The organism is Nocardioides renjunii, assembly GCF_034661175.1.
Classification (GTDB): domain Bacteria; phylum Actinomycetota; class Actinomycetes; order Propionibacteriales; family Nocardioidaceae; genus Nocardioides; species Nocardioides renjunii.
Genome location: NZ_CP141058.1, coordinates 3,998,775 through 4,111,174 on the forward strand (window position 1 = coordinate 3,998,775; position 112,400 = coordinate 4,111,174).

The window sequence follows — 112,400 nt, forward strand, 5'->3', positions numbered from 1 at the left end:
CCAGCGACCAGACGCCCGCCTGCAAGCCGATGCCCGAGACCGGGATCACCTCCCCGCCCTCGACCCGGAAGTCGACGCCGAGCGCCTCCATCGCGGCCGCTGCGAGCGTCGTGACCACCACCGTCCCGACCGTCGCGACGAGGCCGCCCACGACCAGCCTGCCCACCCGCGAGCCGAAGCCGGCGCGCGTGGCGAGCGCGGTGTCGTCGATCGAGGTGTCACTCATCGCCGTCCACCTCCAGCCGCTCCGGGAGGCCGAGCAGCGCGAACTGCTCCTGGCCGAAGATGGTGACCTCGGTGACCGCGCCGCCGCTGATCCGCAGGACGTCGATCGTGATCGGCAGGAAGGCACCGGCCGTCTCGCGCCACAGGTAGTAGCCCACCGCGGGCTGCCGGTTGACCGACGTGACGACGGACCGCAGGCCGGTCATCTCCGGGTAGCCGTTGGCCGTCCAGTCCGCGACCACCGCGTCCCGCCCGACGATGAGCCCCTCGTAGGGCGGCATGGAGTAGCGGACGTCGTCGCGCAGCATCGTCGCGAGCGCGCCGAGGTCCGGGCCCACGCTGGCCTCGGTGAACCGGCGGACGAGCTCGCGGTTGTCGGCGTCGTCCTCGGCGCCGGTCCACTCCTGCCGCTCGGCCGGCAGGTGCTCGCGCATCCCGGCCCGGGCCCGCTGCAACGCGCTGTTGACCGAGTTGACCGAGTCGCCCAGCAGCTCGGCGACCTCCTTGGCGGGCCAGCCCAGCACGTCGCGCAGGATCAGCACGGCGCGCGGTCGCGGGGCGAGGTGCTGCACCGCGACGACGTACGCCAGCTCGATCGTCTCGCGCGCCACGGCGACCACCTCCGGCTCGTCCGCGTCGGCCGCGGGCAGCTCGTCGAGCAGCCGGTCGGGGTAGGGCTGCAGCCACATCACCTCGCCACCGGTCGCCGGCTCGGGCCGGCGCTTGTCGAGCAGGTCGAGGCAGGCGTTGGTGGCGATCTTGTAGAGCCAGGCCCGCAGCGTCGACCTCCCCTCGAAGGTCTCGCGCCGACGCCAGGCGCGCAGGAACGTCTCCTGCACGGCGTCCTCAGCGTCCTGGAACGACCCCAGCATCCGGTAGCAGTGCACGTGCAGCTCGCGCCGGTGCCGCTCCGCCTGCGCCGAGAACGCCTGCTCGTCGAGCTCGCCCACGGTCCGCTCCTCCAGTTGCGTGTCCACACTCATCGCTTCGTCCTTCCCTCGACATCCTGTCGTGGTTGTGACGGCGACGGGCGCCAGAACTCATCACTCGCCCCGGAGCCACCTCAGCGCGCCGGCCGCGTCGGGGACGCTCTCGACGGGATCGCTGCCGTCGGGACGGGCACCGCGACGGCGTACGACGACCACCGGCACGCCGAGCTGGCCGGCGGCCTGCATCTTGGGCCAGGTGTAGGTGCCGCCCGAGTCCTTGGTCACCAGCACGTCGACGGCGTGCTCCCCGAGCAGCTCCAGCTCGCCGGCCAGCGTGTAGGGGCCGCGGTCGAGCAGCACGGTCCACGGGTCGGGCACCTCGATCGTCGGCGGGTCCACCACGCGGGCGACGGCGCGGTGCCCGGCCAGCGGGCCGACGAAGCGGTCGAGCGGCTGGCGTCCCACGGTGAGGAGGGGGCGCCCACCCAGCCGGGCGGCGAGCCCGGCGGCCTCGTCGTGGTCGTCGACCCAGTGCCAGGCGTCCGAGCCGGGCTCGCCCGCCCAGCCGGGCCGGGCCAGCCGCAGCAGCGGCAGGCCCTCGGCCGCGCAGGCCGCGACGGCGTTGGCGGTCATGCCGCCCGCGAAGGGGTGGGTGGCGTCGACGACCGCCTCGACGGCCTCCTCACGCAGCCACGATCGCAGCCCGTCGACGCCGCCGAAGCCGCCGATCCGGACCTCCCCGGCGGGCAACCGCGGGCGCTCGACCCGGCCGGCGAGCGACGACACGGCGTCGATCTCGGTGTCCACGAGCAGCGCCGCGAGCTCGCGCGCCTCGCTGGTGCCGCCGAGCAGCAGGACCTTCATCGCGACGCTCCTGGTGCGAGGGCGGGCAGCCCGGCGGGCGCGCCCGAGGTGGCGAGGTCGAGCAGCGCGTCGACGTCGAGGTGCTCCTCGGCGAGGTCGCCGAGGAGGTCGAGACGGCGCTCGCGCTGCTCGGCGAAGCTCACGGTCGCCGGCTCGTACGCCGCCCCTGCCGCCGCGGCCGCCTCCCGGAGGACGGCCCGCCGGAGCTCGTCGCCCTCGAGGCTGCCGTGCCACATGGTGCCGAGCACGGCCCCCGAGCGGGCGCCGCCGAGGAACTCCTCCCCGCCGTGGCGGGTGGTGCGGCCGTGGTGGATCTCGTAGCCGTGGGCGGGAGCCGCGAGCGCGGTCCCGGTCGGGAGCCGCAGCACCTTCGCGGCGCCGAAGGTGGTGGTCACGTCGAGGAGCCCGAGCCCCGGCACGTCGGCGCCGGCCTCGCCCTCGATCCCGTCGGGGTCGCAGATCCGGGTGCCGAGCATCTGGAAGCCGCCGCAGATCCCGAGCACGGGCCGGCCGGCCGCGGCGTGCGCGAGCACGGCCCGGTCGAGCCCGCGGGCCCGCAGCCACGCCAGGTCCTCGAGCGTCGCCCGGGTGCCGGGCAGCACGACGAGGTCGGCGCCGGCGAGCGCGCGCGCCTCGGACGCGAAGGTGACGTCGACGCCCGGCTCGATGCCCAGCGCGTCGACGTCGGTGAAGTTGGAGATCCGCGGCAGCCGGACTACCGCGACCCGCAGCCGGGCCTCCGCCTCCTCGGCGCGGCGACCCTCGAGGTCGAGCGCGTCCTCGGAGTCGAGCCACAGCCCCGGGTGCCAGGGCAGCACGCCGTAGACCTCCCGCCCGGTCAGCGACCGGAGCTCGTCGAGCCCGGGCCGGAGCAGGTCGAGGTCGCCGCGGAACTTGTTGACCACGAAGCCCGCGACCAGCGCCTGGTCGGCCGCGGAGAGCAGCGCCACCGTGCCGAACATCGCGGCGAAGACACCGCCGCGGTCGATGTCGCCGACGACGACCGTCGGCACGTCCCCGTGGCGGGCCAGGCCCATGTTGACGTAGTCGCCCGCGCGCAGGTTGATCTCCGCCGGGCTGCCCGCGCCCTCGACGACGACGACGTCGTGCCGCGAGCGCAGCTCGTCGAAGGCGGCGTACGCCGCGTCGCGCAGGTGGGTTCGCCCGCCGACGAAGTCGCGGGAGTCCAGCGTCCCCGCCGGCCGGCCCATCACCACGACGTGGCTGCGCCGGTCGCCGCCCGGCTTGAGCAGCACCGGGTTCATCGCGGCCTCCGGCTCGACGCCGGCCGCGACCGCCTGGACCCACTGGGCGCGGCCGATCTCGGCGCCATCGGCGCACACCATCGAGTTGTTGGACATGTTTTGCGCCTTGAACGGCGCGACCGAGACGCCCCGGCGGGCGAAGGCGCGGCAGAGGGCGGTGGTGACGATGGTCTTGCCGGCATCGGACGTCGTCCCGGCGACCAGCAGCGCACTCACGGTCGCCAGCCTAGAGAGCCGCACCCCCGCCGCGGGCCGGCGGGCGGCGTCGCGCGGGCGCCGTACCCACAGTCGGGGAAGATTTTGCCTGCGACTTGTTTCGTTCTCGGGACGACGGGAGAGAATCGTTGTATGACCAAGCTCCTCCTCGACAACCGAGTGGTCGCGGTGCTCTTCTTCGTGCTGACCGTTCTGAACGCGTTCGCGATCCAGAACAACTGGTACCACTGAGGCGCACCGGCTTTCCACGCGCGTGAAATGATGCCCAGGTGGCGACACCTGGGTTGGTCTCGGACTGCGCGCAGTGCTTCGGGCTGTGCTGCGTCCTCCTCCCCTTCTCCGCCGCCGCGGGCTTCGGTGTCGACAAGCCCGGCGGCCGCCCGTGCCTCAACCTCCTCGACGACGACCGCTGTGGCATCCACGCCACGCTCCGTGAGGACGGCTGGCCGGGCTGCACGGTGTTCGAGTGCTTCGGCGCCGGCCAGCAGGTCTCGCAGGTCACCTACGCCGGCGTCTCGTGGCGCGAGCCGGGCCCGCCCCACCGCCGGGCCGAGATGGGCGCCGTCCTGTCGGTGATGCGACAGCTCCACGAGATGCTCGTCCACCTCACCGAGGTCGACCGGCGCTCGCCCGACCCGGCCACGGCCGCGGTGCGGACGGAGATCGAGGCGCTGACCGGCGCCGACCCCGAGACCCTGCTCACCTCCGACGTCGACGGGCTCCAGGGGCGGGTGGGCCGCCTCCTCGCCGACGCCAGCACCCGCGTACGCCGGTCGTGGCCGGCCGCGGGCGACCGCTCGCACCGGGACCTGGCCGGGCGTCGCCTGGGCGGCGACCACCGGGGCTGGACCTTCCGCGGCGCGCTGATGATCCGCGCCGACCTGCGCGGCGCACAGCTGGCCGACGCCGACCTGCTGGGCGCGGACCTGCGCGACGCCGACGTACGCGGCTGCGACCTCTCGACCACGCTCTTCCTCACCCAGCCGCAGGTCAACGGGGCGATCGGCGACGCCGCCACCGTCCTGCCGCCGGGTCTCTCCCGCCCCGGCCACTGGGGGCGCGCTCCCTCGGTGGTCGAGTAGACGAGCGCCGGCGAGCGGGCGTGTCGGGACCTCACCACAAGGGGTGAGTCCCGGAATACCCCCGCGAGCCGCCGTGCTGTGCCTCACATGACCGTTCCCAGCATCACGCTCCATGACGGCACGACCATCCCGCAGCTCGGCTTCGGCGTGTTCCAGATCGAACCCGCCGACACCGTCGAGGCGGTGACGCGGGCCCTCGAGGTCGGCTACCGCCACATCGACACCGCCGAGATGTACGGCAACGAGAAGGAGGTCGGCGAGGCGCTGCGCACCGCCGGGGTCCCGCGCGAGCAGGTCTACGTCACGTCCAAGCTCAACAACGGCTTCCACGAGCCCGACGCCGCCGAGCGCGCGTTCGAGCAGACGCTGACCGACCTGGGCCTGGACCGCATCGACCTCTTCCTCATCCACTGGCCGCTGCCCACCCGCTACGACGGCGACTTCGTCTCTACCTGGCGCACGTTGACCTCGTTCGTCGAGGACGGCCGGGCCACGTCCGTCGGCGTGTCCAACTTCCAGCCCGCGCACCTGCAGCGCATCGTCGACGAGACCGGCGTCGCCCCCGTGATCAACCAGGTGGAGGTGCACCCCTACTTCACCAACGAGGACGTGCGCGCCGCCAACGCCTCCCACCGGGTGGCCACCGAGGCGTGGTCGCCGATCGCCCAGGGCCAGGTCCTCGACGACCAGGTCCTCACCGAGATCGCGTCGGCCAAGGGCAAGTCCGCCGCCCAGGTCACGCTGCGCTGGCACATCGAGCGCGGCGACATCGTGTTCCCCAAGTCGGTGACCCCGAGCCGGATGCAGGAGAACTTCGAGATCTTCGACTTCTCCCTCACCGACGACGAGGTCGAGCGCATCTCCGCGCTCGACAAGGGCGAGAAGGGCCGGACCGGCCCCAACCCCGACTCGTTCGACTACATCCCCGACTGACCCGCAGCACGCACAGGAGGCCGGGCGGCACGATGGCCGCCCGGCCTCCTGGCTCGTTCACGCCCCCGCTGGTGCGGGGCCGCTGAGGATCAGCGCGTCACGCGCAGCTGCAGCGACCGGTTGCCGGCCGCGGTGACGACCTGCAGCTTGGTGGACCGCTCCGGTCGCACCGAGGCCACCCAGTGGGTGATGTCGCCGCGCCGGCCGACCATCCTGAAGCGGGACGCCTTGACCGCGCCGGAGTGGCGCAGCTTCGGGGCCTTGGTCGACATCACGTGGAGGCTGCTCCACGTGCCCTTGCGCACGGTCCACGAGGACCCGTCCTGCTTCGACCGCGCCACCCACACGTCGAGCACCTCGTACGTCGCGCTCGACGTGGCGGTGTTGCCCGCCAGGTCGGTGACCGTCGCGATCGACGTCATCGACCCGAAGGGGCCACCCGTCGTCGTCACCGTGCACGACGCGACACCGGACAGCGCGTCGGAGCCGCTGCACTGGGCGATGCGGGCACGACCCTTGTAGGTGCGGCCGTCGCCGACCCGCGTCAGCGAGGCGGTGGGAGCGGTCAGGTCGAGGTTGAACGGACCGGCCGCGACCACGGCCACGCCGCCGTCGGTGCCGATGACGGTCCGGCTGACGTACTGGCCGACGCCCTCCTTGGCGAGGACCACGGGCGCCGGGCAGTCGGTGACGTCGTCACCGCACACGAAGCTCACCGTCACCGGGCCGGAGAACCAGCCCGAGCCGCCGTTGCCGCTCACGCGGGTGGTGACGACCGGCGCGCTGCGCGCGGTCGAGGAGCCGGACGCCTGGTGGTCGGCGTCACCGCTGTAGGCCGCCGCGACGACCGAGCCGCCGTCGTTGGCGGTGCCCTCGAGGACGGCCGCGCCGTCGACGAGCGGCGCGGTGCCGACCTCGACGCCGTCGACGTAGAAGCGCACCGAGCCGGTCGGCTCACCGACGCCGGTCACCGCCGCGGCGATGCGGCCGGGGGTGGAGCTCACCGTGGTGGTGGTCTCCGCCTTCTCGATGACGAACGCCGTGACGTCGTCGCCGCGCTCGAAGGAGCCGTCGGCCGAGGAGTACGACGCGCGGATCGTGTGCAGGCCGGCGTGGAGACCGGAGACGGCCGGCAGCGTCGCCGCACCGGAGACGAGCGTGACCGGGGCACCGAGGTCGGTGCCGTCGAGGGCGAACTGCACGGTCCCGGTCACCGGGCCCGACGGCGAGGTCACGGTCGCGGAGACCGGGACGTCCTCACCGAACACGACGCCCGAGACGGGCTGCACGGCGACCGAGGTGGCCTGTGCCTGCACGACCAGGGTCGCGCTGTCGGTGAGGCCACCGAGGGTCGCGGTCACCACGTAGGTGCCCGCGGCGATCGGAGCGCAGGCGGCCGCGGCGCACGGCGTCGAGGCACCGCCGCCGACCGGGGCGAAGGAGAACGTGGCGTCCGCCGTGACGTCGCCGAGGTCGTTGCCGAAGCGGTCGGCGCCGGTGACGGCGTACGTCCGGGAGCCGCCCGCGGCGACGGTCGCCGAGCCGGGCGAAAGCTGGATCGAGGCCAGGTCGTCGGCCTCGACGTGCAGGACCGCGGTGTCGGTCACCGCGACGCCGCCGGCACCGGGGGTGCTGGCGGTGACGACGTGGTCACCGGTGGCGGTGGGCTTGCAGACGCCCTGCGGGCAGGCGACGTTCGAGCCGCTGGGGCCGGTGGTGGTCACCAGGGAGTCGAGGGTGAGGTCGCCGAGGTCGTTGCCGTACTGGTCGGTGCCGGTGACGGTGTACGCCGCCTGGCCGCCGGCCGCGACCGTGGTGTCGGCGGGCGACAGCTCGATCGAGGCGGCCGGGCCCGCGACGACGGCGAAGGTGACCTTGCGGGTCTGGTTGCCGAAGGTCGCGGTAACCGTGTAGGTCCCGATGTCCGTGGCCGAGCACGCCGTGGCGGTGCAGGACGCGCCGGTGCCGGTGCCGTTGGGCGAGATGGTGAGCGAGGTCGGGGTGACCGACTTCGTGACCACGCCGTCGGTGACCGTCATCGCGACGGGGTTGGCCACGCCGGCCGCGACGGACGGGGCGCCGATGGTGAGGTCCGCGGCCGTGAGCTGCGAGGTGTAGGTGATGCGGAGCTGCGGGGCCTGGCCGGTCGTGTTGACGACCACGCTGCCACCGGCGGGGACGAGGGACGAGCCGCCGCCACCACCGTTGCCGGTGCCGGTGCTGGAGCCGCCACCACCGCCACCGCCGTAGAAGCCGCCGCCGCCGCCGGCGCCGAAGCTGGTGCCGCCGTTGCCGCCGACGCCGAGGGAACCAGCGGTGGCTCCGCTGCCGCCGGCACCGCCGGCGGTCTGCGTGCCGCCCTGGCCGGGGCCACCGGTTGCTCCGGATCCCGCGGTGCCGGCTGCGCCGTTGAGCCCGGCGTCGCCTCCGTTGGAGCCGTTGACGTCCGTGCCGCCACCGCCGCCGGCCACCACGAGGCGCGACTCGAGCGAGCCGGCAGCCGTCCGGGAGACGGTGCGCAGGTCGGTGGCCCCGCCACCGCCGTGGGTGCTCGAGTCGCCGACGCGGTTTCCGCCACCGTTGAAGGCGTTGCCCGCGGCAGAGCCGGTGCCACCGACCTCCACGTAATAGGTGGCGCCGGCCGTGACGGGCACCTCGCCCGTCACGACCGCTCCGCGACCGGGGGTGGAGTTGCTGCTCGCACCGCCGGCGGCACCGACTGCCACGACGGTGACGCTGTCGACGTCGTCGGGGACCTCGAAGGTCTGCTGGGCGCCCGTGTAGGCGTAGGTCAGGGTGCAGGCGAAGGCATCGCCGGAGATGACGCAGTCCTCGGCAGGGTTGGCCGCGGAGGCCGGGGCAGCGGTGCCCACGAGGGCCAGCGCGGTGGCGGGAAGGACGAGCGCCGTCGCGGAGCGCAGCCAGTGGCGGCGCGGCGGGGACGCGGTCGAGTGGGTTCGCATGCGGCCATCCCAGACGGTTCTGGTTGAACCTTCAGTCGAATGCCGACCGCGTGGCACTCCCGTGGCCCAGTTGTGGCAGTCCCGTGCTCGCGGTCCCACGCCGCGGACGAGCCACCCGGAGCCGGGGTCGCGTACTCAGGCCACGGGCGCCGACGATCCCCCACACTCGGCGCATGGATCCCAGCACCTGGCAGCGCCCCGGTCTCCGCGCCGCCCTCCTCTACGCGTTCGCCGCCGGTCTCCTCGGCACCGTCGTCTCGGCCGTCAGCCGGCTCGAGCTCACCCGCCGCGCGGTCCCCGACGCCGCGCTCCCCGACGGGCCCGTCATCGTCGTGGCCAACCACACGAGCTTCGCCGACGGCATCCTGCTCGCCCTCGTCGGCCGCCGCCTGGGTCGCTCGCTGCGACTCATGGCCACGGGCGGCGTCTTCCGCTCCGGCCTCGTCGGGCCGGTCGTCCGCCGGCTCGGCTTCATCCCGGTGCTGCGCGGCACCGGCTCGGCCGCGGGCTCGCTCGACGCGGCGGCCACGGCGCTCTCGGCCGGCGAGGCGGTGGGCCTCTTCCCCGAGGGCCGCATCACCCGCGACGCCGACCACTGGCCGGAGCGCTCCAAGACGGGCGCCGTCCGGCTCGCGATCCGCACCGGCGCGCCGGTCGTGCCGGTGGCCCTCGTCGGCGCGCAGCAGGTGGTCGGCCGCACGGGGATCGTCGGCCGGTTGCTGCGCAACACCGTGCTGCGGCCCCGCGTCGCGGTCGCGGTGGGGGCGCCGATCGACGTGCGCCGCCTGGCGGGCGTCGCGGACGGCCAGATGCCCGACGACGCCACCGTGCGCCGCGTCGCCGACGAGGTGATGGCCGTGCTCGTCAGTCAGGTGGCCGAGCTCCGCGGGGAGGCCGCGCCCCACCCGCTGGGCGTCCCGGAGGAGGCGCTGTCCGGCGAGCCGGTGTCGGACAAGAGGCTGTCGGACAAGAGGCTGTCGGCGTGAGGCCCGTCGGTCAGGAGTAGCGGTGGCTCTTGGCCGCGTGGCCGCGCTCGCGGGTGCAGGTGCGACCGGACATGTTGCGGTGACCGCACAGCTCGTCGGTGTCTGCCGCGGCGGTCTCGGTCGTCGGAGCTGCCGGGCTGGGCGACCGCTGCGCCTTCGGGGCCGGAGGCGCGACCGGAGCCCGGGTCGCCGCCTTCGGAGGGGTCTCGGCCGTGCGCTTCTGCGCGGCGGCGTACTTCGCCTCGCGCATCGCGCGCAGGTTGTCCATCTTGCTCATCGCTGGCTCACCGCTCGCTTCACCCCCTGAACCTACGCGCTCGCACCGACACCGCGGGCGGCGACACCGGCGCGAGGGCTCATCGGCTCCAGTCGACGGCGTCGTGGACGGCCTGCAGCCGGGCGCCGCGCACCGGGTCGTGCTGCGCCACCCAGGCGATCCGGCCGCGCAGGTGGTCCTCGAAGGCCGGGACGTCGTCGCGGTTCTGGCTGCTGGGGCCGAACCTGCGGCAGTTGTGCAGGATCGCCCGCAGCAGGTCGACCTGGTGACGGGCGACGCGGGGGTGCTCGTTGACGACGAGCCCGCCGAGGACCTGCCGGCCGGCGCGCGGCATGACGCCCGTCTTGCGCTGGTTGAGCCGGAACCCCTCGTCGCGCACGATCGCCTCGACCGCGTCGAGCAGCCGGGAGGTGCCGGTGCCCCAGCCGGCCTCGCCCGAGAAGGCCAGGTCGTCGGCGTAGCGCGTGTAGCGCCCGCCCCACGAGCGGGCCAGCGCGGAGAGGCGTACGTCGAGCCGGAACGCGGCGAGGTTGGCCATCGCCGGCGACGTGGGTGCGCCCTGGGGGAGGTGCGGCGCGGCCAGCCGGCGGCCCAGCCGCCAGTGGGCGTCGAGCAGCCGCTCGTCGGCGGGTCGCGGGACGGCGCGCCAGGCGCTGCGGGGCAGGACGCAGGTGACCAGGCCGGCGAGGCAGTGCGCCACCGGCTCGGGATAGCCGGCGGTGCGCCAGATGCCGTAGACGCGGGAGACGCTCACGCTGGCGAAGAACGCCTCGAGGTCGAGGCGCAGGACGATGCTCCGGCCGGCGTGCGGTGCGGTGTAGCGCCGGATCGAGCCGCCGGGCCGGAAGCCGGTGGCCGCGTCGTGCGGCGGGATGAGCGAGGCGACCTCGGTGAGGACCCGACGCTGCAGCGCCTTGAGCCGCGGCTTGGGCGCCTCGAGGACACGGATCGCGCCGCTGGGCGTGACGCGGTGGCTGACCCGGTAGTGCTGCAGGGGCACGTCGGAGGCGCTGCGCGCCAGGCGCCGGGGATCGGCGAACCAGTCGAGCTCCGACGGCTCCAGGCGGAGGAAGGCGGCGACGTCGTCGAGCCCGTCGAGGACCGGCAGCCGCCACCGGTTGGTCAGCATCCGCGTCTCGGCGACGGGGTGGACGACTGGCGCGGCGTTCCTCGCCCGGGCGGCGGCCGGGAGGGCGGCGATGACGGCGGCGAGCTCCCGTGGGCGGTCGGCCGGGGGACGCGGGTAGGCCGTGAGCACCCGCCGCACGAGCGGCGGCAGCCAGGCGTGACGGCGGCCGAGGACGACGGTCCCGCTCGCCACCAGCGCCTCCTGCGTCCACTCGCCGGCGAGGAAGCCCGAGGCGAGCGCCCGCGCGAGGTCGTCCCTCATGCGGGGCGCGGGCTGACGTGCGGCAGCGCTGCTCGACCTGTCCCGTCGTGCGCGCGGTGGCCTGCAGCGGAGCGCAGCGAGCCGCGCGCGGTGCCGTGCCCGGACGTACCGGTGGTCCCCGGGGTATCCCCGGGGAGGCCGACCGGTGACGCGCACCGGTCCGCCGTCTCGAGATAGCGCTGCCGCACGCGGGGCACGATAGCGGCCGGGACCGACCTCGGCGCGCGGGCCGTCAGCTCGGCCTGCGCCAGACCACCATCGACTGCCCCGCCGCCTGGTGCAGCACGGGCAGCTTGTTGGACGGGGCGTGCGGCTGCACGGCCGCGCGGGCGGCCAGCACCCGGCGTACGGCGTCGAGCTCGGCGACGAGCTCCTCGTTGCGGGCCCGCAGGGCGTCGACCTGGTGCTCGAGCGCCATGATCCGGCGGACGCCCTCGATGCCGATGCCGGCGCTGGTGAGGTCGGCGATCTCGCGCAGACGCTCGATGTCGCGGTGGGAGTAGCGCCGGCCCCCGCCCCCGGTGCGACCGGGGGCGATCAGGCCCATGCGCTCGTAGGCGCGCAGGGTCTGCGGGTGCAGGCCGGTCAGCTCGGCGGCGACGCTGATGACGTAGACCGCCGCGTCGGGAGAGGGGGTGAAGCCGCTCATGCGTTGAAGAGTCCCTCACGCAGCGGCTTGCCCGCGGTCGCCGCGCGGTAGGCCTCGAGGGCCTCGCGCGCGGTGGGGTCGAGCGTGGCCGGGACCTGCACCACGACGGTGGCGAGCAGGTCGCCCTTGGAGCCGTCGCGCCGGGTGGCACCCTTGCCGCGCACCCGGAAGGTGCGCCCGTTGGGCGTGCCGGGCGGCAGCTTGAGCGTCACCGGGGCGCCGCCGAGCGTCGGGATCTTCACCTCGGCACCGAGCGCGGCCTCGTCGAAGGAGACGGGGACGTCGATGGTGAGGTTGTCGCCCTTGCGCCCGAAGACCCGGTGCGGGGTGACCTTGACCGTGACGAAGAGGTCACCGGCCGGGCCGCCGTTGGCGCCGGGGGCACCCTTGCCCTTGAGCCGGATGCGGGCGCCGTCCTTGACGCCGGCCGGGATGCGGGCCTGGATCGTGCGGGCCGAGGTGCCGCGCCCGCTGCCGTGGCAGGTGGGGCACGCCTCGTCGTAGACCAGCTGGCGGCCGCCGCACCGCGGGCACGTCTCGTTGATGGAGAACGCGCCGCCGGTGCCGGACACGACGAAGCCGGCCCCCTCGCACTCAGGGCAGATGTGCGGGCGGGTGCCCGGCTTGCCACCGGTGCCCTGGCAGGTCGGGCACGCCGAGTCCGACGTCAGGCGCAGCGACACCGTCACGCCGTCGAGCGCGTCGGTGAACGCGATCGTCGCCGTGCTCTCGACGTCAGCGCCCCGCTGGACGCGCGGCTGCTGGGTGCGGGTGCGCTGGCCACCGCCGAAGAGGTCGCCGAACATGTCGCCGAGCCCCCCGCCGGCGCCGGCGCGGTCACGCAGCAGGTCGTCGAGGTTGAAGCCGCCGCCGCTGCCGCCGAACCCGCCGCCCATGCCGGGGCCGAAGCCGCCACGTGCCTGCAGCGAGCGGAACTCGTCGTACTTGGCGCGCTTGGCCTCGTCACCGACGACGTCGTAGGCCTCGGCGACGGACTTGAACACCTCGTGCTTGGCGTCGTCGCCGGGGTTGGAGTCGGGGTGGTTCTCCCGCGCGAGCTTGCGGTAGGCCTTCTTGACGTCGGCCGCGCTCGCGTCCTGGGCGACGCCGAGGACCTGGTAGAAGTCCTTGGTCGCCCAGTCGTTGCGGAAACCCTCGTTGTCAGCCATGGATCGACCTCCTCTCCCTCAACGGCTGGACCGGCTGGTCGTGGTCAGGCGTCGGCCGGGTCGACCACGAGCACCTGGGCGGCGCGTACGACGCGCTCACCGAGGCGGTAGCCGCCCTTGGCGACGTGCTTGACGGTGGTCACCTGGACGTCCGGGTCGGCGCCGAGGTGGCTCAGCGCCTCGTGGAACGTCGGGTCGAAGGCGTCGCCGGGCTCGCCGAAGCGGACGAGTCCCGCGGCCGCGACGACCCGCTCGAGCTGGTCGGCGACGGCCTTGAAGCCGCCCTCGAGCTCGCCGTGCTCCTTGGCGCGGTCGATGGTGTCGAGCACCTCGACCACGGGCGTGAGCGCCTTGTAGGCGGCGGTCTCCGCCACCAGCTGGCGGTCGCGCTCGACGCGCTTGCGGTAGTTGGCGTACTCGGCCTGCAGGCGCTGCAGGTCGTTGGTCAGGTCGGCGATGGCGGCGCGCATCGACGACTGCTCGTCGCCGTCCACGCCGTCAGCACCCTCCCGGCCGCGGTCCTCGGCGGTGCCGGCGTCGTCGCCCGCGACGACGTCACCGGCCACCTGCTCCTCGACCTCGGTCTGCTCCGGCGCCTCGCCGGCCGCGTCGCCGAAGCCGGACCCGCCCTCCGGAGAGGGAGCCGCGGTGGGCTCCCCCTCCGTCGGGTCGTACGCCTCGGTGCCCGTCGTGGGCTCGTCGGGGCGATCGGTCACTTGTCCTCACCCTCGCTGTCGCTCGAGCCGGCCGTGTCGTCGGCGGGCTCGTCGACGATCTCGGCGTCCACGACGTCGTCGTCGGACTCACCGGTGGCGCCGGTGGCACCACCCGCGGCGGCCTGGTCGGCCTCGGCGGCGGCGTAGAGGGCCGCGCCCATCTTCTGGCTCGACTCGTTGAGCTTGGCGGCCGCGGCGGTGATCTCCTCGGAGGAGGCGTCCTCCTTGGCGAGCGCCTCCTTGAGCGCGTCGACGTCGGCCTGGACCTCGGTCTTCACGTCCTCGGGGAGCTTCTCGGAGTTGTCGGCGAGGAACTTCTCGGTCGTGTACACCAGCTGGTCGCCCTGGTTGCGGGCCTCGACGGCCTCGCGACGACGGGCGTCCTCCTCGGCGTACTGCTCGGCCTCCTTGACCATGCGGTCGATCTCGTCCTTGCCGAGCGCGGAGCCACCGGAGATGGTCATCGACTGCTCGCGGCCGGACGCCTGGTCCTTGGCCGAGACGTGCACGATGCCGTTGGCGTCGATGTCGAAGGTGACCTCGATCTTCGGCACGCCCCGGGGAGCCGGCGGCAGGCCGGTCAGCTCGAAGTTGCCGAGCGGCTGGTTCTGCGACCACATCTGGCGCTCGCCCTGCGCGACCTTGATCTCCACCGACGGCTGGTTGTCGTCGGCGGTGGTGAAGATCTCCGAGCGCTTGGTCGGGATGGTGGTGTTGCGCTCGATCAGCGTGGTCATCACGCCGCCCTTGGTCTCGATGCCGAGGGACAGCGGGGTGACGTCGAGGAGCAGCACGTCCTTGACCTCGCCCTTGAGGACACCGGCCTGGAGCGCGGCACCGACGGCCACGACCTCGTCCGGGTTGACGCCCTTGTTGGGCTGCTTGCCGCCGAGGAGCTCGGTGACGACCTCGGTCACGGCCGGCATGCGGGTCGAGCCGCCGACGAGGACCACGTGGTCGATCTTGTCGATCGCGACGCCGCCGTCCTTGAGGACGTTCTGGAAGGGCGCCTTGGTGCGCTCGAGCAGGTCGGCGGTGAGCTTCTGGAACTCGCTGCGGGTCAGCTTCTCCTCGAAGTGCAGCGGGCCGGACTCGCCGTGGGTGATGTAGGGCAGGTGGACCGTGGTCTCGCTGGACGAGGACAGCTCGATCTTCGCCTTCTCCGCGGCCTCCTGGAGGCGCTGCTTGGCGATCTTGTCGGCGGCGAGGTCGACGCCGTTGGAGTCCTTGAACTTCTTGACCATCCACTCGACGACGCGGTTGTCCCAGTCGTCGCCACCGAGGTGGTTGTCGCCGGAGGTCGCCTTGACCTCGACGACGCCCTCGCCGATCTCGAGGAGGGACACGTCGAACGTGCCGCCACCGAGGTCGAAGACGAGGATGGTCTGGTCCTCGCCCTTGTCGAGGCCGTAGGCCAGGGCGGCCGCGGTGGGCTCGTTGACGATGCGGCTGACGTTGAGGCCCGCGATCTCGCCGGCCTCCTTGGTGGCCTGGCGCTGCGCGTCGGAGAAGTAGGCCGGGACGGTGATGACCGCGTCGGTCACCGTCTCGCCGAGGTAGGCCTCGGCGTCGCGCTTGAGCTTCTGCAGCACGAACGCGCTGATCTGCTGCGGGGTGAAGGTCTTGTCGTCGATGTCGACCTTCCAGTCCTCGCCCATGTGGCGCTTGACGGACCGGATGGTGCGGTCGACGTTGGTGACCGCCTGTCGCTTGGCGACCTCGCCGACGAGGACCTCGCCGGACTTGGTGAAGGCGACGACGGACGGGGTGGTCCGGGCGCCCTCGGCGTTGGCGATGACGGTGGGTTCGCCACCCTCAAGGACGGCGACGACGGAGTTCGTCGTGCCGAGGTCGATGCCGACCGCTCGAGCCATGGTGTGTTACCTCCTGCGTTGGATGCTTGGGTATGTCCGCCATCCTGCCGCGCTGCGGACGGAGTGGCAAAACACTTGAGCCGATGTCACTCAACTCTGTTCATGGGTTGCAACGCATGGCGGGCCGAGATGTTCCCGGATCCGGCGAGAACTTCGGCGCGCAGTGCGGCCGGCCCGGGGGCACTCCGTGGGTGAGTCCTCCACCGCTCGGCCCCCGTGCCTACACCCCGGACGTGCGGAGTCCCCCCGGGCGGGGGCGTCGAACGTACGACCGCACCCGGCCGACGGCGGACCCCTCGAGGGGTGTTCGAACTTCTGGGGGTGTGTACGCCCCCAGAAGTTCGGGTTTCCCCGCATAGGCGGGGAAACCGCACGAGGACGAGGACGACGGAGGAGACCCGCTCAGCGCTCCCAGACGTACGGCGTCGTGGTCGTCACCGCACGCAGCCCGGAGCGCTCCAGGATCGGGCGGGACATGTCCGTGCAGTCGGAGTGGATGAGCCGGATGCCACGGGCGACCGCGGAGCGGGCGCGGGCGGCGACGAGGGCGCGGTAGATCCCGCGGCCGCGGAACTCCGGCAGGGTCGAGCCGCCCCAGACACCGGCGAAGTCGGTGCCGGGCACCGGCGTGAGCCGCCCGCCCGAGACGATCCGGCCGCCCACCTCGGCGACCCAGAACTCCGAGTCGCCGCCCTCCAGCTCGGCCAGCGAGGAGGCCAGGGAGGGCCCGCGCCCGGTGCCGAACACCGACTCCTGCGCGGCGAGCATGCGGGTGAGGTCGTCGACGGCGCCCGGACCCGGCTCGATCCGGCGTACGACGACCGGGCCCTCGGGCGTGTCGGCGAGGGGGACGTCGACGGCGAGCAGCGACGCCTCCCCGATCATCACCGTCTCGGCCGGCTCGGCGACCAGGCCGTGGGCGACGAGGCGCTCGCCGAGGTCGGCGGGCAGGTCGTGCCCGCGCGACTTCCACTCGAACGAGTCGACGTCGGTGTCGTCGCGGTAGTGGGCGACGGTGCGCTCGACCAGGGCGTCGAGGTCCGCACCGTCGAGACCGCCGAGGTCGCGGTAGGAGACGAAGCCGCCGTGGTCGAAGACCCCCCAATGGAGCGGGCCCTCCCGCTGGACGTCGATCGCGCGGTTCATCTCGGCGTCGGTGCGGAGCTGCTCGTCGTAGGCCGCGAGGAGGTCGGTGGTCGTCATGGGCCGAACCCTAGGCGTGCGGGCTCCGGGAAATCTCAGGGATATTTCCCTGCACAGGACGGCCGGGAGGCCGCACACTTCTCGTGTGCTCCATCGGGGGAACCTGCGCCGGGTCGTCGGCGCCTCGGCCGTCGTCGTGCTGCTCGCTGCCCTGCTGGCGTTCTGGGTCGCCGACCGCGCGGGCGCCGGCCCGGCCCGCTGCCAGCAGCACCGGATCGACTCGCGCGAGCGCGCGACCCTGGTCACCGGCGAGGGCACGCGCACGCTGGTGATCGGCGACTCGTGGTCCGTCGGGCTCGGCCAGGCCGACCTCGGACGCTCCTGGGCCGCCCAGCTGCCCGGCGAGGTCCACGTCGCCGGCTTCTCCGGCTCCGGCTACAGCGCCGGCGCCAGCGGGTGCGGCCGCGTCTCCTTCCACGACCGCGCGACGACCGCGCTCGCCACCCGGCCACAGCTGGTCGTCCTCCAGGGCGGGCTCAACGACCACGACCAGCCGTCCGCCGCGATCACCCGGGGCTTCGCCGACCTCATGGCCGACCTCGCCGGTCACCACGTCGTCGTCGTGGGTCCCGCCGACGCTCCCTCGCGCTCGCACGCCGTCGGCCGCGTCGACGCCCTGCTCGCCTCGCTGGCCGACGACCACGAGGTGCCGTACGTCGCCACGACCGACCTCGACCTGGCCTACCTCGGCGACCGGCTGCACCTCACCGAGGGCGGGCACCGCGAGTACGGCCTCGCCGTGGCGGAGCGGATCGCGGCCCTCGAGCCGGCCCGGCCGGCGCTGGACCTCCGCTGACGCGGCGTCACTCCGCCAGCCAGGCAGCCCAGCTGTCGAAGGAGTAGGGCCGGCCCAGGAAGTCGGCGACCAGGTCGGCGGCGTCCTTGCGCCCGCCCATCGCCAGCACCCTGTCGCGGTAGGCGGTGGCCACGTCGGCGGCGAACAGGTCGTCGGCGTCGAAGGCGGAGAACAGGTCCTTGGCGATGACCAGCGACCACATGTAGGTGTAGTAGCCCGAGGAGTAGCCGTCGAGGTGGCCGAAGGCGCAGTGCATGTGCGCGCCCTCGAGCGGCGGGAAGGCGGAGTAGCGGCGCTGCAGCTCGTCGCCGTAGGCCGTGAGGTCGTCGTGCTGACGGGCGTGGAACCAGTAGGACCGGGCGGCGTAGGCCATCTGCTGGGCGGCGTAGAGGCCCTTGCCGAAGTGGTCCGCCCGGCGCATCGCGGCGACGAGGTCGGCGGGGATCGTCTCGCCGTCGGCGTTGCGGGCGAAGGTGGCGAGCACGTCGGTGTCCCAGGCCCACTCCTCGAGCATCTGGCTCGGCGCCTCGACGAAGTCCCACTCGGTGGCGACACCGGAGAAGCGGATCCACTCCCCCTGGCCGCCGAGCACGTGGTGGACGAGGTGCCCGAACTCGTGGAAGAGGGTCACCACCTCGTCGTGCTCCATCAGCCCGCGGGCGAAGTTGCAGACCAGGACGCCCTCGGGGAGCTGGCGTCCCGCGACGCCCCTCACCAGGTCGAACTGAGCGGCGTGCTTGAACTTGCCCTCGCGCGGGTGCAGGTCGAGGTGGATGCGGCCGATCCTCCGGCCGTCGAGCCCGACGTCGTAGGTCGCGACGTCGTCGTGCCACGTGCCGGCCTCGGCTCGGTCGACCGGCGTCCACTCGAGGCCGAACAGCCGGCCGGTGACGTCGAGGAGGCCCTGGCGGACCTGCTCGAAGGGGAAGTAGGTGCGCACGACCTGGCCGTCGACGTCGTACTGCTCGCGGCGGACGAGCTCGGAGTAGTAGCGCGAGTCGTAGGTCGTCACGGTGTCGGCGGTCGGGTCGTCGAGTCGCTTGCGCTCGAGGAGCACCGCGACCTCCTGGCCGGCGCGCTCGGCCGCTGCGTCGCCGATGCGGTCGATGAAGTCGGCGACGGCCCGGCCGCTGCCGATCATCTTGACCTCGGTGTCGTAGTCGGGCCAGGAGTCGTAGCCGAGCAGCGCGGCGGTCTCACGGCGGACGGCGAAGATGTCCTGGAGGACCTGGTCGTTGGCCGGCCAGGCGACGTTGTTCTGGGCCAGCGCGAGCTCGCGGCGGGCCTCGCCGTCGGCGCCGAAGGTCATGAACGGCACCAGGTCCGGATAGTCGGTGGTGATCGTGACGAGGCCGTCCTCGTCGGCCGGGTGGGCCGCGCGGTAGTCGTCGGGCAGCCCGGCCAGCCGCTCGGGCGCGACCCGGACGGAGCGCACGTCGTCGCGGATGTGGCGCCCGAAGTCCTGTGAGAGCCGCACGCCCTGCTCGCTGAGCTCGCGCAGCCGCTCGCGCGTCGCCTCGTCGCGGTCGACGCCGGTGCGGCGGAAGTCGCGCAGCGTCTGCTCCAGCACGCGGCGGGCGTCGGCATCGAGCTCCGCGAGGTCGGAGGAGGCGGAGAGGCCGTCGAGGACGGCGAAGAGGTCGCGGTCCTGGCCGAGCTCGGTGACGTACTTCTGGACGTCCTGGCTCAGCTCGTCGGCCCGGTCACGCACCGCCGCGTCGGGGTGCACCTCCGACCAGAGCGACACCGCCTCGGCGTTGGCGAGGGCGGTCTCGGCCCGGTTCCACGCCGCGAGCACCTCGGCGGCGCGGGCGGGGCCGGTCTTCACCAGGTCGACCTGGCGCCTGGCCTCGGCGAGCTGCTCCTCGCAGCGCCCGGCGACCCACCCGAGCCAGTCGCCGGTGCCGGGGAGCGCGACCGGCTCGGTAGCCGGCGGGGGGCCGGGGCTGGCGGAGGTGGGCTGCGTGTCGGTGTCGTGGGCCACGCCCACGGAGCCTACGGGCGCGGCGCGGGACGTACCACCGGGTGGGGCGGAGCCTGGGGACGGCGCCCCGTAGCGTGTCGGGGTGAGCAGCCCGGGGGACGCAGCGTTCCGCTTCCGCGACATCTGGGTGGTCGCGTACGGCCCCTCGATCGTCTCCGCCATCGGGCACGGCGCCATGCTGCCGGTGCTCGCGGTCCGGGCCCGCGACCTCGGCGCCGACGTCAGCACGGCGGCCGCGATCGTGGCCATGACGGGCGTCGGGATGCTCCTGGCCAGCCTGCCGGCCGGGGCGCTCGTGGCCCGGATCGGCGAGCGGCGCGCGCTGGTCGGGGCCGGGCTCGTGGACGCGGTGGCGATGGCGGGGATCGCGCTCACCGACTCGGTCCTCGGCCTCGCGGTCGGCGTCCTGCTGAGCGGCGTGTGCTGGACGCTGTTCCTCATCGCGCGCCAGGGCTTCATGATCGACGTCGTCCCGACCACCCACCGGGCCCGCGCGATGTCGCTGCTGGGCGGGTCCTACCGCGTCGGCGTGCTGATCGGGCCGCTGATCGGCGCCGGACTGATCCGGGTCAGCGACCTCACCAGCGTCTTCTGGCTCGGTGCCGCCATGTCCGTGACGGCGTCCTGCCTCGCCGCCACGATGCCCGACCTCGGGGAGGAGAAGCGCGCCGCGGCCCGCGCGAGCGGCCACCTCGGCGTGTGGACGGTCATCGCCGCGCACCGCCGCGTGCTGGCGACCGTCGGCACCGCGGTGGTCATCCTCGGCACGAGCCGCTCGCTCCGGCTCAGCCTCCTCCCCCTGTGGGCCGACCACCTCGGGCTGTCCGCCTCCACGATCTCGCTGATCTTCGCCGGGGCCGCCGCGATCGACGTCGCCTTCATCTGGCCCGGCGGGTGGCTGATGGACACCCGCGGGCGGATGGTCGTGGCCGTGCCGGTCGTGCTGTCCATGGGCATCGCGTGCCTGCTGCTGCCGCTCGCGACCGACGCGGTCTCCGTGGCGCTGGTGATGGCGCTGATCGCGTGCGGCAACGGGCTGGGCTCCGGCATCGTGATGACGCTCGGCGCGGACTCCGCGCCGGACGCGGGCCGCTCCCAGTTCCTCGGCGCGTGGCGCCTGTGCGGCGACATCGGCAACACCGGCGGGCCGCTGCTCGTCAGCGCGGTGGCCGCGGTGGCGCCCCTGGCGACCGCCTGCCTCGTGGTCGGCGTGCTCGGGATCGTCGGTGCCGGCTGGGTCGGCTACTGGACCCGCCGGGTGGACCTGGCGAGGACCGCCGAGCTCACCCGACGGTGACGGTGACCTCGTTGGACACCACGTCGGAGTCGGTGTCGACCACCCGGAACTTGTTGGGCCCGACCCGGCTCGTCTGGACGTACGTCGCGAAGGTGCCGCCGCTGACCGACATCGTCACCGGGAAGTCCGACCACGTGCCGCTCTCCATGCGCTGCACCTGCAGGATCGCGCCCTCGCCGGCCTGGTAGGTGCCGGTCAGGTCGATCTGCTGCATCGGGCTGACCGACTGCTGCGCCGCGGTGAGGGAGATGGCCTCGGCCGGCGCCTCCGACGTCGTCTCGGTGCTCGGGCTGGGCTCGGTGCCCTCGGGGGCGGGCTCGCTGCTGGTGGTGTCGCTGGGCTGCGGGAGGTTGAACGTCGACGGCGTCGACGTGTCGTCGCTCGCGCTGGAGGTCTCGCCGATGCCGGTGGCCTTAACGCCGACCATGACGGCGAGCCCTCCGAGCAGCCCGATCGCCACGGCGACCGCGACCAGGGCGACCAGCCCGGTCAGGACGGGGCGGTTCTCGGTGTCCATGGAGACCTCTCGGCAGGGTGGGGCAGTGACGCCATTGTCCGGGACGGCCGGTTGCATGGCCAACCGGCGCGCGTCCGGGCACCGCTCCGCCGGGCTCCCGTCACGGCGGAGTTGGCAGGATGGGGCCATGCAGTCACCGTTGCGGCACGGCAAGGCAGCCATCGGCACCACGATCGCCGGGGGCGCCCTCGCCGCACTCTCCCAGGCGCCCGAGCGCGCCACCCGGCTGCTGCGGCACCGCTACCCGACGGTCGCGGTCACCGGGATGACCGGCGTGGGCAAGACCCGGCTGGCCGACCGCCTCTCGCGACGCGCGAGCGCCCAGTCCGCGGACCAGGGCCCGGACGTCGGCTCCGCGGTGATGGAGCGGCGTACGCGGCGCAACGCCAGGCTGCGCGGCTACCGCTTCCGCGTGGTGCCGGGCGAGAACGCCGCCACCCGCCTCGGCGCCCTCGACGAGGTGTTCCACGACGAGCCGGTCGACGGCGTGCTGCACGTCGTCGCCAACGGCTATGCGACCCCGCGACGCCCCGCGGGCACGAGCGGCGCGGCGCTCGCCTCACGGGAGGACCAGCTCGCCGCCGAGCTCGAGGACTGGGCGATCACCGCCCACCGCATCGCCAGCATGGCCGTACGCCGCGACCGCCCCACGTGGCTGGTCATCGCGGTGACGAAGGCCGACCTCTTCGCCGACGACGTCGACGCCGCCGTCGACTACTACTCCCCCGGCAGCGGCTCGCCGTTCGGCGACCGCCTCGACGAGCTGCGCGCCCTGGCCGGCGGCGCCAAGCTCTCGATCGACGTGCTCCCGGTGTGCGCCCAGGGTGCCGGCAGGAAGCCCGTCGAGCCGACGTCGCTGTCGGACAAGGCGTGCACCGACCTGCTGGGCCGGCTCGAGCTGCGGATGGCGCAGCTGTCCGGCCACGTCTGAGGCCGCCCCACCCGGTCGGCGCGGCGCGGTCCAGACCGGGTGCACGCGGGTCGTTCACAGTTTCACGACTTCGGGTTTCGACGCCGTTCATCGGGGCAGAAGGGTCGCCATGAGGCCGATTGCTGTCAACCAGCGGGCGCTGCGGGGCGCCAAGGAGGAGCTCGACTCCGCTCGTGAGGAGCTGCGGGCCGCGCTCGGCGAGATCGACCACCCCGCCGACGACTTCCCCTGGCGCGACCTCATGGTCGAGGGGGTGCGCAGCCTGGTCCAGGACGCCGAGCAGGTCGCCACGAGGTGCCGCAACATCGCGAGTGCCATCGACGAGTCGATCATCGACTTCGACGAGCTCGACATCATGGTCGGCGAGGCCGCCGCGGTGGCCATCAAGCTGGACCAGGTGAAGCCATGACCAAGGTCGTCGCCGACAGGGCCGAGGCCCAGCAGGACGGGCTGACGTTCGGCAACCCCATCGGCTGCCACTACCACTGGCTCGAGCCCGACAGGATCGACGGCTACGGCGACTCCGTGCGCCGCCTGGCCGGCAAGGTCGAGCTCGCCGTCGACGGCTTCGAGCGCACCGCCCACCTCTCCGAGGAGGTGTTCGCGGGCGAGGCCGCCGACACCCTGCGCGACCGTGCCGCTCGCCGCCACGAGGAGTCGGCGGCGGTCCGTGACAACCTGCGCGGCCTCGGCCGTGCCATCAACGCCTACTCCGACGCCCTGCGCCGCTACCGCGAGGGGCTCGAGCAGCTCCGCGCCTACGCCGTCTCCGCGGGCCTCGAGATCCGCGACCAGCGCATCTGGCCACCCGTCGAGACCATCGCCGGCGACACTCCCCAGAAGGAGGTCGACGCCTGGGAGCGGGACTGGAAGGCCTACCAGGCGTGCTTCGAGGCCAAGGTCGAGCTCCGCGACGCCCGCCGCGCCGCCACCCGCGACCTGGCCCGGGCGCTCGCTGAGCACGCCGGCGTCCACCCCGACAAGGACAAGGCCAAGCTGGTCGCACGCAACCCCCACCAGGTGCGGTTCGGCGAGCTCCGGCGCGAGGCCGCCGAGGAGGCGATGGAGGCCGTCCAGGCCAACGACGCGGCGGACGCCGCCCGGCACACGGTCGAGGCGCTCAAGCGTCGCGAGCAGGCGGCGTTGGGTGACCTCGAGGAGATGGTGATCGCCGAGCGGCCGCCCGAGGAGATCCAGGCTCAGGCCGCGAAGGTCCAGGCGCTCCACCGCGAGCTCACCGAGGCACGGGTCGAGGCCCGCGACGCGGAGGCTGTCGCCGAGCGCGAGGTGGCCCAGGCGGACCGGGCCGCCCGCAACCTCGAGGCGGCCGAGGAGGGCCGCACGCGCGTCGTCGGGGAGCGCGCCGACCTGCCGCAGGGGCCGCGGACCGCAGCCCAGCCCGCCGACCTCAAGGACCGCCTGGGCTGAGCCGGGCACGCCCCCCGCGTCAGGCGGTCTCGCGGACCTCGACGACCTCGTGCCGCGGGATCGCGTTCTCGCCCCGGGCCGAGCAGGTGAGCAGGTGCGGCTCCTCACCGAGCACCCGGCGTACGACGACCTTCCGCACCCCGTGCCCGACGGCGTCGAGCCTGGTCGTCGTCAGGTCGCCGTCGGCGCGGGCGCCGAGGACACGGACGTCGTCGAGGCCGACCAGCCCGAGCGAGCGGCGCAGCGCGACGTCGGCGGCCTGCACGGCCATCGGCAGGTCGGAGCGCCCGCGGAGGTGGTCGAGCAGGAGCTCGCCGGACGCGGTCGCTGCCGCGACGGCGGGTCCGGTGTCGGCGTCCAGGCCGCCGTAGTAGAGGCCCCGCGGCAGCACGACGACGTTGCCGGCGAACCGGTCGCCTCCCACGTGCGAGGACTCCCAGACCTGGTCGGCGTGCGGGCCGTCGGCCAGTGCCCGCGCGAGGGGGCGGCCGAGCTCGGCGCAGCAGGCGTCGTGGCGGCCGTGGGTGCACACCGCGAGCACCGGCGCAGCCTGGGGCTCGAGACCCGGCGAGCGGCCGGCACCGAGCGCGGCCAGGTCGAGGTCGGCGACGTCGTCGACCCGGTCGAGCGCCGCCGTCTCCAGCCAGGAGCCCGCTCCGGCTGAGCGGGCGGCGAAGACGCGGGTGGTCCCGCCGTCCTGCTGCCGGCCGGGGCGACGGACGAGCAGGACCCGCACCCGGTGGCGGCGCGCCTGGTCCCGCAGGTGGGCTCCGACACCCTCGGGCAGGCGGGCGTCGCGGAGGGCGTCGCTGCCCCACGGGCCGCCGCGCTCCACCAGGAGCCAGCTCCGCACCGTCGAGGCGGTGCCGGCCAGCTCGTCGCCGCGGGCGCGACTGGCGACCGCACAGCGGAACGCGGTCACCGGACGACCTCGAGCAGCCCTTCCCGCACCAGGCGCCGGCAGAGGACCAGGGCGCTCCCGGCGTCGAGCATGGTGAGCACACCGGGGCTGAGCTCGGCGTGCGCGGCGACGTGCTCCAGCGCGGGACGCACGCGGGCCGGGACGCGCAGGACCCGGTCGCCGAGCAGGACCCGGACGCTGTCGCCGTCGTCGATCAGCTCGCAAGGGTGCCCCCGGCGCCGTCGCAGCCGGGTGTCGGCGTCGATCGTGCCCAGGGCGGCGCGGTCCAGCAGGGCCCCCGCCACGCGGGGCGGGCGGCTGCTGAGGAACCCGGTCGCCTGGTCGGTGGCCAGCACCGCGGAATCGAGACGTCGTACGGCGTCGGTGAGGGAGGTGAGCCGGTCGGTCAGGCCGTCGGCCAGCCGGGACGGGTCGTCGAGGTAGCCGGCCGGCAGGTGCTCGTCGGGGACCTGGGCGAGCAGGCGGCCGACCTCGCGGGTCAGCAGGCTGCGCCACGTGAGCTGGTTGATCCCGATGGTCAGGTGGAGGGAGACCTCCTCCTGCGCGCGGGCGGCGTGCGGCGTGCCCGTGGGGAGGTAGGCCACCACGCCGGGCTCGAGCAGCAGCTCGCCCGGACCACCGTCGCCGTGGATCTCCCAGAGCTTGGTGCCGTGGGTCTGCAGGACGAAGACGTCGTGGGAGTCGGAGTGGACCGCGAAGCCCTGCGCACCGGGCGGGGTCAGGTAGGCGTTGGCCTGGCACGGGTGGCCCAGCTCGAGCTCGAGCTCGGCGACGAGGTCGCCCACGGGCGTCCAGTAGCGCTGCAGCCCCTGCAGCACGATCGTCGCGCCCTCGTCGTGCAGCCCCATCAGCTTCACGGGGTCGACGAGGCCGGTGAGCGGCTTGCCCGCCAGGCTGCCGCCGCGCGTGAAGGCCGACTCGGGCAGCACCGAGCCGTTGCGGGCCACGCGCACCGCCGGCGCGCGGATGGCGGTCTCGGTGAGCAGGTGGTCGACGTGCGCCAGCGAGAGCACCCCGGCGCCGTGGCCGGGGTCGGTGCGGTGGACGTGGACACGCGACGCCCAGACCTTGTCGATGAAGGTCTGGGCGTCGCCCGTCAGCCGGTCGAGAGCGCTCAGAGCGCGGTCCCGTCCGTGCCGTCGGCGTCCGTGGAGTCGCTGTCGGTCCCGTCGGCGTCCGTGCCGCCGGCGTCCGTGCCGTCGGCGTCGGTCGAGTCGCCGTCGGTCGCGTCGGTGGAGTCACCGTCCGTCGCGTCGGCGTCCGTGCCGTCCGCGTCGGTGCTCGGGCCTGCCGCCACACCGGTGGGGTCGACGCCCTCGGTGCTCATCTCGTCGTCGCCGAGCGGGTTGTCAGGAGTCGTCGTCATGGATCCTCCTCGTCTGCCCGGGCGGACCGTCCGTCCCGGGTTACGCGTCGAGTCTGGTGCTCGCCGCTTCCACCGTCCCACACCCCGCGGGGCGGGGTCACCGGGCCGTCCAGCGGTCAGCCAGGGCAGTCGGATCAGGCAGGCGGATCAGGCGGTGCGGACCTCGTAGCGGGTGGTGCCCTTGACCTTGTCGTCGCCACACGACTGGCGGCGTGCGGGGCCCGGCACCGCCACCACCTCGTCTTCGGGGTGGCCGCCACCGATGAGGTGCAGCTCGCGCACCTGCTCCGTCCCGGACCGGCCCGCGCGGCCACGCACCCACGGCACCGGGACCTCGCCCCGCTCGACCGCCTCGCACACGGCCAGCGCGGTGTCCGGGTCCAACCGGCCCAGGGTCAACCCGCTCGGGAGCGCCAGGAGCGTGCCGGAGAACCGGTGCCCGCCCAGGTGCGTCGTCTCCCAGGTCCCCTCGGGCCACCGCTCGGTGAGCCGTCCGGCGATCGGCCGGCCGATCTCGGCGCAGCACCGGTCGCGCTTGCCGTTGGTGCAGACCAGCCAGAGCGGGCCGTCGTACGCCGTGAGGGCCGCGGGGTCGCGCAGGAGGGACGGCTCGAGGAGGTCCTCGGGCCGGTCGAGCACCGCGGTACGGACGTCGTAGCCGCCCTCGGTCGCCCGCGCCCGGTAGACGCGCGTGCCGGGGCCGGCGCTGCCGTCGCAGCGGCGCACCAGCAGGACCTTGGCCTCGAGCGAGGCCAGGTGGTCGCGCACCAGTCCGGGGAGCCGGTTGTCGGTGACGGCGTCGCGTCCCCACGGCCCGGGTGCCTCGACCAGCAGGATGTCGGTGTCGGTGGGCGCCGTGCCGGCGATGGGCTCGGCGTCCTCCACGCTGGCCGAGGAGCACCGGAAGTCAGGCATGGGAGAAGTCTGGCCGACGCCTGGTCGGCCAGACCCTCCCTGGGTGTGGGGCCCGCGTCAGTAGCGCTGGTTCTGCCAGAGCAGCCCGGCGGCGGCCGACTCCGTCGGGTTGCAGTAACCGCCGTAGGTCCGGTAGCGCTCGGGGGAGATGAGCTCCTTGGCGCAGTCCGCGGCGTGCTCGAGCGGTGCCCAGTCGGGCGCCATCGGGATGGTCGGGACCGCCGGGTCGGGGTTCACGTCCGGCACGAACACCTCGGCCGAGCGCGCGACGAGCTGGTCCCACGTCTGCCGGGTGCCGCCCCAGTTGTAGAACTGCTTCATGTGCGCGCACTCGTGGATCGCGATCCCGAGCTTCGACACCTCGGGCTCGGCGGTGAGGGTGGCCAGGGTGGCGGCGTCGATGACGATGCCGTGCTGCCAGTTGAACACGCCCGTCCGGTCGCCGGTCAGGCCCGTGGTGTCGATGGTGACGCTCGCGTTGGGGCACAGGCCCGCGATCGGGGCGTAGAAGCGTGCGGCGTCGCCGGTGTAGGCCGCCGGGTTCTCGAAGCGGACCGAGACCGGCTTCGACGACACGCTGCGCCGGGCGCGCCGGGGGCCCTTCTTCGGCTTCTTGGTCGTGAGCCGGTAGTCGACGGTCTGGGCCGCCACGCCCGTCGGCACCACGTGGGCCGGCACCCGGGCGGCGACGTACTGCTTGCCGATGCTGCCCTTGGTGCCCGCGACCTTGGTCCACTTCCCGCCGTCGACGCGCGCCTGCACGAACACCTTCGGCAGGATCGGCCGGACGCCGCGGTAGGTCTTCCAGGCTGCCTCGACCTGGATGCCGGTGCCCGAGCCGCGGGTCGCGGTGGTGAAGGCGAAGCCGTCGATCCGGTTGTACTTCGCGCCCCAGAAGGCGAAGAGAGGACGACGGTAGGCGCGGGCGGACGGCGCCCGGTCGCCCCGGGCGCTCGCGGAGCGCTCCGGCGCGGTCAGCACCGGCGGCACCACCTCCGACACGTACTGGGTGGACAGGAGGGCATCGGGAGCGGCGCCGCGACCGTCGGCGGGCCCCGCCACGGCGGGTGCGGCGAGGAGCGACAGGGCTGTCGCGGCGAGTGCTGCGGTCAGGCGTCGGCCTGAGGTCATGGGCTGCTCCGTGGTCCGGGGGACGGTCGAGTGCTGCCTACCCGTGGTGGTCCACCGGCAAACGGTCGTGCCCGCACTGTGTCAGAGCAGTCCGCGACGCCTCGCCACCGCGGCCGCCTCGGTGCGCGAGGCGGCATCGAGCTTGGCGAGGATGTTGGAGACGTGCACCGAGACGGTCTTGGTGCTGATGAAGAGCTGCTTGCCGATCTCGCCGTTGCTCCGGCCCTCCGCGACGAGCGCGAGGATCTCGCGCTCCCGCGGGGTGAGCACCGTGTCGTCGCCGGCACCCGTGGCCGGCGCGGGCGCGGACCCCAGCGCGGTGAGCTCGGCGAGCAGCGCGGTGGCGCGCATGGCGTGGGCGGACGCGCGGGCGAGGTCGGCCACCTCCCGGGCACCCGGGGCGTCGCCCGCCGCGCGGAGCACGCCGGCGAGGCGGACGCGGGCCTGCGCGACCTCGGGCACGCTGCCGTAGGCGACCGCCGTCTCCTCGGCCGAGCGCCACGCGGCGACCAGCTCGTCGCTGCTGGGCGGGTCGACCTGAGCGAGCCAGCGCCAGCGGAGGTGCTCGGCGCTGCGGCGGGCCACCCACATCCGGTATTCGGGGCCGTGGCTGCCGTCGTAGGGGGCGTAGAAGTCGATGACCCGCCCGCCGTCGGACATCATCCGCTCGACGTCGGCGCGGGCCGCGTCGCGCTCGTCGGCGGACTGGTGCGGCGCCGCGTTGGCGAGGGCGCCGACCACGAGGGTGGCGAGGCGCAGCCGGGCCTGGAACCAGTCGTGCCACAGGGGCACGACGGTGGCGACCACCTCGTCGTAGACCGCGACCGCGCCCGCCGCGTCGCCGCGCGCGGCCGCCCGCATCAGCTCGGCGCTGCCGGCCGAGATCGCGGTCAGGCCGTCGGTGCCCCAATAGTCGCGGAGCCGGTCGAGGGCCTTGCCGTGGTCGTCGCCGCGGATGCCGATGCAGATGAGCATCTGGTGGGCGAAGTAGAGCCACTCGAAGACCATCGGCGGGTTCTGCCCGCTCACGTCGAGCAGGTCCCACGCCTCGTCGAGCCGGCCCTGGTGGGTGAGCGCGACGGCGAGGAGGAGCCGCGACTCGGCGGGGTAGGGGGACCACGTCAGGCCGCCGACCTCGCTGCGCTCGATCACCTCGCGGTAGACCTCGACCGCCCGGTCGAGGTCGCCCTCGTCCTGGTGCAGGCGGCCGAGCAGGTAGAGCGCGCGGAGCTCGGGCTCGATGAGGCCGGCCCGGCGGGCGCGCTCGGCCGCCGCCCGCCAGCCGGCGCTGGGGCTGGCGCTGCCGTCGGGGTCGAGCCCCGCGACGGTGGTGTGCAGCTCGACGGCCAGGCTGGTGAGGTCGTTGCGCTCGGCGATCTCGAGCGCCTGCACGGCGATGGCCCGCGCCTCGTCGGCGTGCCAGCCGCCGAGGCTCTGGGCGTGCACGAGCAGCGCGCGGGCCAGGAGCTTGGGTGGCGCGCCGCGCAGCAGCTCGACCGCCTCGGCCGCAGTCTCGCGCGGCGAGTCGGTGGTGTCGGTGAGCAGCAGCGCCGAGGCGAGCGCCGTGAGCAGCTGCCCACGCTCGATCTCGGCGCCCTCGGTGGGCAGCGTCGCCAGGCGGGCCCGCAGCACCTTGACCGCCTTGTGCACCCGGCCGGAGGCGACGAGCGCCTCCGCGCAGCGCCGGGCCAGGGCCAGGACGTCCACGTCGGTCACCGGCACGCGGGCGGTGTCGACGAGCTCGAGCGCGTCGAGGAAGTGGGTGGCGGCCTCCGAGGGGCCACCCACGGCCAGCGCCTCCTCGCCCGCCTCGATCGAGGCGCGGATGGCGACGGGACGGTCGTCGGCGCGACGCGCGTGCTGCGCGAGCTCGGCGGCGGTGCCGACGGCGCGGCCCTCCCCCAGCGCGGCGACGAAGTCGGCGTGGAGCCGCATCCGCTCGCCGGGCAGCAGGTCGTCGTAGACCGCCTCGCCGAGCAGTGCGTGGCGGAAGGCGTAGGTGCCGCCGCGGGAGGCGACCAGGACGTGCGACTCGACGGCGTTGCGGAGGGCGGTCTCGAGCTCGGCGGCGCCGAGGTCGGAGACCGCGGCGAGGAGGCCGTGGCTGACCTGCCGGCCCGCCACCGAGACGATGCGGACCACCTTGCGCGTCGTCTCGTCGAGCCGGTCGAGGTGGACCAGCAGGACGTCGGCGAGCTCGCCGGGCACCTGGCCGGACCACGACGCGCCGACGAGCTCCTCGATGAAGAACGGGTTGCCCTCGGCGCGGTCGACGATGGAGGCGTATTCCGCCTCGGACATCGTCGAGGGGTGCAGCGCCTTCACGAGGATGCGGACGTCGTCGTCGGCGAGCGGCTCGACCTGGAGCCGGTCGATGCCGCGCATCCGCATCCACTCCGCGACCTGGCGGCGGAGCGGGTGGCGGCGGTGCAGGTCGTCGGCGCGGTAGGAGACGACCAGCGAGACGCCCGGGACCGGGCGGGAGAAGAGGAAGCTGAGCATGTCGCGCGTGGACTCGTCGGCCCAGTGGGCGTCCTCGACGATCACGAGGAGCGGCGCCTGCCCGGCGACGGCGGAGAGGAGGTCGCCGAAGGCGTCGTAGACGTTGCCGCGGTCGAGGGCCTGGTCGCCCGACGCGGTCTCGCTGCTGCGGATGCGCCGGCCCGGCTGGAGGCGGGCGAGCGTGGGGTGCTGCTCGAGGACGCGAGCGGCGACGTCGGGCTCGTCGGCCATCATCCGGCCGAGCACCTCGGAGAAGGGGAGGTAGGGCAGGGAGCTGTCGGCGAGGTCGAGGCAGTGGCCGGCGACGACCTGCCAGCCGGCCTCGAGGGCGACGTCGCGCAGCGCCATCAGCACCCGGGTCTTGCCGACACCGGCGTCGCCGGCGACGAGCATCGCGCGCACCGTCCGGTCGGCTCCGGACGTGCGAATGCCGAGCTGGGCGGTGAGTTGCTCCAGCTCGGCATCGCGTCCGATGAGATCGGTGGTCCGCAGGGCCGGCACGGACGACATTGTGTCGTGCCGCTCCGACATCGGCGGGTCGATCGCGGTGCGGGTCACTTCTGGGTGTCGTCGGTGCGGACCCGGGTCCAGCGACGGTGCCCGTAGTCCTTCCTGATCCGGTCCTGCCGGTAGGTGATCTCGGCGCCCAGGAAGCTGTCGGTGCTGAACATGTGCTTCTCCTCTTCTCGTCCGGCCCGTTGTGGGCCGTGAGGAGAGATTCCGTCCGTGAGGTAGGCGCGGACATCGGGCGCGTGCCCTATTCGCGGTGGGCCGGCTACCTCAGATGCAGCGCGCGGGCGCGTACGAGTGTCCCTGAGGTAGCCCGCCGGCCGGTAGTCCCCATCGATCGGGTCGTGCGCGAGGTCTCCGCGCAGCCCATTTGATGGGGACTATCCGGGGGTGGGGGCGGCGACGACCGGGCGGCCGGCCTGCCACACCCCCGCGACGAGCGGGACGCCGGGGCGGTAGGCGAGGTGGACGTACGACGGCGCGTCGAGGAGGACGAGGTCGGCCGCCTTCCCGGGGACGAGCACCCCGACGTCGTCGCGGTCGAGGGCGGTGGCGCCTGTCGCGGTGGCGGCGTGCAGCGCCTCGGCCGGGCTCATCCGCATCTCGCGGACCGCGAGGGCGATGCAGAAGGCCATCGAGGAGGTGAAGGACGAGCCGGGGTTGCAGTCGCTGGCGAGCGCGACGCGTACGCCGGCATCGATCAGCCCGCGGGCGTCCGGGTAGGGCTGCCGGGTGGAGAACTCCACACCCGGCAGCAGGGTCGCGATGGTGCCGGAGTCGCTCAGCGCCGCGACGTCGTCGTCGGAGAGGAAGGTGCAGTGGTCGACCGCGACGAGGCCGAGCTCGCAGGCCAGCCGCACGCCGACGCCGTACGTCAGCTGGTTGGCGTGGAGCCGTCCGCGCAGGCCGCTGTCGGACCCCGCCGCCAGGATGGTGCGCGCCTGGTCGGCGTCGAAGGCGCCGTCCTCGCAGAACACGTCGATCCACCGGGCGTGCGGCGCCGCCGCCGCGAGCATGGGGCCGGTGACCAGGTCGACGTAGTCCGCGGGAGTGGTGCCGGCCGGCACGACGTGGGCACCGAGGAACGTGGTCTCGTCGGTGAACTGGCGGGCCACCGCGAGACTGCGTGCCTCGTCGTGGACCGACAACCCGTAGCCGCTCTTGATCTCCAGCGAGGTGGTGCCCTGGGCACGCATCTCGGCGACGAGCCGGGCGACGCGAGAGGTGAGCTGCTCGTCGGTGGCGGACCGGGTCCGCTCGACCGTGGTGCGGATGCCGCCGGCCGTGTAGGGCTGCCCGGTCATCCGCGCCTCGAACTCCGCCGACCGGTCCCCCGCGAAGACGAGGTGGCTGTGGGAGTCCACGAAGCCGGGGATGACGGCGCGACCGCCGGCGTCGACCTGCACGTCGGCCGCGGGGGCGTCGGCGGCCGGGCCGACCCAGGCGACCCGGCTGCCCTCGAGCACGACGGCCGCGTCCCGCACGAGGCCCAGCAGTCCGCCCTGCTCCGCACGGGCCGGGTCGTTGGTGACCAGCTCGCCGATGCCGGTGATCACGGTGGTCATGGTGGCGGTGGTCGGGGTGGTCATCGAAGGTCCTTCCAGATGCGGCTGACGACGTCGTCGAGCTCCCGGCCGATGGCGGCACGGTCGCCGTCCTCGACGACCCACCTCCCGTCGGCCATGACCCGCCGCACGTCCTCGGCGGTCGCCGCGAACACGACGGTGTTCTCGTCGCGGCCGGTGCCGGCGGTGCGCGGCGAGGTCGGGTCGAGCACCACGAGGTCGGCGCGCCGGCCGACCGCGATGGCTCCCGCGTCGTCCCAGCCGAGCGACGCGTGCCCGGTGGTGGTCGCAGCCGTCACCAGCTCCGCCGCGGACCAGTGCCCGCGCTGCTGCGTGGCCAGCCGCTCGTCGAGCTCGACGGCGCGCATCTCCTCGAACAGGTCGATGACCGCATGGCTGTCGGACCCCAGGGTCAGCCGGGCACCGGCGTCGTGGAGGCGCCGGCTCGGGCCGATGCCGTCCCCGAGGTCGCGCTCGGTGGTCGGGCAGAAGGAGACGTGGGCACCGGCGTCGCCGACGAGCGCGACGTCGGCGTCGGTCAGGTGGGTGGCGTGCACCAGCGTCGTACGCCCGTCGAGGAGGCCGCGGTCGGCCAGGAGGCGCGCGGGCGTGACGCCGTACGCCTCGAGGCAGGCCTCGTTCTCGGCGACCTGCTCGGAGAGGTGGACGTGGAACGGTCGGTCACCGAGGCGGCCGGCCACGGCGCCGAGGTCATCGGCGGGCACGGCCCTGACGGAGTGGGCCGCCGCCCCGACCACGGCATGCGGGCCGACGGCCAGGGCGTCGACGCGGTCGGCCCAGGCGTCCACCGAGCCGTCGCTGTAGCGCACCTGCGCTCCCTCGGGCGGAGCACCGAACCCCGAGGACAGGTAGAGCGTGTCGAGCAGCGTGACCCGGATCCCGGCCTGCCGCGCGGCCTCGACGAGGGCCAGGCCCATCTCGTCGGGGTCGTCGTAGCGGCGCCCGTCGGGCTGGTGGTGGAGGTAGTGGAACTCGCCGACGCAGGTGATCCCGGCGGCCGCCATCTCGCGGTACGTCGCCCGCGCGAGGGCCAGGTGGGTGTCGGGGTCGAGCCGCGCGGCGACGTCGTACATCCGCTCGCGCCAGGTCCAGAACGTGCCGCGCCCGCGCTGGGTCCGGCCGCGCAGCGCCCGGTGGAAGGCGTGGCTGTGGGTGTTCGCCAGCCCGGGGACCACCAGGCCGCGCACCGGGACCGCGCGGGGCGGGTCCGAGTCGGGCGTCACCGACGTGAACCGGCCGTCCTCGACCTCGACCAGCACGTCGTCGTGGAAGCGGTCGCCGAGCCAGGCGTGCTCGAGGAGGTACGCCGTCACGCGGGCGCACCCGCCAGCTCGGCGAGCACGTCGGCCAGCGCGTCGACGCCGGCCAGGCAGTCAGCCGTCTCGGCGTGCTCGTCGGGCGAGTGCGAGACGCCGGTGGGGTTGCGCACGAAGAGCATCGCGGTGGGGATGCCGGCCTCCGACAGGATCCCGGCGTCGTGCCCGGCCTGGGTGGGGATGACCGGCCAGTCGCCGAGGCGGGCGAGCCGGGTGGCGAGGTCGGGGTCGAAGCCGACGGAGCCGGACACCGACTCGGGCGTCACGACCAGCGAGGTGCCGTCGCGGCCCGCGCGGTCGTCGGCCTGCCGGCTGATCTCGGCGACCATGGTCGCCAGGCCGTCGTCGGAGGAGGCGCGGGCGTCGAGCCACGCGGTGACCCGCGACGGCACGGCGTTGGTGCCGTTGGGCTCGACGGCGAGGCGCCCGAAGGTGGCGCGCTGACCGGCCAGCCGGGCCTGCTTGTTGGCGGCCAGCACCGTCATCGCACAGGTCAGCATCGGGTCGCGCCGGTCCTCCATGCGCGTCGTGCCGGCGTGGTTGGCCTGGCCGGCGAAGTCGAAGCGCCAGCGGCCGTGCGGCCAGATCTCGCTGGCCAGCCCGACGGCGACCTCGCGGTCGACGAGGTCGCGGCCCTGCTCGACGTGCAGCTCGACGAAGGTCCCGACCCGATCGAGGGCGAGCAGACCGGCGGACGGGTCCAGCCCGGCGTCGGCGACGGCGTCGGCGAGGAACACCCCGTCGCGGTCCCGCAGCTCCCGCGCCTCGTCCCACGTCGTCGCGCCGGTGACCAGCCGCGAGCCGAGGCAGGCGCGACCGAAGCGGGAGCCCTCCTCCTCGACGAAGACGCCCAGCCCGAGGGGCCGCGACGGCTCGAAGCCGCGATCGCGCAGGACGTCGACCGCGGCCAGCGCCGAGACCACGCCGAGCGGGCCGTCGTACGCCCCGCCGTCGAGCACCGAGTCGAGGTGCGACCCGGTGAGCACGCCCGGCACGTCGCTCGGGGTTCTCGGCTCCCACCACGCCACCTGGTTGCCGATGCCGTCGGTCTCGACCGTGAGCCCACGCGACGCGCACGCCTCGGCGAACCACGCGCGCAGCTCGGTCTCGGCCGAGGCCCACGGCTGCCGGAAGTAGCCTCCCGACGAGGCCGACCGCCCCACCGGCGCCAGGTCGCGCCACATGTCCTCGAACGCTCGGCTGCTGGGCATGGCGCCAGTCCACCGGGATCGCCGATCCCGGTCAACGCAGGACGTCGGCATGTCGTCTCGGATGCCAGACAGGATGTGTCTCCTGGCTCGCGGACACACAGTCGACACGTGTCCGAGAAGCTGCCCTCGGCGGCCCGGTGGCGGGGCGACATCTCGGACACGTGTACGTACGACGCCTCCGGCACCGTCCGCGGCGCGCCCGGGAGTGGAGGAGGAGGGCTGCGTCCGGAGGAGCGGAGCGGGGGAGGGCGCGGCAACGACGACGAACGAGCGGGCTTCCAGCGCCGCGGACACGCGCCGAAGCGAAGCGGAGGCGCAAGACAGTATGGCCTCCATGGAGTTCGCCGAGGTCGTACGCCGCCGCCGGATGGTCCGCCGCTACGCACCCGACCCGGTGGACCGGGCGGTGGTCGACCGGATGGTGGCCCACGCGCAGCGGGCGCCGAACGCCGGCTTCACGCAGGGCTGGGCGTTCCTCGTCCTCGACACGCCAGCGGACGTCGCGCTGTTCTGGGAGTCGACCGGCGCCGACCCCGACACCCACAACGCGTGGCTCGACGGGATGCGCACCGCGCCGGTGGTCATCGTCCCGCTGGCCAGCAGCCGGGCCTACCTCGAGCGCTACGCCGAGGACGACAAGGGCTGGACCGACCGGAGCGAGGACCGGTGGCCGGTGCCGTACTGGTGGGTCGACACCGGGATGGCGTCGCTGCTGATCCTCCAGACGGCCGTCGACGAGGGCCTCGGCGCGTGCTTCTTCGGCATCCCCGGCGAGCACGTCGAGACGTTCCGGGCGGCGTTCGGGGTCCCCGACGACCACGCGCCCGTCGGGGCGATCACGGTCGGGCACCGGCTGACGGACACCGGCTCGTCGGGCTCACCCGCGCGTCGGGAGCGGCGCGACGACGTCGTCCACCGCGGCCGATGGTGAGCGCAGCGGATCGAGCGCCTCGCGCACCTGGGCGAGCAGCGGTCGTGCCGCCGGGTCGAGGTCGACGCAGGCGCGCAGGAGGTCGCGCACCCGCGCGGGTACCTCGTCGAGACCGCTCGGCGTGACCGGCATCCGCCGGTGCACGAGCGGCCAGCGGCGCCGGCTGTCCCACGTCGCCTCGTCGCCGTACGGCGCGGTGCGGGCGAGGGCGTCGATGAGCGTCATGCCGAGGCCCCAGACGTCGGTGGCGGCCGACAGACCGCGACCGGTGGCCTGCTCCGGCGCCAGCCAGCCGCGCGTCCCCGCGCCGGGCCGACCGGTCCCGGGACGACCGGCGAGGCTGAGGTCGATGAGGACCGCCTTGCCGTGGTCGACCACGACGTTGTCGGGCTTGAGGTCGAGGTGCAGCCAGTCGTGGCGGTGGAGGTAGCCGAGGACCGAGGCGAGCTGGCAGCCCAGCTCGGCGGCGTCGGCCAGGCCGAGCGGCTCCTCCTCGACGAGCGCCGAGAGGGTCGCCCCGCGCAGCGTCTCCAGCACGACCGTGGGCGGGTCGTCGAGCACGTCGTAGCCCCGTACGAGGTGGGGGTGGGCGAGCGTGGTGGCGAGGTGCCCCTCGAGCAGCACCGCCTGGCGCACGCGCGGGTCGTCACGCCGGTCGGCGCGCAGGAGCTTGACCACGCAGCGGGTGCCGCGGTCCTCGTCGAACGCGTCCCAGGTCTCCAGCCGCCGACCGTCCGCCAGCAGGGCGATCGGTCGGTAGCCGGCGGGCAGGTCCCCGGTGGGGGTGTGCCGGCGCGTCACCGCGCAGCCTCCGACAGCACCCGGTCCGCGGCGTCGAGGGACACCACACGGTCGACGTGCTTGAGCACGACGGGGTCGTGGGTCAGCACGAGGACCGTGCGATCGCGTGGACCCTCGGTCAGCGCGGCCATCAGCCGGTGGGCGGCGTCCGCGTCGAGGCCGGTCGTCGGCTCGTCCAGCACCAGCACCCGGGTCGGTCGCAGCAGCGCGCGGGCCACGGCCAGCCGCTGGCGCTGCCCCCCGGACAGCGTGCGGCCGCGCTGGCCGATGCGGGTCTGGTAGCCGTGGGGCAGCCGCTCGACGAACTCGTGCGCGCCGGCGGTCCGGGCAGCGTCGCGCACCTCGGCGCGGGTGGCGTCGGGTCGGCCCAGGACGAGGTTGTCGTGGACGGTAGCGTCGAGCATCAGCTGCTCCTGGTGGACCACGGTGACCGCGTCGCGCACCGACGCGGCGGTGTGCGCGGCCACGTCGTGCCCGTCGATCGTCACCCGACCCGCGTCCGCGACGAGCTGGCGCGCCACGAGCCGGCCGAGCGTCGACTTGCCCGACCCGCTCGGCCCGACCAGCGCGACGACCTCGCCGGCACCGACCTCGAGGGAGAAGTCGGAGAGCACCGGGCGCGGGGCGCCGGGGTAGGTGAACGACACCGCGTGCATCGCGAGGGCACCGCGACCGGGCGGCAGGGCGGTCGCGCCCGGACGGTCGCCGCCGGCGGGCTCGTCGAGCAGCTCGACCACCCGCTCGACGCCGGCACTGGCGGAGTAGAGGGCGGGGACCAGGTCGGCCAGCGTGCGCACCGGGCCGAAGCACTGCATGAGCAGCGTCAGGAAGGCCAGCAGCCCGCCGAGGGTGAGCCGGTCGGTGGCGAGCGCCCAGACACCCAGCCCGACGACCAGCAGCACCCCGACGAGCTCGGCGAGGTCGACGAGCGGGAGGAACAGCGCGCGGATCCGGCTCGCGGCGAGCTCGGCGCCGGCGATGGCGCGGTTGTGGCCGTCGTACGACGCGACCGCGCGGTCCTCGCGACCGTAGGACTGCACGAGCGCGGCGTTGCCCAGGGCCTCCTCGGTCACGCTGCCCAGCGACCCGCCGCGGCGGCGGCGCTCGCGCGAGACGTCGCGGGTGAGGCGGGCGAAGCGGGTGGAGACCCACCAGAAGAGGGGCGCGACGACGAGCGAGGCCAGCGCGAGCTGCCACTGCATCCAGACCAGGGCGCCGACCAGGACGAGCAGCCGCACCAGCGCGCCGACGCCCTCGCTCACCTGGGTCACCATGAACCGCTCGACCGCGGCGACGTCGGACGTGAGGCGGGTGAGGGTGTCGCCGAGGCGACGGCGGTCGTGCGTGGCGGCCGGGAGCGACAGCACGTGCGAGAAGACGTCGCGGCGCAGGTCGACGAGGAACCGCTGGGAGACGTACGTCGACAGGTAGTCGTCGGCCCCCGAGACGACCCCGCTCGTCAGGTTGAGGGCGACGTAGAGCAGCGCGAGCAGGAGGAGCGGCTCCAACGCCGCGGGGACCAGGACGTCGTCGACGAGGCGCTGGTAGAGCAGCGCCTCCGCGACCGAGACCAGGGGCGCGGCCGTGAGGAGGACGAGCCCGAGGAGGAGCCACCAGCGCAGGGGCCGCAGCCGCGGCCAGAAGCGGCGGGCGATGTCGACGAGCCGCATCGAGGCGGCGACGTCGACGAGCGCCTCCTGCTCGGGCGCGGCTCGGAGGGCACCGCGCAGGCGGCTGCCGAGGCGACGGCGTACGGACATCGGGCGCTCCTGCTCGGTTGGGGGAAAGGGGGGGTGGGACGAGCACGACGGGTGGGCGGCCGGGAGCGGCCGCCCACCCGTCGCGGTGGGGCTCGGTTCAGCTCGAGCGCGAGCGCGACCGGCTGCGGTTGCGGCGACGGCGGCGGCGCCGGCGGCGGCGCCCGTCGTCGCTGGAGGAGTCGCCCCGACGGGCCTGGACGGCCGGCGCGAGGGCGGTGAGGATTCCGGAGCGGGCCATGGTGGCCTCCTTCGGTTTCGGTACCCGGGACTTCCCGGCTGACGAGGAAGACTCTGGAGCCGGTGCATGACGCGGTCATGAGGCGACGATGAGAGCCTCCTCATCACCGTCGTCCGGCAACCCGGACCGCCGGGGGCCGCCCGGCGCTACGGTCTGCGCATGACCGAACGCGTGGTGGGCGCCCTGCAGGCCCTCGTCCGCATCCCGACCGTCTCCGACCGCGACCCGTCGCGGGTCGACGCCGCGGCCTTCGACCGCCTCCTGGCCGAGCTGGCCACCTGGTTCCCGCTGCTCCACGAGCGGCTCGAGCTGACCCGGGTCGGCTCGCACGGCCTGCTGTTCCGCTGGGCCGGCGCCAGCGCCGAGCGCCCGGTCGTGCTGATGGCCCACCTCGACGTCGTACCGGTCGACGGCGAGGCACCCTGGCAGCACGACCCCTTCGGCGGCGAGGTCCACGACTCCGCGGTGGGTCCCGCGATCTGGGGGCGTGGCACGCTCGACGACAAGGGCTGCGTGGCCGGCATCTGCGAGGCCGTGGAGTCGCTGCTCGAGGCCGGGCACGTCCCGGCGCAGGACGTGTGGCTGTCCTTCGGCTGCGACGAGGAGGTCAGCGGCCCCTCGGCCGTCGACGCGGTCGAGGTGCTCCGCGAGCGGGGCGTGACCCCGTGGCTGGTGCTCGACGAGGGCGGCGCCATCGCGGGTGGCGCCTTCCCCGGCGTGCAGGCCCCTCTCGGCGTCATCGGGGTGACGGAGAAGGGCACGACGTCGCTCGAGCTGGTCGCCGAGGGACGCGGCGGGCACGCCTCGACCCCCGCCAGGAACGGCCCGACCGCCCGGATCGCCCGCGCGATCCTGCGGATCGAGAAGGCGCCGTTCCCCGCGTCCGCACCTCCACCCACGCTCGAGCTCATGCGTCGCCTGGCCCCGCACGTCCCGATGCCGCTGCGCCCGGTCCTCGCGCCGCTGCTGGGCCGCGCCGACCGGCTGGCGCCCGTGGTCACCCGGGCGCTGCTCGCGGCGGGTCCGGAGGCCGCCGCGATGACGCGCACCACGGTCGCCACCACGACGCTGAGCGGCTCCCCCGCCCTCAACGTGATCGCCTCGACCGCTAGGGCCGGTCTCAACGTCCGCGTGATGGTCGGGGACACCGTGGAGGGAGTCGTCGAGCACGTGCGCAAGGCGGTGGCCGACGACTCCATCCGCATCGACGTGGTGGACGCCGGTGAACCGTCGCCGGTCTCCCCGATGGACGCGCCGTTCGAGCTCGTCGAGGAGTGCATCGCGGAGGTCTTCCCCGAGGCGGTGGCGACGCCCTACGTGATGATGGCGGCCACCGACTCGCGCCACTTCTGCGCGATCAGCGAGCACGTCTACCGCTTCGCCCCCTTCCGGATGACCAAGGCGCAGCGGCAGGCGATCCACTCCTACGACGAGCACATCGGCGTCGCCGACCTCGTCGACGGCGCCCGGTGGTACCAGCTGCTCATCGAGAGGCTTCCCGCATGACGGAGATCCCGCCGGCACCGATCCAGGTGCCACCGGCGCACACGGCCGTCAAGGGGCTGGCGGCGGTCGTCGGCTTCCTCGTGCTGGTCGAGGTCGCGAGCGGCATCCTGCAGGGCTACTACACGCCGATCTACCCGCAGATCGCCGAGCACCTCTCGATCAGCGAGGGCGACGTCAACTGGTTCGAGGCCGCGCAGCTGATCGTCAGCGCCCTCTGCATCCCGCTGCTCGCGCGGCTCGGAGACCTCGTCGGCCACAAGCGCGTCCTGCTGCTGTCGACCGCCGTCACCGCCCTGGGCTCGTGGTGGCTGGCGTTCGCGCCGGGCTTCACGACCTTCCTCATCGGCTGGGCGATCCAGGGCGCGTACGTCGTCTGGCTGCCGCTGGAGATCGCGATCGTCCACCGCCGCACGCGGGCGTCAGGGCGCCAGGAGCTGCTCACCCGGCGCGGTGCCGCGATCCTCGTGGGCTCGCTCGAGCTCGCGGTCATCATCGGCGCGGTCACCAGCGGGCTGCTCGTCGAGACCCTCGACATGAACCTCCTGCTCGCCCTGCCGGCCGTCGTCGTGACGGCGGTCTTCTTCGTCATCCTCGCCGGGGTGGAGCAGGCGCCCGGTGACGACGCCGGCGGCAGCATCGACTGGACCGGCCTCGGCCTGGTCACGGTCGCCCTCGGGGTGCTCATGGGCGGACTGGTGCTGCTGCGCCTCGACGGCCCCGGCTCGGCGCGCGGCTGGCTCACCATCGTGCTCGCCGTGGCCGCGTTCGTCGCCTTCTGGCGCTTCGAGCAGCGTCACGCCCAGCCGATCGTCGACGTGCGACTGCTCGCCAGCCCGGCGCAGTGGCCGATCCAGCTCACGGCGTTCCTCTTCGGCATCCCCGTGCTGGGCGGCCAGATCCCGCTGTCGACGTACGCCCAGGCGGACCCGGCCGAGCGCGGCTACGGGCTCGGCGCCGACCCGGCGTTCATCTCCACGCTGATCGGTCTCTACGTCGTGACGCTGGCGATCGGCGCCTTCACCCTGCCTCTCACCACGCGGCTGCTGGGCGGCGTACGCCGTGCGCTGGTGGTCGCGTGCTGCCTCGTCGGCGTCGGCTACCTGCTCTGGCTGCCGTTCCACGACGAGACCTGGCAGGCCCTCATCAACATGGGCGTCGCGGGCCTGGGCTCGGGGGCCCTGGTCGCCGCGCTGCCCGCCGCGGCCGCGGCCGCCGCCCCGCCGGAGCGCACGGGCATCGCCACCGGCATGACCAACGGCACCAAGACGGTCGGCGGCGCCATCGCCTCGGCGATCTTCGCGATCGCCCTCACCGCGACCGGCTCGCTCGACGCGGCGGCGGAGAAGGTCGCCCCGCTCAGCGGCTACCTCACGGTCTGGGCGGTCTGCGCCGGTGCGTCGTTCCTCGCCGCCCTCGCGCTGATGGCCGCGCCCAGGCACGCCTTCGGCGACCGGCCCGAGGTGACGGAGATCGTCTAGGTCCTGAGGCCCGAGCTCAGCCGACCGCGGCGGCGAGCTGCGCCACCCCCGGTCCATCAAGGTCGGTGAGCGCCTGCCCCCAACCGGAGACCACCATCAGCAGGGACAGCGCAGGTCCTGCCACCTCGGGCCCGTCCCCGTGCACGAGGTCCCTGTCGGTGGCCCGCAGCCGCACCCCGGCCGCGCGCTGCCTGCCGCCGCCCAGACCGACGGACGTCCGCAGCTGGTGGGACAGCGCGCGCTCGACAGGCTCCGAGGGGTGGGCGCGGGCCAGGCCGAGCGGTCGCCGCGCGTCCTCCCCGTGGACGACCTCCTCGACCAGGCGGCTGTCGAGCGGCGCCGGCGGAGTGGTCCTGCGGTCCGCCACCACGCGCAGCCGGTCCAGGGTCTCCTGCGGCGTCGCGCCCTTCGCCCGGGCGACGCCGCGTGCGTTCTGCCGGTCGAAGTCGAAGCGCGCCCGCGCCATGTCGCGCACGATGCTGAGCCGGGTGGTGCGCGCGTTGTCGACCAGGTGCGCCGCGACGTCGTGCACCGTCCAGCCGGGGCACAGGCTCGGCGTCTCCCACTGGTCGTCGTCCAGCCCGGTCAGGTCGTCGATGAGCGCCCAGCGCTCCTGGGCCACCAGCTGCCACACGTCGGTCATGCGGATGACCCTGCCAGCCCGCCCTGACAACCGAGCCGGTCAGGCGCCGGCCCAACCCCCGAACCACGCCGCCAGCGTGACGTCGGGAGTCCAGGGCCGCAGCCGCGTCTCGAGGGGACCGCCCTGCGGTGCGAGGTCGGGACGACCCCACCGCGCCGCGCGGCGGAGCAGGCGGAGGTCCTGCAGCTCGGCGCAGCCGTCGGCCACCGCCCGGCAGCCCGTGCGGCCGTCGAGGCCCGCCGCCAGGGCGGCCCACGCCGCGGCGTCCCCGGTCACCCCACGGCGTACGTCGAGGTGGCGCAGCGCCGTCGCCGGCACCGGCTCCGCCGAGGAGACCACGCGCGGGTCCGGGCCGACGAGTGCGAGGTGCGCGTCGCCGAGGCGTACGACGGCACGTGGCAGCGCCGCCAGCAGCGAGTCGACCGTGACCAGCAGCTCCGTGTCCTCCAGGCCCGGGGCGCAGGTCACGACGAGGTCGGCGGGACCACGCGCCAGGCCGCGCCACGTGGTGCCGGTGGCCGAGGTGCGGTCGGCCACGCCCACGGTCTCGGCGAGGCGCGAGCCGGGGTCGCGGTCGCGCGCGCCGGCATCCGGGCCGTCGTGCCAGGCGACGGCGTCGGGACGGTGCGCCACCAGGCCACCGGCGGCCCAGGACCGGTGCGCGAGCTCCCAGTCCTCGCCGCCGTAGGCGCGGAAGTCCTCGTCGAAGCCGCCGACCTCGTCGTACCACCACCGGCTGCACGCGAGGACGGCGCTGATCACGAAGCGGTGGCTGGTGGCGTCGGCGTCGAGGAGGTCACGGGAGTCGACGTAGGCGGATCGCAGCCAGTCCGGCTCGGGCAGCTCGAGCGGCGGGGCGACGCGCTCGACGGGATCGGAGGGGTCGCTGCCGGCCAGGTCGGCGTGCCGGCGGCGCCCGACGACCAGCGCCTCGGGGAGGGCCTCCGGCAGGGCCACCATGCGCTCGACGAACTCCGGCTCGGGCGCGGTGTCTGCGTCGAGGAGCACCAGCACCTCGCCCGAGGTCGCGCCCACGCCGAGGTTGCGGGCGGCGGCGGCGCGGAACCCGCGGTCGTCCTGCCGCACCAGCCACACCCCGGGCGGGACGACCGGCGCCTGCCGCGACCCGTCGTCGGCGACCACCACCTCGTCGGGCACCCGCGTCTGCCGAGACAGCGCGGCGAGGGTCCGGTCGAGCTCGTCCTGCTGCTCGTAGTGCGCGACGACCACCGAGACCGTACGTCGCGCTGCTGCGGACGGTGCGAGGTCCCAGCGGTTGCCCGGGACGCTCGTGCCCCAGGGCGGGGCCGTCACCCCGTCACCGACGCCCACCACGCCCGGTAGGCCGCGGCGGTGTGCTCGAGCTGCGGCCCCAGGTCGGCGCCCGGCGGCGTCCAGGTCGCAGCAGGCCCCAGCAGCGCGGACTCCAGGCGCGGGACCAGCGTCGCGTCGTCGAAGATCGTGGTCGTCCCGGGGCGCAGCGCGGACATCTCACGGGCGTAGGCGCCGTCGCGGACGAGCGGCCGGCGTCCCGCGGCGATCCACGAGTTCAGGCTGCCCGACGCGGACACGTTGCGGTGCGCCGCCACGGGCACGGTCACCCCGCGCAGCGCGCGGACGAGGTCCGCCTCGGGCACCCGGCCGGTGACCTCCACCGGCACCCCGCGCGCGCGGCTCGACCGGATGAGCTCCTCGACCTCGTCGGCGTGACCGGGGGCGGCGCCGCCGAGGACGCGCACCCGCGCCGGCGTCCCGGCCCGCCGCAGGGCGGCCGCGGCCCTGACCACCTGACGGTGGCCCTTGCCGGGATAGACGAAGCCGAACACCCCGAGGACCGGCTCCGCCGGGGCCCGGTGCACGGCCGGCTCGTCGCCCGTCCCACCGTGGTCACCGGGGCGCGAGACCGGCAGCGGGATCACCGTCCCCTGAGCGTCCGCGTCGCTCCAGCGGTTGACGAGCGCATGCTCGTGCCACGAGTTCGTGGCCCAGGCGCGGCTGGCGCGCACGATGCGGCCGTAGGCCGCGGCGCGGGCCCGGAAGACCGGTCCGTCGGTGGGTTGGGGGACGTCGTGGAGCGTCACGGTCAGGTGCACCAGTCGCGTCAGCGACTCCACCGTCGCCGCGGCCTCCGCGGGATCGCGTCCGAACAGCCGGTCGGTGAGGTGCAGGTGGACCGCGGCCCCCGCGGCCAGGTCGCCGATGTCGCGGACGACAGGTGCGCCGGTCGCGGCGGCGACCTCGCCGGCGTAGCGGGTCACGCCGTGCGTGTCCGCCCCCACCAGCAGGTGGTGCGGAGCCGACGGCGTGCCGCTCCGTCGGGTCGGGGGGCTCGGCACGCGGTCATCCTCCCGCGTGTCGCCGGCGCCGTCCTCCCCCGAAAGCGTGGGACAGACCCTCCCACCCAGTTGCGGCCGTTAGTGAACAGACATACACTAACTGCCATGGCCCGCCCCCGCACCGTGTCCGACGACGACTTCGTCGCGGCCGCGGCGACGGCCGCCGCCCGTCGGGGCGACGGCTCCTGGTCGCTGTCCGAGGTGGCGGCGGAGGTCGGCGTGACGCCCGCTGCCGTCGTCAAGCGGTTCGGCTCGAAGCGCGGGTTGCTGCTGGCCGTGGTGACGGCGTGGGTCCGCGACCTGCCCGTATACGACCCGGCGTCGGTCGACGACCCGCTCGGACACGTCCGGGACTGGGTGACCGGGTGGCTGGCCACCACGGCCGACCCGGGTCAGGTGGTGGGTCACCTGACGCTGCTGCTCGACGAGATCGTCGACGACGAGACGCGCCCGCTGCTCGCCCGTGGCCGGGAGGGCCAGGCCGCCTACCTGCGGTCCGCGCTGCGCGACGCGTACGACCGCGGGCAGCTGCGCCGCGAGCCCCCGGCGGACACGGCAGCGCTGTGGCTGGACCTGCTCGCCGGCGTCGCCGTCGCGAGCGCCATCGACAGGACAGGACAGGCGGCGACCCGTGCGCTCGCCGTCATCGACAACGACATGGAGAGGTGGAGAGAGCCGTGACGAAGACGTGGGAAGGACTCGTCTTTATCGGGACGAGCGTCGACGGCCAGGTGGCTCGGGCCGACGGGTCGCTCGACTGGCTGGTGACCCGGGGCGAGGCCGCGGGGGACGCCGGCTACGCGGCGTTCATGGAGCGCGTCGACGTCATCCTCATGGGTCGGGCGACCTACGAGGTGGCTCGCGGCTTCGACCCCTGGCCCTATGCGGAGACGCCCGTCGTGGTCCTCAGCACGACGCTCGCAGCCGGACAGGACGACCGGGTGCGCGTGGTCCGCAGCCTCGATGAGGCATCGGACCTGTTCGACGGCATGCGGGCCGGCGGCGTCTACGTCGACGGCGCCTCGACCGTCCGGTCCTGCCTGGCGGCGGGCCTGGTCGACGAGCTCACCATCTCGCAGGTCCCGGTCCTCATCGGCGCCGGCATCCCGCTCTTCGGCTCGCTTCCGCACGACATCGACCTCAGCGTCGAGAGGAGCGCCGTGCTCGGCGGCGGCATGGTCCAGACGACCTACCGCGTGCACCACGGCTAGCGCCGCTGCTGCGTCGCGCCGCGGCTCAGCCCTGGTAGGGCGGCGCGACGCCCCAGCCCCACCGCGGGGTCGGGGCGTGCTCGACGGCGCCGGGGCCGGGCTGGGAGTTCTCCATGGCGAGCCGGGTCCCCCACTCGAGGTAGCCGATGATCGCCGCCCGGAACTCCGGGTCGGCGGGCAGTTCGGCGTCGTCGGCGGCCAGGCTCATCGTCGTGGCGAACCGGTGCCGCTGTGCCGGCGTGATGGCCAGGCCGAGGTGGTGGCGCAGCATCGACTCGTAGCCGCCGTGGCGCTGCGTGTAGGTGTCCGGCCCCCCGAGGACCTCGGCCCACCAGTCGGTGACGTGGCCGCGGTGGTGCTCGGTGACCCCTCCGGGGAAGAAGCCCGACAGGGCGTCGTCGGCCTCCACCCGGTCGTAGAAGCAGTCGATCATCCGCCGCAGCGCGACCAGGCCGCCGGCCCAGTCGTAGAGGCTCGGCAGCCCCGGCTCGTCGACGCCCATGGGGACAGTCCACCGCATGCGGCGCGCGGGCGCATCCCCATTCGGGGGCGGTGCGCCCGGCCTTCAGCGGGTCCGGTGCTGCGCGGTCGTCGCGACGAGGCTGTCCTCGGCGGGCATGAGGAACCACAGCAGCGGGTAGATCAGCAGCTGGCTGCCCGGCACCGCGAACAGCGTCACGATGAACAGCAGACGGGTGACCCACGGCGTGAGTCCCAGCCGGCGCCCGACGCCGGCGCAGACACCGCCGATGATCCCTCGGTCCTGCGAGCGGACGAGGCCCTGGCGGGCGAGTGCGGCGCGGATGTTGTCCATGGTTCCTCCGGTGGGTCGACTGATGGGTCCAGCCTCCTCCGCGCGGCGGCCGTGCGCCATCGGGATCTGCCCCTGCTCGACCCCGAGGCCGCCCCCGGGACGCTGCTAGGCGGGCCCGACCAGCCCGTGCTCGTGGGCGAACACGACGACCTGCACCCGGTCGCGCAGCGCCAGCTTGCGCAGCACCGACCCGACGTGGGTCTTGACCGTCGACTCCGAGGCGAACACCAGTCCCGCGATCTCGGTGTTGGACATGCCGCGGGCGACGGCGGCGAACACCTCGCGCTCCTTCTCGGTCAGGGTGAGGTACGCCGCCGGCGCGGGCGCGCGCGCCACGAACTGGTCTGCGAGCAGCAGGGACAGGTCGGCGGGCGCGAGCACGGCGTTCCCGGCGTGCACCGTGCGGATCGCGTCGCGCAGCATCACCGGCGTGGTGTCCTTGAGCAGGAACCCGCTGGCACCGTGGCGGATGGCGGTGGCCGCGCGGTCGTCGAGGTTGAAGGTGGTGAGCACGACCACGCGCAGCGGGTGCTCGCGCCGGGACACCCGGTCGGGCAGGAACAGCTGCCGGGTGGCCTCCACGCCGTCCATCTCCGGCATCCGGATGTCCATGAGCACCACGTCGGGCTCGAGGTCGTCGACGACCTGGACCGCCTCGAGGCCGTCACCGGCGACCCCGACGACCTCCATCCCGTCCTGGGCGTCGACGATCACGCGGACGCCCTCGCGGAAGAGCTCCTGGTCGTCGACCAGCACGACGCGGATCACGCGCCACCTCGCACCGGCACCCAGGCGGTGGCCGTGAACGTCTGGACGCCGGCCTCGTCGCGACGCCGTACGTCGAGCCGCCCGCCGACCGCCGCGAGCCGGCGGCGCATCCCGTCGAGCCCCTGGCCGGGCACCTCGCGGACCGGCTGCTCCTCGGCACGCGCAGCACCGGCAGGGACCGGACGGATCGGCTGCGTGACGTCGTCGGCGACGGCCGCCTGCACCACGTTGCGGACCTCGATGCGCAGCTCGCCCTCCCAGTGGCGCTCGACGGAGACCGGGGTGTCGCGCCGGCCGTGCTTGATGGCGTTGGTCAGCATCTCCTGGAGCACGCGGTAGGCCACCGTCTCCAGCTCCGGCGGGAGCGGTTGCGGCTGGCCCACGACGGTGGAGACCACCTCGTGGCCGCTGGCGCGGACGCCGTCCACGAGGCTGTCGAGGCCACCGCTGCGGACCGCGGCGTCCGGGGCCTGCGTCGTCGTGAGGACCTGGCGCACGTCCTGCAGGGAGGTCCGCGCCGACGTGGCGATGGTCGCCATCGTCTGCTTGAGCCGCTCGGGGTCGGCGTCGTCGATGTACTGCGCCGACTCAGCCTGGGCCAGGATCACCGCGAGCGAGTGGCCGACGACGTCGTGCACGTCGCGCGCCATCCTGGCCTGCTCCTCGCGGAGCCGCGCGATCTCGCGGGCCTGCTCGGACATCCGTACGGCGCGGGCCGCGTCCTCCTCCGCCGCCACCTGCGAGACGCGCGACTGCTCGGCGCGGGACACGAACCGGAGCGCGAGGCCCGCCAACCACGGCGAGCCCAGGACGAACATCCCCAGGACCGCCGCCGCCACCTGCCAGGTCGAGCCGAGGCGGTAGGCCGAGTCGATCACGCTGTTGTAGTCGACGACGTCGTCGATGACGTCGTAGACCTCCGAGGCCGCGAACAGCACCACGACGACCGCCCCGAGCGGGATCGAGAGGCCGCTGAGCCACACCACGGCCGTGCTGCCCCACCGGGCGCCGCCGAACGCGACGGCCGCGATGGCGAGCTGCGCCAGCAGGACGGGGGTGCCGGTGAGGAGCTGGAGCAGGCAGACGACCCACACGAGACCAAGGGCCAGTCCTGGGGCGCGCCGGCTGAGCGCGACGGCCACCGCGATGCCGAGGACCACGAGCGCGAGGTCCCACCAGTCCTCCCAGAACGGCTTCGTCCGCGAGGCCTCGATCATCCCGAGCACGAGCACGCCGCCGCCGAGCGCGACGTCGGGGGCCCACTCCCGGAGCTGGTCGGGCCCGGGCCGGCCGGTCGCCGCGGTGCTCATCGCGCGACCGCCTCGGGCGTACGCGCGGTGCGCGGCGCCCGCGACTCGACGAGGCGCCAGATCAGGGCCGCCATCACGAGGGTGAGGACCGCGGCGACGGGACCGGCCAGGCCGTCGAGGCCCGGGCGCAGCCACAGGGTGAGCGGGTAGTTCCAGAGGTAGGCCCCGTAGGACACCGTGCCGAGCAGGACCAGCGCCCGCGCCGGCCCGGTCACCTCGGTCCAGCCCCGCCACGACAGCAGCAGCACCGCGGTCAGCGCAGCGATGGCGGGACCTCCTGCCAGGTAGGTGAGGGCGTGACCCCGCAATGGAACCACGCTGAGGACGAGCAACCCGGTGAGCGCCACGGGTGCCGCCCAGCGAGCGGCCCTTCGCGCGGCCCGGCAAGCGGTTGCGTCATTCGGTGCCGCACCGATGCGTGCCGGTCGGGATGACGGATCGGCCAGCACCCGGGCGGCGGCACCGACGATGAAGCAGACCGCCCACGACGTCGGCAGGGAGTAGGCGAGGTCCGGCTCCCCCCGCAGCCACAGCACCGTCGCGAGGCAGGCCAGCAGGCACCCGGCGCCCGCCAGCAGCACCGTCGCACGCACGCGCCCGCGCGCCCAGGCCAGCGCGAGGACGGCGGGCCAGAGCAGGTAGAACTGCTCCTCGGTCGCGAGGGTCCAGAGGTGGAAGGTGGCGTCGCTCGCGTGCCCGAAGGGCAGGTTGCCCGTCCACGTCAGCGCGACGAGCACGGTCCGGCCGAGCTCGTCCCGGTCGCCCAGCGGGTCCAGCAGCAGCGTCACGACGACCACCCCCGCCACGAGGAACAGCAGCGCGGGCACCAGCCGGCGCGCCCGTCGTACGTAGAACCGGCGGAGGTCCACCCGGCCGGTCCGGTGCAGCTCGTCGACCAGGAGGCCGGTGATGAGGTAGCCGCTGAGGGCGAAGAACATCACGACACCGACCACGCCGGCGCCCGGGAAGAGATCGGGCCAGGCGTGCCGCAGCACCACCAGGCCGACCGCGATACCGCGCAGGAGGTCGATGCCCTCGACGCGCCGGCTCACGCGGGCAGGACGTCGCGGACGAGCCGGTCGAGCAGCGCGGCGTACGACGTCCCGGCCGCCGCGAACATCCTCGGCACCTGCGACTGCTCGGTGAAGCCGGGCATCGTGTTGACCTCGTTGAGCACCGGGCCCGCGTCGGTGAGGAAGAAGTCGACGCGGGCCACGCCGGCGCAGCCGAGCGCGTCGTAGACCGCCACCGCGGCCTCCTCGAGCGCCTTGCGCTCGACGTCGTCGAGCGCGGCCGGCACGCGGAAGTCGGCGCCGCCGCCGTACTTCGCCTCGTAGTCGAACGGGCCGTCGACGACGACCTCGAGCACCGGCGCGACGACGCGGCCCTCGTCGGCGGTGCCGAGCACGGCCACGTCGATCTCGCGGCCGACCAGGAGGTCCTCGACGAGGATGCGGTCGTCGAGGGCGAGCGCGGTGTCCAGAGCCGCGGCCAGGTCCCCGGCCTCGCGCACCAGCGTGACGCCGTGGCTGGAGCCGGCGGCGACCGGCTTCACGACGACCGGGTGGGTCCAGGCGTACGTCGCCGCGCCGGCCGCGGACAGCAGGACGCCGGGAGCGGTGGCGACGCCGACGGCTCCGGCCACCAGCTTGGTCGCCCACTTGTCCATGGCCAGGGCGCCGGCCCGGACGCCCGACCCGACGTAGGGCACGCCGGCGAGCTCGCAGAGCGCGGCGAGCGAGCCGTCCTCCCCGCGCGGGCCGTGGACGACCGGGAGGACCGCGGCGCAGGACTGGAGGACCGTGACGGCGGCGGCGAGCCCGAGCGGGCGGTCGTCGCCGTCGCGCCAGGTGCCGTCGCGGCCGATGGTCAGCCGGACGACGTCGTAGGCCGACGGGTCGAGCGCGCCGGCGACCGCGGCGGCGGAGGCGAGGGACACCTCGTGCTCGCAGCTCTGCCCGCCGCCGACGACGGCGACGCGGGTGCGGCTGGGGGTCGGGTCGGTGGCCGGAGCCGGGATCGGGCGGGTCACGGGATGCTCCTGAGGTGGGTGGGCGTGGCCTGTGCGGCGTGGCGGTGGACGCGGCGGATGCGGGGTCCGAGGCCGGTGACGACCTCGTGCGGGATGGTGTCGGCCCAGGCCGCCCAGTCGGCGACCGTCGGCTCGCCGGCGGCGCCGGGGCCGAGGACGGTGGCGGTCTCGCCGGACTGCACCGGGTCGTCGCCGAGGTCGACGACGACCTGGTCCATCGAGATCCGGCCGACGACGGGTCGACGGCGGCCGCGCAGCAGCACCTCGGCGCGGCCGGCGGCCACCCGGGGCAGCCCGTCGGCGTAGCCGAGCGGCAGGAGGGCGAGGTGCGTGGCGACCGGCGCCGTCCAGGCGTGGCCGTAGCCGACGCCCGCCCCCGCCCGGACCCGGCGCACGCTGACGACCGGCGCGGTGAGGGTCAGCCCCGAGCGCAGCGGCGTGGTGCCGGTCGGGTCGATGCCGACCAGGCCGGCGCCGACCCGCACCGTGGTGTGGTGGCTGCGGACGTCGAGGAGCGTGGCGGCCGTGGCCGCGAGGTGTCGCAACGGCGGTCGGAGGCCGGCCGCGCGGGCGACGTCGAGGCCCCAGGCGAACCGTCGCCGGCCGAGCGCGTTGCACCCGTCGGCCGGGTCGTCGGCGCAGCCGAGGTGGCCCATCACGCCGACGACCCGGACCAGCCCGGCGCGCTCCGCCCGCCGCGCGGCCCGGCACAGGGCCGGCCAGGCGGACGGCTCGGCGCCGTCGCGGGACATCCCCGTGTCGAGGTGCAGGTGGATCCGTGCCGGCCGCCCGGGCGCCGAGGTGGCGGCGCGCACGACGACGTCGAGGTGCTCGCGGGACGGGACGGCCAGGTCGACGTCGGCGGCGAGCGCGTCGTCGTACGCCGCGTCGAGGGGGTTGAGCCAGCTCAGCACGGGTGCGCGGAGCCCGTCGGACCGCAGGGCGAGCGCCTCGTCGACGCTGGTGACCCCGAGCGACGTGGCGCCGTGCGCGAGCGCCGTACGCGCCACGTCCGCGGCGCCGTGCCCGAAGCCGTCGGCCTTGACCACCGCCATCACCTCGGCGTCCGTGCGGTCGGCGAGGAGGCGGGTGTTGGCGGCGACGGCCGACAGGTCCACCTCGAGCCGGGGTCCGTGCGTCCGGGCCGGCCCGGGCACCGCGGCGAGGGCGCTCACGCCGCCGTCCCGGCGTGCTCGGCTGCGGCAGCCGCGACCGGGCCGTGGAGGGCGGCGTCCGCGCCGGTGAGCAGGGCCCAGTAGCGGTCGCCGTGGCTCCAGTGCCACCACTCGGTGGGGTAGTTGACCAGGCCGGCCCCGCCGAGCACCCGCGCGAGGAGGTCGCGGTGGGCGCGGGCGTCCGCGCTGATCCCGTCGGCCGCGAACCAGCAGGCGCCGTCGGACTGCTCCGGCGTCGCGTCGATGGCCGTGCCCATGTCGAGCTCGTCACCGCGGGCGTCGACCAGCGTGAGGTCGACGGCCGCGCCCGCGACGTGCGGCGCGACGGCGACCGGCGCGACGAAGCGGCTCGTGAGGACCGCTAGCTGCTCGGGCGAGATGCCGGGGTGGGCGGCACAGACCTCGGCGGAGTACGCCGCGATGATCGCCTGTTGGTCGGCCACGGTGCGGTGCCCCTCGACGACGCGCAGGGAGATGTCGCGCGGGAGGTCCGCCTGAGCGAGCGCGAGGCGGTCGGCCAGGCCGCGGCGCACGAGCGCGCGCGCCGGCCCGAATGAGGCGTCGAGGCGGACCAGGGGGTGGCCGGAGTCGCGCACCGGCACGGCCGCGACCCGCGGGTCGGAGAGCAGGATCGTCATGGCAGCAACGCTCGCGGTCGGCGGGTGGTCCGCGCCTCCGCCTGAGGTGCCGATGCGCTGTCCTCGAGGACCGGGTCTTCGGCCCCCTCGTAGCATGGAGGCCATGTCGAAGGACGACGACTGGGAGACCGCGGCGCCCGCATCGGTCCGCCGCGAGCAGGAGCGCGACAGCCGCACGGGGCGCTCCGCCGCCGCCGCGCGCATCGCGCACCAGTCGAGCTGGGTCGACCAGCAGGTCCGGCTGGCGATGGAGCGCGGCGAGTTCGACAACCTGCCCGGCCAGGGCAAGCCCATCGAGGACCTCGGCGTCGAGCACGACCCGGACTGGTGGGTGAAGAAGCTCGTCGAGCGGGAGAACATCGCCCTGCTGCCGCCCGCCCTCGCGATCCGCAAGGACGACGCCGAGCTCGACGGCCGGCTCGACCGGATCAACGTCGAGTCGGAGGCGCGCCGCGAGGTCGAGGAGTTCAACGCGCGCGTCCGCAAGGCGATCTACACCCCTCCCGTCGGCCCGTCCGGGCCGCCGGTGATCACCCAGCAGCGCGACGTCGACGCCGAGGTGGTCGCGTGGCGCGAGCGGCGTACGGCGCGCATCGAGGCCCAGCGCGCCGCCCGGGCCGAGCGCGAGGCGGCCGAGGCCGCGGCCCGGCCGCAGCGGGGCTGGCGACGGTTCTTCGGCCGGTCCTGACCGGAGCTTCGCACCCGAGTTCCGTGCTTCTCGGTCGAGATCTCCACCTGTAGGCACGGCGGTCCCCGGATATCCGGGGACTCCAGACACCGCAGCACCCACCGCAGCACCCACCGCCGACCCCCACCCCACCCGCGAGACATCCGTCATATCGACCCGTCCCCCGGCGGCGGTAGTTTGCGCGCATGTCGCGAACCGCCAAGGACTTCTTCGCCCCGCTCGCCGTCGGGGCTCCCGCCCCGCCGCGCGAGATCCCGGCCCGGCCGAGCCGGGCGATCCACTTCTTCGACCCGGGCAACGAGAAGATGGCCGCCAAGGTGCCTGCCATGGTCGGCACCGTGGACGTCCTCCTCGGCAACCTCGAGGACGCGGTCAAGGCCGAGAACAAGGAGCGGTCGCGGCAGGGCCTCGTCGACATCGCGAAGGCCACCGACTTCGGGCCGACCCAGCTCTGGACCCGGATCAACTCCCTCGACAGCCCGTGGGTGCTCGACGACCTGACCACCCTGGTGCCGGAGATCGGCGACAAGCTCGACGTCGTCATGGTGCCGAAGGTGCAGGGCGCCGAGGACATCCACTACGTCGACCGGCTGCTCGCCCAGCTCGAGGCGAAGGCCGGCCTGACCCGGCCGATCCTGGTCCACGCGATCCTCGAGACGGCCCGCGGCGTGGCGAACATCGAGGAGATCTGCGCAGCCAGCCCGCGCATGCAGGGCCTCTCCCTCGGCCCGGCCGACCTGGCCGCTGACCGCCGGATGAAGACCACCCGGGTCGGCGGCGGCCACCCCGGCTACCTGGTGCGCCAGGACGCGCCCCGGGTCGACGGCGAGACGCAGTACGACGCCGAGCGGGCGTCGTACCAGCAGGACCTGTGGCACTACACGATCGCCCGGATGGTCGACGCGTGCGCGATGCACGGGATCTACCCCTACTACGGGCCGTTCGGGGACATCCTGGACACCGTCGCGTGCGAGGACCAGTTCCGCAACGCGTTCCTGCTCGGCTGCGTCGGCGCCTGGAGCCTGCACCCGGTGCAGATCCAGATCGCGAACCGCGTCTTCTCTCCCAGCGTCGAGGACGTGGCCCACGCCCGCCGGGTGATCGCCGCGATGGGCGACGGGACCGGCGCGGTGATGATCGACGGCAAGATGGAGGACGACGCCTCCGTCAAGCAGTGCCAGGTGATGGTCGCCCTCGCCGACGAGCTGGCCGCCATCGACCCCGAGCTCAGGCAGCAGTACGACGCGATCCGGATCGAGGACTGACATGGCCGCCCACGAGAAGGCACCGTTCACGCCGTTGCGCTCCGTGCTCTACATGCCCGGCTCCAACGAGCGAGCGCTGGAGAAGGCGAAGGGCATCGCCTGCGACGCGCTCATCCTCGACCTCGAGGACTCCGTCGCCCCCGACGCCAAGCCCGCCGCACGCGAGGCGGTCGCCGCGGCCGCGGGGAGCGACGACTACGGCCGGCGCGCGGTCACCATCCGCGTCAACGCCATCGGCACCGAGTGGCACGACGCCGACCTCGTCGCCGCCAGCCAGGCCGGGCCCGCCGCCGTCGTGGTGCCGAAGGTGGGCAGCGCCGACGACGTCGCCGCGCTGGTGTCGGCCATGGAGAAGGCCGGCGCACCCGACCACACCGCGCTGTGGGCGATGGTCGAGACCCCCGTCGCCATCCTCGACGCCCTGTCCATCGCCCGCGCCTCCGAGCGGCTCGGCGCCTTCGTGCTCGGCACCAACGACCTCGTCAAGGAGCTGTACGCCGAGCACGTCCCCGGTCGCGGCCCGATCCTGCCCAGCCTCCACACCGCCCTGCTCGCCGGCCGAGCCGCCGGGATCGCGGTCATCGACGGCGTCTACAACGACGTCAAGGACACCGAGGGCTTCCTCGCCGAGTGCGAGCAGGGCCGCCAGATGGGCTTCGACGGCAAGACGCTGATCCACCCCGGCCAGGTCGAGGGCGCCAACGCCGCCTTCGCCCCCAGCGAGCAGGCCGTCGAGGACGCACGGGGGCTGATCGGCGCCTGGGAGGACGGCGCCGGCGCCGGCGTCGTCACCTGGAACGGACGGATGGTCGAGAACCTGCACGTCGAGTCGGCCCGGCGCACGCTGGCCATCCACGAGGCGGTCACTGCGCTCGGAGCGTGAGGGCGTCCGATTTCCGGACATCGACCGCAGGCTGGTAGCCCACCGGCACCGGCACAGCAGCCGACGCGCGCCGCCCCGTCCCTCGCGGACCGGGCGGCGCTGCCGTGTCCGCACCCGGCTCGACGGCAGGGTCCGAAACCCGCGTGCGGACCGTCGGTGGCGGCCGCGACAATGCTGGGGTGAGCTCCTCGGCGACCCTTCGCACCTTCTGGTCCCAGCTGTCCACCGAGGGGCGGTGGCTGCTCTCCACCGTCGCGATCCAGACCCTCGGCCGCGGCCTGACCCTGCCCTTCACCGTCATCTACCTCCACGAGGTCCGCGGCTTCTCCCTCGACCTCGCGGGCACGCTGATGTCGTTCATCGCCGTCGTCGCCCTCTTGGTCACCGGCCCCGGCGGAGCGCTCACCGACCGCATCGGCGCGCGGCGGATGATCCTGTTCGCCACCACGGCCCAGATGATCGGGTGCACCGTCCTGGCGTTCGCCACCACGCCGTGGATGGCCGCCCTCGCCTTCGTCTTCCTCGGGCTCAACTTCGGCGTCTCGTGGCCCGCCTTCAACTCGCTGATCGCCGCCGTCACCACCGGCGAGACCCGCCAGCAGTACTTCGGCATCAACTTCGCCCTCGTCAACCTCGGCATCGGCCTCGGTGGTGTCGTCGGCGGGCTCTACGCCGACGTCGGCGAGCCGCGCACGTTCACGGTGATCTTCCTCGCCGACGCGGCCAGCATGCTCGTCCCGATCGCGTTGATGCTCGGCCCGCTGCGCCACGTGACCGGGCTGCACGAGGCCCCGGACGACGCCGACCCGGCGGCCGGCTCCTACCTCGCCATCCTCCGCCAGCCCGCCGTGCTGTGGATGACGGCCCTCACCTTCACCGGCGTCTTCGTCGGCTACGGCCAGCTCGAGGCCGGGTTCCCCGCCTTCGCCCGGGAGGTCGGTGAGGTCTCCACGCGCGTGATCGGCTTCTCGTTCGCGGTCAACACGGCGGTCATCGTGCTGCTGCAGTTCCTCGTGCTGCGGCGCATCGCCGGCCACCGCCGTACGCGCGTCATGCTGGTGATGGCCGCGCTCTGGGCCGCGTCGTGGGTGCTGCTCGGCGTCACCGCTGCCGTGCCCGGCACCGTGGCCGCGGTCGGCGTGCTGGCCTTCGCCGCGGTCTTCGCGCTCGGCGAGACCATGCTGCAGCCGACCGTGCCGGCGATCACCAACGACATGGCGCCCGACCACCTCCGCGGGCGCTACAACGCGGTCAACGCCGGCGCGTTCCAGGGCGGCGCGATCGCCGGCCCGGCCTTCGCCGGCTTCCTGCTCCACCACGGGTGGTCCACGGCGTACGTCGCGGTGCTGGTGGCGGGCTGCGGCCTCATCGCGGTACTCGCCCTGGTCGTGGAGCGCCTGATCTCCCCGCGCGTCAACGGCATCGAGGAGCCGCCGGTCGTCTCGGCGGACCCGGCGACCGGCGAGCCGACGCCCGCCGGGTGAGCCTCAGGCGCTCTCGCTGCCGCGGCGGAACCGGTCGTTGAGCCAGGTGCTCGCCGAGCCCATCCAGCCGGCGAGGTCGTGGACCAGCCTGCCGAGGGTGTCCTGCGTCCGCTCGAACGACACGGCGTAGCTGGCGGCGGCCTCCTGGGCCGCCTCGCTGACCGAGGCCGTGTCGTCGTCGGCGCGACGGGGGTAGTCGCCACCGAGGATGGCGGTGTAGGTGCCGCTGTCGATCCAGCGGCGCAGCTCGGTGGCCCGGACGACCGCGAACGGGTGGGACTGCTGCTGGAGCAGCGACAGCTTGATGAGGGACTCGCGCACGTCGCCGCCCTCGTCGTACTCCGCGCCCTGCGACAGGAACGAGGTGACGTCGAGCTCCTCGAGCGTGCCGCCGCTCGCGATCTTCATGTGCGTGCGCAGCGCGGCCGTGGGGTCCTGGCTGGCCAGCAGGCCGGCGCGGTCGGCCGACAGCTCGGCCTTGCGGGACCACTCGAGCAGCGCCACGGTGACCATCCGGATGCCGATCGCGCCGCCGGGGACGGCGTAGAGCAGGCCGCCCAGGCCGAGCAGGCGCATCAGCAGCGTGCGGTAGATCGCGTGGCCGCTGATGGCGTGGCCGAGCTCGTGGCCGATGACGAAGCGCAGCTCGTCGTCGTCGAGGTGGTGCACGATGCCGGAGGACAGCACGATGATCGGCCGGTCCATGCCGACGGTCATGGCGCTCAGCCGCGGGTCGGCCTGGACGTACATCTCGGGGAGGTACGCCGCGTCGAGGCTGCGGCCGACCTCCGCGAGGAGCCGGTGCAGCCGGGCGAACTGGCGCTCGTCGACCCGCACCGCGGAGCCGAGCAGCGTGAGGCGCCACGCCCGCTCGCGGAATACCCCCGACATCGTCTTGAGCAGGACGTCGAAGCCCTTGAGCTTGCGCAGCGCGACCAGCGCGCCCCTGTCGGCGGGGTGCTCCCACGCCCGCGAGCTGATGTCCGTGAGCACGACGCGCGCACGCGCCGGCTTCTTGTCCCCCGATGCCATGGAGGGATCCTGACGTACGCGGCCGCGAAAGTCAGCCGTTTGCGCCCTCCCGCATCGGAACCCGGACGCCGCGCTCCTCGGCGACCTCCACCGCGCGGTCGTATCCCGCGTCGACGTGGCGGATGACGCCCATGCCCGGATCGTTGGTGAGCACCCGCTCGATCTTCTCGGCGGCCAGGGCGGTGCCGTCGGCGACGGTCACCTGGCCGGCGTGCAGGGAGCGGCCGATGCCGACGCCGCCGCCGTGGTGGAAGGACACCCAGGTGGCGCCCGACGCGGTGTTGACCAGCGCGTTGAGGATCGCCCAGTCGGCGATCGCGTCCGAGCCGTCGAGCATCGCCTCGGTCTCGCGGTAGGGCGAGGCGACCGAGCCGCAGTCGAGGTGGTCGCGGCCGATGACGACCGGCGCCTTGAGCTCGCCGCTGGCGACCATCTCGTTGAACCTCGCGCCCGCCTTCGCGCGGTCGCCGTGGCCGAGCCAGCAGATCCGCGCGGGCAGGCCCTGGAACTGGACCCGCTCGGCGGCCATGTCGAGCCAGGCGTGGAGCCGGGCGTACTCCGGCTTCTCGTCGGCGGGGAACAGCTCCTTGATGGCGCGGTCGGTGGCGTGGATGTCCTCGGGGTCGCCGGACAGCGCCGCCCAGCGGAACGGGCCCTTGCCCTCGCAGAACAGCGGCCGGATGTAGGCGGGCACGAAGCCGGGGAACTCGAAGGCGCGGTCGTAGCCACCCTTGCGGGCCTCGTCGCGGATCGAGTTGCCGTAGTCGAACACCTCGGCGCCGGCGTCCTGCAGCTCCACCATCGCCCGGACGTGGCGGGCCATCGACTCCTGGCTGCGCTTGGTGAACCCGCGCGGGTCCTCGGTGCGCTCGCGCTCCCAGTCGTCGTACGACGTCCCTGCGGGCAGGTAGAACAGAGGGTCGTGGGCCGAGGTCTGGTCGGTGACGATGTCGACCAGCGGGCCGTCGCCCTGCTCGGCGCGCGCGAGGTGGCGCTCGAGCAGCTCGGGCAGCACCTCCGCGGCGTTGCCGAGCAGGCCGATGGACAGGGCGCGGCGCTCGTCGCGGGCCTGCAGGGCGAGCTCGAGCGCGTGGTCGAGGTCGCGCGCCTGCACGTCGAGGTAGCGCGTCTCGAGGCGCCGGACGATGCGGTGCTGGTCGCACTCGACGCAGATGGCGACGCCGTCGTTCATCGTGACGGCGAGCGGCTGGGCGCCACCCATGCCGCCCAGTCCGGCGGTGACGGTGATCGTGCCGGCGAGCGTCCCGCCGAACGTCTTGTCGGCGATCGCGGCGAACGTCTCGAAGGTGCCCTGGAGGATGCCCTGCGTGCCGATGTAGATCCACGAGCCCGCGGTCATCTGGCCGTACATCGTCAGCCCGAGGTCCTCGAGCCTGCGGAACTCCTCCCAGTCGGCCCAGTCGCCGACGAGGTTGGAGTTGGCGATCAGCACGCGGGGCGCCCACTCGTGGGTCCGCATGACGCCGACCGGCTTGCCGGACTGCACGAGCAGCGTCTCGTCGGCCTCGAGGTCGCGCAGCGTGCGGACCAGGGCGTCGTACGACGGCCAGTCCCGCGCCGCCTTGCCGGTCCCGCCGTAGACCACGAGGTCCTCGGGGCGCTCGGCGTTGTCGGGGTCGAGGTTGTTCATCAGCATCCGGAGCGGCGCCTCGGTCTGCCACGACTTCGCGGTCAGCTCGGTGCCGTGGGCGGCGCGGATGGGCAGGCGCGGGTTGGTCGGGTCGGTCACTGGAGCTCTCCGATCACGGATGCGGCGGCGGCGAGGACCGCGCCGGACTGGACGAGGCCGACGGCGGCCTCGATCTCGGGCGAGAGGTGGCGGTCCGGGCCGGGGCCGGCGACGCAAGAGCTGCGGAGCAGGTCGACCACGGCGCCGGTCGCGGGCGACGGGGTCAGCGGGGCGCGCAGGTCGAGGGCGCGGGCGGCGGTCATCACCTCGACGGCGACGACCCGGGCGAGCCCGTCGACCGAGCGGCGCAGCTTGCGGGCGGCGTTCCAGCCCATCGACACGTGGTCCTCCTGCATGGCGCTGGAGGGGATGGAGTCGACCGAGGCGGGGACGGCGAGCCGCTTGAGCTCGGAGACGATCGAGGCCTGGGTGTACTGCGCGATCATCAGGCCGCTGTCGACGCCGGGGTCGTCGGCGAGGAACGGCGGCAGGCCGTGGTTGCGCGACGTGTCGAGGAACCGGTCGGTGCGCCGCTCGCTCATCGAGGCGACGTCGGCGGCGACGATCGCCAGGAAGTCGAGGACGTAGCCCACCGGTGCCCCGTGGAAGTTGCCGTTGGACTCGACCGCGTCACCCAGGACCACCGGGTTGTCGACGGCGCTGGCGAGCTCGCGGCCGGCCACGAGCGCCGCGTGCTCGACGGTGTCGCGGGCCGCTCCGTGCACCTGCGGCGAGCAGCGCAGCGAGTACGCGTCCTGGACCCGGTTGCAGTCGCCGGTGCGGTGCGAGGCGACGACGGCCGAGTCGGCCATGAGCGCGGTGAGGTTGGCGGCCGACAGCGCCTGCCCGGGGTGCGGGCGGATCGCCTGCAGCTCGGGGGCGAAGACCCGGTCGGTGCCGAGCTGGCCCTCGACGCTCATCGCGGCGGCGACGTCGGCGGTGCGCAGCAGCATCCGCAGGTCGGTGATCGCCAGGACCAGCATGCCGAGCATCCCGTCGGTGCCGTTGATGAGGGCGAGGCCCTCCTTGGCGACGAGCTCCACCGGCTCGAGCCCGGCGGCGGCCAGCGCCTCGGCGGCCGGCAGGAGCGTGCCGGAGGCGTCGCGCACCTCGCCCTCCCCCATCAGCGCGAGCGCGCAGTGGGACAGCGGCGCCAGGTCGCCGGAGCACCCGAGCGAGCCGTGCTCGCGCACCACCGGCGTGATGCCGTGGGTGAGCAGGCCGGCCATCAGCTGCGCCGTCTCCCGCCGTACGCCGGTGCGTCCCGTCGCGAGCGTCGAGAGGCGCAGCAGCATCAGGGCCCGGACCACCTCCCGCTCGACCTCGGGGCCGGAGCCGGCGGCGTGGGAGCGGACGAGGGAGCGCTGCAGCTGGGCGCGCATCTCGGTCGGGATGTGCCGGGTGGCGAGCGCGCCGAAGCCGGTGCTGACGCCGTAGGTCGGGGTCTTCGCCGCCGCCAGCGCCTCCACGACCTCGCGCGCGCGGTCGACGGCCTCGAGCGCCTCGCCGGTCAGCTCGACGGGCGCTCCGTCCCGGGCGACGCGGACGAGGTCCTCGAACGAGACGGGGCCGACCCCGACGTGGATGCTCCCGACCTGGCTGCTGTGCATGAGGCCCATCAAACCCCTGGCCGGATGCTTCGAACCACCCGTGCCCGGCGTCGTCTGTCTCGGATCCGAGATCCGGCGACCGGCTCCTCCGGATAAGGGGATGCCCCGTCACGCAGTCCGGCGTAGCGTGCGGCGCGGGAGCACAGCGATGCCGGATCTTGTCCTCAACGACGTCCAGCAGCAGGCCCTCCGCGACCTGCTGGGGAGCGACCCCTGCCCGGGCTCCCCGCTCCCTCCCCGCAAGGTGCTCGAGAGCATCGCGGTGCTGTTGCCCGCGGACGAGATCGGCGTCGCCTACCAGGACCGACCCCACCGCGCGATCGAAGGCATCCTGCGGCCCGGCGACGGCCTGGTGGTCAGCTTCCGCAACGGCGTCGACGGCATGGTGCAGTTCACCTTGAGGCGTCGGGACCGCTCGCCGTTCGCCGAGCGCGACGTGGCCGTCCTCCGGATGATCACCCCGGTCCTGGCGCGCCTCGTGCGCGAGCGGCCGACCCCGACCCTCCCGTCGGCGCTCACCACCCAGGAGCGCCGGGTGCTGAGCCGGGTGGCCGCCGGACAGTCCAACGCCCAGATCGCCGCAGGGCTGTTCATCGCGCCCTCGACGGTCCGCAAGCACCTCGAGCACGTCTACCGCAAGCTCGGGGTCACGAGCCGGGTGGCCGCGGTCGCGCGGCTGCAGGGCCGGGACGCACCGGGCATCGACCTGCGCGAGCGCCTCGCCCGCCTGGGCTAGACCTCCGGGCGAAGTACGCCTCGACGCGAATACCGCCCCGTCCGCGGCGTCGGGACACTGCCAGGACGGGCACTCCGGCCTGCTCCGACGAAAGGGACCTCGCCATGAACCTGCACCGCCCACGCCTCGCCGTGGTCTCGACCGTCGTGCTGGCCGGGTCGCTCCTCGCCGCCCCCGCCGCCACGTCGGGCACCCCCACGCGGGACCGCCACCCTGCGAGCACGGAGAGCGCCCAGGTGGTGCTGGACTGGCAGCGGACCGCCTTCGCCACCGTCTACCCGGCCAACCCCGTGCCCGTCGGCGTCCCGCTGCTCGGCTACACGTCCACCGCCATGCACGACGCCGTGCGCTGGTCGACGTGGCGCCACGACAGCTCGGAGACCGCCGCGGTGGCCGCCGCGGCCCATGCCGTGCTGGTCCACTACGTGCCCGCTGCCGCCGGCGCCCTCGACGCGCGGCTGGCCGCCACGCTCACCGACGTCCCCGACGGCGCGGCGGAGGACCGAGGCGTGCGGATCGGCGAGAAGGTCGCCGCGCGACTCATCGAGGACCGCGCCGACGACGGCTACGGCGACCCGACCGTCCACTACACCCTGCCTCCGGGGATCGGCACGTGGCAGCCCGTGGCTCCGGCGACCGACATGCTCGGCGCCTGGCTCGGCTCGATGGACCCGCTCGTGGTCCGCAGGCTCGCCCGCGTCGACGGGCCCGACAAGCTCACCAGTGACGACTACGCCACCGACTACGACGAGGTCAGGCTGCTCGGGTCGGCCACGTCCACGATCCGCACCTCGGCCCAGACCGAGACCGCCCGGTTCTTCAGCGCCAACTCGGCCACGATGGTCGGCGACGCGCTCGTCCGCTACCTCGAGGGGCACCCCGTCAGTCTCGAGGAGACCGCCTGGACCTTCGCCGCCATGCACGGCGCGATGACGGACTCGATCATCAGGTGCTGGCAGCTCAAGCGCGACATCGGCTTCTGGCGGCCGATCGAGGCCGTGGCCGCCGCCGCCGCCGACGGCAACCCCGACACCCGGCCCGAGGCCGGCTGGACACCGCTGCTGTCCCCCACCCCGCCCTACTCCGACTACGTCAGCGGCCACGGCTGCGTCACCTCGCCCCAGGTCGAGGTGATCCGGGCCAGGTTCGGCGAGACCGTCCCGCTGGAGCTGCGCTCGAGCGTCGCGCCCACCACTCCCCGGACCTACGCCACCCTGGGCGCGCTCGAGCACGACGCACTCGGCTCGCGGATCTGGGGAGGCCTGCACTTCCGCGACGCGATGACCGACGCGTACGCCATCGGGCGCCGCACAGCCAGGGCCGTCATGCAGGCCCTCGAGTGACCTGACGACCGGCCCGGCGCGGCCCACCCGTACGGATGGTGCCCACGGGCGGGCCGTCACGGCTTGTGGCACCGTGAGCCGGAGGGCGACCCGTCCGGGGTCGCCGGAGCAGGAGGAACGCCATGGGAACCACCGAGTGGATCATCGTCCTGGTCGTCGTCCTGGTCGTGGCGGCACTCGTCGCCTGGCTGGTGGCGCAGCAGCGCAAGAAGAAGCAGCACGAGCACGCCGAGCACCTGCGGCACGAGGCACAGCAGCACGCCACCGAGATCCCGGAGCAGCAGGTGCGCGCCAAGGAGGCCGAGGCACAGGCCGAGCGGGCCAGGCTCGAGGCCGAGCGCGCCGAGCAGCAGGCACGTGAGGCGCAGGTCGCCGCCACGCAGCAGCAGGCCGTGCACGAGGACCGGCTCCGCACCGCGGACGAGATCGACCCCCACGTCGACACGCGCTCCGACGACTACCGCAGCACCGACGACCCCGGGGGCACGCACCGCGCGTGAGTCCTGCCTGCGGCGCGCCGCTGGACAAGACGGCGGCCACTGACAGACTGAGGGCTCCCGTGTCGTAGGAGAGGTGCCTCGTGACCACGCTCATCGTCATCATCGCCGTCATCGTCGTCGTGCTCGCCGTGGCGGCCTTCGTGGTCCGTCGCAAGAACCGGCAGGCCAACATGGAGCGCGCCGACGAGCTGCGCAACCGGGCCGCGGCCGAGGCGCGCACCACGATCGCGCCGGCGCAGGAGCGCGCCGCCGCAGCCGAGGCGGAGGCCGCGGAGGTCCGCGCCCGCGCGGAGCGGGCGGAGGAGGAGGCCCGCGACGCCCGCGCCGAGGCCGCCCAGATCGAGGCGACCCACGAGGCGCAGGTGCGTGACGCCGACCGGCTCGACCCGCGCGTCGACCACAAGGCCGCCGACTACACCCCCCAGGTCGCCGGCACCACCGACCAGCAGCCGACGTCGCCCTCCGAGGTCGACGCTCCGGCCGCGACCGAGACCCGGACCGTCGCCGTCGAGGAGCCCGCCGCCGTCACCACCACCGACACCCCCGCCGAGACAGCATCCGGTGGCGCCACCGACGCCGCCGTGGCCGACGGCCGCACGCCGCTGCTGCCCCGTCGTACGCCGGGCGCGCAGGAGATGCCGGGCAAGCCGATCGAGCAGACCGACGGCGGTGGCGGCTGGTTCACGCGCAAGGACGCCGACGCAAACTCCACGCCGGACACCACGGACCCCACCCCGGGCTCGACCGTCGACAAGTCCTGACCTCGGGCACCGGCCGACGCCGGCGCGAGCGAGCGGAGGGCCCGGTGAGCCAGGTCCCGGCCGCCACCCGCGCCCTGCGCGTGCTGCGGTTCCTCGCGACCCAGGCCGACCCCGTCCCGCTCGAGCGGATCCTGCGCGCGTGCGACCTGCCGCGCAGCACGGCCTACCACCTGCTCAACACCATGATCGACGAGGGCTTCGTCGTGCACCTGCCCGACGAGCACCGCTACGGCCTCGGCGTCGCGGCCTTCGAGGTGGGCAGCGGCTTCACCCGCCAGGAGCCGCTGGCGCGCCTGGCCCGGCGCCCGCTCGCCGAGCTCGTCGACCGCACCGGCCACGGCGCCCACCTCGCGGTGCTGCACGGACGTGACGTCCTCTACGTCATCGAGGAGCGCGCTCCCGGGCGCCCGCCGCTGGTCACCGACGTCGGGGTGCGCCTTCCGGCGCACCTCACCGCATCGGGCCGCACCATCCTTGCCGCGCTCCCGCCCAGCCAGGTCCGCGCGCTCTACCCCGACCGCACCGCGTTCGTCGACCGCCACGGGAAGGGGCCGGCCTCGCTGAGCGCGCTGCGCACCGTGCTGGCCGCCACGCGCCAGCGTGGCCACGCCACCGAGGACGGCGAGGTCACGCCGGGGCTGCAGAGCGTGGCGGCGCCGGTGCTCGACCACAACGCGCACCCGGTCGCCGGTGTCGCGGTGACGTTCCCGAGCGACGGCGGCGCCGACGTGGCGGCGATCGCCGCCGCGGTGACGGCGACGGCGGCCCGCCTCACCCGACGGGTGAGCGGCCCGGTGGCGACCTGACGCGCGCGGGTCAGGAGAGCCCGGCCACCTGCCGGGCGAGGTCGCGCAGGTCGGCGGACCGCAGGCCCGGCCAGCCGTGCACGTCCGCCACCCACTCCTCCGGCAGCGACGACGCCCCCCACCGCGCACCGAGCAGTGCACCGGCGATGGCCGCGACCGTGTCGGTGTCGTCGCCGGCGTGCACCGCCGCGGTCAGCGACGCGACCGGGGGTGCGGCCTCACCTCGCGGGTGCAGCACCGCCGACCAGGCCGCCTGGAAGGCGGTCACGACGTAGCCGTTGGGGGCGAAGTCCGCGGGAGGACGTCGCCCCGCGTCCGCGATCCAGCCCGCCCACGCGTCCCGGCGCGGGGTCGGCACCTCGCCGACCAGGTCCTCCAGGGCGGGCATCGTCGCCTCGACCACCGCGACGCGGATCGCGTGGCACCACAGCACGCACGCGTCACCGGCGAGCGGGTCCGGGTGGGTGAGGTCGGAGACCGCTCGTGCGTGCACCGTCAGCGCGTCGCGGTCGTCGAGGAAGGCGAGCGCGACCGGCGCCGTACGCATCAGCGACCCGTTGCCGGCCGTGCGGCCGGTGCGGCGGTGCAGCTCCTGGGCCGCCGCGCGGGCGCGCTCGGCGGGTCGCGGGGCGCCGGCCCGTGCGGCGACGGCTCCGAGGACGTGACGGGTCTGGGTGCCGACGTCGGAGGCGCCGTCGCGCAGCCAGCCGACCCAGCCCTCGACGACCGCGTCGAGCGCCGCCTCGTCCGCGAGCCCGCGGTCGGCCGCCACCCGGGCGATGACGGCGGCCATCTGGGTGTCGTCGCTCCACTCGCCGGGCTGGTAGGGGCCGAGGCCGCCGCCGATCATCCGCGGCGCCTCGGACGCGGCCAGCGGCGCCGCGCCGAACTCGTACGGCACGCCGAGGGCGTCGCCGCAGGCCAGGCCGAGGAGTGCCCCCTCGACCCGGTCCGGCGACGGTGTCACGCGATGTCGCCCGCGAACTTGCCCTCGATCGGGGCCGGGACCGGCTCGCGCAGCTCGGCCTCGAGGATCGCGCGACCGATCTCGACCTGGAGCGCACCGAGGTCGACCGGCTCCGGGTCCGGCCCGGCGTCCGGGTCGAACTCCTCGACGACGATCACGCCGAGGTCCTTGACCCGCACCCGGGTGACCAGGGTGAGGACCGTGCCCGGGAGCAGGACGACCTCGCGCTCGTGGCGGGCCGCGGAGAAGGGCTCGATCGACCGGCCGGTGCGGCAGAGGATCGCGTAGACGGCGTCGGTGGTGAAGTTCTCCGTCGCGACGCGCGGGTCTCGCGAGGTCGACAGCAGCGTCTCGGTGACGCGGGCGCGACCGGGCCACCGCTCGTGGCTGCGGGCCTCGCAGCCGCGGAAGACGATGCCCTCGTGGGCCGGGAGCTGCTCCAGCGTCGAGAGCAGCGCCCCGAGGTCGGGCGTCTGCGTCACGGCTGCCCCTCCATGTTGGTCTGCAGGGTCCACTCCTGCGCGTCGGCCGGGTCGTCCTCACGGCGCGCCAGCACCGCAACGGTCAGGGTCGCCACGCGTACGCGCCCGTTGGGCTTGGGCGACCAGCTGCTGCCGTCGGCCCGGGTGCAGGCCCACACGGTGCCGTCGAGCTCGACGAGCAGCTCGTCCTGGCCCCGGGCGGGGCGTACGCCGCCCAGGGTGGCCTCCACCCGCTCCCCGCCGCGGTCCACCAGGACCCGCTCGCCGGCCCGGGTGTGGAACTCGTAGGAGGTGACGTTCCAGTGCGGGTGGTCGTCGCGCTTGACCCGGCTGAACTCGGGCAGCGGGTCGTCGGCGTGGGCCGCCTTGGCCTCGGCCCAGTCCCGGGCCGCCCAGGCGGCGATCTCCTCGGGACTCATGTTGTCGAGGTCCTCGCGACCACTCATGGGATCTCCCTGACCACCAGCTGGCGGACGCCGTCCGGGCCCACCGTGTTGCTGAGCACCTCGAACTCGGTGCCTCCACGGAACAGGATCTCAGCCTCCTTCTGCGCCGCGGAGAAGGGGCCCACGTTGCTGCCGGAGTGGCCCTCGATCGTGATCCGGGTGGGGTTGTCCTTGCTGGGGTTGAGGAAGCCCTCGGCGACGTTGGGGTTGGTCGAGCTGCTGGTGAACGCGCCGTCGGAGAGGTTGCCGCCGTTGTTGATCCGCTCCACCACGTCGTCGGGCAGGTTGGTGCCGCGATAGGTCGTGCCCTCGTAGTCGGGCAGCTGGTCGAGCCCGCGGTTGGTCGCGTCGATCCTCGCCTGCACGTGCGCCTCGTTGGGCCCGATCTGGCGCATCGCGTTGTTCATCGTGTCGTAGCCGTCGTTGGTGGTGTAGTCCCAGATGCCGCGCACGCCCTCGCGGTCGAGCTCGGGGTGAGCCCGGGAGACCTCGTCGAGCCACGGGTCCAGCTCGGAGTCGCCGAGGGTGCGCCCGACCCCCTGCGGCGCCGCGGGCACGTCGTCGTACCTGTGGAGGCCGCCCAGGTCGTCGAGCCGGTTGAGGCCGCCCAGGTCGTCGAGGTTGTCGAGCTTGTCGAGGTCGGCCAGCTCGTCGAGCCGGGACAGGTCGGAGAGCCCGTCGAGGAGGTCCATGCCGCCCTTGGCGCCACGGGTCGCGAGGGCACCGGTGCCGGCGGTCGCAACGGCCGCGACGGCGTCCGGGACGAGGTGGCCGATGGCGCGGGCCGGGTCGTCGGCCCACGTGTCCCAGTCGAGCAGGCTCTTGCCGAGCTCCTTGCCGAAGCCCACCGGGTCGGTGGTGAGCCCGGTGTAGATGCCCTGCGCCATGGTCCACGCGTTCTCGGCGGAGAGCTCGTACTTCGTCATCAGCTCCTCGGGCGTGAGGTCGCCCGTGGCCAGCTTGTAGGCGTCGATGACCATGTTGACCGGGCTGAACGGCACCATCGTGAGCAGGTCCCAGACGGCCTCGCCCGCGCCCTCGAGGATGCCGCCGACGAACTTGAGGCCGGACTCGAGCCAGTTGGGCTCCTCCGGGGCGTCGGCGCAGCCCGCCCGCACCTCGCCCGCGCACACGGCGGCAGCGTTGTCGAGGTCGGCCCTCGCCGCCTGCAGCGCGCGGAGCGCGTCCTGCTGGATCGGGTCGCCCCAGTCGACGAACGGCTCCGCCTGGTCGGTGCCGCCGCTGCTCCAGTAGGTGCGCATCCGTCCCATGTAGGAGTCGTACTGGGTGCGGGCGCTCTCCGACTCGCGCTGGCCGCGCTCGTACTCGGCCTTCGCCTCGGCGGCGCGGCGCTGCACGTCCTCGAGCACCCCGGCGTACGTCGTCAGCCCGGCGGCGGCCTTCTTGAAGCCGTTGCCGGACTTGTACCAGCGCTCGGGCTCGAGGTCGTGGGCCTCGCGGAACTCGTCGGCGGCCCGGCCGGTCCACCCGGAGACGTCGATCTTGGCGAGCGCGTCGCCGGTGTCGTAGAAGAGCTGGCCCTTCTGCTCCATGGTGACGGCCCGGGACCGGATGTTGCCGGGGTTGCCCTCGACCTCGAAGTCCGGCATGTCACATCACCTTGATCGCGGCGATCGTGCCCTTGAGGCCGGACAGCGCGTCGTAGCCGGCCTTGTCGGTCTCGAAGTAGTTCATGGCGATCTTGCCCAGGCGGCCGGCCATCTCCTCCACGTCCTGGCAGAGGTTGTTGACGCCCTCCTCCCAGCGGCCCTTGAACTCGTCGAGCGCGTCCCACACCACGTCGCTGCCCACGTCGCCCTTGGACGGGACCAGGTCCTCGACGTCCTTGTCCTTGAACAGCTGCAGCGTCTCGTTGAGCCCCTGGGCGGCCTTGCCCATGCTCTCGAGGTCGACTTCGTAGTCGTAGGACGGCATGGCTCCTGACTTCCCCGCGGTGCGGCCTCCCAAACCGGCAGCGCCCTCGTGATCCTGACGGGTGTGAGACTGCGTCCACCGGGGTAGGAGCCGGGGGACCCAACCGACGAAAGGGGGCGGCCGTGGCCGTCGGACTTGTCTACGCAGAGATGCAGGCTGCCGCCCAGGCCGCCGCCGACGCCGTGGAGCCGCTGCAGGAGACGTTGCGCGAGCTCGGCGCGACGATCGAGACCGAGGCGGGCAAGGGCTTCAAGGGCCAGGCCGCGGCCGGCTTCGGCGAGGCCGTCAACGAGTGGTTCACCATCGCGGTGACGCTCGGCCCGATCCTCGAGGGCTACTCCCAGAGCCTGATGTACGTCGCCCAGGAGCACGCCACCAACGACGTCGAGCAGGCCACGCGCGCCGGCCAGCTCGCCGACCGCCTCGGCGGAGGTCCCCAATGAGCGACCGCGGGCTCGTCGTGCACCAGGGCTCGCTGTCCGCGATGGAGACCGCCCTGTCCACCGCGACCACCGCCATCACGACCCAGGTCGACGAGCTCCTCGAGCAGGTCGAGACGCTCACGCCCGGCTGGGACGAGACGAGCGAGTCGCACATGTCCCACCTCGAGCACCAGCAGAAGCTGCGCGACGGCGTGCAGAAGCTCACCGAGGCGCTCGACCAGGTGCGGTCCAAGCTCGCGACCTACCGCGAGGACGCCCGGGAGATCGAGGTCGAGAACGTGGCGATCGTCAACTGACCCGGCGGTCGTTACCGGTTGAAGTTACCCCCGGGTAGGATTCTTCTCACGCGTGAGGGCCCTGCCGTCGGCACGACCGGCGGTCATATGCTCCGGCTCTGTACGCCCGACCGAGGAGCCCTCCCCCATGCAGATCTTCGCGATCGTCGTCTCGTTCGCCATGACCGTCGCCGCGATGGCCATCCTGGTCCCGGCGACACGGCGGATGCTGGGCGTGATCCGCGCGGGCCAGCCCGCCCCCGGCCGCACGGGCAACCCCGTCGGGCGCTCCACGACGATGCTGAAGGAGACCTTCCTCCACACGCGGATGCTGCAGCGCCCGTGGATCGGCGTCATGCACTGGTTCGTCTACGCCGCGTTCCTCTTCCTCAGCACGGCCGTCGGAGCGGCGTACTTCCAGCTCTTCGAACCGTCGTTCGCCTGGCCGCTGATCGGCCACTGGTACCCGTACGAGTGGTTCAGCGAGCTCATCGGCCTGCTGAGCACCGTCGGCATCGTCTTCCTCATCCTCGTCCGCCAGCGCCACCACCCCCGCTCCGAGGGTCGCAGCAGCCGGTTCTTCGGCTCGAACTTCTGGCAGGCCTACTTCGTCGAGGCGCTGGCGCTCCTCGAGGGCGCGGCGATCCTCTTCGTGCGTGCCGCCGAGTGGAAGCTCGACGAGGACGCCGGGCGCAGCCACTACCCGATCTCCTCGTGGATCGGCGACGCGTTCTACCCCAACTCGGTCGGCGCCCTCGAGAACACGATCTACGCCATCGCCGCCTTCAAGATCGTGCTGGCGATGATCTGGCTGATGGTGATCGCCCGCAACCTCACGATGGGCATCGCCTGGCACCGCTTCACCGCCTGGCCCAACATCTGGTTCAAGCGCGAGGACGACGGCAGCACCGCCATCGGCGCGATGAAGCCGCTGACGTCCGAGGGCAAGCCGGTCACCCTCGACGACATCGACGACCTCGACGAGGAGTCGGTGCTCGGCGCGGGGAAGCTCGAGGACTTCTCCTGGAAGGGCATCCTCGACTTCACCACCTGCACCGAGTGCGGCCGCTGCCAGTCGCAGTGCCCCGCCTGGAACACCGAGAAGCCCCTCTCGCCCAAGCTCCTCATCACGGCCCTGCGCGACCACGCGTACGCCAAGGCCGACGGCGACCCGGCCCACACCGAGCGGCAGCTCGTCGGCGTCGGCTCCAAGGGCGAGACCGCGGGCGCCGGGACCGACGTGATCGACTACTTCTACAACCCCCACGACGCACCGTTCGTCATCGACGAGGACGTCCTCTGGAACTGCACCTCGTGCGGTGCGTGCGTCCAGCAGTGCCCCGTCGACATCGAGCACGTCGACCACATCATGGACATGCGGCGCTACCAGCTGCTCGTGGAGTCCAACTTCCCGGCCGAGCTCAACCAGCTCTTCAAGGGCCTGGAGAACAAGGGCAACCCGTGGAACATGTCGGCCACCGCGCGGATGGACTGGGCCAAGGGCCTCGAGTTCGACGTGCCTGTCGTCGGCGAGGACCTCGAGTCGCTCGAGTCGGTCGACTGGCTGTTCTGGGTCGGCTGCGCCGGGGCCTACGAGGACCGCGCCAAGAAGACCACGCGTGCGGTCGCCGAGCTGCTGGACATCGCCGGCATCTCCTTCGGCGTCCTCGGCAACGGCGAGACCTGCACCGGTGACCCCGCCCGCCGCGCCGGCAACGAGTTCGTCTTCCAGGGCCTGGCCCAGCAGAACGTGGAGACCTTCAAGGAGTACAAGGTCAAGAAGGTCGTCTCGACCTGCGCGCACTGCTTCAACACGCTCAAGAACGAGTACAAGGACTTCGGCATCGAGCTCGAGGTCGTGCACCACACCCAGCTCCTCAACCGCCTCGTGCGCGAGGGGAAGCTGACGCCGGTCAAGGACGGCGCGGGTGCCGCGAAGCGCTCGATCACCTACCACGACCCCTGCTACGTCGGCCGCCACAACCAGGTCTACTCCCCGCCGCGCGAGCTGCTGCAGGTGCTGCCCGGCGCCGAGTACGTCGAGATGGAGCGCAGCGCGGAGCGGTCGTTCTGCTGCGGCGCCGGCGGCGCGCGCATGTGGATGGAGGAGAACCTCGGCGAGCGGATCAACGTCAACCGCACCCGCGAGGCCGTCGGCACCGGCGCCGACCAGATCGCGGTGGGCTGCCCCTTCTGCCGCGTGATGCTGTCGGACGGGCTGACCGCCCAGCAGGCGGCCGGCGAGGCCCGCGAGGAGGTCGAGGTCCTCGACGTCGCGCAGATGCTGCTCGCCTCGGTGAAGGGCGAGTCGGCCACGAAGGCCGCCCCGGCGTCGTCTCCTGCCGCAGCCGCTCCGGCCGCGAAGGCCGGCGGCGTCGCGACCGACGTGGCGACGAAGGACGAGCCGGAGGCCGGCGACGTCACCGTCACCGAGAACACCGTCACCGAGACCGCCGACGCCGGTCCGCTGGCCAAGGCCTCGGGCGGCTCGTCGCTCTTCGACACTCCGGCTCCCGAGGCACCCACCACCCCGGCCGCTCCGGCCGAGAAGGCGCCCGCGTCCGGCGGGTCGCTCTTCGACACCCCCGCCCCCGAAGCACCCGCGGCCCCGGCCGCTCCGGCCGAGAAGGCGCCCGCGTCCGGCGGGTCGCTCTTCGACACCCCCGCCCCCGAAGCACCCGCGGCCCCGGCCGCCCCGGCCGAGAAGGCGCCCGAGCCGAAGGCCGCGGGCGGCTCCGGTGGGTCGTCGCTCTTCGATCTCGGCCCGGCCGAGCCGGAGGCCCCCGCGCCCGCGCCCGCACCCGCCCCGGCGAGCCAGGCCGGGTCGACCGAGCTCGGCGGCGGCGGTTCGCTGTTCGACCTCGGTACGCCGGAGGAGCCGGCGCCCGCAGCGGCGCCCGCACCCGAGGCCGCGCCGGCTCCGTCCGAGCCGACCAGCGCCGCCCCGGCCGCCCCGGCCGCGAACCTGGGCAGCGGTGGGTCGCTCTTCGACATCGCCGCCCCGGCACCGGTCGAGCCCGCCACGAAGGCGGAGCCCGCCACGACGGCGGAGCCCGCCGTGAAGGCGGAGCCCGTCGAGCCCGTCGAGCAGGAGGTCGAGGCCAAGCCCGAGGAGCCCGCGGCGCAGGCCGGCGCGACGGACCTGTCCGGGGTCGGGTCGCTGTTCGACCTCGAGGCGCCCGCCTCGCCGGAGCCGACGCCCGTGACGAGTGACGACGCGGCTGCCCTGGCGACCGGATCGTCACACGTCCCGGCCGAGCCGGACCCCGAGCCGGCTAGCAGCAGCACGACGAGCGCGCCGAGCACCGACGTCGACATCTCGGGCCTCGGCTCGCTGTTCGATGTCGAGGCACCGGCCGCGCCGGCTCCGCCCGGTCCGTCCGGCGGGACGAGTGACGATGCGGCTGCCCTGGCGACCGCATCGTCACACGTCCCGGCCGAGCCCGAGCCGGACGAGGAGCCCGAGGAGGAGGAGGCCGAGGAGACCCCCGCCAAGCCGGCTCCGAGCCAGGGCGGCCCCGCCCCGCGCACGGACGTCGACATCAGCGGATCGGGCTCCCTCTTCGACCTCTGACGACACGCGACGTCATCGCCGCACCATCGTGACATCACGAATCCATTGACATGACGTCATGGTGATGTCACGATGGTGCACATGGACATCACCCCCTACGTCGACACCCTGCGCCGCGACCTGGTCGCCGCGGCCGAGGCGGGCAGCGACGAGCTGAAGCAGGCCGCCGAGCGGCTGGCCTACGCGCTGGACCCCAGCGCCCGGCTCGCGCTGATGGAGGCCATCTCCCACGCTGCCGCGGAGATCACCGCCGAGCTGCCCGAGGGCAGCGTCGACGTCCGCCTCGTCGGGCGCGAGCTCGACTTCGTCGTCGAGATGGCCCCGCCGAGCGAGCTCCCCGCGCCGCCCCCGCCGCCCGCACCCCCGGCACCTGCCGAGGAGGAGGACGGCGACCTCGCCCGGATCACCCTCCGCATCCCCGAGGCCGTCAAGGCCCGCGCCGAGGAGAAGGCGGCCGCCGCCGGTCAGAGCCTGAACACCTGGATGGTCGGGCTGGTCCGCAACGCCACCAACGAGCACGCCATCAACGTCGACATCGACCTGAGCAGCGTCCCCTTCGTCGGCTACGACCCCTTCGCCGCCAACCGCAAGCACGGCAACCGACGAATGACCGGCTGGCTCTGACGCCACCGCGGTCCTGACCGGACCGACCCCCACCCGCCCCACGCAGCGGACCGGCACCCGGCCGGCCCGTCGGACGACGACACCCCGAACCGGAGACCCCGATGAGCAACCGCCTGGACGCCACCTTCGACACGCCCGAGCCGATCGACCTCTACGTCGAGAACGGCCGCGGCAGCATCGACGTGACCGCCACCGACACCACCGAGACCATCGTCCGCATCGTCGGCGAGCGCGCCGAGGAGTACGACGTCCGCGACCTCTCCGACGGCGTGGGGACGCGCCGGATCGCCATCATCGCCCCGCCCCGCCACGGCGGCTTCCTCGGCAAGGACCCGCGGGCCGAGATCCACGTCGAGGTGCCGGTGGCCAGCGGCCTCAACGTCAAGGCGGGCAGCAGCGACGTCGCCGCGCACGGCCGGTTCGCCGACACCCGCGTCGACACCGGCTCGGGCGACGTGACCCTCGACGTCGTCGACGGCGACACGGTCGTCCAGTCCGGCTCCGGCGACCTCGTCGCCGCGCACCTCGCCGGCGACGCCCGGGTCAAGACCGGCTCCGGCGACGTGCTGGTCCGCCGCGTGGACTCCGCGCTGGTCGTCACCACGGGCAGCGGCGACGTACGCGTCGAGAGGGCCGGCGACGAGCTGGCCATCAAGACCGGCTCGGGCGACGCCCACGTGCGCAGCATGCAGGGCGAGGCCGTCTTCACCACCGGCTCGGGCGACCTCGTGATCGACGAGACCGCCGCCGGTCGGGTCACCGCCAAGACCGCGAGCGGCGACGTGCGGATCGGGGTGCGCGCCGGGGTCCCGGTGTGGACCGACGTCCGCACCGCGAGCGGCCGCCTGTCCTCGAGCCTGCCGAGCACCGGCGAGCCGGCGCCCGACCAGCCCTACCTCGAGGTGCGCGCCACCACCGCCTCCGGCGACGTGTCGCTGCACCAGAGCTGACATTCACCGACAACACCCACCCGCGAGCCACCCGACACCGGAAGGAGGACGGCCATGTACGAGTCACTCACCGACATCGAGCTCATCGCCCGGCACCGCATCGCCGAGCGTGTGCGCTACTCCCCGCGCGCCCCCAAGCGCCGCTGACCCCTCAGGACCGCATGGAGACGCCGCGGCGCCAGTAGCCCATGAAGGCCACCTGGCGGCGGTCGAAGCCGAGCTCGTTGACGAGGTGCCGGCGCAGGCCGGTCACGACCTTCGACTCCCCGGCGATCCAGGCGTAGGTCACCCCGGCGACGTCGCCGGGGACGTCCTCGCCGGAGGACGAGTAGTAGGGCGTCTCCCACAGGTCCGGGTCGACCTCCTCGGCCGCCACGTCGACGTGGGCGTCCGGGATGCCGAGGTGCGCGACGACCGCGTCGTGCAGCGGGACGCCCAGCTCGGCGTCCTCCCGGGCCAGCCAGACCACGTCGACGCCGGCCGGGCCGCGTACGTCCTGGACGTCACCGGCCAGCGGCACCTCGAGGAACGCCTTGCCGCGGGCGTCGGCCGGCAGCTGCTCGAGCACCGTGCAGATCGCCGGCACCGCCGTCTCGTCGCCCACCAGCAGCAGGTCGGCACCGGCGGCGGGGGTGAACTCGATGCCGCCGTAGGGGTAGCCCCTCCGGGGCGCCAGCAGCACGATCCGGTCGCCGACGGTCGCCGTCGAGGCCCACGTCGAGCCCGGACCCACGAGGTCGCCCTCGAGGTGGAGCACGATGTCGACCACGAACGTGGTCTGCTCGCCGGAGCCCCGGACGTCGCGGATCGTGTAGGTGCGCATGTGGCCGCGCTCGCTGGCCGGCTGGTCCAGCCAGGTCGCCAGCCACGACTCGTCGGCGGCCTCGGTCGAGGTGATGCCGCCGGTCTCCGGGTCGGGGAAGATCAGCTTGATCCGCTGGTCGAAGCGGTCGCCGTCGACGCCGAAGTGCGCGAGCTCGGGGCTGCCGAGCTCGAAGCGCGCGAAGCTCGGGCTCAGCCGCTCGACCGAGACCACCTCCACCTCGGTGAACAGCATGGGCAGCACGGTCGCGCTCGGGGTGGACGTCACGGTCATCAGATCTCCTCGGGAGCGAGTCGTTGGCGGCGGCCCACCGGGACCACCAACGGGGTGTGCGAGACGGGGTCGTCGATGACGCGGTTGTCGAGGCCGAACACGGTGCGCACGACCTCCTCGGTGACGACCTCGCGGGGCGTGCCCTCGGCCACGATCCGGCCGGTCCGCAGGGCGACGAGGTGGTCGGCGTAGCGCGCCGAGAGGTTGAGGTCGTGCAGCACCATCACGATCGTCGTACCGCGCCGCGCGTTGAGCTCGGCGAGCAGGTCGAGCATCTCGACCTGGTGCGCGACGTCGAGGTACGTCGTCGGCTCGTCGAGCAGGAGCAGGTCGGTGCCCTGCGCGAGCGCCATCGCGATCCACACCCGCTGGCGCTGGCCGCCGGACAGCTCGTCGACCACGCGGTCGGCCAGGCCGAGGGTGTCGGTGAGCACGAGCGCCTCGGCGACGGCCTCCTCGTCCTCGGTGGTCCAGCGGCCGAAGGCGCCGTGGTGGGGGTGTCGGCCGCGACCGACGAGGTCGGCGACGGTGACGCCCTCGGGCGCGATGGGGTTCTGCGGGAGCAGGCCGAGCGCCTTGGCGACCTGCTTGGTCGGCAGGCGGTGGATCGCGTCGCCGTCGAGCAGCACCGCGCCCGACCGCGGCCGCAGGAGCCGGGCCAGGCCGCGCAGGAGCGTCGACTTGCCGCACGCGTTGGCGCCGACGATGACGGTGACCTTGCCGTGCGGGACCTGCAGGTCGAGGTCGCTCACGACGGCGGTCTCGGTGTAGCCCAGCGTCAGCCGGCTGGCCTCGAGCCTGGCGGTGGTGGCGGTCATCCCGCCCTCCTTCCGGTGCGGCCGCGGGCGAGCAGCCAGAGCAGGAACGGCGCGCCGAAGGCGCCGGTGACGATGCCCACGGGCAGGTTGAGGTCGGCGAAGGCGTAGGCGCCGGCGTGGTCGCCGACCAGGACGATGGCCGCGCCGACGAGGCCGGCGCCGAGCAGCGTCGTACGCCCCTGGTTGAGCGCGCGGGCGATCGGGCCGGACAGGAACGCGACGAACGCGATCGGCCCGGCGGCGGCGACGGCCACCGCGATGAGCAGCACGGCCAGGAACATCAGCACGTCGGTGCGCCGGCGCCCGACGCCGAGGCCGGCGGCGGCGTCGTCGCCGAGCTCGGTGACGGCGAGCGAGCGTGCCGCCCACGCCGTGGCGGGCAGCAGCACGGCGAGGGCCGCGGCGAAGAGGCCGATGCTCGACCAGGCGACGCCGTTGACGCTGCCGGTCAGCCAGCGCAGCACCAGCTGGACGTCGTACTCGTCGACGCGGGTGAAGACGTACTGGATGACCGACTGCATGGCGGCGGCCAGCCCGATGCCGGCCAGCACGAGGCGGAAGCCACCGTGGTCGCCGGCGACGAGCCGGACGGCCAGCGCGACACCCAGCGCCCCGGCGACGGCGGCGGCCGAGACCGGCCAGCCCGTCCAGCCGGCGAGCGCGATGGCGGACACTGCCGCGGCGCTGGCGCCGAGGCTGACGCCGACGATGTCGGGGCTGGCGAGGGGGTTGCGCAGCGTGGTCTGGAAGATGGCGCCGCCGATGCCGAACGCGAGCCCGGAGAGGACCGCCAGGACCGCGCGCGGGAGCTTGGACTCCATCACGATGTAGGTGGCGCCGGGGATCTGCTCTCCGGCGAGGATGCGCAGGAAGTCGGGGATGGTGACCGTGTAGTCGCCGAGCAGCACGCGCACCGCGAAGGCGCCGACCACGACGAGCACCAGCCCGCCGACGAGGCGACGGTGGTGGCGTGCGGGTCCGCGGCGCGCACGGCGTACGACGTCGGCGGCCTCGCGGGCGGAGGGCCCCGTCGTCACCGGTCCGGGGTCGACGGTCACGGTCACAACGCCCTCCCCGTGCGGCGGATCAGGGCGATGAAGACGGGTACGCCGACGACGGCGGCCATGATGCCGACCTGGACCTCCGACGGCGGGAGCACGATGCGGCCGACCGTGTCAGCCACGACCACGAGCACCGCGCCGGCCACCATCGAGAACGGCAGCACCCGCGCGTAGTCGGGACCGACGAGGCCGCGCACGACGTGCGGGACGACGAGCCCGACGAAGGCGATGGGCCCGGCCAGCGCGGTCGCCGTGCCGGCGAGCAGGACGATGGCGACCCCGATGACGACGCGGTCGCGGGTGGTGTGGCGCCCCAGGCCACGGGCGAGGTCCTCGCCCAGCGCGAGGGTGTTGAGCAGGCGGGCGCCGGCCAGGGCGAGCAGCGCGCCGACGACGAGGAACGGCAGGCCGGTGAGCAGCACCTCGAAGCCGCGCCCGCCGATGGTGCCGACCTGCCAGAAGCGGAAGGTCTCCATGGTCTTGCGGTCGGCCAGCAGGAGTCCGGTGGTCCAGCTGGCGAGCCCGGCGCTGAGCGCGGCGCCGGTGATGGCGAGCTTCATCGGCGTCGCACCGTCCCGGCCGAACGAGGCGATGCCGTGCACCAGCAGCGCCGCGAGGGCTGCGCCGAGGAACGCCATCGGCAGGAACTGGCCCATCGCGGTGAGCCCGAACGACGTCATCCCGACGACCATCGCGAAGGTGGCACCGGCGTTGACGCCGAGGATGCCGGGGTCGGCCAGCGGGTTGCGGGTCAGGCCCTGCATGAGCGCGCCGGCGAGCCCGAGGGCCGCGCCGACGCCGAACCCGAGGACCGTGCGCTCGAGGCGGGCCTCGACGACCGGGTGGAGCGGGTGGCCGGAGTCCCAGATCGCCTCGACCGGCACCCAGGTGGCCCCGACGACCAGCGAGAGCACGCCGGCACCGGCCAGCGCCGCGATGGTGATCGCGGCACTGGCCGGCAGTGCGAGCTGACGTCGGCGGCCTCCCCCCGGGGACCGGCTGACGTCCTCCCGCGTCGGGACGAGGGCCGTCATGGGCTCAGGCGCCCTCGATGGCCTTCGCCACGTGGGGGAGGAAGTCCTCGACGATGACCGGGATCGACAGCGGCGTGGGGTTGGTCGCAGCCATCGTCCGCTCCATGTCGGTCTCGGCGTAGAAGTGGCCCTCGGCGATCGCGGGGATCTGGCTGAGCAGCTTGTCGCCCTCGATGGTCTCGAGGCTCTTCTCGGAGTCGACCCAGGTGAGGAAGACGTCGGACTCCAGCTCGGTGGCCTTCTCGGCCGAGACCATGCCGTAGAACTCGCCCGGCTTGATCGCGTCGGCCACGACGGGCGCGTCGACCATGCCGAAGTCGCGCATCAGGGACACGCGCGGGTCCTCGGGGGCGTACATGCCGATCGAGGACAGGTCGGTTGCAGCGAGGTAGCCGTAGATGAGCTCGGCACCCTCGAGCTGGGGGTGGGCCTGCTTGCCCTCCTCGATGGTGGCCTCGGTGTCAGCGGCGACGTCCTCGGCGAGGTCGGCGCGGCCGAGCGCCTTGCCGACCGTCTCGAGCGAGGTGCGCCAGTCGGTGGTCCACGGGAACTCGGGGTAGGCGACGACCGGTGCGATCTTGGAGAGCTTGGCGTACTCCGCCTCGGTGACACCGGAGTTGGTGGCCAGGATCAGGTCGGGCGCCAGCTCGGCGATCTCGTCGATCGGGGCGCCGTCGGCGTCGTCGTAGCGCACGGGCGCCTCGGCACCGGCCTCCTCGACGGCCGCGTCGAACCAGTCGGTCGAGCCGCCCTCGTTGCCGCCCCAGGTGATCTTGGTGGCGCCGACCGGGACGACGCCCAGCGCGACGGCGTGGTCGTGGTCGGTCCAGCCGAGGGTCGCCACGCGGGTGGGCTCGGACTCGATCGTCGTCTCGCCGAAGGCGTGCTCGATGGTGACCGGGAAGGCGTCGGCCTCGGCGGTCGTCGTGGCGGTCGGCTCGGCGGCGGAGTCGCCGCCGCTGGTCGACCCCGTGCTGCAGCCGGTGAGGGCGGCGACGAGGAGGGTGGCCGCGGCGAGCGGGGTGGCGAGGGAACGCTTCATCGGGACTCCGTTGTGCGGGTGACGGTCAGGCTGACTTAGGAGAGCCTAACCACACATCGCCCGAATTAGGCAACGGAGCAGTGACCTAATGCGTCGCACCGCCGACGGGTCCTCAGATCGGCGTGCGGTGGAACCCCTGGAAGGAGCGGCTCGGCGTGGGCCCGCGCTGGCCCTGGTAGCGCGAGCCGTACTTCTCCGAGCCGTAGGGGTGCTCGCTCGGCGAGGACAGCCGGAAGAAGCAGAACTGCCCGATCTTCATCCCGGGGTAGAGCTTGATCGGCAGGGTCGCGACGTTGGCCAGCTCGAGCGTCACGTGACCGGAGAACCCGGGGTCGACGAAGCCGGCCGTCGCGTGGGTCAGCAGACCGAGCCGGCCGAGGGACGACTTGCCCTCCACCCGGGCGGCGACGTCGTCGGGCAGCGACACCACCTCGTACGTCGAGCCGAGCACGAACTCGCCCGGGTGCAGGATGAACGGCTCGTCGCCCTCCGGCTCGACCTCGCGGGTCAGCTCGGACTGGTCGGCCGCGGGGTCGATGTGCGGGTAGCGGTGGTTCTCGAAGACCCGGAAGAAGCGGTCGAGCCGCACGTCCACGCTGGACGGCTGCATCATCTGCGGGTCCCACGGCTCCAGCGCGATGCGGCCGGCGTCGATCTCTGCGGTGATGTCGCGGTCGGAGAGCAGCACCCGGCCGACCCTAGCCTCAGTTTCCGCCGCCGCGGAGGGGTGGCCACAATGGATCGGTGACCTTCCACCGCTACGTCGCCCTGGGCGACTCGTTCACCGAGGGCGTCGGCGACCCCGACCCCTCGCGCCCCAACGGCCTGCGCGGCTGGGCCGACCGCGTCGCCGAGGTGCTCGCCCGGCAGACCGACGACTTCGGCTACGCCAACCTCGCGATCCGCGGGCGCAAGCTCGCCCCCATCGTGGCCGAGCAGGTCGACGCCGCCATCGCGCTCGAGCCCGACCTGATCACCATCCACGGCGGTGGCAACGACGTGCTGCGCCCCCGCGTCGACCTCGACGCGCTCGCCCGGACGTACGACGACGCGATCGCGCGGCTGACCACCACGGGCGCGCGGGTCGTGATGTTCACGCTCTTCGACCCGGGCGCCGGCGGCATCTACGGCCCCGTCCGCGGGCGGATGGCGATCTTCAACGAGTGGGTCCGCGAGATCGCCGACCGCCACGACGCGACCATCGTCGACATGTGGCGGATGCGCGACATCGAGATCGCCGGCGTCATGGACACCGACCGGATGCACCTCAACGGCTCCGGCCACACGCACATCGCCCACGCCGTCCTCGAGGCGATCGGCGTCGAGCACGGCCTCGAGCCCGTCACCGTCGGACCGCTGCCGGTGCTCGGGCGCCGCGAGGCGTGGGCCGCCAACGCCCAGTGGACGCGCGAGTTCCTCGTGCCGTGGGTGCACCGCCGCATCACCGGCCGGTCCTCCGGCGACACGGTCTCCCCCAAGCACCCCCACCTCGCGGAGGTCCGCCGCTCCGAGGTCGGGTAGCATTCCCCCGCCGTCCACGGACGGCACTGCGGATGTAGCTCAGCTGGTAGAGCGCGACCTTCCCAAGGTCGATGTCGCGAGTTCGAATCTCGTCATCCGCTCCAGTTCTCCAGAGCGCCGAGCGCGACGCTCTGCCCACCGTCGATGTCGCGAGCTCGAATCTCGTCATCCGCTCCCGTTCCTTAGAAAGCCCGTCCTCTCCGCTGCGGGTTGTCGTCGTACGAGCGGTGAGTGGAGCAGCTTCTCCCGCCGTGGAACCTGCGTCACCAACCGCTGGTCGCGCCATGCTGTGACCGCAGGGAGACTTGCGCCTGCTGGGGCCAGAGGGGACAGTGAGGCGATCGTCTAGCGTCAGAGGTACCTTCCCCATGCCTGCACTTCCCCGCCGTACGACCCGCCGTACGACCCGCCGCACGACCCGCCAGCTCGCCCACCGCATCGCCACGGACGACGCCTCGCGCCCCCTCTGGCGGCACCCGGTCACCGTCGCCGCCGCTGCGCTGGCACTGACCCTGGGCGCCGTGCCGCTGCTGCCGGACGGTGACGCGGAGCAGGGCTCGATCACCCCCACCGCCGAGACGACGGAGACGACGGAGCGCCCCGGAGCGGTGGGCACCAGCGCGATCACGCCGGCGATGCGGGCCGAGATCGACCGCGTGGTCGCGGAGGGCGCGGCGCTCGACCGCGCCCGAGGACGTACGGCGACCGCGCGCGCGGCGGTGCGGTGCGCGGTCTTCGAGGGCCAGCGCTACTGTCTCGGCTTCGGCTGGACCACCCGGTCGCGCGACGACCTGGTCGCCCGGACGGCCGCCCCCACCCCGGCCGGCCGCGAGCGCACCGGCGGCCTCGACGCCGAGGGCCTGCTGTCGCGGGCGAGCGCACGCACCGCGGCCGCCCGCGCCGAGGCCGAGCGCGCGGAGCTCACCATGGCGGCCCGCTCGGTCGGGAAGGTGTGGCTGCTCCGCCACGAGATCCAGGGCGTGCCCCTCCCCGACGACTTCGCCGAGAGGCACCCCGACCTCGCCGGCGTCCCGTCCGCCAGCGCGCGGGGCGGCTTCGGCGGGAAGTACCCCGAGTCGTTCGCGATCCTCGACGAGTCGCGCGCCCTGGCCCAGAACCAGACCTACTGGTGCGGCCCGGCCGCCATGCAGTCCATCGGCTGGAGCTCCCAGAAGCGGCGCAAGAACCAGTCCTACTGGGCGCGACGCCTCGGCACGACCACTGCCGGCACGGCGATCACCGACATGGTGCGCGTGGTCAACAACAAGACCCACTACGACGACGCGGACCACGCCGGACCCTACGTCGTGCTCGACATCAGCGACTTCACGTTCAAGCAGTGGTACCGCCTGATGATGCGGCACGTGCACGACTACCGCGCCCCGGTCGTCCTCCACCCGGTGCTGCTCAAGCAGTTCTACCCCTACCTCGACGACGACGCGAGCGGGCACTTCCAGGTCGGCCGCGGCTTCGACCAGGACCCGGACGGCAACCGCAGGATCGGCTACTTCGAGCCGTGGGACCAGTCGCGCTTCGACCCCAGCGAGCCGGCCATCGGGCGCGTCCAGTGGCGCAACGCCTACAGGTCCTACCGTGCCAACCTCGACCACTTCCAGCACAACGTCGGCGTCTGACGTGCGGGCCCGTACGACGCTCGCGCTGGCGCTGGCCGTCGCGCTGGCCGGCTGCAGCGCCGACGACCCGGCCCCCCGCAGCGCCCCGTCCGGCGGCCCGCTCGAGGACCCGGTGGCGGTCGAGCCGACACCGGCGCTGCTGGACTGGCAGGACACCGGCGTCGCGGCCGGCACGCCGTACGCCAAGGGTCCCAAGTGGGACGCGTCCACCGTCGACGGCCGCAGCCGGGTCGACCTCCGGTCCGGTGACCGGACCCTCTCCGTCGCCGCCGGGCGCGGCCGCACCATCTCCGAGGTCCTCATGGACGCGGGCCGGGTGGTGGTCGTGCGCCAGGACACGGCGGAGCGGGCGTCCAGCCGGGTGACCGTGGTCGACCTCGCGAGCGGCGACCGGCGCGAGATCACCCAGCCGCCCGCGGCGAGCGGCGGCTCGTGGGCGCTCACGGGCGGCGACCTCCACTACCCGACGTACGGCGACGCGCGGGCGTACTGCCTCGCCACCTACGCGCTGGACGACGACAACGGCGAGGACGGCTGGTGCGCGCCCGCCCGCACCGGCTTCTCCGGCCTGACCGCCAGCGAGCACGGCATCGGCGTGATGACGTTCGACGACGGGCGTCCGGTCGCGTGCCGCACCGCGAACCTCCTCGACGACGCCGGCACGCCGCAGCCGGTCGAAGGCCCGGTCGACTGCGTGGCCTGGGACGTGGCGGCCACCGCCGACGGCGCCGTGTGGTCCGAGGTGACCGACCCGAGCCGGCAGGAGGAGGCGCACTTTCGGGCCTCGGCCGACGGCGCCTTCTTCGACCTCGGCCCCGGCACGACCGGCTCGCTGGTTCCGTGCGGCGACTCCGTGTTCTTCGTCCGCGACCCGCAGGACAGCGACGAGCCGGCCCGCCTGGTGCGGTGGACGCCGGACCGTACGCTCGAGGTGGCCTACGAGTCCGCGTCCGTCGGCAACGCCTTCCTCGGCGAGCCCGCCTGCGCCGAGGGGGTGCTCACCCTGTCCGCGTTCGGCGAGGAGGGCGACGAGAGCGTGTGGGCTAGCGTCGCGGAGTGAACTTCACCGGATTCCCCGTCGCCGCGCTCGACTTCTACGACGACCTCGAGGTGGACAACTCCAAGTCCTTCTGGGAGGCGCACCGGGCCGTCTACAAGGACGCCGTCGAGGCGCCGATGAAGGCCCTCGTCGGCGCGCTCGAGCCGGAGTTCGGCACCGCCAAGGTGTTCCGCCCCTACCGCGACGTCCGCTTCGCGAAGGACAAGACGCCCTTTAAGACGCACCAGGGCGCCTTCGTCGCCGCCGGCCCGCGCACGGGCTGGTACGTCGAGATCTCCGCGCGTGGCACCCGGGTCGGGGCCGGCTTCTACGAGGCGGACGGGCCCCAGCTCGCCGCGATCCGGGCGGCGATGGCCGACGAGAAGACCGGCAGGGCCCTCGACCGGCTGCTCCGGAGGCTGGAGAAGGACGGGTTCGAGGTGGGTGGCGACCAGCTCAAGACCTCACCGCGCGGCTACGACGCCGACCACCCGCGCATCCACCTGCTGCGCCGCAAGCAGCTCTTCGTCGGCCGCTCCTACGGCTTCGAGCAGGACGCCATCGACGCCGGGCTCGTCGACCGGGTCCGCGAGGACTGGCGCGCCCTGCGCCCGCTCGTCAGCTGGCTGCGGGCCGTCGACTGATCACTGGAGCCACACGCGGGCGTCGGTCCGCGTTCACGTCCGTGACGCCTGTCCTCGCGAGGCTGGCGCCATGGCCAAGAGACTGTTCCTGCTCCACGTCGGCCCCGGCAGCGTCGACGTCGCGACGATGACCGACGCGCTGGGCCTCGGCGGCGTCGTCGTGCCGGACGCGACGGCCGAGGACCTGGAGCACGCCGGCATCGAGATCCGCCGCTCGCACAAGGCGGCCGGGCTCAAGCGCAAGCAGGTCGAGGGCGCGTGGGCCCGGGTGTGCCGCCGGGCCCGCAAGGCCAAGCACGACTGCTTCGTCAGCGTTCCGGCGTTCTTCGACGCCACCCCGGAGCAGGCGGCGCTCGCGCTCGACGGGCTCGACGGGTTCAAGGTCGTCCTCGTGCTCACCAGCGGCTTCACCGTCGAGCCGCCGGCCGCGTGGACGTCGCTCGTGAAGGGCGGCCGTACGCACCTGCTCCCGTCGCGGCTCACCGACGCGCAGCTCGCCGCGCAGGTGGCGCGCATCGCGCTCATCGAGGAGGAGGCCCGCCTCGACAAGCGCCTGGCGAAGGTGTCGCGGCGGCGCAAGCAGGTGAACCGGAAGCTGGCTGCCTGAGGTCACTCCCTCAGTGCGGCTGCCAGGCGTCGTCGTCCTCGGTCAGCGCCGCGACGCCCTGGGGCAGCTTGCCGTCGGCGAGGTCCTGGATGGTGACCTGCTCGAAGACCATCCGCAGGGACCTGCGAGCGGCGATCCACACGTGCTGCAGGACCTCGGCCGAGTCGTCGTACTCCACCGCCTCGGGCCGCAGGCCGTAGACCGACACCAGCGGGCCGTCGACGGCCCGGATGACGTCGGCGACGGTGACCGTCTCGGGCTTGCGCGCGAAGCGCCACCCGCCGGACTGCCCCCGCTGCGACACCACGACGTCGGCACGACGCAGGTCGGCGAGGATGGCCTGGAGGAAGCCGTGCGGGATGCCCTGCGCCTTGCCGAGCTGCTCGGCGCTGACGGCCGCCCCGTCGGTGCGCACCGCGATCTCGATCAGTGCCCGCAGGGCGTAGTCGGCTTTGGCGGAGACGCGCATATGGCCAGTTTGTCAGATATGTCGCCCAAGACAGTCCTCTCGGGCGACAGCACCCGCCCCGACCCGTCCCGAGAGGCGTGGTTCGACGCCGATCGGCGGCTGTGATCGGTGACATCGGGCGTTCGTGTTGCGTGACGGCCGTCGGCGAGGCATGATTTTGTTACCGGCGAGTAGCCACTCGCTCGCCCCCCAGCCCGCACACGGAACAGGTGGAAGCTGTGAGCCACTACAAGAGCAACCTCCGCGACATCGAGTTCAACCTCTTCGAGGTCCTCGGCCGCGACGACGTCCTCGGCACCGGCCCCTTCGGCGAGGTCGACGGCGAGAGCGCCCGCGAGATCCTGCGCGAGGTCGAGCGCCTCTCCCGCGAGGACCTCGCGGCGTCCTACGAGGACAGTGACCGCAACCCGCCCGTCTTCGACCCGGCCACGCACACCGCTCCCGTGCCGGAGTCGTTCAGGGCCAGCTACCAGGCCTGGATGGACTCGGAGTTCTGGCGCCTGCAGGTGTTCGAGGAGATGGGCGGCACCCCCGCCCCCTCGTCGCTGATCTGGGCGATCGGCGAGATGGTGCTCGGCGCCAACGCCCCCGTGTGGATGTACGCCGCCGGTCCCGCGTTCGCCAACGTCGTGCACCGCAACGGCAACGAGCGCGACAAGCACGTCGCGCAGCTGATGGTCGACCGCCAGTGGGGCTGCACCATGGTGCTCACCGAGCCCGACGCCGGCTCCGACGTCGGCGCCGGCCGCGCCAAGGCCGTGCCCAACGAGGACGGCTCGTGGAACATCACGGGCGTCAAGCGCTTCATCACCAGCGCGACGCACGACATGAGCGAGAACATCATGCACCTCGTCCTCGCGCGCCCCGAGGGCGTCGAGGGCGTCGGCGGCCCCGGCACCAAGGGCCTGTCCCTCTTCTGGATGCCCGAGCACCACTTCGACCCCGAGACCGGCGAGCTGACCGGCGAGCGCAACGGCGTCTACGTCACCAACGTCGAGCACAAGATGGGCATCAAGGTGTCCAACACGTGCGAGGTCACCTTCGGCGACCCGCAGGTCGGCGGCGGCGAGCCGGCCAGGGGCTGGCTGCTCGGCGAGGTCCACGACGGCATCGCGCAGATGTTCCAGGTCATCGAGAACGCCCGGATGATGGTCGGCACCAAGGCCATCGCCACCCTGTCGACCGGCTACCTCAACGCCCTCGACTACGCCAAGGAGCGCGTCCAGGGCGCCGACCTCACCCACGCCGCCGACAAGACGGCCCCGCGCGTGACGATCACCCACCACCCCGACGTACGCCGGTCGCTGATGACGCAGAAGTCGTTCGCCGAGGCCATGCGCGCGCTGGTGCTCTACACCGCCACCTGGCAGGACCAGGTGATGATGGCCGAGCACGCCGGCACCGCCGACTCCGACGAGGCCCGCCTCGCCGCCGCCGTCAACGACCTGCTGCTCCCGATCGTCAAGGGCTACGGCTCCGAGCGCTCGTGGGTGCTCCTGGGCACCGAGTCGCTGCAGACCTTCGGCGGTTCGGGCTTCCTGCAGGAGTACCCCGTCGAGCAGTACGTCCGCGACGCCAAGATCGACACCCTCTACGAGGGCACGACCGCCATCCAGGGCCAGGACTTCTTCTTCCGCAAGATCGTCAAGGACCAGGGCCGCGCCCTGGGCCACCTGGCCAAGGAGATCGAGGGCTTCATCACCTCCGAGGCGGGCAACGGCCGGCTCAAGAACGAGCGCGCGCTGCTCGCCACCGCCCTCGAGGACGCCAACGCGATCGTCGGGCACATGATCAACGACCTGATGTCCTCGCAGGACGAGGTGCGCAACATCTACAAGGTCGGCCTCAACACCTCGCGCCTGCTGATGGCGCTCGGTGACGTGGTCTGCGGCTGGCTGCTGCTCCGCCAGGCAGACGTGGCGCTCGGCAGGCTCGCCGGCGAGGTCTCGGCCAAGGACAAGGCGTTCTACGAGGGCAAGGTCGCGGCGGCGCAGTTCTTCGCGCAGACCAACCTGCCCCGCATCGCCGCCGAGCGGGCCATCGCCGAGGGCATCACCCTCGAGCTGATGGACCTCGACGAGGCGTCGTTCTGACCGTCGCGGGATGACACCTGTCACGGCCAGGTCGTGACACTTCCCGGGGGCCGCGGGGACCGGACGGCGTGAGGCTGGGGGGCATGAGCACCCCAGCCATCCACGCCTCCGGGCTCCGCAAGGCCTTCCGCTCGACCGACGGCACCCCCGTGGTGGCAGTCGACGACGTCGACCTGACGGTGCGGCCGGGCGAGATCGTGGCGTTCCTCGGCCCCAACGGCGCCGGCAAGACCACCACCGTCGACATGCTGCTCGGCCTCACCCGGCCCGACGCCGGGACCCTCGAGGTCTACGGCATGGCGCCGGCGCAGGCGGTCCGGCGGGGCCTCGTGTCGGCCGTCATGCAGACCGGCGGACTGCTCAACGACTTCACCGTCGAGGAGACCGTGCGGGCCATCGCCGCGCTGCACGGCCGCTCCGACCGGGTGGCGGTCGTGCTCGAGCGGGCCCGGCTCACCGACCTGGCCGCGCGCCGCGTGGAGGCCTGCTCCGGCGGCGAGCAGCAGCGGCTCAAGTTCGCGCTCGCGCTGGTGCCGGACCCGGACCTGGTGATCCTCGACGAGCCCACCACGGGCATGGACGTCGGCGCCCGCCAGGAGTTCTGGGGCGCGATGCGAGCAGACGCCGCCCGCGGCCGCACGATCGTCTTCGCCACCCACTACCTCGTCGAGGCCGACGAGTTCGCCCAGCGGACGGTCCTGATGAACCACGGCCGGGTCGTCCACGACGCCGCGACCGCCGACGTGCGGGCGGCGTACGGCGGGCGCACCCTCACCTTCCGACCACCCGCCCACGCGGTCGGGGGCGACGGCATCGACCCCGCCTGGCTCGCCGACGTACGACGCGCGCTGGCGCCGCTCGGCGTCACCGACCTCGAGGTCTCGGCCGCCAGCCTGGAAGCCGCGTTCCTCGCGCTGACCGCCGAGGACGACGCGACGACCGCCGAGCTGGTCGGAGCGGCCCGATGACCGCCACCGTCCTCGCGGGGGACGACACCCGCGACCGCGCCACGCGACCGCTGCCCCGGCCGGCCATGGCCGTCTACGCCCGCCTCGACCTGCGGCGGCAGCTGCGCGACCGGATCGGGATGTTCTTCATCGTGGTGCTGCCCGCCTTCATGTACCTCGTCTTCGGCCTCGGCTCCGACGACCCGGTCGGCACCGGCAACGTCGCGATGTACGTCATGGTGTCGATGGCGGCGTACGGCGCCGTCACCGCCACCACCAACGTGGCCGGCAGCGCCGCGACCGAGCAGCTGATGGGCTGGGGGCGCCAGCTCGGGCTGACCCCCATGCGACCACTGGCCTTCCTCGCGGCCAAGGCCGCCATCGCGATGGTGGTGGCCCTCGTGCCGATCACCGCGATCTACGCCATCGGCGCCGCGACCGGCGCGCGCGGCGACTGGTCGGACTGGCTGCTGTCCGGTGCGCTCGTGTGGCTCGGGTCGGCGCTCTTCGCGGTCTACGGCCTCGCCATCTGCCTGGTCTTCCGCGGGCCGAACGCCCCGGGCATCGCGTCGGGGATGATCGTGGTGATGGCCTTCCTCGGCAACGTCTTCGCCCCGATGAGCGGCCTGCTGCTCGAGGTCGGGCGGCTCACCCCGCTCTACGGCTACGCCGCCCTGGCCCGCTACCCGCTGTCCGAGGGGACGCTGCCGCTCGGTGGGAGCGACCCCCTGTGGCTGCCGGTCGCTAACGTGCTCGCGTGGACCGTCATCTTCTCCCTGCTCGCCCTGTGGGGCGTACGACGGAGCCGGGCGCGCACGTGACGACGGAGGCGCTGCCGGTCAACCCCTGGGAGAAGTGGGGGTGGGCGTTCGCGTCCATCTGGCTGGTCTTCCTCGTCTTCCCGATCACCGCCGCCGTCGAGTCCGACGTCCCCCTCGCCGGCAAGGTGGCCGCCCTGCTCTGCATCGCGGGCTTCGCGGTGGCCAACGTGCTGGGCTACTCCCAGCGCTGCAGCACCTGGCTGGCGCTGGGCGTCATGCTCGCCCTCGCCCTCGCCACGCTGCCGGTCATCGGGATCGGCGTCATCTCCTTCACGCCCTACCTCGCCATCCTCTCGGCCCTCGAGCTGCCGAGCCCGGCGTGGAAGTGGGCGGTCGCGCTGTGGGCGGCGTTCCCCGTGCTGTCGCTGATGGACATCGACGGCTTCCCGACGTTCTTCTTCCTCATGCTCTGGCCGATCATGGTCGGCGGCGTGATGCTCCGCATCTTCGGCGAGCGCGAGGAGCTCGCCCACGAGGCACGCGGCGAGCACGCCCTCGTCGCCGAGCGGGAGCGCGTCGCCCGCGACGTCCACGACGTCCTCGGGCACTCCCTCACCGCGTTGTCGGTCAAGGCCGAGCTCGCCGCCCGCCTGATCGACCTCGACCCCGACCGGGCCAAGCAGGAGCTCGAGTCGATCCAGACCACGGCGCGGCAGGCGCTCGCCGAGGTCCGCGCGACCGTCGGCGGGCTGCGGGCCGGCAACCTCGAGGCCGAGCTGGCCGCGGCGCCGCGCGTCCTGGCCGACGCGGGGGTGACGACGCAGGTCGTCGGCGCCGTCGCCGACACCGACCCGCGGCATCGCGCACTGCTCGCCTGGGTGCTGCGCGAGTCGGTCACCAACGTCGTGCGCCACGCGCGGGCCGGGTCGGTCGTCATCGAGCTCGGCGCCCGCGGCATGAGCGTCACCGACGACGGCGCGGGGTGCGCCGGCGCGGAGGGCAACGGCCTGCGCGGGATGCGGGAGCGCGTCGCCGGCGTGGGCGGCACCCTCAGCGTCACCGCGACCACCCCCGGGACCCGGGTCGAGGTGGGTCTGCCGTGATCAGGCTGCTGCTCGCCGACGACCAGGCCCTCGTGCGCGGCGCCCTGGCCGCGCTGCTCGACCTCGAGACCGACCTGGAGGTCGTGGCGCAGGTCGGACGCGGCGACGAGGTCGTCGAGGCCGCGCGGACCTCCGCGGCCGACGTCTGCCTGCTCGACATCGAGATGCCGGGCCTCAACGGCATCGACGCCGCGGCCGCCGTACGCCGTGACCTGCCCGGCGTGCGGTCCCTCATCGTCACCACCTTCGGGCGGCCGGGCTACGTCCGCCGCGCCATCGAGGCCGGGGCCTCCGGCTTCGTCGTCAAGGACACGCCCGCCCGGCAGCTCGCCGACGCCGTGCGCCGGGTGCACTCCGGGCTCCGGGTCGTCGACCCGGACCTCGCGGCCGAGTCGCTGATCGACGGGCCGAGCCCGCTCACCGGGCGCGAGCGCGAGCTGCTCACGTACGCCCTCGACGGCTCACCCGTGGCGGCGATCGCCGCGCGGGTGCACCTCTCGGAGGGCACGGTGCGCAACCATCTCTCCGCCGCGATCGGCAAGACCGGCGCCACCACGCGCAGCGAGGCTGCCCGGATCGCCCAGGACCGCGGCTGGCTGTGAGCGACCGGCTCCGAACCGGCCCCTGGCCCGCAGGCACGGTCGCTCCACGTAGCGGAACGAGAGCGCGGGGACCAGGAAGGTGAGCAGGAGCTTGACCGGCATCTGCGCGGGACCCGGGACCGGGGTCGCGGCGATGATCGCGACGACGGGCAGGTTCCAGAGGTAGATGCCGTAGGACCGCTCGCCCACCCACGTCAGCGGGCGCAGCGACGCCAGCCGGTGCAGCGGCGTCGATCGGCCGTCCACCAGTCCCGCGACGAGGACCGCGGCAGCGAGGGCCACCGCGGTGGACCCCCCGAAGCGGAAGTAGAACGGCTCGCCGAGGTGCGCCGGGAGGACGGCGAAGACCGGGAACACCAGCGCCGCCACGACGAGGAGCCCTGTGGGGACGCGCAGCGCCCGCCGGGCGAGGAGGAAGGCGATAAGGGCGCCGATGAGCAGCTGCTCGGCGCGGGTGTCGGGCGCGTAGGCGATGCGCTGCGCGCTCCAGTCGGTGCCGGCCCCGACCGCGAGCCGGTAGCCGACGGCGACGAGGACGACCGCGCCCATGATCGCCACCCGGTGCCGGCGCAGCGCGAACGTGGTGAGCGCCAGCGGCCAGACGAGGTAGAAGTACTCCTCGACCGAGAGCGACCAGGTGTGGAGCATCCAGCCGAGGTCGGTGCCGGCCGCGGCGAGGGCCGACGACGTGTAGGTGACGGCCGCGAGGGCACCCAGCAGGGACGCCGACCTGTCCGTGACGGGGAGCAGCGCGAACAGGGGCGCCGCCACCGCGCAGCACAGCAGCAGGGCGGGCAGGAGCCGCAGCGCGCGGCGTACGAAGAAGGCGCGCAGGTCGACCCGCCCGCTCGCCCCGAGCTCCACGAGGAGCAGCCGGGTGATCAGGAAGCCGCTCAGGACGAAGAACAGGTCGACGCCGACGTAGCCCCCGGGAAGCCGGTCCGACATCGCGTGGAACGCCACGATCGCCAGGACGGCCACGCCGCGGACCCCGTCGAGCGGAGCCTGCCGTGCGGTCATGGGCCAGTCTTGTCAGCCCGCGGGGACGTCGGCGCCGTTCCTTACCAGACGTACCCAAATCACGGGCAGGCCCGGTCAGAGGTCGCGGCGCTCCTCGACGTGGGTGGTGCGCGAGCGCTGGTTGTTCATGACGAGCGCCAGCACGAGCGCGAGGACGCCCGCGACCACCAGGATCCAGCCGACGGTGGTGGGGTCGACGACCTCCTGCACCGAGTCGGGGAACTCCTTGATGGCGAAGAGGAGGATCAGGCCGATGACGAGCAGCAAGATGCCGATTCCGATACCCATGACGACTCCTTCGTGGGGTGCGCGACCGTCACCGCAGCGTAGGGCAGGGGCCCCGCCGCGGCGGGACCGTGCCCGCCACGTCCTAGTCTCTGCAGCATGACCGATCAGGAGCGCCTGGCCTCGCTCGTCGCCGTGTGGTGGGAGGCTGTCGACTCCTTCACCCGGCTGCTCGAGCACGTCGGCGAGGACCAGTGGGCCACGCCGACCGACCTGCCCGGCTGGGACGTGCACGCCGTCGCGGCGCACACCGCCCACCTCGAGGCGCTCCTCGCGGGGCGCGACCACGACGAGGTCGAGATCGGCGAGGCGCCGCACGCGCACGGCTCCATGGGCCGCTTCACCGAGCAGGGGGTGGCCGCGCGCCGCTCCCACGACCCGGACGCGTTGATCACCGAGATCCGCGAGTCGACGACCGCCCGCCACACCCAGCTCCTCGCGGACCCGCCGACCGACGCCTCGGCGCCGGCGCCCGGTGCCTTCGGCGCGATCGGCTGGACCACGGGCCTGCTGCTGCGCAACCGCCCGCTCGACGTGTGGATGCACGAGCAGGACGTCCGCCGCGCCCTGGACCTGCCCGGCAACCTCGACTCGGCGCCGGCGCGGCACGCGACCGACTACCTCATGGAGAGCCTCCCCTACGTCGTCGCCAAGCGCGCCGGGGCGCCGGCGGGCAGCGCCGTACGGCTCCTGGTCGTCGGGCACGACCCGGTGACCGTGGTGGTGGGCGACGACGGCCGGGGGCGTGCGGCCGGCGCGGACGAGACGCACGCGGCGCCGACCGCGACGCTGGCGATGGACCAGGAGACCTTCGTCGTCCTGGCCGGCGGTCGCCGACCGGCCGCACCCGGCCGCGTGGAGGTCACGGGGGACCGCGCGCTCGGCGAGCGGGTGCTCGCCTCGATGCGGGTGACGCCGTGAGCGCGGGCTGGACCCCGGCCGACGTGGGCGACCAGACCGGTCGCAGCGCCCTGGTCACCGGGCCGACGCTGGGCGGGCTGGGCTTCCACACCGCGCTCGGGCTGGCGCGCCACGGTGCCCGCGTGACGCTCGCGGGACGTACGCCGGCCAAGCTCGACGCCGCGGCCGAGGCGATCACCGCCGAGGTGCCGGGCGCCGCCCTCGACACCCTCCTGGTCGACCTGTCCGACCTCGAGTCGGTCCGTGCCGCCGGCCGCGACGCCGCCCGGCTGGGACCGATCCACATCCTCGTCAACAACGCCGGCATCATGGCCAGCCCCTACCGCCGCACCCCGGACGGGCTGGAGTCGCAGATGGCGACCAACCACTTCGGCCCCTTCCTCCTCACCGGCCTGCTCCTCGACCAGCTCACCGCTTCCGGCGACGGCCGCGTCGTCACCCTCTCCTCGCAGATGCACCGCCTCGCCCGGTCGGCTCCCCTGGCTGACCCCCACGCGCGCCGGCGCCACAGCCGGTGGCGCGTCTACGCCCAGACCAAGCTCGCCAACCTGCTCTTCACCTTCGAGCTCGACCGGCGCCTGCGTCGGGCTGCGCTGCCGGTCACCGCACTGGCCGCGCATCCGGTCTCGCCGGCACCCACCTCGCCGTCAACGGCCAGCTCGGCACCACGCAGGGGCGACGCGCCGCCATCCTCGACGCCGCGGTCAAGGCGGTCTCGCAGTCGGCCGAGGCCGGCGCGTGGCCGACCCTCATGGCCGCCACCGCCGACCTGCCGGGAGGGACCTACGTCGGCCCCGGCGGTCCCGGGCAGGCCAGCGGCCCGCCGCAGGTCGTCGACACCACGGCGCTGGCGCGCGACGAGATGGCCCAGCGCCGGCTGTGGGAGACGAGCGAGGAGACCGTCGGCCTGGCCTGGCCGGCGCGCGGCTAGCGGCGGTCGCGCACGCGGACCAGGCCGGCCATGGTGCCGAGCCAGGCCGACCCCTCGGATCCGACCAGGACCTCGGAGCCGTTGCTGCCGGCGAGCAGCCCGGTGCCGGTGCGCACGCTCCACATGCTGCGGCCCGACTCGGCGTCGACGGCGGTGAGGTACCACGCGCTCACCCCGGCGAGGGAGGGCCGCTTGGTCCAGGCGTAGAGCAGCCCGGTGGGCCAGCTGGCCGTCGCGCCCGAGCTCGGCGAGACGGCGTCGCTCGTCCACCGCAGCGCGCAGCCGTCGGCCGCCAGGTCGACGCGGGCGAGGCCGGGGCTGCCGGTGAACCCGAGCAGCGTGCTGCGGGGCGAGGACCAGCCGTGGTTGTTGGCGACGACGACGCCGCTCGCCAGCGGGGCCAGCGTGCTGTCGGTGGCGCCGCCCCCCTCCTCGAAGACCGGCTGGCGGCACAGCGTCCGGCCGTCGTCGCGCGCGAGGAACAGCACGCCGAGCCGGTCCTCGGCTGTGTCGGTGATCGCGACCGCGCCGCCCGGTCCGGCGGCGCCGACCGGGACCGGCGCGGAGCCGCTCGAGCCGTCGTACGCCGTGCGCCACACGGGCTGCGGCGTGCCGTCCGGGCCGGCGGCCAACCGGTGCAGCGCGGCGTCGGTGACGACGTAGACGCCGCCCGCCTCGTCGACGGCGATGTCGCGGCGCACCTCCTCGCCGAGGTCGGTCACGGCGACCCGTCCGGTGTCGGCGGCGATGGTGCCGACGAGGCCACGCCGGGATACCCACCACAACCGGCCCGACCAGTCCGGGGCCAGCGCGACCAGGCAGTCGCGGTCGGGCACGTAGGGCCGGAGGTCCCAGGTGGTGGGCTCCCCGAGCCCCGGCTCGCCCTCCTCCGTCCGGGTCGGGACCGCCAGCACCCGGCGGTCGGCGGTCGCGACGACGGCCCGGTCGGCGGCGTCGAGGTAGAAGGCGTCCTCCCCGCACGCCGACCCGTCGCTCCGCGCGGGCAGCTCGCGCGTCCCGGTCGGCCGCAGCGTCTCGGGGTCCACCAGCCGCAGGTTGCTGCCCGACCGGGTCGAGCACAGCGCCACGAGGGCGTCGGTGGAGGCGACCTCGAGGCGCCCGCAGCGCTCGAGCCCCAGCCACGCGGTCTCGACCTCCGGCTGGAGGCCGAGCGGCCCGGGGCGCTGGAGCGGGCTGCCGGCGGCGCGGTGCGGGTGGGACGGGGTCTCGGCGACGACCGGGCGCGGCATGGCCGGACGACCGACGTACGACGGTCCCGCCCAGGCGCCCGGTGCCGGCGGGACCGGCAGCCGGCCGTCGGGCACGGCCACGACGACGCCCCCGAGGACGACCACCGCACCCGTCACCCAGGCGGTGGTCCGGCGGTCGAGGAAGGTCCGGTCCTGCACCCACCAGCGGACCCGCGGCACGCAGAGCGTCGCGGCCGCGGCGACCAGCACGACCGGCCCCCAGGCCATCCAGAGCAGGAGCAGCACACCGACCAGCCAGACCACCGGGCGACTCTAGGTGAGCGCGCCGCCCGGCCCGGGGAGGCGCCCCGGCGGCTCTCAGTCGCTGGCGGCGCGAGGCCTCGGGGCCGTGATGGTGACGTCGGCGAACGTCCCGTGCCCCTCGCCGTGGCGCAGGAAGATGCGCGCCCGACGTGGTGCCGGGACGCGGTGCGTCGGGGCGTCGTGGAGCGAGATCACCTGCGCGTCGGTGCCCGAGCGGGGCTCCCGCGCGACCAGCGACCCGGTGAACTGCTCGAGGTACCTGATCCGTCCGGCGAGGTCCCCCAGGTCCCCGACCCGGTCGTCGTCCCTGTCCTTCATGGCGGACTCCTCCTCGGCACCCGGCGATCCCCCACGGACCGCCTGACGACGAGGCTAGGAGCACGCGCCGCGGGTTTCCTTTACTCGGGAGACCCTGCGGGAAGTCTTCGAGAGACGGTCCAGACCGGGCCGCCGCTCGAAGCTCCCTGCGTCAGGCGCCCCGTCAGGCGCCCGCCTGGCGGGCCCCTGTGCCCGAGTCGGCGGACGGCCGCGGACGCGGCAGCGACGGCTGGAGGCCGCCGGGCCGCACGTCGGCGCGCACGTCGTACGCGCCCTGCTCCACCGAACCGATGCGGATCATCGTCCGGCCCCTGTCACCCTGGTCGTGCTGGTGGTCATGCTCGTGCTCATCTCTCCCCCATGTGCTCCCTGTCACGATCAAGGATGCTCCCGTACCCGTCCTGATACATCCGTACATCTACGGAGGTCCAGACCAGCGGTTTCCACGGCGTCACGGGTGTGGCACGACGAGATCAGTGGTTCAGACGAGCGGTCTGCACTCAGCTCGGCGGGACGACCGGCTCCTCGGCCTTCACCTCGGACACCGAGCCGCCGAAGTACATCTGGGCCAGCTCGGGGTCGTTCAGCACGGCGGCGGCGGGACGCTGGGTGATCACCCGGCCGCTCTCCATCACGATGCCGTCGGTGGCCATCCGCATGCCGAACCGGACGTTCTGCTCGACGAGGAGGATCGTCTTGCCGCTGTCGGACAGCAGCATCACCGAGTCGTAGAGGACCTGCAACGACTTGGGGTCGAGTCCGAGCGACGGCTCGTCGAGGAGCAGCAGGACGGGGTCGAGCATGAGCGACCGGGCGAACTCCACCATCCGCCGCTGGCCGCCCGACAGGTTGCCGGCGTTGTCGGCGGACCGGTCGGCCACGATCGGGAACATGGAGGCGACCATGTCGTAGCGCTGCCGGACGAGCGCCTTGTCGCGGCGGATGATGTAGGCACCGAGCAGCACGTTCTCGCGCACCGACATCGACGGGAAGAGGGCGTTGGACTGCGGCACCTGGGAGATGCCGAGCTCGAGGATCTGGGCCGCGGACCGTGCGTGGATGGGCTCGCCGTCGAGGTGGACCTCCCCGAGCCGCGGGGTGAGCAGCCCGCTGACGGTCTTGAGGACCGTCGACTTGCCGGCGCCGTTGGGCCCGACGATGCACGCCACCGAGCCCTTGGCGACCGAGATGTCGACGCCCTGCAGCACGTCGCCGCCTCCGTAGCCGGCGACGATGCCCTGCATGCGGAGCATCGGGTGTGCCGTGCCGGTGCCGGTCATCGCCGGGCCTCCTCGATGTGGAAGTCCTCGCCGAGGTAGGCATCGATCACGGCGGGGTCGTTCTTGATCTGGTCGGCGGTGCCCGAGGCCATGGTCCTGCCCCGGCCCAGGACGTGCACCGGGTCGCACAGACCGAGCACGAAGGGCATGTTGTGCTCCACGATGAGGAACGTCTTGCCGTAGGAGTTGAGCTCGCGGATCATCTCGCCCATCCGGTCGATGAGGACCGGGTTGATGCCGCCGGCGGGCTCGTCGAGCAGGATCAGCTTGGGGTCGAGCATGAGGACCTGCGCGAGCTCGACGAGCTTCTGCTGGCCGTAGGACAGCGCCTGTGCCCGCTGGTCGCGGAAGTCGCGCATACCCACGAACTCCAGCAGCTCCTCCGCCGCGCGGGCCTCGCTGCCGCTGACGGCGATCCTGCCGAGGCCGCGGAACGAGAACTCGGCCTGCGCGGCGACGACGTTCTCCAGGACCGTCATCTCGCGGAACAGCCGGGTGATCTGGAACGTGCGGCCCAGGCCGCGGTGGGCCCGCTGCCACGAGCGCATCCCGTCGATCCGCTCGCCGTCGAGCACGATCTGGCCGCCGTCGGCGCGGATGGTGTCGTCGATGAGGTTGAACAGCGTGGTCTTGCCCGAGCCGTTGGGCCCGATGAGGCCCGTGATGGAGCCCTCGGGCACGACGAGGCTCGCGCCGTCGACGGCCTTCACCCCGCCGAAGTGCTTGACCAGCCCGGTGACCTCGAGGAGGGGGCGGTCGGGGATCTCGCTGCGGTCGACGACCTGGACCCGGTCGGTGAGCGAGGCCAGGCTGCCGCCGGTGCCGATCCGGGCGCCGACCAGTCCGGCCTTGTTGCGGGTCCGCCGCCAGCTCAGCGCCGACTCGATCGCCGGGAGGATGCCGCGCGGCAGGAAGATCACGACCAGCACCAGCAGCCCGCCGAAGAGGAACAGGCGCGCGTTGCCGCCACCGAAGCTGTTGTTGGCGATCTCGTTGAGCGGCTCGATGAGGAACGCACCGAGGACCGGGCCCCAGAGGGTGGCCTTCCCGCCGATGAGCATCGAGAGCACCAGCTGCACGCTGATGAGGATGCTGAACATGCCGCGGGGGTCGATGAAGGTCAGGTAGTAGCCGTAGATCGCGCCCGCCATGCCGACGAACACGGCGCTCGCCATGAAGGCGATGATCTTCTCGACGGGCAGGTTGATGCCGATGGTGGCGGCCTTGGTCTCGTCCTCGCGGATCGCGATGAGGCCCATGCCGAGCTTGGTGCGGCGGATCCACCACGTCATGAGGAGCTGGAGGCCGAGCACGGCCGCGAGGGCGTAGTAGAACGGCAGGTTGATGATGTCGCGGTCCCAGTCGGGCAGCGGCATGGTGAGGCCGGCGGTGCCGTTGGTGACCGAGACCCAGTTGACCGCGAACACCTGCACCAGGAAGAGGAACGCGACGGTGATGATCACGAACGCCGGTCCCGACGAGCGCAGGGAGACCAGGCCGAGCACCAGCGCGATCAGCGCCGCCACCACGCCGGCCACCGGGACCCAGAGCCAGACCGAGGTGTCGGGGTTGCGGGCGGCGAGCACCCCGATCGTGTAGCCACCGAGGCCGAGGAACGCCCCCTGGCCCAGGGAGATGTAGCCGGCGAAGCCGGAGATGATGTTGAGCCCGCTGGCGCCGATGGCGAAGACCAGCGAGAGGATGATCATGTTCTGGTAGTAGAGGTCCTCGGTCACGAGCGGGTAGACGAGGAGCGCGATCGCGGCGAGGAGCGCCACGGCGCGTCCCCACCACAGGGTCTGGGCCCACACCGGGGCGGGGGCAGGACTGCTGCTCATGCGGCGACGGCGTCCTCTCTCAGTCGGGTCCCGAGCAGGCCCTGCGGGCGGATGAGCAGGACGGCGAAGACGATGGCGTAGGGCACGGCGGTGGCCCAGGACGGCGAGACGTAGGTCGAGGTGAAGACCTCGGCGAGGCCGAAGAGGATCGCCCCGAGCACGGCGCCGTTGAGGCTGCCGAGCCCGCCGAGGACGACGATGGCCAGCAGGCGGGCGATCCACTGGTAGTGCGAGCCCGGGACGAACGGGTAGAGCACGCCGGTGATGGCCCCGCCCGCGCCCGCGGCGGCGATGCCGATGGCGAAGACGAGGGCCGCGACCGACGCCGTGCGGATGCCGACGAGCTGGGCCGAGGACGGGTTGCTCGCCGCCGCCCGGATCGCGCGGCCCAGCCAGGTGCGGGTGAGCACGATCCAGAGCACGACCAGCACGGCGACGGCGATGAGGCCGCCGAAGACCTGCGCCTTGGGCAGGAAGATCCCGCCGATGGTGAACGACTCGTCGGCGTACGACGGCCGGATGGCGGTCGAGTTGTTCCCCCAGATCTCGCCCATCGCCCCCTCCAGCACCAGCGCCAGCCCGAAGGTCAGCAGCACGGTGGAGGCCATGGGCGCCGACCGGATCGGTGAGACGACGACCTTGTAGGTCGCCCAGCCGATCGCGAACACCAGCGGGGTGGTGATCACGATGGCCAGGAGCGGGTCGATGCCCACCACGTCCCACAGCGTGTAGGTGATGAAGGACGCGAGGACCAGGAACGCCCCGTGGGCGATGTTGATCACCTTCATCACCCCGAAGATCAGGGTCAGCCCGCTGGCCGCCAGGGCGTAGACGCCGCCCAGCAGCAGCCCGAGGACCAGGCTCTGGAGGAAGACGGTCATCAGCCGGCGCCGCCCGGCGTCCAGTTCCGGGTGATCTCCGCGGTCGCGGCGTCCTCGGGGAGCACGATCTGCGGGGCGCCGTCCTGCCACTGGCCGATGAGGAAGTCGCCCTGCGGTGCGCCTGTCTCGTCCCACGACAGCGGGCCGAGGATGGTCTCCACCTCGTTCTCGTGCAGCCAGTCGGCGAGCGCCTGCTGGTCGTCGATGCTGCCGACGGCCTCGACGGCTGCCTGGAGCACCTCGGCGGCGGCGTAGGCGTCGGCGGCGTCCTCGGGGACCTCGCCTCCGCCGTACATCTCCTCGTACTTCGCGACGAACTCGGCGTTGCCGGGGGTGTCCGCGTCGGGCGAGTGGCTCACGGCGTAGAAGACGCCCTCGGTGTTGTCCTCCCCGATGCCCTCGGTGAACTGGCTGCCGAAGGACGGCGCGTTGGTCTGGAAGAACATGTCGGGCGTGAAGTCGGCCTTGAGCATGGCGCGCGTCATGCCGATGCCGTCCTCGAACTGGGCGCCGTGGACGACCAGGTCCGGGTCGGCGTTCTTCATGGCGCTGACGATCGTGTCGAAGTTCTTGGTGTCGATCGCGTAGGTCTCCTCGTAGACCGTCTCGACCCCCGCCTCCTCGAGCATGGCCTGGATGCCGGCCACGTTGGGGGCGGCGAAGGGGTCGTCGAGGGTCGGGTAGGCGGCGGTCTCGGGGATCTCGCCCTCGGGGAGCTGGGCGACCCACTCGGCGAACACCTTGCCCTGCTTGTCAGCCGTGGACTGCTGGGCGAAGAAGAGGTACTCGAAGCCGCGGTTGAACATGTCGGGCGAGCCGCCGGCCGGCTCGACGTAGAGCATCTGGTTGCGCTCGGCCACTGCGGAGGCGGGGAGGTTGAGCAGCGAGGAGAAGGTGCCGAGGAGGAGGTCCACCCGGTCCTGGCTGATCAGCGCGTTGTAGTCGGTGACGATCGTGTTCTGGTTGGACGCGTCGTCCTTGATGACGAGCTCGACCTGGCGCCCGAGCAGGCCGCCGTCGGCGTTGACCATCTCCTGCCAGACCTTGTAGCCCTGCTCGGCGGCCTGGCCCGGCTGGGAGAACTCGCCGGTCAGCGGCAGGGAGCTGCCGATGACGATCGGGTCGTCGCTGCCGCCACCTCCGCCGTCGTCGCCACCGCAGGCGGCCAGGCTGGTGACCAGGACACCGGTCACCGCCGCGGCCATGAGGCTCCGACGTCCGCCTCGGGAAGTGTGGACCATGTTTCCTCCTCGGTCGATCCGCAATCGATTGCGGCATCGTCAGTGTTGTGAACTACGCCACACGTGTCAAGGGATCCCCCGTCAAAAGTCCCGCAAGGCACACTGAGCCACGGCAACGACCGTGCCGCTGCGTCTTTCGGTACGCCGCCCCGCACCCGCGTCGTGGGGCCCGACGGCTCGGCAAGCGGCACCGCCACCCTTGCAATCGGTTGTGGCCCCTGCCAGCCTGAGCCGACCGAGAGGAGAGCGACATGGTGCTGGAACCGGTCCCGGACGACCTGCCCGCGCGCGCCGAGGTGGTGGTGGTCGGTGCCGGTCACAACTCGCTGGTCGCGGCGGCCTACCTCGCCCGCGCCGGTCTCGAGGTGCTGGTGCTGGAGGCCTCGCCCGGCATCGGCGGCAACACCCGCACCGAGGAGCTGACGCTGCCCGGGTTCGCCCACGACTCGTGCAGCAGCGCCCACGTGCTGATCCAGAACAACCCCCTCGTCCGCGACGACGAGCTGGGGCTCGTCGCCGACCAGGGGCTGCGCTACCTGACCACGGACCCGGCCGTCGTGATGCCGCAGCCGGACGGCGACGTGCTGGTGATGCGACCGGACCTGGAGGCGACGTGCGACGAGCTGGCCCGGTTCTCCTCGCGGGACGCGCGCGCGTTCGCGGAGATGGTGGCGACGTGGCGCGGCGGCCTGGGCGCGGCGCACGGCAGGTGGAGCTCCGCGCTGGCGCAGCCCGACGACGCCACCACCGCGGCGTACGTCGCGCTCCGCGCCCGCAGCGCCTGGGACGTCGTCCACGAGACCTACGAGCACCCGGTCGTGCGCTCGTTCGTGCTGTGGCTCGCGATGGCCACGATCCAGGACCCCCGTCGGCGGGGCACGGGCTTCCTGCCGTCCTCGCTGGCCGTCGGCCGGCTCGACCACGGCTGGTCCACGCCCGTCGGCGGCAGCCAGGCGCTGCCCGACGCGCTGGCCCGCGTGGTCGTCGCCCACGGCGGTCGGGTGCTCTGCTCCTCCCCCGTGGACGGCTACGTCAGCGACGGGCGCCGCATCACCGGCGTCCGCGTCGGCGGGCGGACGGTGGCCGCGGACCGCGCCGTCGTCGCCGGTGGCCACCTCGCCCGGGTGGCCGACCAGGTGGTCGGCGCGGCACCGACGCCCGACCTCGTCGAGGCGCGCGACACCTGGCGGCCGGGACTCAGCGTGCTGGCCGTCCACGCCGCCCTCCGCGGCGACCTCTCGTACGGCGACGCCGGGATCGCCAGCGCCGCGGCGGGCCTCGGCACCACCGACGGCATGGCGCGCCACCTCGACCGGTGCGCGGCGGGCGAGGTCGACGCCGACGACCCGTGGCTGCTGGTCGTCAACCAGACCGTGGTCGACCCCGGTCGGGTGGCCGGCACCGGGGGGACGTTCAAGATCCTCACGATGGCGCCGTGGCGGCGCGCCGACGGTCGCTCGTGGGCGGACACCCGCGACGAGCACGGCGCGGCGCTCGTCGAGCTCGTCCGCCGGCGGACCGGCGGCCTGGCCGACGCGGACGTCCTGTCCGTGCGGACCGAGTCACCTCCCGACGTCGCCGCCCACAACCCGCAGAACCTCGGCGGCTCCTGCCACGGCGGCGAGTTCCTCCTCGGTGACGCAGTGCTGCCGGGGTGGCCCCGCTACGACACGGGCATCGAGGGCCTCTTCCTCACCGGCTCGACCACGCACCCCGGCGGGTCGGTGTCAGGACGGCCCGGCCGCAACGCGGCACGGACCGTCCTGACCGCCCTGGGGCGGGACCCCCTCGACGTGATGGGCCCCGCCTGAGCCGACTCCCCGCGGAGGGATGGTCAGCGGGCCAGCAGCGCCGCGATCGCCTGCTCGGTGCTGCGCACCACCCGCTCGGTGTCGACGTCGAGCAGCCGGCCACCGCGCTTGCGGAACCGTCCGTCGACGATGACGGTGTCGACGTTCTCCGCTCCGGCCGCGAGCGCGAGGGTGTTGGCGACGTCGATGACCGGCGCCGTGGCGACGTCGTGGCGCCGGACCATGACGACGTCGGCCCGCTTGCCCGGGGTCAGCGAGCCGGTGACGTCGCCGAGGCCGAGGCTGCGGGCGCCGTCGATCGTCGCCATCTGGAGCACCCGGCGCGTGTTGATCGACAGCTCCTGCTCGGCGACGCCGCGGTGCAGGCCCGTCGTCAGGCGCATCACCGCCCACATGTCGGCCGACCCCACCAGCGACAGGGTGTCGACCGAGAGCGTCAGCAGCACGCCGCTGTCGACCATGTCCTTCACGGGCGAGATGCCGTAGCCGATGAGGAGCTCCGACATCGGCGAGATGCTCACGCTGGCACCCGAGTCGCGGATCGCCGCCCGCTCCTCCGGGGTGGTGTAGAGCGCGTGGATCAGCTGCGTGTCCGGGCCGAGCATGTCCTGCTCGGCCAGCTGCCGCACCATCTGCAGCGCGCCCTGCGCGCGCGTGGAGTTGGCGTGGTAGCTCACCGGCAGTCCCAGGCCGCGCGCCGCGTCGTACTCGGGGCGGAAGACGGCCTCACCGACGAGCCCCGGCGGCCGCCCGGCCAGGCCGAGGTGCATGAGCGGCACGCGTCCGCTGTCGAACCACTCGCGCTGCACGCGGGCGATGTCGGCCAGGTCGATCACCGACGTGCCGGGGTAGCCCTGCGGGGTCCCGTAGGAGAACCGGCCGCGCAGGCCGACCTCGCGGTGGGCCTGCAGGTTGGCGTCCGCGTGGTCGGGCGTGCGGATGTTGTGCGACCAGTCGTTGACGGTCGTGACCCCGGTGTTGAGGGCGTCGACCAGCGCGAGGCGCGCTCCCTGGTAGAGGTCCGAGGGCAGCGCACGCACGCCGTTGGCGACGTTGAGGGCGAAGTAGGCCGTCGCGGGCGACGAGCTGGCCATGGACCTGAACAGCGTGGTCCACAGGTGCCAGTGCGTGTCGACGAGGCCGGGCATGACGACCATGCCGCGCGCGTCGATCCGGCCGCCACGGGCACGGAGGCCGCGTCCGACCGCGACGATGCGGCCGTCCTTGACGTGCACGTCCCCGCCGTCGAGATCGCCGACCGCCGGGTCCATCGACACGACGTAGCCACCGGTGAGGACGTACTCGCGCGGACCGCGGCCGTGGTCGTGCCCGTGGTCGGGGTGCGACCCGCGCCCGCGCCCGGCCGCGGCGGGCGAGGCCACCGCGGCGGCCCCGAGCGCCCCGGCGGCCGCCGCAGCGCCGCCCAGCATCGAGCGCCGGTTGATGCCGGTCCTCTGGTTCTCGGCCTGCTTGTCGTCCTGCATGTCGTCCTGCATGTCGTCCATCTGGTGTCCTCCTGGGGACCCCGGGCGCCGGTCGGCGCCGTCGTCAGGCGAGGAGCCGCACGGGGCGCTCCAGCAACGCGGTCAGCTCCGCCAGCCAGCGCGCGGCGACGACACCGTCGACGGGCCGGTGGTCGACCGAGAGGGTCAGGCTCATCACCGAGCCGGGGACGACGCGGCCGTCCTCGACGACCGGCTCGTCCCGCACGGCGCCCACCGCGAGGATCGCGGCGTGGGGCGGGTTGATGATCGCGGCGAACTCCTCCACGCCGAACATGCCGAGGTTGGTCACGGTGATGGACCCGCCCTCGAGCTCGTCCTGCCGCAGCCGTCCTCGTCGCGCGCGGTCGGCGAGCTCGCGCACGCCGGACGCCAGCGCGGAGACCGACAGGGAGCCGACGTCACGCACCACCGGCGTGAGGAGGCCGCGGTCGGTGGCGACGGCGACGGCGACGTCCGCGCGCTGCCACCGGCGTACGGCGTCGTCGCGCCAGGTGACGTTGAGGTCGGGCACCCGCTGGTGGGCGATGGCCACCGCCTTGACGACCAGGTCGTTGACCGACACCTTCACCTCGCCGTCGAGGGCCTCGTTGAGCTCGGCCCGCAGCGCGAGCAGCCGCTCGGCGCGGATGGTGGTGCGGACGTAGAAGTGCGGGGCGTCCTGCTTGCTCGAGGCGAGGCGCTCGGCGACGGCACGACGCAGCCGGGTGTGCGGGACGTCCTCGTAGCCGGCGTCGGTCGCCGCCGGCGCGGGCGCCGGTGCAGCAGGAGCGACGGGTGCAGCGACGGGTGCCGCTACGGGAGCGGCACTGCGGGCGGCCAGGGCGGCCTCGACGTCGCGGCGCAGGATCCGCTGCTTGGGGCCGGTGCCGGGGATGTCGTCGATGCCCAGGCCCGCGTCGCGGGCGATCTTGCGCGCGAGCGGGCTGGCGAAGACCCGACCGCCGCGACGGGACGGAGCCGGGGTGCTCGGCGGCACGGGCGGGGCGGCCGGCACGGGCGGGGCGGCCGGCACGGGCGGCTCGACCGGGGCCTCCTCGGTGATCGGGCTGCCGGACCCGGGGTCGACGTCGGGCTCCGCCCGCTCGACCTGCTCGACCGGCTCGGCCTGGTCGGCCGGATCGGGCTGCGCGGCCGGGTCGCCGACCCCCAGCTCGCGCAGCAGCGCGGGCAGGTCGTCGACCCGCTCGCCGGGTGTGCCGAGGACGGCGATCGGGGCGCCCACCTCGACCTGCGCCCCGGCCGCCACCAGCGTCGTGAGGACCACGCCCGGGGCGTCGGCCTCGATGTCGACGAGCGCCTTGTCGGTCTCGACGGTCGCCAGCGCGTCGGCGGCGTCGAAGTCGACGGCCTCGGCCACCAGCCACTCGGCCAGGACGGCCTCGGTGGCGTTGGCGGAGACGCTCGGCATCCGCAGCACCCGGGGCACCTCAGTACCTCGCGATCTCGGTGAGCTCGGCGATGACCTCGTCCTTCTGGGCGATCGCCGCGCGCTCCAGCACCTTGCTGATGCTCGGCGAGGCCTCGGCACCGGTGACCCGGCGCACGGGGGCGTCGAGCAGGTCGAAGAAGCGCCGGTGGATCTCGTCGGCCAGCCACCCGCCGTACGACGTGCCGACCGCGCCCTGCTCGGCGATCATCACCTGGTTGGTCTTGGTGATGCTCGCCTCGATCGTGTCCCAGTCGATGCTGGCGCGGTCGAGCCACCGCAGGTCGATGACCTCGGCGTCGACCTCCGCGAACTCCTCGACGGCCTCGAGCACGAAGGGCACCATCCCGAGGTAGGTGAGGATCGTGGCGTCCTTGCCCTCGCGGCGGATCGCCGCCTTGCCGACGGGCAGGCAGTAGTCGAGGTCGTCCACCGGGCCGGGACCGACGGCGTTGTAGAGGTCGACGTGCTCGAGCACGACGACCGGGTCCTGGCAGCGGAGCGCGGTGTTCATCAGCCCGACGTAGTCGTAGGGCGTGGTCGGCGCCACGATGCGCCAGCCGGCGGAGGTGGCGAGGATCCCGGCCGGGTCCATCGAGTGCTGGGAGCCGTAGCCCGTGCCCATCGCCACCTTGCTGCGCAGGACGAGGGGGACGGGGCCGTCTCCGCCGTACATGTGTCGGGCCCGCGCCACCTGGTTGAACAGCTGGTCGGCCGCCACCCACATGAAGTCGGCGTACATGAACTCCACGACCGGCGTGAACCGCCCGTCGAGGGCGACGCCGCAGGCCAACCCCGTGAAGGCGTTCTCACTGATGGGCGTGCCGAGGATGCGGTCGGGGAAGCGCTCCGCGAGGCCGCGGGTGGCGCCGTTGGTGCCGCCGTTGAGCCGGTGCACGTCCTCACCCATGACGACCACGCCCTCGTCGGTCTCCATCCGGCGCCCGAGCACGGCGGCGATGGACTCGACGAGCTTCATCTCCTGCACGGGGACCGCGTGGCCCTCGGCCGGGACGACGCGGGCGTCGTCCATCTCGCTGAGGTCGCCACGGACACCGACGTCGACCCAGGCGGGGTCCGGCCACTCCTCCGCACGGATCCGGCGCTGGCCGGGCTTGCCGCCCGGTACGGGCTCGAGCAGGACCTCGCTGATCTCCTCCATCACGGCCCGCGCCTGGGCGAGCGCGCGGTCGGCGTCGCCCTCGCCGAGCAGGCCGAGCCGCTCGAGGTGGGCGGACGTGATCGTCAGCGGGTCGCGCCGGCGCCACTCCTTCTCCTCCTCCTTGTCGCGGTAGCCGAAGGCGCTGCCCGCGAAGCCGCCGTTCTGGTGGAAGAAGCGGTAGGTGTCGACCTCGACCACTGTCGAGCCGCGGCCGGCCCGCATGTGCTCGACGGCCTCGGACATGGCGAGGTGGACCGCGAGGGGGTCCTGCCCGTCGACCTTCCAGGACGCCAGGTTGAAGCCGAGGCCGCGCGCCGACAGCCGCGGCTCGGCGGTCGCCTCCTCCACGGAGGTCGACACGGCATAGCGGTTGTTCTCGATGAAGAAGCACACCGGCAACGCCCAGGCGCCGGCGAGGTTCATGGTCTCGAGCGTGGACCCGATGTTGACCGCGCCGTCGCCGAAGTAGGTGACCGAGACCGCGTCGGTGCCGGCACGCTGGTGGGCGAAGGCGAACCCGGCCGCCTGCGGGACGCCGCCGCCGACGATGGCGTTGGTGCCCATGGCGCCGGCGGCCTTCCACTGCAGGTGCATCGAGCCGCCGCGGCCGTGGCTCCAGCCGCGGTCGAGGCCGGCGATCTCGGCGAGGGTGCGCAGCAGCACGTCGCGGACCGCGTCCGACGGCGCCGCGAGCGGGTCCATGCCGTCGGGCTCGACGTGGTGCAGCGCCTTGGCGAGGAACTGGTGGTGTCCGCGGTGCGAGCCGTTGACCGAGTCCCGGCTGGTGAGGGCGAGCACGGAGCCGACGGCGCCGCCCTCCTGCCCGATGCTCGAGTGGGCGGGGCCGTGGATCAGCCCCGCGCCCGAGAGGTCGAGGACGTGCTGCTCGAAGGCGCGGATCCAGACCAGCTGGGCGAGGAACGTCCGCAGCAGCGCCGGGTCGGCACCGTCCCAGTCCTCGTCGGAGACGACGACCTCGACCCACGGGGCCGCGGGCGTGAGCTGACGGTGCTGGGGCATGACACTCCTTCATGACGGGCGCGCCGTCACTGTGGCACAGGTTTGGATCCAAAATCCAGAGGTGTGAGTGATGGACACCACACCGGCCTGCGTGCTTTGCTGGCGCAGAAGCCGTTTGGGATCCAAGGAGGCCGTGCGTGCCGTTGCCAGGACTGCGCCGGATCGACCACCTGGGCTTCACCGTGCCCGACCTCGAGCAGGCCCACCGGTTCCTCGTGGACGTCCTCGGCTGCGAGTTCCTCTACTCCCTCGGGCCCTTCTCGCACCCCGACGAGGGGGACGACTGGATGACGCGCCACCTGGCCGTCCACCCGGACGCGGTGATGGTCGAGAACCGATGGTTCCGGCTCGGCGGCGAGACGCTGCTCGAGGTCTTCCACTACTCCTCCCCCGACCAGCGCACGCACGTGCCGCGCAACAGCGACGTGGGCGGGCACCACGTCGCCCTGTACGTCGACGACCTCGACGCCGCCGTCGACCACCTCCGCGGGGCGGGCATCGAGGTCCTCGACGGGCCGACCGCGAGCCGCGGCCCGGCCGAGGGCAACCGCTGGATCTACTTCCTCGCCCCGTGGGGGATGCAGATGGAGCTGGTGTCGGCGCCGCAGGGCAAGCGCTTCGACCGGGAGAATCCGCGTCCATGAGCGAGACGAGCGGGACCCCCAGCACCGACATCGGCAGCACCCGCGTCGCGGCCTACCTCCGCGAGGCGATCCTGAGCGGCGAGCTGAAGCCGGGCGACCGGATCCGCCAGGAGGACATCGCCGAGCGCCTCGGCGCGAGCCGGCTGCCGGTGCGGGAGGCGCTGCGGATGCTCGAGGCCGAGGGCCTCACCGAGCACGAGGCCCGCAAGGGCGCCCGCGTGCCGCGCCTGTCGCAGCACGAGGTCGACGTGGTCTACCGGATGCGCGAGCGGCTCGAGCCGCTGGCCCTTGCCGAGAGCATGCCCCGGCTGGGCCCGGACGACCACGCCCAGCTCGAGGAGCTGCAGCGTCGCATCGAGGACAACGACGACCTCGAGAAGTTCCTCGACCTCGACCGCGAGTTCCACATGCTCACCTACTCCGGCTGCCACCTCGACCCGCTGATGACCAGCGTGACCCGGCTGTGGAACTCCACCCAGCACCACCGACGCGCCTACGTCGCGCTCGGCGGTCGCAGCCGGATGTGGGTGGTCAACTCCGAGCACCGGCTGATCCTCGACGCCGTCGTGCGCCGCGACCCCGACGACGGCGAGCGCTTCCTCGGCGGGCACATCCGGCGTACGCGCATCGAGCTCTCGCACCACCCGGAGGTCTTCGGGTGACGGCGTTCGCGGTCAACGGCTCCCCCGTCGAGGTCGGCGGCGACCCGGACACCCCGCTCCTGACGGTGCTGCGCGACGACCTCGGGCTCGTCGGCACCCGGTTCGGGTGCGGCCAGGGCCTGTGCGGGGCGTGCCACGTGCGGCTCGACGACGTCGTCGTGCCCTCGTGCCAGACCCCGGTGTGGCAGGCCGAGGGCAGGTCGGTCACCACCGTCGAGGGCCTCGCGGGCGACGACGGCGGTCCCCACCCGGTCCAGCGCGAGATCCTCGCCCGCCAGGCCGCCCAGTGCGGCTTCTGCATCTCCGGCATCGTCGTGCGGGCCGCCGCCCTCCTCGACGAGGAGCCGCACCCCGACGCCGCGCGCGTCGCGGAGGCGCTCGACGGCAACCTGTGCCGCTGCGGCGCCCACCGCCGGATCGTCGACGCGGTCCTCGCAGCCCGGGGACCGTCAGCGTGACCGACCTGCCTCCCCACGTCGTCACGAACCCCCGGCTGGGGAGCTGGGTGGCGGTGCGCGACGGGGTGGTGGAGGTGCGGACCGGCAAGGCCGAGCTCGGCCAGGGGATCGCCACCGCGCTCGCCCAGCTCGCCGCGGACGCCCTCGCGCTCCCCCTCGTGGCGGTGCGGGTGATCGCCCCGCACACCGCCCTCGGGCCCGACCAGGGGCTCACCGCCGGCAGCCTGTCGGTGCTGCAGACGGGCCCCGCGCTGGCCCACGTCGGTGGGGCGGTGCGCGCGCTCGCCGGCCCGCCGTCCCCGACCGAGGCGTACGTCGCACGCATCGCGGCCCTCGACCCGGAGCTCGACCTCACCACCGTCGAGCCGCTCGCGCCCGGTCGCGCCCTGGAGGTCGGGAGGAGCGCGCCCCGCACCGACCTGTCCGACAAGGTGCTCGGCCGGCCGCGCTTCCTCACCGACCTGCGGCCCGCGGGCCTGCTCCACGGCCGCGTCCTCCGCCCGCCGTCGGTGGGCGCCGTGCTGCGGTCCCTCCCGGACGACTGGACCGAGACCGGGGTGGCCCTGGTGCGGGACGGCTCGTTCGTGGGCGTGGTCGGCGAGCGCGAGGCCGACGTCGACCGGGCGCTGGAGCGGCTGCGGCGCGAGGCCGCGTGGGACGAGCGCGACCTGCTGCCCGCCACCGACGACCTGCCCGCCTGGCTCCGCTCCGGCACGCACGAGGAGGTGCCGGTGCTCGACGAGCCGGGCGCTCCCGGTGCCGGGCCCGAGGGGGCGCCTGCCGTCGTCGAGGCGTCGTACTCCCGGCCGTTCCTGGTGCACGCCTCGATCGCCCCGAGCGCCGGGATGGCCGTGTGGGACGAGGACGGCGTCCACGTCTGGTCGCACAGCCAGGGGATCCACGGCCTGCGGGACGCGATCGCCGCCACCCTCGACCTCGTCCCGGCGACGGTGGTGATCGAGCACGTCGAGCACGCCGGGTGCTACGGGCACAACGCCGCGGACGACGCGGCCCTCGACGCGGTGCTGCTGGCCCGGGCCGTGCCCGGGCGCCCGGTGCTGCTGCGCTGGACGCGGCCCGACGAGCTGACGTGGGGGCCGCTGGCCCCGGCGATGACGGCGACGGTGCGCGCCTGCCTCGACGGCCGGCGCATCACCGGCTGGTCCTACGACGTGTGGAGCCAGGGCCACACCGCGCGGCCGGGCTACGCCGGCAACCCGGGCCTGCTCGCTGGCGGCGACCTCGCCCGGCCGGTGCCGCTGCCGCCGGCGACCGACCCGCCGTCAGCCGCGGGCGGCGGGACGACCCGCAACGCGGTGCCGGGCTACGACGTCGGCGCCCGCCGGGTGGTCGGCCACCGCAAGACCGACTCGGCGCTGCGCACCTCGGCGATGCGCGCGCTCGGCGCCCACCTCAACGTCTTCGCCATCGAGTCCTTCATGGACGAGCTCGCCGGCGCGGCCGGCGTCGACCCGGTCTCGTTCCGGCTCGACCACCTCACCGACCCGCGCGCCCGGCACGTGGTGGCCGAGGCGGCGCGGCTCGCGGGATGGGACGAGGCGCTGCCCGAGGACACCGGTCGCGGCCTGGGCTGGGCGCGCTACAAGGACCGCGGTGCCTACTGCGCCGTCGTCGCCGACGTCGAGGTCGCCAGCGAGGTCGTCGTGACCCGCCTGCTGGTCGTCGCCGACGTCGGTCGCGTGGTCAGCCCCGACGGTGCGCGC

Annotated in this window: 107 protein-coding genes, 1 tRNA gene and 2 pseudogenes (2 of these 110 cut by a window edge); 46 read left to right on the plus strand and 64 right to left on the minus strand. The window is 73.8% G+C overall.

Annotation, left to right across the window (positions count from 1 at the left end; all coding sequences use genetic code 11):
- The 4 genes from SHK17_RS19165 to SHK17_RS19180 form a co-directional block, all read right to left on the minus strand.
- Positions 1–226, minus strand: partial view of a DUF6069 family protein gene (locus tag SHK17_RS19165; RefSeq protein WP_322920386.1) — the 5' portion only. It extends 224 nt beyond the left edge of the window; the window shows 226 of its 450 coding nt (coding positions 1–226); it begins with the start codon at positions 224–226; the stop codon falls past the left edge of the window.
- Positions 219–1,202 carry an RNA polymerase subunit sigma-70 gene (locus SHK17_RS19170; RefSeq protein ID WP_322920387.1) on the minus strand — a complete coding sequence of 328 codons (984 nt, stop codon included), beginning with the start codon at positions 1,200–1,202 and terminating at the stop codon, positions 219–221. The genes SHK17_RS19165 and SHK17_RS19170 overlap by 8 nt, the downstream gene beginning before the upstream one ends.
- A gap of 66 nt (positions 1,203–1,268) precedes the next feature.
- Positions 1,269–2,018, minus strand: a complete 750-nt coding sequence (locus tag SHK17_RS19175) for a cobalt-precorrin-6A reductase (protein ID WP_322920388.1) — start codon at positions 2,016–2,018, stop codon at positions 1,269–1,271.
- Entirely contained in the window at positions 2,015–3,499 is a 1,485-nt protein-coding gene (locus SHK17_RS19180) for a cobyric acid synthase (protein ID WP_322920389.1), read from the minus strand. The genes SHK17_RS19175 and SHK17_RS19180 overlap by 4 nt, the downstream gene beginning before the upstream one ends.
- Positions 3,500–3,768: 269 nt before the next feature.
- On the opposite strand from SHK17_RS19180, the gene SHK17_RS19185 reads away from it, so the two are divergent.
- Positions 3,769–4,581 carry a pentapeptide repeat-containing protein gene (locus SHK17_RS19185; protein WP_322920390.1) on the plus strand — a complete coding sequence of 271 codons (813 nt, stop codon included), beginning with the start codon at positions 3,769–3,771 and terminating at the stop codon, positions 4,579–4,581.
- Between the two features lie 87 nt (positions 4,582–4,668).
- Positions 4,669–5,514 (plus strand): aldo/keto reductase, encoded by an 846-nt coding sequence (locus tag SHK17_RS19190; protein ID WP_322920391.1) that lies wholly within the window; start codon positions 4,669–4,671, stop codon positions 5,512–5,514.
- An 89-nt stretch (positions 5,515–5,603) separates the two neighbouring features.
- Here SHK17_RS19190 and SHK17_RS19195 read toward each other — a convergent pair whose 3' ends face one another.
- A complete protein-coding gene (locus SHK17_RS19195; protein ID WP_322920392.1) occupies positions 5,604–8,477 on the minus strand; it encodes an Ig-like domain-containing protein in 2,874 nt (957 codons plus the stop codon).
- A gap of 173 nt (positions 8,478–8,650) precedes the next feature.
- On the opposite strand from SHK17_RS19195, the gene SHK17_RS19200 reads away from it, so the two are divergent.
- Positions 8,651–9,463 carry a lysophospholipid acyltransferase family protein gene (locus tag SHK17_RS19200; protein WP_322920393.1) on the plus strand — a complete coding sequence of 271 codons (813 nt, stop codon included), beginning with the start codon at positions 8,651–8,653 and terminating at the stop codon, positions 9,461–9,463.
- Positions 9,464–9,473: 10 nt separating this feature from the next.
- On the opposite strand, the gene SHK17_RS19205 is transcribed toward SHK17_RS19200, so the two are convergent.
- The 7 genes from SHK17_RS19205 to SHK17_RS19235 form a co-directional block, all read right to left on the minus strand.
- Positions 9,474–9,740, minus strand: a complete 267-nt coding sequence (locus tag SHK17_RS19205; protein WP_322920394.1) for a hypothetical protein — start codon at positions 9,738–9,740, stop codon at positions 9,474–9,476.
- A 79-nt stretch (positions 9,741–9,819) separates the two neighbouring features.
- Positions 9,820–11,130: a reverse transcriptase family protein gene (locus SHK17_RS19210; protein ID WP_322920395.1), complete on the minus strand. Its 1,311-nt coding sequence runs from the start codon at positions 11,128–11,130 to the stop codon at positions 9,820–9,822.
- Positions 11,131–11,362: 232 nt separating this feature from the next.
- Positions 11,363–11,779 (minus strand): heat shock protein transcriptional repressor HspR, encoded by a 417-nt coding sequence (locus SHK17_RS19215; RefSeq protein WP_172267365.1) that lies wholly within the window; start codon positions 11,777–11,779, stop codon positions 11,363–11,365.
- On the minus strand, positions 11,776–12,948 hold the full coding sequence (gene dnaJ, locus SHK17_RS19220; protein WP_322920396.1) for a molecular chaperone DnaJ: 1,173 nt from the start codon (positions 12,946–12,948) through the stop codon (positions 11,776–11,778). Before dnaJ ends, SHK17_RS19215 begins: the two co-directional genes overlap by 4 nt.
- 44 nt (positions 12,949–12,992) lie before the next feature.
- Positions 12,993–13,664, minus strand: a complete 672-nt coding sequence (grpE, locus tag SHK17_RS19225) for a nucleotide exchange factor GrpE (protein WP_322920397.1) — start codon at positions 13,662–13,664, stop codon at positions 12,993–12,995.
- Entirely contained in the window at positions 13,661–15,538 is a 1,878-nt protein-coding gene (gene dnaK, locus SHK17_RS19230) for a molecular chaperone DnaK (protein ID WP_322423385.1), read from the minus strand. Before dnaK ends, grpE begins: the two co-directional genes overlap by 4 nt.
- A 402-nt stretch (positions 15,539–15,940) precedes the next feature.
- The gene (locus tag SHK17_RS19235; protein WP_322920398.1) at positions 15,941–16,741 is read right to left on the minus strand and encodes a GNAT family N-acetyltransferase; all 801 of its coding nucleotides are present in this window, start codon (positions 16,739–16,741) and stop codon (positions 15,941–15,943) included.
- Positions 16,742–16,826: 85 nt separating this feature from the next.
- On the opposite strand from SHK17_RS19235, the gene SHK17_RS19240 reads away from it, so the two are divergent.
- Positions 16,827–17,537, plus strand: a complete 711-nt coding sequence (locus SHK17_RS19240; RefSeq protein WP_322920399.1) for an SGNH/GDSL hydrolase family protein — start codon at positions 16,827–16,829, stop codon at positions 17,535–17,537.
- Between the two features lie 7 nt (positions 17,538–17,544).
- Here the strand turns inward: SHK17_RS19240 and SHK17_RS19245 are convergent, their stop codons facing one another.
- Positions 17,545–19,521 carry a M3 family metallopeptidase gene (locus SHK17_RS19245; protein ID WP_322920400.1) on the minus strand — a complete coding sequence of 659 codons (1,977 nt, stop codon included), beginning with the start codon at positions 19,519–19,521 and terminating at the stop codon, positions 17,545–17,547.
- Between the two features lie 82 nt (positions 19,522–19,603).
- Here SHK17_RS19245 and SHK17_RS19250 point away from each other — a divergent pair, with 82 nt between their 5' ends.
- Entirely contained in the window at positions 19,604–20,818 is a 1,215-nt protein-coding gene (locus tag SHK17_RS19250; RefSeq protein ID WP_322920401.1) for an MFS transporter, read from the plus strand.
- On the opposite strand, the gene SHK17_RS19255 is transcribed toward SHK17_RS19250, so the two are convergent.
- Complete coding sequence (locus SHK17_RS19255; RefSeq protein ID WP_172267383.1) at positions 20,805–21,335, minus strand: hypothetical protein; 531 nt, start codon at positions 21,333–21,335, stop codon at positions 20,805–20,807. The two genes, SHK17_RS19250 and SHK17_RS19255, sit on opposite strands and share 14 nt — an antisense overlap.
- A gap of 127 nt (positions 21,336–21,462) precedes the next feature.
- Between SHK17_RS19255 and SHK17_RS19260 the strand changes: the two genes are divergently transcribed.
- From SHK17_RS19260 to SHK17_RS19270, 3 genes are all read left to right on the plus strand, one after another.
- On the plus strand, positions 21,463–22,266 hold the full coding sequence (locus SHK17_RS19260; RefSeq protein ID WP_322423391.1) for a hypothetical protein: 804 nt from the start codon (positions 21,463–21,465) through the stop codon (positions 22,264–22,266).
- A 109-nt stretch (positions 22,267–22,375) separates the two neighbouring features.
- Positions 22,376–22,675: a hypothetical protein gene (locus SHK17_RS19265; protein ID WP_172267389.1), complete on the plus strand. Its 300-nt coding sequence runs from the start codon at positions 22,376–22,378 to the stop codon at positions 22,673–22,675.
- A complete protein-coding gene (locus SHK17_RS19270) occupies positions 22,672–23,694 on the plus strand; it encodes a hypothetical protein (RefSeq protein ID WP_322920402.1) in 1,023 nt (340 codons plus the stop codon). The genes SHK17_RS19265 and SHK17_RS19270 overlap by 4 nt, the downstream gene beginning before the upstream one ends.
- Positions 23,695–23,713: 19 nt before the next feature.
- On the opposite strand, the gene SHK17_RS19275 is transcribed toward SHK17_RS19270, so the two are convergent.
- The 9 genes from SHK17_RS19275 to SHK17_RS19315 all read right to left on the minus strand — a co-directional run bounded on the left by SHK17_RS19275 (position 23,714) and on the right by SHK17_RS19315 (position 35,153).
- The gene (locus SHK17_RS19275; protein ID WP_322920403.1) at positions 23,714–24,616 is read right to left on the minus strand and encodes a sucrase ferredoxin; all 903 of its coding nucleotides are present in this window, start codon (positions 24,614–24,616) and stop codon (positions 23,714–23,716) included.
- Complete coding sequence (locus SHK17_RS19280) at positions 24,613–25,629, minus strand: cupin domain-containing protein (RefSeq protein WP_322920404.1); 1,017 nt, start codon at positions 25,627–25,629, stop codon at positions 24,613–24,615. Before SHK17_RS19280 ends, SHK17_RS19275 begins: the two co-directional genes overlap by 4 nt.
- A gap of 101 nt (positions 25,630–25,730) precedes the next feature.
- The gene (locus tag SHK17_RS19285; protein ID WP_322423396.1) at positions 25,731–25,982 is read right to left on the minus strand and encodes a hypothetical protein; all 252 of its coding nucleotides are present in this window, start codon (positions 25,980–25,982) and stop codon (positions 25,731–25,733) included.
- A 147-nt stretch (positions 25,983–26,129) separates the two neighbouring features.
- Entirely contained in the window at positions 26,130–26,897 is a 768-nt protein-coding gene (locus SHK17_RS19290; RefSeq protein WP_322920405.1) for a sucrase ferredoxin, read from the minus strand.
- A gap of 57 nt (positions 26,898–26,954) precedes the next feature.
- Positions 26,955–28,028 carry a hypothetical protein gene (locus SHK17_RS19295; RefSeq protein ID WP_322920406.1) on the minus strand — a complete coding sequence of 358 codons (1,074 nt, stop codon included), beginning with the start codon at positions 28,026–28,028 and terminating at the stop codon, positions 26,955–26,957.
- Positions 28,029–28,109: 81 nt separating this feature from the next.
- Entirely contained in the window at positions 28,110–31,031 is a 2,922-nt protein-coding gene (locus tag SHK17_RS19300; protein WP_322920407.1) for a helix-turn-helix transcriptional regulator, read from the minus strand.
- Positions 31,032–31,420: 389 nt separating this feature from the next.
- Positions 31,421–32,605 (minus strand): imidazolonepropionase, encoded by a 1,185-nt coding sequence (hutI, locus tag SHK17_RS19305; RefSeq protein ID WP_322922058.1) that lies wholly within the window; start codon positions 32,603–32,605, stop codon positions 31,421–31,423.
- A gap of 20 nt (positions 32,606–32,625) precedes the next feature.
- Complete coding sequence (locus SHK17_RS19310) at positions 32,626–33,939, minus strand: formimidoylglutamate deiminase (protein ID WP_322920408.1); 1,314 nt, start codon at positions 33,937–33,939, stop codon at positions 32,626–32,628.
- Positions 33,936–35,153, minus strand: a complete 1,218-nt coding sequence (locus SHK17_RS19315) for an allantoate amidohydrolase (RefSeq protein ID WP_322920409.1) — start codon at positions 35,151–35,153, stop codon at positions 33,936–33,938. Before SHK17_RS19315 ends, SHK17_RS19310 begins: the two co-directional genes overlap by 4 nt.
- Before the next feature lie 334 nt (positions 35,154–35,487).
- Here SHK17_RS19315 and SHK17_RS19320 point away from each other — a divergent pair, with 334 nt between their 5' ends.
- Positions 35,488–36,084 carry a nitroreductase family protein gene (locus SHK17_RS19320; RefSeq protein ID WP_322920410.1) on the plus strand — a complete coding sequence of 199 codons (597 nt, stop codon included), beginning with the start codon at positions 35,488–35,490 and terminating at the stop codon, positions 36,082–36,084.
- On the opposite strand, the gene SHK17_RS19325 is transcribed toward SHK17_RS19320, so the two are convergent.
- The 3 genes from SHK17_RS19325 to SHK17_RS19335 form a co-directional block, all read right to left on the minus strand.
- A complete protein-coding gene (locus SHK17_RS19325; RefSeq protein ID WP_322920411.1) occupies positions 36,031–36,885 on the minus strand; it encodes a serine/threonine-protein kinase in 855 nt (284 codons plus the stop codon). The genes SHK17_RS19320 and SHK17_RS19325 overlap by 54 nt on opposite strands.
- Positions 36,882–38,645, minus strand: a complete 1,764-nt coding sequence (locus SHK17_RS19330) for an ABC transporter ATP-binding protein (RefSeq protein WP_322920412.1) — start codon at positions 38,643–38,645, stop codon at positions 36,882–36,884. The genes SHK17_RS19325 and SHK17_RS19330 overlap by 4 nt, the downstream gene beginning before the upstream one ends.
- 97 nt (positions 38,646–38,742) lie before the next feature.
- Positions 38,743–38,883 (minus strand): hypothetical protein, encoded by a 141-nt coding sequence (locus tag SHK17_RS19335; RefSeq protein ID WP_172267419.1) that lies wholly within the window; start codon positions 38,881–38,883, stop codon positions 38,743–38,745.
- 159 nt (positions 38,884–39,042) lie between these two features.
- On the opposite strand from SHK17_RS19335, the gene SHK17_RS19340 reads away from it, so the two are divergent.
- Both SHK17_RS19340 and SHK17_RS19345 read left to right on the plus strand, forming a co-directional pair.
- Positions 39,043–40,389 carry a M20/M25/M40 family metallo-hydrolase gene (locus SHK17_RS19340; RefSeq protein ID WP_322920413.1) on the plus strand — a complete coding sequence of 449 codons (1,347 nt, stop codon included), beginning with the start codon at positions 39,043–39,045 and terminating at the stop codon, positions 40,387–40,389.
- On the plus strand, positions 40,386–41,867 hold the full coding sequence (locus SHK17_RS19345; RefSeq protein WP_172267425.1) for an MFS transporter: 1,482 nt from the start codon (positions 40,386–40,388) through the stop codon (positions 41,865–41,867). The genes SHK17_RS19340 and SHK17_RS19345 overlap by 4 nt, the downstream gene beginning before the upstream one ends.
- A gap of 16 nt (positions 41,868–41,883) precedes the next feature.
- Here SHK17_RS19345 and SHK17_RS19350 read toward each other — a convergent pair whose 3' ends face one another.
- Genes SHK17_RS19350 through SHK17_RS19360 form a run of 3 tightly spaced genes read right to left on the minus strand, consistent with a single transcriptional unit; the run spans position 41,884 to position 44,846 of the window.
- Positions 41,884–42,510 carry a maleylpyruvate isomerase family mycothiol-dependent enzyme gene (locus tag SHK17_RS19350; protein ID WP_322920414.1) on the minus strand — a complete coding sequence of 209 codons (627 nt, stop codon included), beginning with the start codon at positions 42,508–42,510 and terminating at the stop codon, positions 41,884–41,886.
- Positions 42,511–42,549: 39 nt separating this feature from the next.
- Positions 42,550–43,824 (minus strand): glycosyltransferase, encoded by a 1,275-nt coding sequence (locus tag SHK17_RS19355; protein WP_172267431.1) that lies wholly within the window; start codon positions 43,822–43,824, stop codon positions 42,550–42,552.
- The gene (locus tag SHK17_RS19360) at positions 43,821–44,846 is read right to left on the minus strand and encodes a glycosyltransferase family protein (protein WP_172267434.1); all 1,026 of its coding nucleotides are present in this window, start codon (positions 44,844–44,846) and stop codon (positions 43,821–43,823) included. The genes SHK17_RS19355 and SHK17_RS19360 overlap by 4 nt, the downstream gene beginning before the upstream one ends.
- Before the next feature lie 105 nt (positions 44,847–44,951).
- Between SHK17_RS19360 and SHK17_RS19365 the strand changes: the two genes are divergently transcribed.
- Positions 44,952–45,527: a TetR/AcrR family transcriptional regulator gene (locus SHK17_RS19365; RefSeq protein WP_172267437.1), complete on the plus strand. Its 576-nt coding sequence runs from the start codon at positions 44,952–44,954 to the stop codon at positions 45,525–45,527.
- The gene (locus tag SHK17_RS19370) at positions 45,524–46,057 is read left to right on the plus strand and encodes a dihydrofolate reductase family protein (RefSeq protein WP_172267440.1); all 534 of its coding nucleotides are present in this window, start codon (positions 45,524–45,526) and stop codon (positions 46,055–46,057) included. Before SHK17_RS19365 ends, SHK17_RS19370 begins: the two co-directional genes overlap by 4 nt.
- Positions 46,058–46,082: 25 nt before the next feature.
- Here SHK17_RS19370 and SHK17_RS19375 read toward each other — a convergent pair whose 3' ends face one another.
- The 8 genes from SHK17_RS19375 to SHK17_RS19410 all read right to left on the minus strand — a co-directional run bounded on the left by SHK17_RS19375 (position 46,083) and on the right by SHK17_RS19410 (position 52,794).
- Positions 46,083–46,559 carry a group II truncated hemoglobin gene (locus tag SHK17_RS19375; protein ID WP_172267443.1) on the minus strand — a complete coding sequence of 159 codons (477 nt, stop codon included), beginning with the start codon at positions 46,557–46,559 and terminating at the stop codon, positions 46,083–46,085.
- 63 nt (positions 46,560–46,622) lie between these two features.
- A complete protein-coding gene (locus SHK17_RS19380) occupies positions 46,623–46,871 on the minus strand; it encodes a PspC domain-containing protein (RefSeq protein ID WP_172267446.1) in 249 nt (82 codons plus the stop codon).
- Positions 46,872–46,976: 105 nt separating this feature from the next.
- Positions 46,977–47,639 carry a response regulator gene (locus SHK17_RS19385; protein ID WP_172267449.1) on the minus strand — a complete coding sequence of 221 codons (663 nt, stop codon included), beginning with the start codon at positions 47,637–47,639 and terminating at the stop codon, positions 46,977–46,979.
- The gene (locus SHK17_RS19390; protein ID WP_322920415.1) at positions 47,636–48,949 is read right to left on the minus strand and encodes a sensor histidine kinase; all 1,314 of its coding nucleotides are present in this window, start codon (positions 48,947–48,949) and stop codon (positions 47,636–47,638) included. The genes SHK17_RS19385 and SHK17_RS19390 overlap by 4 nt, the downstream gene beginning before the upstream one ends.
- Positions 48,946–50,001: an acyltransferase family protein gene (locus tag SHK17_RS19395; protein WP_322920416.1), complete on the minus strand. Its 1,056-nt coding sequence runs from the start codon at positions 49,999–50,001 to the stop codon at positions 48,946–48,948. The genes SHK17_RS19390 and SHK17_RS19395 overlap by 4 nt, the downstream gene beginning before the upstream one ends.
- Complete coding sequence (locus tag SHK17_RS19400) at positions 49,998–50,981, minus strand: D-alanine--D-alanine ligase family protein (protein ID WP_322920417.1); 984 nt, start codon at positions 50,979–50,981, stop codon at positions 49,998–50,000. Before SHK17_RS19400 ends, SHK17_RS19395 begins: the two co-directional genes overlap by 4 nt.
- On the minus strand, positions 50,978–52,156 hold the full coding sequence (gene alr / locus SHK17_RS19405) for an alanine racemase (RefSeq protein WP_322920418.1): 1,179 nt from the start codon (positions 52,154–52,156) through the stop codon (positions 50,978–50,980). The genes SHK17_RS19400 and alr overlap by 4 nt, the downstream gene beginning before the upstream one ends.
- Positions 52,153–52,794 (minus strand): M15 family metallopeptidase, encoded by a 642-nt coding sequence (locus tag SHK17_RS19410; protein WP_322920419.1) that lies wholly within the window; start codon positions 52,792–52,794, stop codon positions 52,153–52,155. Before SHK17_RS19410 ends, alr begins: the two co-directional genes overlap by 4 nt.
- 103 nt (positions 52,795–52,897) lie before the next feature.
- Between SHK17_RS19410 and SHK17_RS19415 the strand changes: the two genes are divergently transcribed.
- From SHK17_RS19415 to SHK17_RS19430, 4 genes are all read left to right on the plus strand, one after another.
- Positions 52,898–53,482, plus strand: coding sequence for a DnaJ family domain-containing protein (locus tag SHK17_RS19415; protein WP_322920420.1), 585 nt, complete (start codon positions 52,898–52,900; stop codon positions 53,480–53,482).
- Between the two features lie 185 nt (positions 53,483–53,667).
- The gene (locus tag SHK17_RS19420) at positions 53,668–54,747 is read left to right on the plus strand and encodes an HpcH/HpaI aldolase/citrate lyase family protein (RefSeq protein WP_322920421.1); all 1,080 of its coding nucleotides are present in this window, start codon (positions 53,668–53,670) and stop codon (positions 54,745–54,747) included.
- Position 54,748: 1 nt separating this feature from the next.
- Positions 54,749–55,630, plus strand: coding sequence for an HpcH/HpaI aldolase/citrate lyase family protein (locus SHK17_RS19425; protein WP_322920422.1), 882 nt, complete (start codon positions 54,749–54,751; stop codon positions 55,628–55,630).
- Between the two features lie 179 nt (positions 55,631–55,809).
- Positions 55,810–57,114: an MFS transporter gene (locus SHK17_RS19430; protein WP_172267470.1), complete on the plus strand. Its 1,305-nt coding sequence runs from the start codon at positions 55,810–55,812 to the stop codon at positions 57,112–57,114.
- Positions 57,115–57,117: 3 nt separating this feature from the next.
- Here the strand turns inward: SHK17_RS19430 and SHK17_RS19435 are convergent, their stop codons facing one another.
- Genes SHK17_RS19435 through hutH form a run of 3 tightly spaced genes read right to left on the minus strand, consistent with a single transcriptional unit; the run spans position 57,118 to position 61,446 of the window.
- The gene (locus SHK17_RS19435) at positions 57,118–58,146 is read right to left on the minus strand and encodes a M48 family metallopeptidase (protein ID WP_322423420.1); all 1,029 of its coding nucleotides are present in this window, start codon (positions 58,144–58,146) and stop codon (positions 57,118–57,120) included.
- Between the two features lie 31 nt (positions 58,147–58,177).
- Positions 58,178–59,896, minus strand: coding sequence for a urocanate hydratase (gene hutU / locus SHK17_RS19440; protein WP_322920423.1), 1,719 nt, complete (start codon positions 59,894–59,896; stop codon positions 58,178–58,180).
- Entirely contained in the window at positions 59,893–61,446 is a 1,554-nt protein-coding gene (gene hutH / locus SHK17_RS19445) for a histidine ammonia-lyase (RefSeq protein WP_322920424.1), read from the minus strand. Before hutH ends, hutU begins: the two co-directional genes overlap by 4 nt.
- Before the next feature lie 148 nt (positions 61,447–61,594).
- Between hutH and SHK17_RS19450 the strand changes: the two genes are divergently transcribed.
- From SHK17_RS19450 to SHK17_RS19470, 5 genes are all read left to right on the plus strand, one after another.
- Positions 61,595–62,182 (plus strand): helix-turn-helix transcriptional regulator, encoded by a 588-nt coding sequence (locus SHK17_RS19450; protein ID WP_172267480.1) that lies wholly within the window; start codon positions 61,595–61,597, stop codon positions 62,180–62,182.
- A gap of 104 nt (positions 62,183–62,286) precedes the next feature.
- A complete protein-coding gene (locus tag SHK17_RS19455; RefSeq protein WP_322920425.1) occupies positions 62,287–63,525 on the plus strand; it encodes a vanadium-dependent haloperoxidase in 1,239 nt (412 codons plus the stop codon).
- A gap of 122 nt (positions 63,526–63,647) precedes the next feature.
- Complete coding sequence (locus SHK17_RS19460; RefSeq protein ID WP_172267484.1) at positions 63,648–64,025, plus strand: hypothetical protein; 378 nt, start codon at positions 63,648–63,650, stop codon at positions 64,023–64,025.
- A gap of 80 nt (positions 64,026–64,105) precedes the next feature.
- Positions 64,106–64,786 carry a hypothetical protein gene (locus SHK17_RS19465; RefSeq protein WP_322920426.1) on the plus strand — a complete coding sequence of 227 codons (681 nt, stop codon included), beginning with the start codon at positions 64,106–64,108 and terminating at the stop codon, positions 64,784–64,786.
- A gap of 44 nt (positions 64,787–64,830) precedes the next feature.
- On the plus strand, positions 64,831–65,592 hold the full coding sequence (locus SHK17_RS19470; protein ID WP_172267488.1) for an IclR family transcriptional regulator domain-containing protein: 762 nt from the start codon (positions 64,831–64,833) through the stop codon (positions 65,590–65,592).
- A 10-nt stretch (positions 65,593–65,602) separates the two neighbouring features.
- Here the strand turns inward: SHK17_RS19470 and SHK17_RS19475 are convergent, their stop codons facing one another.
- From SHK17_RS19475 to SHK17_RS19495, 5 genes are read right to left on the minus strand one after another with little or no spacing between them, the layout of a single operon-like run.
- On the minus strand, positions 65,603–66,559 hold the full coding sequence (locus SHK17_RS19475) for an ADP-ribosylglycohydrolase family protein (protein ID WP_322920427.1): 957 nt from the start codon (positions 66,557–66,559) through the stop codon (positions 65,603–65,605).
- A complete protein-coding gene (locus tag SHK17_RS19480) occupies positions 66,556–67,041 on the minus strand; it encodes an ADP-ribosyltransferase domain-containing protein (RefSeq protein WP_322920428.1) in 486 nt (161 codons plus the stop codon). Before SHK17_RS19480 ends, SHK17_RS19475 begins: the two co-directional genes overlap by 4 nt.
- Positions 67,038–67,487: a hypothetical protein gene (locus SHK17_RS19485; protein WP_322920429.1), complete on the minus strand. Its 450-nt coding sequence runs from the start codon at positions 67,485–67,487 to the stop codon at positions 67,038–67,040. Before SHK17_RS19485 ends, SHK17_RS19480 begins: the two co-directional genes overlap by 4 nt.
- Complete coding sequence (locus SHK17_RS19490) at positions 67,484–69,097, minus strand: putative T7SS-secreted protein (RefSeq protein ID WP_322920430.1); 1,614 nt, start codon at positions 69,095–69,097, stop codon at positions 67,484–67,486. The genes SHK17_RS19485 and SHK17_RS19490 overlap by 4 nt, the downstream gene beginning before the upstream one ends.
- 1 nt (position 69,098) lies before the next feature.
- A complete protein-coding gene (locus tag SHK17_RS19495) occupies positions 69,099–69,422 on the minus strand; it encodes a hypothetical protein (RefSeq protein ID WP_172267502.1) in 324 nt (107 codons plus the stop codon).
- Between the two features lie 122 nt (positions 69,423–69,544).
- Here SHK17_RS19495 and SHK17_RS19500 point away from each other — a divergent pair, with 122 nt between their 5' ends.
- From SHK17_RS19500 to SHK17_RS19520, 5 genes are all read left to right on the plus strand, one after another.
- Positions 69,545–69,865, plus strand: coding sequence for a WXG100 family type VII secretion target (locus tag SHK17_RS19500; protein WP_322920431.1), 321 nt, complete (start codon positions 69,545–69,547; stop codon positions 69,863–69,865).
- Positions 69,862–70,161, plus strand: coding sequence for a WXG100 family type VII secretion target (locus tag SHK17_RS19505; RefSeq protein ID WP_172267508.1), 300 nt, complete (start codon positions 69,862–69,864; stop codon positions 70,159–70,161). Before SHK17_RS19500 ends, SHK17_RS19505 begins: the two co-directional genes overlap by 4 nt.
- 127 nt (positions 70,162–70,288) lie before the next feature.
- Positions 70,289–73,714: a heterodisulfide reductase-related iron-sulfur binding cluster gene (locus tag SHK17_RS19510; RefSeq protein ID WP_322920432.1), complete on the plus strand. Its 3,426-nt coding sequence runs from the start codon at positions 70,289–70,291 to the stop codon at positions 73,712–73,714.
- 81 nt (positions 73,715–73,795) lie between these two features.
- Positions 73,796–74,338, plus strand: coding sequence for a toxin-antitoxin system HicB family antitoxin (locus SHK17_RS19515; protein ID WP_253943024.1), 543 nt, complete (start codon positions 73,796–73,798; stop codon positions 74,336–74,338).
- A 101-nt stretch (positions 74,339–74,439) separates the two neighbouring features.
- Positions 74,440–75,288, plus strand: coding sequence for a DUF4097 family beta strand repeat-containing protein (locus SHK17_RS19520; RefSeq protein WP_322920433.1), 849 nt, complete (start codon positions 74,440–74,442; stop codon positions 75,286–75,288).
- 151 nt (positions 75,289–75,439) lie between these two features.
- Here the strand turns inward: SHK17_RS19520 and SHK17_RS19525 are convergent, their stop codons facing one another.
- The 6 genes from SHK17_RS19525 to dcd form a co-directional block, all read right to left on the minus strand.
- Positions 75,440–76,384, minus strand: a complete 945-nt coding sequence (locus SHK17_RS19525) for a siderophore-interacting protein (RefSeq protein WP_322920434.1) — start codon at positions 76,382–76,384, stop codon at positions 75,440–75,442.
- Positions 76,384–77,202, minus strand: a complete 819-nt coding sequence (locus SHK17_RS19530) for an ABC transporter ATP-binding protein (protein ID WP_172267519.1) — start codon at positions 77,200–77,202, stop codon at positions 76,384–76,386. Before SHK17_RS19530 ends, SHK17_RS19525 begins: the two co-directional genes overlap by 1 nt.
- On the minus strand, positions 77,199–78,266 hold the full coding sequence (locus SHK17_RS19535) for a FecCD family ABC transporter permease (RefSeq protein WP_322423435.1): 1,068 nt from the start codon (positions 78,264–78,266) through the stop codon (positions 77,199–77,201). The genes SHK17_RS19530 and SHK17_RS19535 overlap by 4 nt, the downstream gene beginning before the upstream one ends.
- Positions 78,263–79,297, minus strand: coding sequence for a FecCD family ABC transporter permease (locus SHK17_RS19540; RefSeq protein WP_322920435.1), 1,035 nt, complete (start codon positions 79,295–79,297; stop codon positions 78,263–78,265). Before SHK17_RS19540 ends, SHK17_RS19535 begins: the two co-directional genes overlap by 4 nt.
- 4 nt (positions 79,298–79,301) lie before the next feature.
- The gene (locus tag SHK17_RS19545) at positions 79,302–80,339 is read right to left on the minus strand and encodes an iron-siderophore ABC transporter substrate-binding protein (protein WP_322423436.1); all 1,038 of its coding nucleotides are present in this window, start codon (positions 80,337–80,339) and stop codon (positions 79,302–79,304) included.
- A 112-nt stretch (positions 80,340–80,451) separates the two neighbouring features.
- Positions 80,452–81,027, minus strand: coding sequence for a dCTP deaminase (gene dcd / locus SHK17_RS19550; protein ID WP_172267528.1), 576 nt, complete (start codon positions 81,025–81,027; stop codon positions 80,452–80,454).
- 56 nt (positions 81,028–81,083) lie between these two features.
- On the opposite strand from dcd, the gene SHK17_RS19555 reads away from it, so the two are divergent.
- From SHK17_RS19555 to SHK17_RS19580, 6 genes are all read left to right on the plus strand, one after another.
- Positions 81,084–81,860 (plus strand): GDSL-type esterase/lipase family protein, encoded by a 777-nt coding sequence (locus SHK17_RS19555; RefSeq protein ID WP_172267531.1) that lies wholly within the window; start codon positions 81,084–81,086, stop codon positions 81,858–81,860.
- Positions 81,861–81,888: 28 nt separating this feature from the next.
- Positions 81,889–81,964, plus strand: a tRNA-Gly gene (locus SHK17_RS19560).
- A 264-nt stretch (positions 81,965–82,228) separates the two neighbouring features.
- A complete protein-coding gene (locus tag SHK17_RS19565; protein WP_322920436.1) occupies positions 82,229–83,494 on the plus strand; it encodes a hypothetical protein in 1,266 nt (421 codons plus the stop codon).
- Position 83,495: 1 nt separating this feature from the next.
- Positions 83,496–84,554: a hypothetical protein gene (locus SHK17_RS19570; RefSeq protein ID WP_322920437.1), complete on the plus strand. Its 1,059-nt coding sequence runs from the start codon at positions 83,496–83,498 to the stop codon at positions 84,552–84,554.
- Positions 84,551–85,177, plus strand: coding sequence for a DUF2461 domain-containing protein (locus SHK17_RS19575; RefSeq protein ID WP_322920438.1), 627 nt, complete (start codon positions 84,551–84,553; stop codon positions 85,175–85,177). The genes SHK17_RS19570 and SHK17_RS19575 overlap by 4 nt, the downstream gene beginning before the upstream one ends.
- 70 nt (positions 85,178–85,247) lie before the next feature.
- Complete coding sequence (locus SHK17_RS19580; RefSeq protein WP_322423441.1) at positions 85,248–85,784, plus strand: hypothetical protein; 537 nt, start codon at positions 85,248–85,250, stop codon at positions 85,782–85,784.
- Between the two features lie 10 nt (positions 85,785–85,794).
- Here the strand turns inward: SHK17_RS19580 and SHK17_RS19585 are convergent, their stop codons facing one another.
- Positions 85,795–86,253: an RrF2 family transcriptional regulator gene (locus tag SHK17_RS19585; protein ID WP_172267546.1), complete on the minus strand. Its 459-nt coding sequence runs from the start codon at positions 86,251–86,253 to the stop codon at positions 85,795–85,797.
- 218 nt (positions 86,254–86,471) lie between these two features.
- On the opposite strand from SHK17_RS19585, the gene SHK17_RS19590 reads away from it, so the two are divergent.
- The 5 genes from SHK17_RS19590 to SHK17_RS19610 all read left to right on the plus strand — a co-directional run bounded on the left by SHK17_RS19590 (position 86,472) and on the right by SHK17_RS19610 (position 91,759).
- On the plus strand, positions 86,472–88,346 hold the full coding sequence (locus SHK17_RS19590) for an acyl-CoA dehydrogenase (protein ID WP_322920439.1): 1,875 nt from the start codon (positions 86,472–86,474) through the stop codon (positions 88,344–88,346).
- An 83-nt stretch (positions 88,347–88,429) separates the two neighbouring features.
- The gene (locus SHK17_RS19595; RefSeq protein WP_322920440.1) at positions 88,430–89,314 is read left to right on the plus strand and encodes an ABC transporter ATP-binding protein; all 885 of its coding nucleotides are present in this window, start codon (positions 88,430–88,432) and stop codon (positions 89,312–89,314) included.
- Positions 89,311–90,114, plus strand: a complete 804-nt coding sequence (locus tag SHK17_RS19600; protein WP_322920441.1) for an ABC transporter permease — start codon at positions 89,311–89,313, stop codon at positions 90,112–90,114. Before SHK17_RS19595 ends, SHK17_RS19600 begins: the two co-directional genes overlap by 4 nt.
- Positions 90,111–91,157 (plus strand): sensor histidine kinase, encoded by a 1,047-nt coding sequence (locus tag SHK17_RS19605; RefSeq protein WP_322423445.1) that lies wholly within the window; start codon positions 90,111–90,113, stop codon positions 91,155–91,157. Before SHK17_RS19600 ends, SHK17_RS19605 begins: the two co-directional genes overlap by 4 nt.
- Positions 91,154–91,759, plus strand: a complete 606-nt coding sequence (locus SHK17_RS19610) for a response regulator transcription factor (RefSeq protein WP_322920442.1) — start codon at positions 91,154–91,156, stop codon at positions 91,757–91,759. Before SHK17_RS19605 ends, SHK17_RS19610 begins: the two co-directional genes overlap by 4 nt.
- Before the next feature lie 81 nt (positions 91,760–91,840).
- On the opposite strand, the pseudogene SHK17_RS19615 reads toward SHK17_RS19610, so the two are convergent.
- Positions 91,841–92,779: pseudogene (locus SHK17_RS19615) on the minus strand (acyltransferase family protein); the annotation flags it as partial.
- 75 nt (positions 92,780–92,854) lie between these two features.
- Positions 92,855–93,067 (minus strand): DUF6458 family protein, encoded by a 213-nt coding sequence (locus SHK17_RS19620; protein WP_172267561.1) that lies wholly within the window; start codon positions 93,065–93,067, stop codon positions 92,855–92,857.
- 96 nt (positions 93,068–93,163) lie between these two features.
- Between SHK17_RS19620 and SHK17_RS19625 the strand changes: the two genes are divergently transcribed.
- The 3 genes and pseudogenes from SHK17_RS19625 (at position 93,164) to SHK17_RS19635 (ending at position 94,916) form a co-directional block, all read left to right on the plus strand.
- A complete protein-coding gene (locus tag SHK17_RS19625) occupies positions 93,164–93,985 on the plus strand; it encodes a maleylpyruvate isomerase family mycothiol-dependent enzyme (RefSeq protein ID WP_322920443.1) in 822 nt (273 codons plus the stop codon).
- Between the two features lie 23 nt (positions 93,986–94,008).
- A pseudogene (locus SHK17_RS19630) lies at positions 94,009–94,383 on the plus strand (SDR family NAD(P)-dependent oxidoreductase); the annotation flags it as partial.
- A gap of 353 nt (positions 94,384–94,736) precedes the next feature.
- A complete protein-coding gene (locus tag SHK17_RS19635; protein WP_322922067.1) occupies positions 94,737–94,916 on the plus strand; it encodes a hypothetical protein in 180 nt (59 codons plus the stop codon).
- Here the strand turns inward: SHK17_RS19635 and SHK17_RS19640 are convergent.
- The 7 genes from SHK17_RS19640 to SHK17_RS19670 all read right to left on the minus strand — a co-directional run bounded on the left by SHK17_RS19640 (position 94,913) and on the right by SHK17_RS19670 (position 101,988).
- Positions 94,913–96,430, minus strand: coding sequence for a hypothetical protein (locus tag SHK17_RS19640; RefSeq protein ID WP_322920444.1), 1,518 nt, complete (start codon positions 96,428–96,430; stop codon positions 94,913–94,915). The genes SHK17_RS19635 and SHK17_RS19640 overlap by 4 nt on opposite strands.
- Positions 96,431–96,484: 54 nt before the next feature.
- A complete protein-coding gene (locus SHK17_RS19645) occupies positions 96,485–96,748 on the minus strand; it encodes a hypothetical protein (RefSeq protein ID WP_322920445.1) in 264 nt (87 codons plus the stop codon).
- A gap of 163 nt (positions 96,749–96,911) precedes the next feature.
- A complete protein-coding gene (locus SHK17_RS19650) occupies positions 96,912–97,049 on the minus strand; it encodes a hypothetical protein (protein WP_172267572.1) in 138 nt (45 codons plus the stop codon).
- Between the two features lie 199 nt (positions 97,050–97,248).
- Complete coding sequence (locus SHK17_RS19655) at positions 97,249–98,028, minus strand: ABC transporter ATP-binding protein (RefSeq protein ID WP_322423450.1); 780 nt, start codon at positions 98,026–98,028, stop codon at positions 97,249–97,251.
- A complete protein-coding gene (locus SHK17_RS19660) occupies positions 98,025–99,866 on the minus strand; it encodes a branched-chain amino acid ABC transporter ATP-binding protein/permease (RefSeq protein ID WP_172267576.1) in 1,842 nt (613 codons plus the stop codon). Before SHK17_RS19660 ends, SHK17_RS19655 begins: the two co-directional genes overlap by 4 nt.
- On the minus strand, positions 99,863–100,747 hold the full coding sequence (locus tag SHK17_RS19665; RefSeq protein ID WP_172267578.1) for a branched-chain amino acid ABC transporter permease: 885 nt from the start codon (positions 100,745–100,747) through the stop codon (positions 99,863–99,865). The genes SHK17_RS19660 and SHK17_RS19665 overlap by 4 nt, the downstream gene beginning before the upstream one ends.
- Entirely contained in the window at positions 100,747–101,988 is a 1,242-nt protein-coding gene (locus SHK17_RS19670) for an amino acid ABC transporter substrate-binding protein (protein WP_322920446.1), read from the minus strand. Before SHK17_RS19670 ends, SHK17_RS19665 begins: the two co-directional genes overlap by 1 nt.
- A 251-nt stretch (positions 101,989–102,239) precedes the next feature.
- Between SHK17_RS19670 and SHK17_RS19675 the strand changes: the two genes are divergently transcribed.
- Entirely contained in the window at positions 102,240–103,799 is a 1,560-nt protein-coding gene (locus SHK17_RS19675; RefSeq protein WP_322920447.1) for a phytoene desaturase family protein, read from the plus strand.
- Between the two features lie 23 nt (positions 103,800–103,822).
- Here the strand turns inward: SHK17_RS19675 and SHK17_RS19680 are convergent, their stop codons facing one another.
- From SHK17_RS19680 to SHK17_RS19690, 3 genes are read right to left on the minus strand one after another with little or no spacing between them, the layout of a single operon-like run.
- On the minus strand, positions 103,823–105,304 hold the full coding sequence (locus SHK17_RS19680; RefSeq protein WP_322920448.1) for an amidohydrolase family protein: 1,482 nt from the start codon (positions 105,302–105,304) through the stop codon (positions 103,823–103,825).
- A gap of 43 nt (positions 105,305–105,347) precedes the next feature.
- Complete coding sequence (locus SHK17_RS19685) at positions 105,348–106,730, minus strand: dihydrolipoamide acetyltransferase family protein (RefSeq protein WP_322920449.1); 1,383 nt, start codon at positions 106,728–106,730, stop codon at positions 105,348–105,350.
- 1 nt (position 106,731) lies between these two features.
- Positions 106,732–108,912 carry an alpha-ketoacid dehydrogenase subunit alpha/beta gene (locus SHK17_RS19690; protein ID WP_322920450.1) on the minus strand — a complete coding sequence of 727 codons (2,181 nt, stop codon included), beginning with the start codon at positions 108,910–108,912 and terminating at the stop codon, positions 106,732–106,734.
- 137 nt (positions 108,913–109,049) lie between these two features.
- Between SHK17_RS19690 and SHK17_RS19695 the strand changes: the two genes are divergently transcribed.
- The 4 genes in view from SHK17_RS19695 to SHK17_RS19710 are tightly spaced (each overlapping or abutting the next) and all read left to right on the plus strand, a layout consistent with a single transcriptional unit that may run on beyond the window.
- Positions 109,050–109,556, plus strand: a complete 507-nt coding sequence (locus tag SHK17_RS19695) for a VOC family protein (protein ID WP_172267595.1) — start codon at positions 109,050–109,052, stop codon at positions 109,554–109,556.
- Positions 109,553–110,218, plus strand: a complete 666-nt coding sequence (locus SHK17_RS19700) for a GntR family transcriptional regulator (RefSeq protein ID WP_322920451.1) — start codon at positions 109,553–109,555, stop codon at positions 110,216–110,218. The genes SHK17_RS19695 and SHK17_RS19700 overlap by 4 nt, the downstream gene beginning before the upstream one ends.
- Positions 110,215–110,676: a (2Fe-2S)-binding protein gene (locus tag SHK17_RS19705; protein WP_322423457.1), complete on the plus strand. Its 462-nt coding sequence runs from the start codon at positions 110,215–110,217 to the stop codon at positions 110,674–110,676. Before SHK17_RS19700 ends, SHK17_RS19705 begins: the two co-directional genes overlap by 4 nt.
- On the plus strand, positions 110,673–112,400 hold the 5' portion of the coding sequence (locus tag SHK17_RS19710; protein WP_322920452.1) for a xanthine dehydrogenase family protein molybdopterin-binding subunit. It continues 306 nt past the right edge of the window; only the first 1,728 of its 2,034 coding nucleotides appear in the window; the start codon lies at positions 110,673–110,675; its stop codon lies off the right edge, out of view. Before SHK17_RS19705 ends, SHK17_RS19710 begins: the two co-directional genes overlap by 4 nt.

Coding starts and splice junctions, on each gene's coding strand:
- SHK17_RS19540 (WP_322920435.1), bottom strand. CDS start 79,297: ATGACGGCCCTCGTCCCGACGCGGGAGGACGTCAGCCGGTCCCCGGGG.
- SHK17_RS19380 (WP_172267446.1), bottom strand. CDS start 46,871: ATGGACAACATCCGCGCCGCACTCGCCCGCCAGGGCCTCGTCCGCTCG.
- SHK17_RS19270 (WP_322920402.1), top strand. CDS start 22,672: ATGACCAAGGTCGTCGCCGACAGGGCCGAGGCCCAGCAGGACGGGCTG.
- SHK17_RS19460 (WP_172267484.1), top strand. CDS start 63,648: ATGGGAACCACCGAGTGGATCATCGTCCTGGTCGTCGTCCTGGTCGTG.
- SHK17_RS19315 (WP_322920409.1), bottom strand. CDS start 35,153: ATGCCCAGCAGCCGAGCGTTCGAGGACATGTGGCGCGACCTGGCGCCG.
- SHK17_RS19675 (WP_322920447.1), top strand. CDS start 102,240: ATGGTGCTGGAACCGGTCCCGGACGACCTGCCCGCGCGCGCCGAGGTG.
- SHK17_RS19525 (WP_322920434.1), bottom strand. CDS start 76,384: ATGACCGTGACGTCCACCCCGAGCGCGACCGTGCTGCCCATGCTGTTC.
- SHK17_RS19235 (WP_322920398.1), bottom strand. CDS start 16,741: ATGACGACCACCGACCTCCTCGCGGCCTACGACGAGCAGCTCCGCACC.
- SHK17_RS19495 (WP_172267502.1), bottom strand. CDS start 69,422: ATGCCGTCCTACGACTACGAAGTCGACCTCGAGAGCATGGGCAAGGCC.
- SHK17_RS19490 (WP_322920430.1), bottom strand. CDS start 69,097: ATGCCGGACTTCGAGGTCGAGGGCAACCCCGGCAACATCCGGTCCCGG.
- SHK17_RS19365 (WP_172267437.1), top strand. CDS start 44,952: ATGGCCCGCCCCCGCACCGTGTCCGACGACGACTTCGTCGCGGCCGCG.
- dnaK (WP_322423385.1), bottom strand. CDS start 15,538: ATGGCTCGAGCGGTCGGCATCGACCTCGGCACGACGAACTCCGTCGTC.
- SHK17_RS19205 (WP_322920394.1), bottom strand. CDS start 9,740: ATGAGCAAGATGGACAACCTGCGCGCGATGCGCGAGGCGAAGTACGCC.
- SHK17_RS19545 (WP_322423436.1), bottom strand. CDS start 80,339: ATGAAGCGTTCCCTCGCCACCCCGCTCGCCGCGGCCACCCTCCTCGTC.
- SHK17_RS19285 (WP_322423396.1), bottom strand. CDS start 25,982: ATGACGACGACTCCTGACAACCCGCTCGGCGACGACGAGATGAGCACC.
- SHK17_RS19520 (WP_322920433.1), top strand. CDS start 74,440: ATGAGCAACCGCCTGGACGCCACCTTCGACACGCCCGAGCCGATCGAC.
- SHK17_RS19200 (WP_322920393.1), top strand. CDS start 8,651: ATGGATCCCAGCACCTGGCAGCGCCCCGGTCTCCGCGCCGCCCTCCTC.
- SHK17_RS19585 (WP_172267546.1), bottom strand. CDS start 86,253: ATGCGCGTCTCCGCCAAAGCCGACTACGCCCTGCGGGCACTGATCGAG.
- SHK17_RS19340 (WP_322920413.1), top strand. CDS start 39,043: ATGACCGAACGCGTGGTGGGCGCCCTGCAGGCCCTCGTCCGCATCCCG.
- SHK17_RS19680 (WP_322920448.1), bottom strand. CDS start 105,304: ATGGACGACATGCAGGACGACATGCAGGACGACAAGCAGGCCGAGAAC.
- SHK17_RS19580 (WP_322423441.1), top strand. CDS start 85,248: ATGGCCAAGAGACTGTTCCTGCTCCACGTCGGCCCCGGCAGCGTCGAC.
- SHK17_RS19390 (WP_322920415.1), bottom strand. CDS start 48,949: ATGAGCACCGCGGCGACCGGCCGGCCCGGGCCCGACCAGCTCCGGGAG.
- SHK17_RS19260 (WP_322423391.1), top strand. CDS start 21,463: ATGCAGTCACCGTTGCGGCACGGCAAGGCAGCCATCGGCACCACGATC.
- SHK17_RS19450 (WP_172267480.1), top strand. CDS start 61,595: ATGCCGGATCTTGTCCTCAACGACGTCCAGCAGCAGGCCCTCCGCGAC.
- SHK17_RS19435 (WP_322423420.1), bottom strand. CDS start 58,146: ATGGCATCGGGGGACAAGAAGCCGGCGCGTGCGCGCGTCGTGCTCACG.
- SHK17_RS19195 (WP_322920392.1), bottom strand. CDS start 8,477: ATGCGAACCCACTCGACCGCGTCCCCGCCGCGCCGCCACTGGCTGCGC.
- SHK17_RS19565 (WP_322920436.1), top strand. CDS start 82,229: ATGCCTGCACTTCCCCGCCGTACGACCCGCCGTACGACCCGCCGCACG.
- SHK17_RS19655 (WP_322423450.1), bottom strand. CDS start 98,028: ATGACCGGCACCGGCACGGCACACCCGATGCTCCGCATGCAGGGCATC.
- SHK17_RS19335 (WP_172267419.1), bottom strand. CDS start 38,883: ATGGCCCGCTCCGGAATCCTCACCGCCCTCGCGCCGGCCGTCCAGGCC.
- SHK17_RS19625 (WP_322920443.1), top strand. CDS start 93,164: ATGACCGATCAGGAGCGCCTGGCCTCGCTCGTCGCCGTGTGGTGGGAG.
- SHK17_RS19415 (WP_322920420.1), top strand. CDS start 52,898: ATGTCGAAGGACGACGACTGGGAGACCGCGGCGCCCGCATCGGTCCGC.
- SHK17_RS19620 (WP_172267561.1), bottom strand. CDS start 93,067: ATGGGTATCGGAATCGGCATCTTGCTGCTCGTCATCGGCCTGATCCTC.
- SHK17_RS19265 (WP_172267389.1), top strand. CDS start 22,376: ATGAGGCCGATTGCTGTCAACCAGCGGGCGCTGCGGGGCGCCAAGGAG.
- SHK17_RS19485 (WP_322920429.1), bottom strand. CDS start 67,487: ATGAGTGGTCGCGAGGACCTCGACAACATGAGTCCCGAGGAGATCGCC.
- hutH (WP_322920424.1), bottom strand. CDS start 61,446: ATGCACAGCAGCCAGGTCGGGAGCATCCACGTCGGGGTCGGCCCCGTC.
- dnaJ (WP_322920396.1), bottom strand. CDS start 12,948: ATGGCTGACAACGAGGGTTTCCGCAACGACTGGGCGACCAAGGACTTC.
- SHK17_RS19660 (WP_172267576.1), bottom strand. CDS start 99,866: ATGAGCAGCAGTCCTGCCCCCGCCCCGGTGTGGGCCCAGACCCTGTGG.
- SHK17_RS19505 (WP_172267508.1), top strand. CDS start 69,862: ATGAGCGACCGCGGGCTCGTCGTGCACCAGGGCTCGCTGTCCGCGATG.
- SHK17_RS19345 (WP_172267425.1), top strand. CDS start 40,386: ATGACGGAGATCCCGCCGGCACCGATCCAGGTGCCACCGGCGCACACG.
- SHK17_RS19690 (WP_322920450.1), bottom strand. CDS start 108,912: ATGCCCCAGCACCGTCAGCTCACGCCCGCGGCCCCGTGGGTCGAGGTC.
- SHK17_RS19455 (WP_322920425.1), top strand. CDS start 62,287: ATGAACCTGCACCGCCCACGCCTCGCCGTGGTCTCGACCGTCGTGCTG.
- SHK17_RS19330 (WP_322920412.1), bottom strand. CDS start 38,645: ATGTCCGTACGCCGTCGCCTCGGCAGCCGCCTGCGCGGTGCCCTCCGA.
- SHK17_RS19595 (WP_322920440.1), top strand. CDS start 88,430: ATGAGCACCCCAGCCATCCACGCCTCCGGGCTCCGCAAGGCCTTCCGC.
- hutI (WP_322922058.1), bottom strand. CDS start 32,605: ATGACCACCGTGATCACCGGCATCGGCGAGCTGGTCACCAACGACCCG.
- SHK17_RS19515 (WP_253943024.1), top strand. CDS start 73,796: ATGGACATCACCCCCTACGTCGACACCCTGCGCCGCGACCTGGTCGCC.
- SHK17_RS19190 (WP_322920391.1), top strand. CDS start 4,669: ATGACCGTTCCCAGCATCACGCTCCATGACGGCACGACCATCCCGCAG.
- SHK17_RS19175 (WP_322920388.1), bottom strand. CDS start 2,018: ATGAAGGTCCTGCTGCTCGGCGGCACCAGCGAGGCGCGCGAGCTCGCG.
- SHK17_RS19600 (WP_322920441.1), top strand. CDS start 89,311: ATGACCGCCACCGTCCTCGCGGGGGACGACACCCGCGACCGCGCCACG.
- SHK17_RS19645 (WP_322920445.1), bottom strand. CDS start 96,748: ATGAAGGACAGGGACGACGACCGGGTCGGGGACCTGGGGGACCTCGCC.
- SHK17_RS19510 (WP_322920432.1), top strand. CDS start 70,289: ATGCAGATCTTCGCGATCGTCGTCTCGTTCGCCATGACCGTCGCCGCG.
- SHK17_RS19670 (WP_322920446.1), bottom strand. CDS start 101,988: ATGGTCCACACTTCCCGAGGCGGACGTCGGAGCCTCATGGCCGCGGCG.
- SHK17_RS19320 (WP_322920410.1), top strand. CDS start 35,488: ATGGAGTTCGCCGAGGTCGTACGCCGCCGCCGGATGGTCCGCCGCTAC.
- SHK17_RS19215 (WP_172267365.1), bottom strand. CDS start 11,779: ATGAGCGGCTTCACCCCCTCTCCCGACGCGGCGGTCTACGTCATCAGC.
- SHK17_RS19210 (WP_322920395.1), bottom strand. CDS start 11,130: ATGAGGGACGACCTCGCGCGGGCGCTCGCCTCGGGCTTCCTCGCCGGC.
- SHK17_RS19635 (WP_322922067.1), top strand. CDS start 94,737: ATGGCCGCCACCGCCGACCTGCCGGGAGGGACCTACGTCGGCCCCGGC.
- SHK17_RS19350 (WP_322920414.1), bottom strand. CDS start 42,510: ATGACCGACGTGTGGCAGCTGGTGGCCCAGGAGCGCTGGGCGCTCATC.
- SHK17_RS19420 (WP_322920421.1), top strand. CDS start 53,668: ATGTCGCGAACCGCCAAGGACTTCTTCGCCCCGCTCGCCGTCGGGGCT.
- SHK17_RS19290 (WP_322920405.1), bottom strand. CDS start 26,897: ATGCCTGACTTCCGGTGCTCCTCGGCCAGCGTGGAGGACGCCGAGCCC.
- SHK17_RS19650 (WP_172267572.1), bottom strand. CDS start 97,049: ATGATCCGCATCGGTTCGGTGGAGCAGGGCGCGTACGACGTGCGCGCC.
- SHK17_RS19700 (WP_322920451.1), top strand. CDS start 109,553: ATGAGCGAGACGAGCGGGACCCCCAGCACCGACATCGGCAGCACCCGC.
- SHK17_RS19425 (WP_322920422.1), top strand. CDS start 54,749: ATGGCCGCCCACGAGAAGGCACCGTTCACGCCGTTGCGCTCCGTGCTC.
- SHK17_RS19255 (WP_172267383.1), bottom strand. CDS start 21,335: ATGGACACCGAGAACCGCCCCGTCCTGACCGGGCTGGTCGCCCTGGTC.
- SHK17_RS19530 (WP_172267519.1), bottom strand. CDS start 77,202: ATGACCGCCACCACCGCCAGGCTCGAGGCCAGCCGGCTGACGCTGGGC.
- SHK17_RS19375 (WP_172267443.1), bottom strand. CDS start 46,559: ATGGGCGTCGACGAGCCGGGGCTGCCGAGCCTCTACGACTGGGCCGGC.
- SHK17_RS19295 (WP_322920406.1), bottom strand. CDS start 28,028: ATGACCTCAGGCCGACGCCTGACCGCAGCACTCGCCGCGACAGCCCTG.
- SHK17_RS19665 (WP_172267578.1), bottom strand. CDS start 100,747: ATGACCGTCTTCCTCCAGAGCCTGGTCCTCGGGCTGCTGCTGGGCGGC.
- SHK17_RS19410 (WP_322920419.1), bottom strand. CDS start 52,794: ATGACGATCCTGCTCTCCGACCCGCGGGTCGCGGCCGTGCCGGTGCGC.